The organism is Leifsonia sp. McL0627, from assembly GCF_058244615.1.
Genome location: NZ_JBZCGM010000003.1, coordinates 1,196,101 through 1,311,443 on the forward strand (window position 1 = coordinate 1,196,101; position 115,343 = coordinate 1,311,443).

The 115,343-nt window shown below is 68.5% G+C and carries 102 protein-coding genes, 2 tRNA genes and 6 pseudogenes (2 of these 110 only partly in view); 26 read left to right on the forward strand and 84 right to left on the reverse strand.

Annotated features, from left to right (window positions below):
- From AC37TH_RS13990 to dusB, 15 genes are all read right to left on the reverse strand, one after another.
- Positions 1–24: the beginning of a sensor histidine kinase gene (locus AC37TH_RS13990; protein ID WP_490764945.1), read on the reverse strand. It extends 888 nt beyond the left edge of the window; 24 of the gene's 912 nt are visible here — the first part of the coding sequence; it begins with the start codon at positions 22–24; its stop codon lies off the left edge, out of view.
- A gap of 98 nt (positions 25–122) precedes the next feature.
- The gene (locus AC37TH_RS13995) at positions 123–431 is read right to left on the reverse strand and encodes an SHOCT domain-containing protein (RefSeq protein WP_490764946.1); all 309 of its coding nucleotides are present in this window, start codon (positions 429–431) and stop codon (positions 123–125) included.
- Positions 432–603: 172 nt separating this feature from the next.
- Complete coding sequence (locus AC37TH_RS14000; RefSeq protein WP_490764947.1) at positions 604–1,266, reverse strand: response regulator; 663 nt, start codon at positions 1,264–1,266, stop codon at positions 604–606.
- Complete coding sequence (locus tag AC37TH_RS14005; RefSeq protein WP_490764948.1) at positions 1,263–2,447, reverse strand: sensor histidine kinase; 1,185 nt, start codon at positions 2,445–2,447, stop codon at positions 1,263–1,265. The genes AC37TH_RS14000 and AC37TH_RS14005 overlap by 4 nt, the downstream gene beginning before the upstream one ends.
- 184 nt (positions 2,448–2,631) lie before the next feature.
- A tRNA-Asn gene (locus AC37TH_RS14010) sits at positions 2,632–2,704 on the reverse strand.
- Between the two features lie 83 nt (positions 2,705–2,787).
- Positions 2,788–3,813, reverse strand: coding sequence for a D-isomer specific 2-hydroxyacid dehydrogenase family protein (locus tag AC37TH_RS14015; protein WP_490764949.1), 1,026 nt, complete (start codon positions 3,811–3,813; stop codon positions 2,788–2,790).
- Positions 3,810–4,664, reverse strand: a complete 855-nt coding sequence (locus AC37TH_RS14020; RefSeq protein ID WP_490764950.1) for an ATP-binding cassette domain-containing protein — start codon at positions 4,662–4,664, stop codon at positions 3,810–3,812. The genes AC37TH_RS14015 and AC37TH_RS14020 overlap by 4 nt, the downstream gene beginning before the upstream one ends.
- Positions 4,665–4,673: 9 nt before the next feature.
- A complete protein-coding gene (locus AC37TH_RS14025; protein WP_490764951.1) occupies positions 4,674–6,365 on the reverse strand; it encodes an ABC transporter ATP-binding protein in 1,692 nt (563 codons plus the stop codon).
- Positions 6,362–7,411: an ABC transporter permease gene (locus AC37TH_RS14030; RefSeq protein ID WP_490764952.1), complete on the reverse strand. Its 1,050-nt coding sequence runs from the start codon at positions 7,409–7,411 to the stop codon at positions 6,362–6,364. Before AC37TH_RS14030 ends, AC37TH_RS14025 begins: the two co-directional genes overlap by 4 nt.
- Before the next feature lies 1 nt (position 7,412).
- Positions 7,413–8,513 (reverse strand): ABC transporter permease, encoded by a 1,101-nt coding sequence (locus AC37TH_RS14035; RefSeq protein ID WP_490764953.1) that lies wholly within the window; start codon positions 8,511–8,513, stop codon positions 7,413–7,415.
- 87 nt (positions 8,514–8,600) lie between these two features.
- Positions 8,601–10,235 (reverse strand): ABC transporter substrate-binding protein, encoded by a 1,635-nt coding sequence (locus tag AC37TH_RS14040; RefSeq protein WP_490764954.1) that lies wholly within the window; start codon positions 10,233–10,235, stop codon positions 8,601–8,603.
- 199 nt (positions 10,236–10,434) lie between these two features.
- On the reverse strand, positions 10,435–12,303 hold the full coding sequence (dnaG, locus tag AC37TH_RS14045; protein ID WP_490764955.1) for a DNA primase: 1,869 nt from the start codon (positions 12,301–12,303) through the stop codon (positions 10,435–10,437).
- A gap of 84 nt (positions 12,304–12,387) precedes the next feature.
- Positions 12,388–13,500, reverse strand: coding sequence for a DUF4282 domain-containing protein (locus AC37TH_RS14050; protein ID WP_490764956.1), 1,113 nt, complete (start codon positions 13,498–13,500; stop codon positions 12,388–12,390).
- Between the two features lie 102 nt (positions 13,501–13,602).
- A complete protein-coding gene (locus AC37TH_RS14055; protein ID WP_490764957.1) occupies positions 13,603–14,877 on the reverse strand; it encodes a deoxyguanosinetriphosphate triphosphohydrolase in 1,275 nt (424 codons plus the stop codon).
- Between the two features lie 4 nt (positions 14,878–14,881).
- On the reverse strand, positions 14,882–16,072 hold the full coding sequence (gene dusB, locus AC37TH_RS14060) for a tRNA dihydrouridine synthase DusB (protein WP_490764958.1): 1,191 nt from the start codon (positions 16,070–16,072) through the stop codon (positions 14,882–14,884).
- 32 nt (positions 16,073–16,104) lie between these two features.
- Between dusB and AC37TH_RS14065 the strand changes: the two genes are divergently transcribed.
- Together AC37TH_RS14065 and AC37TH_RS14070 are read left to right on the forward strand one after the other, a co-directional pair.
- Positions 16,105–16,638: an aminoacyl-tRNA deacylase gene (locus tag AC37TH_RS14065; RefSeq protein WP_490764959.1), complete on the forward strand. Its 534-nt coding sequence runs from the start codon at positions 16,105–16,107 to the stop codon at positions 16,636–16,638.
- 182 nt (positions 16,639–16,820) lie between these two features.
- Positions 16,821–17,723 carry a hypothetical protein gene (locus tag AC37TH_RS14070; protein ID WP_490764960.1) on the forward strand — a complete coding sequence of 301 codons (903 nt, stop codon included), beginning with the start codon at positions 16,821–16,823 and terminating at the stop codon, positions 17,721–17,723.
- A 177-nt stretch (positions 17,724–17,900) separates the two neighbouring features.
- Here the strand turns inward: AC37TH_RS14070 and AC37TH_RS14075 are convergent, their stop codons facing one another.
- From AC37TH_RS14075 to recO, 4 genes are read right to left on the reverse strand one after another with little or no spacing between them, the layout of a single operon-like run.
- On the reverse strand, positions 17,901–18,065 hold the full coding sequence (locus AC37TH_RS14075; protein ID WP_490764961.1) for a hypothetical protein: 165 nt from the start codon (positions 18,063–18,065) through the stop codon (positions 17,901–17,903).
- Positions 18,062–18,733: a DsbA family oxidoreductase gene (locus AC37TH_RS14080; protein WP_490764962.1), complete on the reverse strand. Its 672-nt coding sequence runs from the start codon at positions 18,731–18,733 to the stop codon at positions 18,062–18,064. Before AC37TH_RS14080 ends, AC37TH_RS14075 begins: the two co-directional genes overlap by 4 nt.
- Positions 18,734–18,753: 20 nt before the next feature.
- Positions 18,754–19,569 carry an isoprenyl transferase gene (locus tag AC37TH_RS14085; RefSeq protein ID WP_490764963.1) on the reverse strand — a complete coding sequence of 272 codons (816 nt, stop codon included), beginning with the start codon at positions 19,567–19,569 and terminating at the stop codon, positions 18,754–18,756.
- Entirely contained in the window at positions 19,566–20,306 is a 741-nt protein-coding gene (recO, locus tag AC37TH_RS14090; RefSeq protein WP_490764964.1) for a DNA repair protein RecO, read from the reverse strand. Before recO ends, AC37TH_RS14085 begins: the two co-directional genes overlap by 4 nt.
- Positions 20,307–20,366: 60 nt before the next feature.
- Between recO and AC37TH_RS14095 the strand changes: the two genes are divergently transcribed.
- Positions 20,367–21,113, forward strand: coding sequence for a trimeric intracellular cation channel family protein (locus AC37TH_RS14095; RefSeq protein ID WP_490764965.1), 747 nt, complete (start codon positions 20,367–20,369; stop codon positions 21,111–21,113).
- Positions 21,114–21,215: 102 nt separating this feature from the next.
- Here AC37TH_RS14095 and leuA read toward each other — a convergent pair whose 3' ends face one another.
- From leuA to AC37TH_RS14160, 13 genes and pseudogenes are all read right to left on the reverse strand, one after another.
- Positions 21,216–22,994, reverse strand: coding sequence for a 2-isopropylmalate synthase (leuA, locus tag AC37TH_RS14100; protein WP_490764966.1), 1,779 nt, complete (start codon positions 22,992–22,994; stop codon positions 21,216–21,218).
- 158 nt (positions 22,995–23,152) lie between these two features.
- Positions 23,153–25,717, reverse strand: a complete 2,565-nt coding sequence (locus AC37TH_RS14105; RefSeq protein WP_490764967.1) for a phosphatidylglycerol lysyltransferase domain-containing protein — start codon at positions 25,715–25,717, stop codon at positions 23,153–23,155.
- On the reverse strand, positions 25,714–27,027 hold the full coding sequence (locus tag AC37TH_RS14110; RefSeq protein WP_490764968.1) for an alpha/beta hydrolase: 1,314 nt from the start codon (positions 27,025–27,027) through the stop codon (positions 25,714–25,716). The genes AC37TH_RS14105 and AC37TH_RS14110 overlap by 4 nt, the downstream gene beginning before the upstream one ends.
- A 102-nt stretch (positions 27,028–27,129) precedes the next feature.
- Positions 27,130–27,702: an ABC transporter permease gene (locus AC37TH_RS14115; RefSeq protein WP_490764969.1), complete on the reverse strand. Its 573-nt coding sequence runs from the start codon at positions 27,700–27,702 to the stop codon at positions 27,130–27,132.
- The gene (locus tag AC37TH_RS14120) at positions 27,657–28,568 is read right to left on the reverse strand and encodes an FtsX-like permease family protein (protein ID WP_490764970.1); all 912 of its coding nucleotides are present in this window, start codon (positions 28,566–28,568) and stop codon (positions 27,657–27,659) included. Before AC37TH_RS14120 ends, AC37TH_RS14115 begins: the two co-directional genes overlap by 46 nt.
- Positions 28,565–29,362 carry an ABC transporter ATP-binding protein gene (locus AC37TH_RS14125; protein WP_490764971.1) on the reverse strand — a complete coding sequence of 266 codons (798 nt, stop codon included), beginning with the start codon at positions 29,360–29,362 and terminating at the stop codon, positions 28,565–28,567. The genes AC37TH_RS14120 and AC37TH_RS14125 overlap by 4 nt, the downstream gene beginning before the upstream one ends.
- Before the next feature lie 103 nt (positions 29,363–29,465).
- Positions 29,466–30,164: a response regulator gene (locus AC37TH_RS14130; RefSeq protein ID WP_490764972.1), complete on the reverse strand. Its 699-nt coding sequence runs from the start codon at positions 30,162–30,164 to the stop codon at positions 29,466–29,468.
- Positions 30,161–32,050, reverse strand: a complete 1,890-nt coding sequence (locus AC37TH_RS14135; RefSeq protein WP_490764973.1) for a sensor histidine kinase — start codon at positions 32,048–32,050, stop codon at positions 30,161–30,163. Before AC37TH_RS14135 ends, AC37TH_RS14130 begins: the two co-directional genes overlap by 4 nt.
- 99 nt (positions 32,051–32,149) lie before the next feature.
- Positions 32,150–33,042: pseudogene (gene era, locus AC37TH_RS14140) on the reverse strand (GTPase Era).
- Positions 33,039–34,337: a hemolysin family protein gene (locus AC37TH_RS14145; RefSeq protein WP_490764974.1), complete on the reverse strand. Its 1,299-nt coding sequence runs from the start codon at positions 34,335–34,337 to the stop codon at positions 33,039–33,041. The pseudogene era and the gene AC37TH_RS14145 overlap by 4 nt, the downstream one beginning before the upstream one ends.
- Before the next feature lie 7 nt (positions 34,338–34,344).
- Complete coding sequence (gene ybeY / locus AC37TH_RS14150) at positions 34,345–34,806, reverse strand: rRNA maturation RNase YbeY (RefSeq protein WP_490764975.1); 462 nt, start codon at positions 34,804–34,806, stop codon at positions 34,345–34,347.
- Between the two features lie 9 nt (positions 34,807–34,815).
- Complete coding sequence (locus AC37TH_RS14155) at positions 34,816–35,907, reverse strand: PhoH family protein (protein WP_490764976.1); 1,092 nt, start codon at positions 35,905–35,907, stop codon at positions 34,816–34,818.
- Entirely contained in the window at positions 35,897–36,250 is a 354-nt protein-coding gene (locus AC37TH_RS14160) for a histidine triad nucleotide-binding protein (RefSeq protein WP_490764977.1), read from the reverse strand. Before AC37TH_RS14160 ends, AC37TH_RS14155 begins: the two co-directional genes overlap by 11 nt.
- A gap of 119 nt (positions 36,251–36,369) precedes the next feature.
- On the opposite strand from AC37TH_RS14160, the gene AC37TH_RS14165 reads away from it, so the two are divergent.
- The 4 genes from AC37TH_RS14165 to AC37TH_RS14180 all read left to right on the forward strand — a co-directional run bounded on the left by AC37TH_RS14165 (position 36,370) and on the right by AC37TH_RS14180 (position 39,272).
- Positions 36,370–36,654: a hypothetical protein gene (locus AC37TH_RS14165; RefSeq protein WP_490764978.1), complete on the forward strand. Its 285-nt coding sequence runs from the start codon at positions 36,370–36,372 to the stop codon at positions 36,652–36,654.
- Between the two features lie 73 nt (positions 36,655–36,727).
- Positions 36,728–36,886, forward strand: coding sequence for a hypothetical protein (locus tag AC37TH_RS14170; RefSeq protein ID WP_490764979.1), 159 nt, complete (start codon positions 36,728–36,730; stop codon positions 36,884–36,886).
- A 47-nt stretch (positions 36,887–36,933) separates the two neighbouring features.
- A complete protein-coding gene (locus tag AC37TH_RS14175) occupies positions 36,934–38,628 on the forward strand; it encodes an alpha/beta hydrolase (protein WP_490764980.1) in 1,695 nt (564 codons plus the stop codon).
- Between the two features lie 8 nt (positions 38,629–38,636).
- Positions 38,637–39,272 (forward strand): hypothetical protein, encoded by a 636-nt coding sequence (locus AC37TH_RS14180; RefSeq protein ID WP_490764981.1) that lies wholly within the window; start codon positions 38,637–38,639, stop codon positions 39,270–39,272.
- Between the two features lie 61 nt (positions 39,273–39,333).
- Here AC37TH_RS14180 and AC37TH_RS14185 read toward each other — a convergent pair whose 3' ends face one another.
- Genes AC37TH_RS14185 through hrcA form a run of 3 tightly spaced genes read right to left on the reverse strand, consistent with a single transcriptional unit; the run spans position 39,334 to position 42,227 of the window.
- Entirely contained in the window at positions 39,334–40,062 is a 729-nt protein-coding gene (locus tag AC37TH_RS14185; RefSeq protein WP_490764982.1) for a 16S rRNA (uracil(1498)-N(3))-methyltransferase, read from the reverse strand.
- 7 nt (positions 40,063–40,069) lie between these two features.
- Positions 40,070–41,179 carry a molecular chaperone DnaJ gene (dnaJ, locus tag AC37TH_RS14190; RefSeq protein WP_490764983.1) on the reverse strand — a complete coding sequence of 370 codons (1,110 nt, stop codon included), beginning with the start codon at positions 41,177–41,179 and terminating at the stop codon, positions 40,070–40,072.
- 28 nt (positions 41,180–41,207) lie between these two features.
- Positions 41,208–42,227: a heat-inducible transcriptional repressor HrcA gene (gene hrcA / locus AC37TH_RS14195; protein ID WP_490764984.1), complete on the reverse strand. Its 1,020-nt coding sequence runs from the start codon at positions 42,225–42,227 to the stop codon at positions 41,208–41,210.
- A 157-nt stretch (positions 42,228–42,384) separates the two neighbouring features.
- On the opposite strand from hrcA, the gene AC37TH_RS14200 reads away from it, so the two are divergent.
- Both AC37TH_RS14200 and AC37TH_RS14205 read left to right on the forward strand, forming a co-directional pair.
- Positions 42,385–43,038 (forward strand): DUF4870 domain-containing protein, encoded by a 654-nt coding sequence (locus AC37TH_RS14200; RefSeq protein WP_490764985.1) that lies wholly within the window; start codon positions 42,385–42,387, stop codon positions 43,036–43,038.
- 141 nt (positions 43,039–43,179) lie between these two features.
- The gene (locus AC37TH_RS14205; RefSeq protein ID WP_490764986.1) at positions 43,180–43,560 is read left to right on the forward strand and encodes a DUF4870 domain-containing protein; all 381 of its coding nucleotides are present in this window, start codon (positions 43,180–43,182) and stop codon (positions 43,558–43,560) included.
- A 154-nt stretch (positions 43,561–43,714) separates the two neighbouring features.
- Here the strand turns inward: AC37TH_RS14205 and hemW are convergent, their stop codons facing one another.
- From hemW to AC37TH_RS14230, 5 genes are all read right to left on the reverse strand, one after another.
- The gene (hemW, locus tag AC37TH_RS14210; RefSeq protein WP_490764987.1) at positions 43,715–44,941 is read right to left on the reverse strand and encodes a radical SAM family heme chaperone HemW; all 1,227 of its coding nucleotides are present in this window, start codon (positions 44,939–44,941) and stop codon (positions 43,715–43,717) included.
- Position 44,942: 1 nt separating this feature from the next.
- Entirely contained in the window at positions 44,943–45,590 is a 648-nt protein-coding gene (locus AC37TH_RS14215) for a DUF1990 domain-containing protein (protein ID WP_490764988.1), read from the reverse strand.
- 169 nt (positions 45,591–45,759) lie between these two features.
- Positions 45,760–46,098: a hypothetical protein gene (locus tag AC37TH_RS14220; RefSeq protein ID WP_490764989.1), complete on the reverse strand. Its 339-nt coding sequence runs from the start codon at positions 46,096–46,098 to the stop codon at positions 45,760–45,762.
- A gap of 60 nt (positions 46,099–46,158) precedes the next feature.
- Entirely contained in the window at positions 46,159–48,012 is a 1,854-nt protein-coding gene (gene lepA / locus AC37TH_RS14225) for a translation elongation factor 4 (protein WP_490764990.1), read from the reverse strand.
- 175 nt (positions 48,013–48,187) lie between these two features.
- Positions 48,188–49,405, reverse strand: a complete 1,218-nt coding sequence (locus tag AC37TH_RS14230; RefSeq protein ID WP_490764991.1) for an amidohydrolase — start codon at positions 49,403–49,405, stop codon at positions 48,188–48,190.
- 168 nt (positions 49,406–49,573) lie between these two features.
- Here AC37TH_RS14230 and AC37TH_RS14235 point away from each other — a divergent pair, with 168 nt between their 5' ends.
- Positions 49,574–50,464: an NAD-dependent epimerase/dehydratase family protein gene (locus AC37TH_RS14235; protein ID WP_490764992.1), complete on the forward strand. Its 891-nt coding sequence runs from the start codon at positions 49,574–49,576 to the stop codon at positions 50,462–50,464.
- A 161-nt stretch (positions 50,465–50,625) separates the two neighbouring features.
- Positions 50,626–50,886 carry a 30S ribosomal protein S20 gene (gene rpsT, locus AC37TH_RS14240; protein WP_490764993.1) on the forward strand — a complete coding sequence of 87 codons (261 nt, stop codon included), beginning with the start codon at positions 50,626–50,628 and terminating at the stop codon, positions 50,884–50,886.
- A gap of 220 nt (positions 50,887–51,106) precedes the next feature.
- Here the strand turns inward: rpsT and holA are convergent, their stop codons facing one another.
- From holA to AC37TH_RS14265, 5 genes and pseudogenes are all read right to left on the reverse strand, one after another.
- Positions 51,107–52,150 carry a DNA polymerase III subunit delta gene (gene holA, locus AC37TH_RS14245; RefSeq protein ID WP_490764994.1) on the reverse strand — a complete coding sequence of 348 codons (1,044 nt, stop codon included), beginning with the start codon at positions 52,148–52,150 and terminating at the stop codon, positions 51,107–51,109.
- 338 nt (positions 52,151–52,488) lie between these two features.
- Positions 52,489–54,591 (reverse strand): annotated as a pseudogene (locus AC37TH_RS14250) (ComEC/Rec2 family competence protein); the annotation flags it as partial.
- A gap of 53 nt (positions 54,592–54,644) precedes the next feature.
- Complete coding sequence (locus AC37TH_RS14255) at positions 54,645–55,373, reverse strand: helix-hairpin-helix domain-containing protein (RefSeq protein ID WP_490764995.1); 729 nt, start codon at positions 55,371–55,373, stop codon at positions 54,645–54,647.
- A gap of 124 nt (positions 55,374–55,497) precedes the next feature.
- Positions 55,498–58,086, reverse strand: coding sequence for a leucine--tRNA ligase (gene leuS, locus AC37TH_RS14260; protein ID WP_490764996.1), 2,589 nt, complete (start codon positions 58,084–58,086; stop codon positions 55,498–55,500).
- A 130-nt stretch (positions 58,087–58,216) separates the two neighbouring features.
- The gene (locus AC37TH_RS14265) at positions 58,217–59,641 is read right to left on the reverse strand and encodes an anthranilate synthase component I family protein (protein WP_490764997.1); all 1,425 of its coding nucleotides are present in this window, start codon (positions 59,639–59,641) and stop codon (positions 58,217–58,219) included.
- Between the two features lie 17 nt (positions 59,642–59,658).
- Between AC37TH_RS14265 and AC37TH_RS14270 the strand changes: the two genes are divergently transcribed.
- On the forward strand, positions 59,659–60,441 hold the full coding sequence (locus AC37TH_RS14270; protein ID WP_490764998.1) for an aminotransferase class IV: 783 nt from the start codon (positions 59,659–59,661) through the stop codon (positions 60,439–60,441).
- Between the two features lie 15 nt (positions 60,442–60,456).
- Here AC37TH_RS14270 and cydC read toward each other — a convergent pair whose 3' ends face one another.
- The 4 genes from cydC to AC37TH_RS14290 form a co-directional block, all read right to left on the reverse strand.
- Positions 60,457–62,106: a thiol reductant ABC exporter subunit CydC gene (gene cydC, locus AC37TH_RS14275; RefSeq protein ID WP_490765117.1), complete on the reverse strand. Its 1,650-nt coding sequence runs from the start codon at positions 62,104–62,106 to the stop codon at positions 60,457–60,459.
- Positions 62,107–62,176: 70 nt separating this feature from the next.
- Positions 62,177–63,841, reverse strand: coding sequence for a thiol reductant ABC exporter subunit CydD (gene cydD / locus AC37TH_RS14280; protein WP_490764999.1), 1,665 nt, complete (start codon positions 63,839–63,841; stop codon positions 62,177–62,179).
- 3 nt (positions 63,842–63,844) lie between these two features.
- Positions 63,845–64,879: a cytochrome d ubiquinol oxidase subunit II gene (gene cydB, locus AC37TH_RS14285; protein ID WP_490765000.1), complete on the reverse strand. Its 1,035-nt coding sequence runs from the start codon at positions 64,877–64,879 to the stop codon at positions 63,845–63,847.
- A 9-nt stretch (positions 64,880–64,888) separates the two neighbouring features.
- Positions 64,889–66,301, reverse strand: coding sequence for a cytochrome ubiquinol oxidase subunit I (locus AC37TH_RS14290; protein WP_490765001.1), 1,413 nt, complete (start codon positions 66,299–66,301; stop codon positions 64,889–64,891).
- 97 nt (positions 66,302–66,398) lie between these two features.
- Between AC37TH_RS14290 and AC37TH_RS14295 the strand changes: the two genes are divergently transcribed.
- The 4 genes and pseudogenes from AC37TH_RS14295 to AC37TH_RS14310 all read left to right on the forward strand — a co-directional run bounded on the left by AC37TH_RS14295 (position 66,399) and on the right by AC37TH_RS14310 (position 69,068).
- Positions 66,399–66,767, forward strand: coding sequence for a BlaI/MecI/CopY family transcriptional regulator (locus tag AC37TH_RS14295; protein WP_490765002.1), 369 nt, complete (start codon positions 66,399–66,401; stop codon positions 66,765–66,767).
- A 7-nt stretch (positions 66,768–66,774) separates the two neighbouring features.
- On the forward strand, positions 66,775–67,719 hold the full coding sequence (locus AC37TH_RS14300) for a M56 family metallopeptidase (RefSeq protein ID WP_490765003.1): 945 nt from the start codon (positions 66,775–66,777) through the stop codon (positions 67,717–67,719).
- A 41-nt stretch (positions 67,720–67,760) separates the two neighbouring features.
- Positions 67,761–68,375: a TetR/AcrR family transcriptional regulator gene (locus AC37TH_RS14305; protein ID WP_490765004.1), complete on the forward strand. Its 615-nt coding sequence runs from the start codon at positions 67,761–67,763 to the stop codon at positions 68,373–68,375.
- Positions 68,372–69,068, forward strand: a pseudogene (locus AC37TH_RS14310) (DedA family protein). Before AC37TH_RS14305 ends, AC37TH_RS14310 begins: the two are co-directional and overlap by 4 nt.
- A 24-nt stretch (positions 69,069–69,092) precedes the next feature.
- On the opposite strand, the gene AC37TH_RS14315 reads toward AC37TH_RS14310, so the two are convergent.
- From AC37TH_RS14315 to AC37TH_RS14335, 5 genes are all read right to left on the reverse strand, one after another.
- Positions 69,093–70,022: an ABC transporter substrate-binding protein gene (locus AC37TH_RS14315; RefSeq protein ID WP_490765005.1), complete on the reverse strand. Its 930-nt coding sequence runs from the start codon at positions 70,020–70,022 to the stop codon at positions 69,093–69,095.
- A 66-nt stretch (positions 70,023–70,088) separates the two neighbouring features.
- The gene (locus tag AC37TH_RS14320; protein ID WP_490765006.1) at positions 70,089–70,832 is read right to left on the reverse strand and encodes an ABC transporter permease; all 744 of its coding nucleotides are present in this window, start codon (positions 70,830–70,832) and stop codon (positions 70,089–70,091) included.
- A complete protein-coding gene (locus AC37TH_RS14325; protein ID WP_490765007.1) occupies positions 70,829–71,515 on the reverse strand; it encodes an ABC transporter permease in 687 nt (228 codons plus the stop codon). Before AC37TH_RS14325 ends, AC37TH_RS14320 begins: the two co-directional genes overlap by 4 nt.
- Positions 71,512–72,393: an ABC transporter ATP-binding protein gene (locus AC37TH_RS14330; RefSeq protein ID WP_490765008.1), complete on the reverse strand. Its 882-nt coding sequence runs from the start codon at positions 72,391–72,393 to the stop codon at positions 71,512–71,514. The genes AC37TH_RS14325 and AC37TH_RS14330 overlap by 4 nt, the downstream gene beginning before the upstream one ends.
- Positions 72,394–72,718: 325 nt before the next feature.
- Positions 72,719–73,378 (reverse strand): TetR/AcrR family transcriptional regulator, encoded by a 660-nt coding sequence (locus AC37TH_RS14335; protein WP_490765009.1) that lies wholly within the window; start codon positions 73,376–73,378, stop codon positions 72,719–72,721.
- Positions 73,379–73,582: 204 nt separating this feature from the next.
- Between AC37TH_RS14335 and AC37TH_RS14340 the strand changes: the two genes are divergently transcribed.
- Genes AC37TH_RS14340 through AC37TH_RS14355 form a run of 4 tightly spaced genes read left to right on the forward strand, consistent with a single transcriptional unit; the run spans position 73,583 to position 77,590 of the window.
- Positions 73,583–74,650 carry an App1 family protein phosphatidate phosphatase gene (locus AC37TH_RS14340; protein WP_490765010.1) on the forward strand — a complete coding sequence of 356 codons (1,068 nt, stop codon included), beginning with the start codon at positions 73,583–73,585 and terminating at the stop codon, positions 74,648–74,650.
- A gap of 52 nt (positions 74,651–74,702) precedes the next feature.
- Positions 74,703–75,809: a winged helix DNA-binding domain-containing protein gene (locus AC37TH_RS14345; protein ID WP_490765011.1), complete on the forward strand. Its 1,107-nt coding sequence runs from the start codon at positions 74,703–74,705 to the stop codon at positions 75,807–75,809.
- A 60-nt stretch (positions 75,810–75,869) separates the two neighbouring features.
- Positions 75,870–76,880: an FUSC family protein gene (locus AC37TH_RS14350; RefSeq protein ID WP_490765118.1), complete on the forward strand. Its 1,011-nt coding sequence runs from the start codon at positions 75,870–75,872 to the stop codon at positions 76,878–76,880.
- A 32-nt stretch (positions 76,881–76,912) separates the two neighbouring features.
- On the forward strand, positions 76,913–77,590 hold the full coding sequence (locus tag AC37TH_RS14355; protein WP_490765012.1) for a TMEM175 family protein: 678 nt from the start codon (positions 76,913–76,915) through the stop codon (positions 77,588–77,590).
- Positions 77,591–77,700: 110 nt separating this feature from the next.
- Here the strand turns inward: AC37TH_RS14355 and AC37TH_RS14360 are convergent, their stop codons facing one another.
- From AC37TH_RS14360 to AC37TH_RS14400, 9 genes and pseudogenes are all read right to left on the reverse strand, one after another.
- Positions 77,701–78,252: a YceI family protein gene (locus AC37TH_RS14360; protein ID WP_490765013.1), complete on the reverse strand. Its 552-nt coding sequence runs from the start codon at positions 78,250–78,252 to the stop codon at positions 77,701–77,703.
- 107 nt (positions 78,253–78,359) lie between these two features.
- Positions 78,360–79,547 carry a glycoside hydrolase family 3 N-terminal domain-containing protein gene (locus AC37TH_RS14365; protein WP_490765014.1) on the reverse strand — a complete coding sequence of 396 codons (1,188 nt, stop codon included), beginning with the start codon at positions 79,545–79,547 and terminating at the stop codon, positions 78,360–78,362.
- Positions 79,544–80,836 carry a type II toxin-antitoxin system HipA family toxin gene (locus tag AC37TH_RS14370; RefSeq protein WP_490765015.1) on the reverse strand — a complete coding sequence of 431 codons (1,293 nt, stop codon included), beginning with the start codon at positions 80,834–80,836 and terminating at the stop codon, positions 79,544–79,546. The genes AC37TH_RS14365 and AC37TH_RS14370 overlap by 4 nt, the downstream gene beginning before the upstream one ends.
- Positions 80,833–81,129: a helix-turn-helix domain-containing protein gene (locus AC37TH_RS14375; RefSeq protein ID WP_490765016.1), complete on the reverse strand. Its 297-nt coding sequence runs from the start codon at positions 81,127–81,129 to the stop codon at positions 80,833–80,835. Before AC37TH_RS14375 ends, AC37TH_RS14370 begins: the two co-directional genes overlap by 4 nt.
- Before the next feature lie 86 nt (positions 81,130–81,215).
- Positions 81,216–82,229 carry a carbohydrate ABC transporter permease gene (locus AC37TH_RS14380; RefSeq protein WP_490765017.1) on the reverse strand — a complete coding sequence of 338 codons (1,014 nt, stop codon included), beginning with the start codon at positions 82,227–82,229 and terminating at the stop codon, positions 81,216–81,218.
- Entirely contained in the window at positions 82,226–83,167 is a 942-nt protein-coding gene (locus AC37TH_RS14385) for a carbohydrate ABC transporter permease (RefSeq protein ID WP_490765018.1), read from the reverse strand. The genes AC37TH_RS14380 and AC37TH_RS14385 overlap by 4 nt, the downstream gene beginning before the upstream one ends.
- Before the next feature lie 114 nt (positions 83,168–83,281).
- A complete protein-coding gene (locus AC37TH_RS14390; RefSeq protein ID WP_490765019.1) occupies positions 83,282–84,661 on the reverse strand; it encodes an extracellular solute-binding protein in 1,380 nt (459 codons plus the stop codon).
- A gap of 55 nt (positions 84,662–84,716) precedes the next feature.
- Positions 84,717–86,397, reverse strand: a pseudogene (locus AC37TH_RS14395) (glycoside hydrolase family 13 protein).
- A gap of 287 nt (positions 86,398–86,684) precedes the next feature.
- On the reverse strand, positions 86,685–87,695 hold the full coding sequence (locus AC37TH_RS14400) for a LacI family DNA-binding transcriptional regulator (RefSeq protein WP_490765020.1): 1,011 nt from the start codon (positions 87,693–87,695) through the stop codon (positions 86,685–86,687).
- 77 nt (positions 87,696–87,772) lie between these two features.
- On the opposite strand from AC37TH_RS14400, the gene AC37TH_RS14405 reads away from it, so the two are divergent.
- A complete protein-coding gene (locus AC37TH_RS14405) occupies positions 87,773–88,606 on the forward strand; it encodes a UbiA family prenyltransferase (RefSeq protein WP_490765021.1) in 834 nt (277 codons plus the stop codon).
- Here AC37TH_RS14405 and AC37TH_RS14410 read toward each other — a convergent pair.
- A complete protein-coding gene (locus tag AC37TH_RS14410) occupies positions 88,588–89,976 on the reverse strand; it encodes an MFS transporter (RefSeq protein ID WP_490765022.1) in 1,389 nt (462 codons plus the stop codon). The genes AC37TH_RS14405 and AC37TH_RS14410 overlap by 19 nt on opposite strands.
- A 91-nt stretch (positions 89,977–90,067) precedes the next feature.
- Between AC37TH_RS14410 and AC37TH_RS14415 the strand changes: the two genes are divergently transcribed.
- Together AC37TH_RS14415 and AC37TH_RS14420 are read left to right on the forward strand one after the other, a co-directional pair.
- Positions 90,068–90,703, forward strand: coding sequence for a hypothetical protein (locus AC37TH_RS14415; RefSeq protein ID WP_490765023.1), 636 nt, complete (start codon positions 90,068–90,070; stop codon positions 90,701–90,703).
- The gene (locus tag AC37TH_RS14420) at positions 90,700–90,906 is read left to right on the forward strand and encodes a DUF6186 family protein (RefSeq protein WP_490765024.1); all 207 of its coding nucleotides are present in this window, start codon (positions 90,700–90,702) and stop codon (positions 90,904–90,906) included. The genes AC37TH_RS14415 and AC37TH_RS14420 overlap by 4 nt, the downstream gene beginning before the upstream one ends.
- A gap of 25 nt (positions 90,907–90,931) precedes the next feature.
- On the opposite strand, the gene AC37TH_RS14425 is transcribed toward AC37TH_RS14420, so the two are convergent.
- The 14 genes and pseudogenes from AC37TH_RS14425 to rplU all read right to left on the reverse strand — a co-directional run bounded on the left by AC37TH_RS14425 (position 90,932) and on the right by rplU (position 103,193).
- Positions 90,932–92,233: an LCP family protein gene (locus AC37TH_RS14425; RefSeq protein WP_490765025.1), complete on the reverse strand. Its 1,302-nt coding sequence runs from the start codon at positions 92,231–92,233 to the stop codon at positions 90,932–90,934.
- Between the two features lie 106 nt (positions 92,234–92,339).
- Positions 92,340–93,098: a hypothetical protein gene (locus AC37TH_RS14430; protein ID WP_490765026.1), complete on the reverse strand. Its 759-nt coding sequence runs from the start codon at positions 93,096–93,098 to the stop codon at positions 92,340–92,342.
- Between the two features lie 91 nt (positions 93,099–93,189).
- Positions 93,190–95,385: a cell wall-binding repeat-containing protein gene (locus tag AC37TH_RS14435; protein ID WP_490765027.1), complete on the reverse strand. Its 2,196-nt coding sequence runs from the start codon at positions 95,383–95,385 to the stop codon at positions 93,190–93,192.
- Between the two features lie 273 nt (positions 95,386–95,658).
- Positions 95,659–95,733: transfer RNA gene (locus tag AC37TH_RS14440), tRNA-Ala, on the reverse strand.
- 94 nt (positions 95,734–95,827) lie between these two features.
- Entirely contained in the window at positions 95,828–96,112 is a 285-nt protein-coding gene (locus tag AC37TH_RS14445) for a TFIIB-type zinc ribbon-containing protein (protein ID WP_490765028.1), read from the reverse strand.
- A 69-nt stretch (positions 96,113–96,181) separates the two neighbouring features.
- On the reverse strand, positions 96,182–96,559 hold the full coding sequence (rsfS, locus tag AC37TH_RS14450; protein WP_490765029.1) for a ribosome silencing factor: 378 nt from the start codon (positions 96,557–96,559) through the stop codon (positions 96,182–96,184).
- A 52-nt stretch (positions 96,560–96,611) separates the two neighbouring features.
- Positions 96,612–97,925, reverse strand: coding sequence for a hypothetical protein (locus AC37TH_RS14455; RefSeq protein WP_490765030.1), 1,314 nt, complete (start codon positions 97,923–97,925; stop codon positions 96,612–96,614).
- Entirely contained in the window at positions 97,922–98,524 is a 603-nt protein-coding gene (gene nadD / locus AC37TH_RS14460) for a nicotinate-nucleotide adenylyltransferase (RefSeq protein WP_490765031.1), read from the reverse strand. Before nadD ends, AC37TH_RS14455 begins: the two co-directional genes overlap by 4 nt.
- A 14-nt stretch (positions 98,525–98,538) precedes the next feature.
- Entirely contained in the window at positions 98,539–98,775 is a 237-nt protein-coding gene (locus tag AC37TH_RS14465) for a hypothetical protein (RefSeq protein WP_490765032.1), read from the reverse strand.
- Positions 98,776–98,831: 56 nt separating this feature from the next.
- A pseudogene (locus AC37TH_RS14470) lies at positions 98,832–100,100 on the reverse strand (glutamate-5-semialdehyde dehydrogenase).
- A gap of 10 nt (positions 100,101–100,110) precedes the next feature.
- The gene (proB, locus tag AC37TH_RS14475; protein WP_490765033.1) at positions 100,111–100,911 is read right to left on the reverse strand and encodes a glutamate 5-kinase; all 801 of its coding nucleotides are present in this window, start codon (positions 100,909–100,911) and stop codon (positions 100,111–100,113) included.
- The gene (gene obgE, locus AC37TH_RS14480; protein WP_490765034.1) at positions 100,908–102,503 is read right to left on the reverse strand and encodes a GTPase ObgE; all 1,596 of its coding nucleotides are present in this window, start codon (positions 102,501–102,503) and stop codon (positions 100,908–100,910) included. The genes proB and obgE overlap by 4 nt, the downstream gene beginning before the upstream one ends.
- 91 nt (positions 102,504–102,594) lie before the next feature.
- Positions 102,595–102,852 (reverse strand): 50S ribosomal protein L27, encoded by a 258-nt coding sequence (gene rpmA / locus AC37TH_RS14485; RefSeq protein WP_490765035.1) that lies wholly within the window; start codon positions 102,850–102,852, stop codon positions 102,595–102,597.
- Positions 102,853–102,884: 32 nt separating this feature from the next.
- Entirely contained in the window at positions 102,885–103,193 is a 309-nt protein-coding gene (gene rplU / locus AC37TH_RS14490; RefSeq protein ID WP_055893478.1) for a 50S ribosomal protein L21, read from the reverse strand.
- 273 nt (positions 103,194–103,466) lie between these two features.
- On the opposite strand from rplU, the gene AC37TH_RS14495 reads away from it, so the two are divergent.
- Positions 103,467–103,742, forward strand: coding sequence for a DUF4031 domain-containing protein (locus AC37TH_RS14495; protein WP_490765036.1), 276 nt, complete (start codon positions 103,467–103,469; stop codon positions 103,740–103,742).
- 33 nt (positions 103,743–103,775) lie between these two features.
- On the opposite strand, the gene AC37TH_RS14500 is transcribed toward AC37TH_RS14495, so the two are convergent.
- The gene (locus tag AC37TH_RS14500) at positions 103,776–106,499 is read right to left on the reverse strand and encodes an Rne/Rng family ribonuclease (RefSeq protein ID WP_490765037.1); all 2,724 of its coding nucleotides are present in this window, start codon (positions 106,497–106,499) and stop codon (positions 103,776–103,778) included.
- A 313-nt stretch (positions 106,500–106,812) separates the two neighbouring features.
- On the opposite strand from AC37TH_RS14500, the gene AC37TH_RS14505 reads away from it, so the two are divergent.
- On the forward strand, positions 106,813–107,418 hold the full coding sequence (locus AC37TH_RS14505; protein WP_490765038.1) for a vitamin K epoxide reductase family protein: 606 nt from the start codon (positions 106,813–106,815) through the stop codon (positions 107,416–107,418).
- Between the two features lie 105 nt (positions 107,419–107,523).
- Here AC37TH_RS14505 and ndk read toward each other — a convergent pair whose 3' ends face one another.
- The 5 genes and pseudogenes from ndk to AC37TH_RS14530 all read right to left on the reverse strand — a co-directional run bounded on the left by ndk (position 107,524) and on the right by AC37TH_RS14530 (position 113,926).
- Positions 107,524–107,946: a nucleoside-diphosphate kinase gene (gene ndk / locus AC37TH_RS14510; RefSeq protein ID WP_490765039.1), complete on the reverse strand. Its 423-nt coding sequence runs from the start codon at positions 107,944–107,946 to the stop codon at positions 107,524–107,526.
- Positions 107,943–108,374, reverse strand: coding sequence for a DUF4233 domain-containing protein (locus tag AC37TH_RS14515; RefSeq protein ID WP_490765040.1), 432 nt, complete (start codon positions 108,372–108,374; stop codon positions 107,943–107,945). The genes ndk and AC37TH_RS14515 overlap by 4 nt, the downstream gene beginning before the upstream one ends.
- Positions 108,371–109,736: pseudogene (locus AC37TH_RS14520) on the reverse strand (bifunctional folylpolyglutamate synthase/dihydrofolate synthase). Before AC37TH_RS14520 ends, AC37TH_RS14515 begins: the two are co-directional and overlap by 4 nt.
- Positions 109,733–113,062 (reverse strand): isoleucine--tRNA ligase, encoded by a 3,330-nt coding sequence (gene ileS, locus AC37TH_RS14525; protein WP_490765041.1) that lies wholly within the window; start codon positions 113,060–113,062, stop codon positions 109,733–109,735. Before ileS ends, AC37TH_RS14520 begins: the two are co-directional and overlap by 4 nt.
- A gap of 222 nt (positions 113,063–113,284) precedes the next feature.
- Positions 113,285–113,926, reverse strand: a complete 642-nt coding sequence (locus AC37TH_RS14530; protein ID WP_490765042.1) for a TetR/AcrR family transcriptional regulator — start codon at positions 113,924–113,926, stop codon at positions 113,285–113,287.
- An 80-nt stretch (positions 113,927–114,006) separates the two neighbouring features.
- On the opposite strand from AC37TH_RS14530, the gene AC37TH_RS14535 reads away from it, so the two are divergent.
- Positions 114,007–115,343 carry the 5' portion of an MFS transporter gene (locus AC37TH_RS14535; RefSeq protein ID WP_490765043.1) on the forward strand. Its footprint extends 19 nt past the window's final position, so only the first 1,337 of its 1,356 coding nucleotides appear in the window; it begins with the start codon at positions 114,007–114,009; its stop codon lies beyond the right edge, outside the window.

The following is a 115,343-nucleotide window of genomic DNA, read 5'->3' on the forward strand; positions in this document are numbered from 1 at the left end:
CTCCGCCGCTGACAGAGCGTTCATGGCCTATCCTTCCGGCCGTGATGCGGTCTTCGGCCCGGACGATCATATCCGTCCGCCCGCCGCAGTGCGCCCGCGTCGCCGTCGTCGCCGTGTGTGGGCTAGGAGCCCTGCTGCCGGTTCGCGCGCAGTACTTCGAGCCTGGCGCGGTACTCGACCTCGTCGATGTCGCCCTGGGCGAAGCGCTCGGCGAGCGTCGCCTCAGCCGCACGGCTCGGGCCTCCGCGGTTCCAGCCTGGACCGTAGCCTGCGGCTGCCGCACGACGCCAGCGCCGCCCTGCGAAGACGAACAGGAGGACGAAGACGGCGATCCAGAACAGCGGGATGAGCAGGAACAGGAAGCCGAACCCTCCCGCCCACGGGCCCACCCAGTGGGCGGCGACGGTGGTCGCGGCGATGGTGCTGAGCATGATGATTCCAATCGTGACTGCGGTCCGCGTCGGATGCGAACCGTCACTGATCAGCCTCGCCGGAAGCGGCGGAAAGCGAATCCGCCTGCCGGAGTGAGTGTGCGTACTCCGTGGGGAGCAGCGACGGGGCGTGCCGCTACTGCCGGCCGTCCGGCTACTGCCAGCGATCCGGCTACTGCCACCCCGGCTGCACGAGACCGCACTCGTACGCGAGCACCACGAGGTGCACCCGGTCGCGCGCATCCAGTTTCTGCATGATGCGGGACACGTGCGTCTTGGCGGTGAGCGGACTCAGGTGGAGCCGCTCGCCGATCTCCCCGTTGCTGAGGCCGTGGCCGACGAGCGTGAGCACTTCGCGCTCCCGGTCGGTCAGGGCGTCGAGCGCAGCCGTCGGCGGCGCAGGGCGCAACCCGCCTGCGACCCGTTCGAGCAGTCTCCTGGTGACCCCGGGCGACAGCAGGGCGTCCCCGGCGGCCGCGACGCGCACCGCTCTGATCAGGTCGACGGGCTCGGTGTCCTTCACCAGGAAGCCGCTGGCGCCCGCTGTGATCGCCTGGGCGACGTACTCGTCGAGCTCGAACGTCGTCACGATCACGATGTGGGTGCCCGCGAGGTCAGGGTCGCCCACGATCTGCTCCGTGGCCCACAGGCCGTCGCCGTCCGGCATCCGGATGTCCATGAGCACGACGTCCGGGCGGAGCTGCGTCGCCAGCTCGACGGCGTCGCGGCCTGTCGCGGCCTCCCCGACCACGTCGATCCCGTCCTCCGCCTCCAGGAGCGCCCGGAAGCCCGCACGGACGAGATGCTGGTCGTCGGCCAGGAGCACCGTGATCACGTCGTGCCCACTGTCCTGATCGGGATGTGCGCGGTGACCGTCAGGCCGCCGTCCACCCCGGCGACGGCCTCGAACCGGCCGCCGAGCAGTTCCGCGCGCTCGCGCATCCCGAGCATCCCCTTGCCAGGTTCGTCATCGCCACCGGGAAGCCCTCTGCCGTCGTCGGAGACCGACACCACGTAGTCGCGGGCGTCCTGGCCGAGTGCAATGCGCACGGTGGTCGCCTGCGCGTGCCGCCCCACGTTCGTCAACGACTCCTGCACGATGCGGTAGACAGCCAGCTGGATGGCCGGAGCCGGGATGCTGCCCAGCGAGTTCTCGTACTGAACGTCGAGGCCGGCGCGCCGGTAGGTCTCCACCAGCACCGGGATGCGGTCGATGTCCGGTTCCGGGGCGCGCGCTGCACTGTCGCCGTCCGCCCGGAGGAAGCCGAGCACGCCGCGGACTTCTTCGAGGGCCTGTCCGCTCGTCGCCCTGATGGCCTCCAGGCTTTCCCTGGCCTTGTCGGGGCGGGAGTCGAACAGGTGCAGGCCGACCCCGGCCTGCACGCTGATCTGGGAGAGCGAGTGCGCCAGCACGTCGTGCAGTTCGCGTGCGATGCGCAGGCGTTCCGCCTCCGCGGCGGACTCGCGGCGCGCGGCGATCGTGCGCGACAGCTCCCGGTAACGGTCGCGTCTGTTGCGGATCGCCTCGCCGACGCCCACCAGCAGCAGCAGCACGAGCGCCACGATCAGCGGCCGGATGATGGCGGTCGGATACGCGCTCAGCAGGTAGGCGGCCAACGGTCCCAGGATCGCGAGCCCGGCGAGCGTCCACCAGGCCCACACCCGCGCGCCGCGCACGACCGCGCTCACCACGGCGAAGGCCAGCGGAACGACGGCGAACGGCGGGCCCGCGCTCACGGCGATGGCCGGGGCGCAGAGCAGGCCGATCACCGCGACGACGGGGCCGGGATGCTTCCGGGCGGCGAGGAGGACGAACGACGACGCGAACGCGACGAGCACGAAGACGAGCGAGAGCGCATCCCTGCGGGCGTCGTGGAAGGCGATGAACACGCCGGGCAGCTGAATGATCGCGGCCAGGATGACGGGGAACCAGCGCGCCGCCGGGGGCCTCGGGCGGTTGCTCCAGCCGCGTTCGGCGCGCGCGAGCCGCGCTTGCTCATCCGCGGTCCAGGCCATCCGTCCATGCTAACGAGCGGCCGGTCGCCCAACGACCGCCGCAGGGAGGTTCACGGCTACTCCCCCGGGAGTACTCACCCTGGGTCGCATAGCGAGCGTCGCAGGCTGGGTGTATGCCGGGGCGGACATATGCGCGCGGGAACGAAAGAACCCCCGAACTTCCGGGAAGTTCGGGGGTTAGACGCTCCCCGAGATGGACTCGAACCATCAACCTGCCGGTTAACAGCCGGCTGCTCTGCCAATTGAGCTATCGAGGAATGCTTGAATCAGCGTAGCTACTCTAGCAAGGAAAGTCCGCGGCACAAAAATCGGCCGTGACGCCCGCGCGCGTCGCCCGTCATCAGTAGCCTTCGGCCGGATCGACCACTCCCACGAAGCGGCCGTCGTCCAGAAACGCGTGCACATTCAACCGGATGCGCTCGGCGAGCAGGGGCGCCGTCATCTCCGGTGTGTCCGCCTGGTGCGGGGTGATGAGGCAGTTCGGCTCGTCCCAGAGCGGGTGCCCGTCCGGCAGAGGCTCCGGGTCGGTGACGTCGATCCCCGCGCCCGCGATGGCGCCGGAAGCGAGGGCTGTGACGAGCGCGTCACTGTCGACCAGGCCGCCGCGCGCGATGTTCACCAGGTAGGCGGTCTGCTTCATCGCTGCGAACTCGCGCGCGCCGAACAGGTGGCGCGTCCCTCCGGTGAGGGCGGCGGCGATGACAACGACGTCGGCGTCCGGGAGCACCTCGCCGAGCCGGTCGGCTGTGACCGTCCGGCTCGCACCCGCGACGGGCTCGGACGAGCGGCGGACGATGGTGATGTCCGTCCCGAACGGTTCGAGCAGGCGCATCAGCTCCAGCGCGATGCCACCCGCCCCGACGATGACCACGCGGAGCCCGTATAGCGAGCGTCCCTCCTGCTCCGTCGCCCACGACCGCGCGACGACGCGCTTCGGCAGCACGCGCAGTAAGGCCAGCGTGAGCGCGAGGGCGTGCTCGGCGACCGGCTGCGCGTATGCGCCCTTGGCGCTCGTCCAGAGCAGGCCCGGCCTGTCCTCAGCGGCGAGCACGTCGGCGAACGCGTCGACGCCCGCATACGGAAGCTGCACCCAGCCGATCTGCGGATGCGTTTCGAGCACGTCCGTCAGGCCACGCGCATCCCGATAGGTCAGCCAGACCAGTCCGCGCGTTTCGTTCGAGAGCGGTGCGACCTCGCCTCCCCCGGCGTGCACGGCGTCGACGAAAGTCTGCTCCGGCTCCGGCAGGATGGCGATCGGCCCGGGAGCGGGACGCCGGTCGGCCGGAAGCGCATCCGCCTCGACGGCGAGGACGGCGCGGTGCTGGCGGAAGGTGGCGTCACTGGCAGTGTTGTCGCTGACGGTCATCGGTTCGTCTCCGTGCGTCTCGGGCGCCGCTCGGTTCGGCGCTGCGGTGGTTTGAGTGCCTTCGCGAGCCCTTCGACGAAGGGATGCTGGGGGTTGGCGAGCACATCCTCGATCGGCCCGTAGCCGACGACGCGGCCGCCCTGAAGCACCATCGTGTTGTCGCTCGCCCTGCGCAGCACAGAGAGGTCGTGGCTGACGATGACGGCGGAGAAGCCTTCGTGGTCGCGGAGCTGCGCGAGGAGGTCGATGACCGCATCCCGCACTGTCGCGTCGATGCCGGCGGTCGGCTCGTCGGCGACGAGGACGGACGGGCCGAGCACGAGCGCCCTGGCGAGGGCGACCCGCTGGCGCTGGCCGGAGCTCAGCTCGTACGGGTACTTGTTCAGCACGCTGAGCGGCAGGTGCACGGTGTCGAGCAGCGTCGCCGCCCGCTCCCCCGCCGCACGCCTGCTGTAGTGCTCGTCGCGCTCGAAGATCGGCAGGGAGACGTTGTCGGAGATGGTCAGCGACGGTTCGAGGGTGTTCGCCGCATCCTGGGCCAGATAGCCGACGTGGAACGTCACCTCGGCGAGGTCGCGCTTCCGCGCCTTACGCAGCGACGTCCCGAGCACTGTTGCGTCGCCCCCGCTGATCCGCGGACCGGGCTCAGACGCCTTGAGCGGGAGGCCGCGGCCCGCGAGCACCGCCGCCAGCGTCGATTTGCCGGAGCCCGTCTCCCCGAGAACCCCGAGCACCTCCCCCGTCTCCACGTGGACGTTGATTCCACGGAGGGCGACGCAGGAGGCGCTCGGGCCCCGCGCTGGGTATTCGACGGACAGGTCGCTGACGACGATGGCGGGGTTGGAACTCACACAACGACCCTAGGCGCTCTCCGCTCGCAAAGCGCGGAGGGTCTCCCGCCGGTCGGCCTGTTCGATCGGATCCGGCACGGGGAGGGAGGCGAGCAGGCGCTGCGTGTACGCCTGCTGCGGGTTGCCGAGCACCTGGGCACCCGTCCCCTCCTCGACCAGCTTGCCGCGGTGCAGCACCGCGATGCGGTCGGCGAGCAGGTCGACCACGGCGAGGTCGTGGCTGATGAACAGCGCCGCGAAGCCGAACTCCTTCTGCAGTTCTGCGAAGAGTTCGAGGACGCGCGCCTGAACGGACACGTCGAGCGCGGAGGTCGGCTCGTCGGCGATCAGCAGTGTCGGTTCGAGCGCGAGCGCCCTGGCCAGACTGGCACGCTGGCGCTGGCCGCCGCTCAGCTCGTGCGGAAACCGGTCGCCGTAGCTCTTCGGCAGCTGCACGGCCTCAAGCAGGTCGTCGACGCGACTCCGCGCCTCCGCCGGGCTGGAGGCGCGCCCGTGCACCACCAGCGGCTCCGCCACGCAGTCGGCGACGGTGAGCAGCGGGTTGAAGCTCGACGCCGGGTCCTGGAAGACGAAGCCGATGTCGCTGCGGACCGGCTTGAACTGCCGCTCCTTGACGCCGTTCATCTCGTGCCCGAGCACCTTCAGCGACCCGCCGGTGACCCGGTTGAGGCCGCCGATCGCGCGTCCGATGGTCGTCTTGCCCGAACCGCTCTCCCCGACCAGGCCGAGCACCTCTCCGGCGCGGATCTCGAAGTCGACGCCGTCGACCGCGACGAAGCCCGGCTGCCCGAGTCTTCCGGGGTACTGGATGCGCAGCCCCTCCGCCTTCACGACGGGAATCGCGCTCTCCCACTCCGTGCCGCGTCCGGCCGCCCTGTCCTGGGTGGACGACACGCCCTGCCCGATCTTGGGCACCGACGCGAGCAGCTTCTTGGTGTAGTCGGCCTGCGGCGAGGCGAACAGCGTGCGCGCGTCCGCCTCCTCGACCAGCTTGCCCTGGTACATCACGGCGACACGGTCTGCCAGGTCGGCGACCACGCCCATGTTGTGCGTGATCAGCACGATGGCCGCGCCGAACTCGTCGCGGCAGCGGCGAAGCAGGTCGAGGATCTCGGCCTGCACCGTCACATCCAGTGCCGTGGTCGGCTCGTCGGCGACGATCAGCCCCGGGTTCAGCACGAGAGCCATCGCGATGACGATGCGTTGCTTCTGGCCGCCGGAGAACTGGTGCGGGTAGTACTTGACCCGCTTCTCCGGATCCGGGATGCCGACACGTTCGAGAATCTCGATGGCCTGCTTCTGCGCGTCCTTCTTGGAGATCTTGCTGTGGGCGCGGAGGCCCTCGGCGATCTGCCAGCCCACCGGATACACCGGGTTCAGGGACGTGGACGGCTCTTGGAAGACCATCGCGACATCCGTGCCGCGCACCTCGCGGAGCTGGCGTTTGCTGAGGCTGATGACGTCCGCTTCGCTCTGGCCGTCCTTGCTGCGCAGGATGACAGCACCGGAGGCGGTGGCCGTCTCCGGCAGCAGACCCAGGATGGTCTTGGCGGTGACGGTCTTGCCACTGCCGGACTCGCCGACGATGGCGAGGACCTCGCCGGGTGCGACCCGCAGGGACACGTCGTCCACGGCTTTCACCGCGCCGGCGTCGGTGGAGAACGAGACCACCAGATTGTCGATCTGTACGACGTCGCTCATGGCTTGACCTCGATTCCGTGTTCGTCGAACGATTCCCCGCCCTCGAGGCCGTCGAGGCCCCCAGGTCCTGCCGAGAGGGTTCCGCCGGGCACGACGGAGGTCTCAGCGACAGCGCCGGACGCCTTCGCCACGGCGCGACGCCCGCGGAGTCGCGGGTCGGCCAGGTCGTTGAGGCTCTCGCCGACCAGGGTGATGCCGAGCACGACGAGCACGATGGCGAGACCGGGGAACACCGAGGTCCACCAGATGCCGCTCGTCACGTCGGACAAGGCCTTGTTGAGGTCGTAGCCCCACTCGGCCGCCGCGGTCGGCTCGATGCCGAAGCCGAGGAAGCCGAGACCGGCGAGCGTCAGGATCGCCTCGGACGAGTTGAGCGTGAAGATCAGCGGCAGCGTGCGGGTCGAGTTGCGCAGCACGTGACGGAACATGATCCGCCCGGTGCTCGCGCCGACCACCTTCGCCGACTCCACATACGCCTCCGCCTTGATGCGGACGGCCTCCGCGCGGATCACCCGGAAGTATTGCGGGATGAACACGACCGTGATCGAGATCGCCGCGGCCAGGATGCCGCCCCACAGGTTCGACTGCCCTCCGCTGATCACGATGGCCATGACGATCGCCAGCAGCAGCGACGGGAACGCGTAGATCGCGTCGCAGACCACCACGAGCACGCGGTCGAGCCAGCCTCCGAGATACCCGGAGACGAGGCCGAGGAAGATGCCGACGAAGATCGACAGGATCACCGCCACGATGATCACCGAGATCGCGGTCTGCGCGCCCCAGATCGTGCGGGAGAACACGTCGTAGCCTCCGACGGTCGTTCCCCAGGTGTGGGCGGAGCTCGGCGGCTGCTGCGAGCCGAACTGGCCGTGCGCATCCTTCAGCTGGGCGAACCCGAACGGCGCGATCAGCGGGGCGAAGATGGCGATCAGGATGAAGATGCCGGTGATGATGAGGCCCGCCACGAGCATTCCGCGCTGCAGGCCGACGCTCTGCCGGAGCTGGTGGATGATGGGGAGCCTGTCCAGGATGCTGCGCTTCGCCATCTCAGTACCTCACTCTCGGGTCGATGAGCGCCGCGATGATGTCGACGATGAAGTTCGTGAGGGCGACGACCACCGCGAGCAGGGCGACCATGCCCTGCACGGCGACGAAATCGCGCGCCTGCAGGTAGTGGGCCAGCTGGAAGCCGAGCCCCTTCCACTCGAAGGTCGTCTCCGTCAGCACCGCGCCACCCAGCAGGAGCGCGATCTGCAGGCCGATCACCGTGATGATCGGGATGAGCGCCGGCCGGTACGCGTGCTTGCGCACGAGCCGGAACTCGCTGACACCGCGCGACCTGGCCGCATCCACGTAGTCGGTGGAGAGCGTGCCGATGACGTTCGTGCGCACAAGGCGGAGGAACACGCCGGCGGTGAGCAGACCGAGCGCGAGCGCCGGCAGGATCGCGTGCATGAGCACGTCGCCGACAACGGCAGGGTCGCCGGTCTGGAACGCGTCGATCAGATAGATGCCGGTCTTGTTGGGCAGCAGCTGCATCTCCAGCTCCGAGCTGGTGGATGCACGGCCTGCGACGGGCAGCCAGTTCAGCCAGATCGAGAACACCAGCTTCAGCAGCAGGCCGGAGAAGAACACCGGCGTGGCGTAGCAGAGGATCGCGAAGACGCGCAGGGACGCATCCTGGCCTTTGTCGCGGAAGTACGCGGCGACCATGCCGAGCGGGATCCCGACGATGAACGCGACGATCAGCGCGTAGAACGCGAGCTCCAGCGTCGCCGCGCCGTAGGTGAGCAGGATCTGCGTGACCGGCTGGTGGTCGGTGAAGCTCGTGCCGAAGTCGCCGCGCAGGATCTGACCGAGGTAGTCGAAGTACTGCACGATCAACGGCCGGTCGTAGCCGGCCTCGTGGATGCGCTGGGCGAGCTGCGCGGGAGGCAGCTTGCCGCCGAGCGCGGCCGTGATCGGGTCGCCCGTCGAGCGCATCAGGAAGAAGACGAGAGTGACGAGGATGAAGATCGTCGGGATGATGAGGAGAGCGCGGACCAGGATGTAACGGCCGAGGCCGCCTCCCGAACGCCGCTGCTTCGTCCTGGTTCGTTCTGGACCGGACGCTGCAGGCGCGGCCGGGCCGGTGACAGTCGCTGTCATGGAAGCCAATCGTGGGTGGTTCGTGGGTTGGGGGCGACCCGCGATGCGGGCCGCCCCCAGGTCGGCTAGCTGGCTAGCCTGCTGATATCAGCCCTTGGAGAGGGCAGCGTAGCGGAACTTGAACGACGGATCGAGCGTCTTGTCCGCGCCGTTCACCGTCTTTCCGACCACGGCGACCTGGGCGCCCTGCAGCAGCGGCAGGGTGGACAGGTCGGCTCCGACCTTGGCCTGGATCTCCTCGATCAGCTTGGTCCTGGCGGCTGCGTCGGTCTCGCCAAGCTGCTGCTCGATGAGGGACTGGACCTCCGGGTTGTCGTAGTGGTTCGCAAGGAAGTTGTCCTTGATGAAGAACGGCGACAGGTAGTTGTCGGCGTCGGAGTAGTCCGGGAACCAGCCGAGCTGGTAAGCCGGGTACACGTCGGCGACGCGGTCCTTGGAGTACTGGACCCACTCGGTGGACTGCAGGTTGACCTTGAACAGGCCGCCGTTCTCCAGCTGCTCCTTCACGAGTGCGTACTCGTCGCCGGAGGACGGACCGTAGTGGTCCGGGTTGTACTGGAGGTTCAGCGCGACCGGCGTGGTGACGCCGGCAGCCTGCAGAGCGGCCTTCGCCTTGTCGAGGCTCGGCCCGCCGTTCCCGTCGCCGTAGAGGTCCTTCAGCACGGTGGTCGCGCCGGTCAGTCCCTCGGGGACGAACGAGTAGAGCGGGGTGTACGTGCCCTTGTAGACCTGCTTGGCGATGGTGGCGCGGTCGACGAGGTCGGCTGCCGCCTGACGCACGGCGAGCGACTTCTTCGCGTCAGCCTCCGGCGTGGTCGCACCGTACGGCATGGTGTTGAAGTTGAACACGATGTAGCGGATCTCGCCACCCGGGCCCTTCACGACCTTGACGTTCTTGTCGGTGGACAGGCTGTCGACATCGGTCGCGGTGAGGCTGCGGAACGCGACGTCGATCGCGCCCTTCTGGATGTCGAGCTTCAGGTTGGACGACTCGGCGTAGTACTTGACGTTCACCTTGTCGGTGGCCGGCTTGCCGAGGAGGCCCTGATAGTTCGGGTTCGCCTTGTACGCGATCAGGTTGTTGAAGTCGTAGCTGGTGATGTCGTACTGACCGGCGAACGCGTGACCCTTGACGATGGTCTGGTCCGACGTGACCTTGTCAGCCGAGAAGACCTGCTCGTCGACGATGGGGCCGGCCGGGCTGGAGAGCACCTGCGCGAACGTCTGGTCGTTCGGGACCTTGAGCTTGAACACGACCGTTGTCTTGTCCGGCGTCGAGACGCTGTCCAGGTTCGCCAGCAGCGACGCAGGCCCGTTCGGGTCGTTGATCTTCTTCTGACGGTCGAACGTGAACTTCACGTCGGACGAGGTCAGGTCGTGGCCGTTCGCGAACTTCAGTCCGGGCTTCAGCTTGACGGTGTATTCGTTCGGCGAGGTGAAGGCGGCGCTCGTGCTGATGTCCGGCTTCACATCCGGGCTGCCGTACGGCGAGTTCAGAAGGAACGGGTAGACCTGGTTCATCACGGCGAACGAGCCGTTGTCGTACGAACCGGCCGGGTCGATGGACGTGATCTTGTCCGTCGTTCCGATGGTCAGGGTTCCACCGCTGCCACCGGAGCTGCTGTTATTGCTCCCGGAGCAGCCGGCGAGCACCAAAGCCGTCGCCGCGAGTGCGGCGGACACGGCCAGCAGGCGCCTGCCGCTGATGTGTGCGGATCTCATATCCGAGTACCTCTTCCTGGTGTGGGGTCACCGACTCGGCGCGCAGAGATCTGCACCTGTGCCGAATCGCGTAGGTATGTCCTAACACGAAATGAGTTCGATGGATGCATCCGAATGCACTTCGTAGCGAGATCTTTACGTGGGTGCAACAAAAGTGCGCTCATGTGCGCATCAATGCACACCATTCGCGCTGGATGCCCTATTCTCCGCGCAAACGCATGCGTTCGGCGTCGATCGACGCCATCGCCACCTGCAGTGATCTGCGCAACTCCGCCTCCTGCTGGTCGGTGCGCGCAAGCCGGTTGGTGAGCTCCGCCTTCTCGCGCAGCAGGTCGCGGTCGATGAGCCCGTCGACGATCGAGCGGGCATAGCGGGACACGTCCCCGGCCGCCTGCGGAAGCGCGGCGACAGCGAGGGCGTTCACGGTCGGGCCGTAGCCCTGCGGCACTTCGGCGAGCACCCGGTCGACCCATCCCGGATCGGCCATCGTGGTGAGCTGGCTGGCGATCGCATCCCGGATCACAGCATGAGTGGCGTTCACGAACGGCACCTGCACGGCCCGCGCCGCCCGCTCCTGACCGACCTCGGACGGGAGCTGCAGCAGCACCATGAGCGACTCGCGCTCGGTGCGCTGGGTTGGGTCGCGGAGGTCGGACTGCTGGACGATGGGGAGGGCGGCGCTGCTGTCCTGGCCGCTCTGGTCCCGGCTGCTGCCGTTCTGCGCGTTGCGCTGCTCCGCACGCTGCTCACCGCGCCGGGCGGCCTGCACAGCGCGCAGGGTGTCTTGCAGGTCGGCGCCGGACAACCGCGCCAGCTCGCGTGCGTAACCGTTCTGCGACGCCGGGTCGCGGATGGTCGCGACGATCGGCGCTCCCTCGCGCATCGCGGACGTCCTGCCCTCCACCGTGTCCAGGTCGTACTTGTCGACCACCTGCCTGATCATGAACTCGAACATCGGCTTCTTGGCGTCGATCATGCGGCGGACGGCATCGTCGCCCTTCGCCAGCCGCAAGTCGCACGGGTCGAGACCCTCCGGGCCGACCGCGACGTAGGTCTGGGCCGAGAACCGCTGTTCCTCGCCGAATGCGCGCGTCGCGGCCTTCTGGCCTGCCGCATCCGGGTCGAAGGTGAAGATGACGGAACCCTTGCTGTTGTCGTCGCCCATGATGCGCCTGATCACCTTGATGTGGTCGACGCCGAACGCCGTTCCACAGGTGGCGACCGCTGTGGTGATCCCGGCGAGATGGCAGGCCATGACGTCGGTGTACCCCTCGACGACCACCACCTGGTCGAGCTTGGACACGTCGCGCTTGGCGAGATCCAGCCCGTAGAGCACCTGGGCCTTCTTGTAGACCGGCGTCTCGGGGGTGTTGAGGTATTTCGGGCCCTTGTCGTCGTCGAGCAGACGGCGGGCCCCGAACCCGATGGTCTGGCCGGTCACATCCCGGATCGGCCAGATCAGCCGCCCGCGGAACCTGTCGTAGACGCCCCGGTCGCCCTGCGAGACCAGACCGGCCGTCGTGAGCTCCTCAGTGGTGTACCCCTTGGCGCGGAGGTGCTTGGTGAGCTCATCCCAGCTCTTCGGGGCGAACCCGACGCCGAAGCGGGCGGCGGCGGCGGAGTCGAAGCCCCGCTCCCCCAGGAAGCGCCGGCCGATCTCGGCCTCCGGCGACCCGAGCCTGCTGCGGAAGAACTCCTCCGCCGCGCCGTTGGCGGCCAGGATGCGCGCTCGGTTGCCATGCTCGGACGGGCCGCCTGAGCCGTCCTCGTAGCGGAGCTGGTAGCCGATGCGCGCCGCAAGACGCTCGACGGCCTCGGTGAAGGAGACGTGGTCGAGCTTCTGCAGGAACTCGTAGACATCGCCGCCCTCACCGCAGCCGAAGCAGTGGTAGCGGCCGACGGCGGAGCGCACGGTGAAGCTCGGGCTCTTCTCGTCGTGGAACGGGCAGAGGCCCTTCAGCGAGCCGACACCAGCCGATTTGAGGCTCACATAGTCACCGACGATGTCGGCGATGTTGGTGCGGGCTTTGACCTCTTCGATGTCACTCTGTCGAATTCGGCCGGCCATACGACGATTCTACTGAGCCGGGACGACTCTGTCGGTCGTTCGGCGGGTTCCGCCTACTCGGCCTGCCGAGCCTGCCGAGCTTGCTCAGTCGCGCTGCTTGCGCCTGCGCCGGGTGTTCTGGGCGATCTCGATGATCGCGACGAACACTTCGATGCCCACACGAAGGAGCAGCACGCTCAGCATGGCCCCGACAATTGTGATGATGACGCCGAACAGGAACACGAACGCACCGACGACGGCGTGCGTGTCGATGGCGAGGGTGAGGCTGTACACGAGCGACAGCAGCGTGCTCAACCCGATCAGCACGAGGCCGACGACGTAGACCGGTCCGGCGAGCTTCCTGGTGACGTAGTTCGTGAACGTGAAGTCGAACAGCGACGAGAAGAAGCGGGTGTCGTCGAGCCGGTCGGCGAAGTCGGAGACCGTGCGTCCGGGCGCCGCGGCGGAGGTGCCGGACGGTGCTGCGGCCGCGGCGTCGACGGGTGCCGTCGCCGCAGCGGATGCGTTGGATGCTGCCGGTACGTCGGGGGCTGATTCGGCGGCAACAATGGATGCATCCGGTGCGGGGGCCTGCGACGGAACTGTGGCGTCGGCGGGCTCAGTGCGCACGCCGGAGACGGACTCGGGAAGCCGGACAGTTGCGGCCGTCACGTCTACCGCGGCCGTTGCCGGCGGAGCTGCTGGAGCGGCCGGCGCTGCGGGTGCTGCCGGTGGAACGGGAACCGTCGACTCAGGCGCCGGTGTGACAGCGGGTGCGGCTGGTTCAGCAGGCGACGCCTGGGTGGCGATCGGGTTCGCCGCACCGAGGGCCGCATCCATGATCGAGGGGGCCTCGCCATCCGGAGCGGCCGGCGCCGGCTTGTTCGCAGCCGCCCGCCTCGTGCGCGCAGCGGGTGTGGTCTTCGCTGCGGCGGGCTTCGCCGTGGACGCTGTCTTGGACGTAGTGGACGTCTTCGGCGTAGAGGGCGTCTTCGGCGCAATAGATGCCTTGGGCGCGGCAGGCGTCGTCGGCGCAGCAGGCGTCGTCGGCGTGCTGGACGTCTTCGGCGTGCTGGACGTCTTCGGCGCCGTCGTCCGCGAGGCGGGCGTCTTCGCCGCGCCGGTGCTTCTGCTCGTCACGCGTTTGACGGGCGCAGGGGTGGTGGCATCGTCTGGTGTCGGCTGGTCGCCGTCCGCCGGGGGTAGTGGGGTGCTCATTATTTCCTCTCGATGCCGCAGACTCCAGCATTCTGCACAGGGGTCGGCGTTTCAAGCCCGCCGAGAGAACTTAGAGGGTGTCAGCGCAGTCCACCCACACGTTCAGTGTTGCACGAGACGTTCGTACCAGCTCAGTGCCGACTGGTCGGTGAGGCTCGCGACCTGGTCGACGATCACGCGTTTGCGGGCGGTGTCGTCGTCCGCGTCCTTCCAGTCCTCCGCGAACCCTGGATCGAGTTCGGCCGGACCGCGGGAGTAGAGCAGGTCGGCCAGGGTCGTGAGGATTTGGCGCTGCTGCGCGTAGATCGGCTGGCGCGTGTTCTTCGACATCACGAACGTCGCCACGATGCCCTTGAGCACGGCGATCTCCGCCTGGATGGGCGCGGGGACCACGACGTCTGCTCCGAACCGGATGAGGTCGGCGCTGCCGGAGGTGGCCTTCGTGGCGTGCACCGCGGCGTGGGCGAACCGGCCGATCAGCTGGCTGGTCAGGTTCTTCAGCCGCGCTTGGGAGCGGCGGCTGCCGTCCCAGCCGTCGAGCCAGATGTCGAGGTTGTCGAGGCGATCGAACGCGGCGATGAGCTCGTCGTGGCTGAACTCCCCGCCGATCCAGTCGTACATGGAGCGGACCAGGTCGTCGTGGTCGACCCGGCTGCCGAGCGCTGCGACGTCGATGTAGCCGTTGACGACCGCGTCTTCGAAGTCGTGAACCGAGTATGCGATGTCGTCGCTGAGGTCCATCACCTGCGCCTCGATGCAGCGCACCCGCTCAGGGGCTCCGGCGCGCATCCATTCGAACACGGCGTGGTCGTCGGCGTAGAAGCCGAACTTGGCGCGACCGCTCGGGTCGGCGACCGACGAGGTGTCCGGCCACGGGTATTTGCAGCTGGCGTCGAGGCTCGCGCGGGTGAGGTTCAGGCCGTACGGCCTGCCGTCCCTGCCGAACACTTTCGGTTCCAGCCTGCTGAGCAGCCGCAGCGTCTGCGCGTTGCCTTCGAAGCCGCCGATGTCGTCTGCCCAGCTGTTGAGCGCCCGCTCCCCGTTGTGCCCGAACGGCGGGTGGCCGATGTCGTGGGCGAGACACGCGGTGTCGACGATGTCCGGGTCGAGGCCCAGGCTGTTGGCGAGCTCCCGGCCGACCTGCGCGACCTCGAGCGAGTGGGTCAGGCGGTTCCTGGCGAAATCGAGCCCAGCCGTCGGGCTCAGCACCTGCGTCTTGGCCGCGAGCCTGCGCAGGGCGCTGGAGTGCAACAGCCGCGCCCTGTCGCGGGCGAAGTCGCTGCGACGACTCGAGTGCTGCTCTGGCAGCCAGCGCTCACGATCGTGCTCGCTGTACCCCTCGCTCCGCTCGATCGTTCCGGCACGGCCTTCTGTCACCGGACTATCCACCACTGTTGTGCACCTCCGCGTCGGCGACCTCTGCGCGTTCGAAACCGTCCAGGTCGCGGCTGGCGAGCCAGCCGTCCGGCAGCGCCGGCTTCTTCGGGGTGCCTGCTCGGCCGCGCTGTCCCTCAGCGGCCTCTCCCGGATACTCCTGCTCCCAGTCGAGGGTGGCGAGGAGGTCGTCCAGGTGCGCGAGCGTCTCGACGGTCGCGAGGCTCGCCCGCAGGTCGCCGCCGACCGGATACCCCTTGAAGTACCAGGCGACGTGCTTGCGGATGTCGCGGCAGCCGCGCTCTTCGCTGTCGAAGAATTCGACCAGCAGCTCAGCGTGACGACGGAACGTGGCGGCCACCTGGCCGAGCGACGGGTGCGCCTGTGCGCGCTCCGCTGTCGCCGCGTCGATCTCGCCGGCGCGCGCGCGGAACGCTGCGGCCAGGTCGCCGAACAGCCACGGCCGCCCGAGGCAGCCGCGCCCGACCACCACGCCGTCGCACCCGGTCTCGTCGACCATCCGGATGGCGTCGGCCGCCGACCAGATGTCGCCGTTGCCGAGCACCGGGGTGCCGGTGATGGTCTCTTTCAGCTTCGCGATGGCCGACCAGTCGGCGTGCCCCGAGTAGAACTCGGCCGCCGTCCTGGCGTGCAGGGCGATGGACGCGACGCCTGCACCCTCGGCGGCTTTCGCCGCTTCGAGGTAGGTGAGGTGGTCGCTGTCGATGCCCTTGCGCATCTTGACTGTGAGCGGGATGGCGCCCGCCGCATCCACTGCACCCTCGACGATCTCGCGGAACAGGCCGAGCTTCCACGGGAGCGCAGCTCCGCCGCCTTTGCGGGTGACCTTGGGCACCGGGCAGCCGAAGTTGAGGTCGATGTGGTCTGCACGGTCTTCCGCGACGAGCATGGTGACCGCCTCGCGGACGGTCTTCGGATCGACACCGTAAAGCTGGATGGAGCGCGGCGTCTCCGACTCGTGGTGGGTGATGAGTCTCAGGGACTCCGGGGTGCGCTCGACGAGTGCGCGTGAGGTGATCATCTCGCTCACGTAGAGGCCGGCCCCGAACTCACGGCAAAGCCTGCGGAACGCGGTGTTCGTGATCCCGGCCATCGGAGCCAGCACGACGGGCACGTCAAGTGCCAGCGGACCGATGGTCAGCTGAGGCGCGTGGCTTATCGTTGCTGTAGTAGTCATTTCCTCAATTCTCCCAGAAAGAGCTGAACCGCATGACCGAGCGACCGGAAGCTGTGGAGAACCAGGGTGAGACGGCGTCTGTGGAGGGCGTGCACACTCCCAGCGGGAGGGCGCGGGTCGAGGCCGACGCGGCCGCACGCGGGGTGAACATCCGGGTGGTCGAGCGCCCGGCGGCGCGCAGTCTGGAGGAGGCGGCGCAGCTTCTCGGCATCGAGCCGTCCGACATCGTGAAGACGCTGGTGGTCAAGCGCAGTGACGACACGTTCGTCTTCGCGCTGGTGCCCGGCGGCCGCAAGATCTCCTGGCCGAAGCTCCGCGCCGTCCTGCACGTCAACAAACTGCAGCTCCCGGATGCGTCGGTCGCCTACGAGGCCACGGGGTACGAGCGCGGCACGATCACCCCGTTTGGCAGCCGCACGGCGTGGCCCGTGGTCGCGGACGCGAGCATCCCCGGCCGCACCGTGTCGATGGGCGCGGGCGAGCACGGATACTCCCTCTACGTGGACGCCGACGAGCTCGTCGAAGCCTTCGCGGCCACCATCGCCGACATCACAGACCCGGAGTAGTCTCCGGGACCAGGCACGCGTCGCCCTCGCACGCCGCAGCCGGGGATCGAGTGGTCCCGAATTGCCGTACGTCGCGGGAGCACACGGCAATTCGGGACCACTCGATTCATACTCGGGACCACTCGATCCGGGGGTGTGGATAACTTCTGCGGCGTGCGCGGCAGATGTGGCAGGGTATGGCGATGCCGACGCCAGCTCCACTTCCTGCCCCGTTCCTCGCGGGGGCGTTCTCGACGACGGTCGCGCTGCGCGCGGGCGTCCGGCACTCCCGGATGCGCCGCCGCGATCTCGCCCGGCCGTTCCACGGCGTGCGCGCGGCCGGACCCGGTGGATTCCTCGATCGATGCGCCGCCGCCCAGACTCGGTTCGGCACGAGGCACTTCTTCAGCCACACCACCGCAGCGCGGATTCTCCGCCTGCCCGTACGCGAGGAGGGCGAGCACTCCGATGAACTGCACGTAGCAGTGATCCCGCCGTTCCGCGCGCCAAAGGGCACAGGCATCGTCGGCCATCAGTTGCGTGTCGAGCCGGCGACGCTGCGCGACTGGAATGGGCTGCGGATCCCGTCCCCGGTCGAGGTCTGGTGCGAGCTGGCGTCGCTGCTGCCCGTGGATGCCCTGGTCCAGGCAGGCGACGCCCTGCTGCGGCGGACAGCCCCGCTCGCGCGCGCCGACGATCTGCGTGCGGCTGTCGCCTCCGCGCGCGGGCGTCCGGGAGTGGATCGGATGCGCGAGGCTCTCGCGCTGATTCGGGAGCGGACAGACTCTCCGATGGAGACCAGCATCGGGCTCGCGATCGTGCGGGCCGGCCTTCCGGAGCCGTCGATCAACGCGGCCTTCGCCGACTCGTCAGGTGCATTCGTGGCCTTCGGCGACCTCGTCTACGAGCGGGCGGGCATCGTGATCGAGTACGACGGCGGGCACCACCGGACCGACCCGGCGCAGTACGCCGCCGATGTCGACCGCCTGTGGAGGATCGAGCAGCTCGGCTGGCGTGTCATCCGCCTGAACCGCACCCACCTGCACGGCGGCGCGGCTGAGGCCGTGCGCCGCGTGCGCACCGCACTCGCCTCGCGAGCAGAGTGACGGTTCCCGGAGTGCCGTCCATCGCCGCAGGACCAAACGAGTGGTCCCGAATTGCCGTACGACGCCTCAGCAACGAACGAGTGGTCCCGAATTGCCGTACGACGCCTCAGCAACGAACGAGTGGTCCCGAATTGCCGTACGTGCACGTGTGCACGCGGCAATTCGGGACCACTCGATTCAGGATGCGGGGGAAGCGCCCGGAATCAGGCAGGCGTCGCCCTCGCAGGCTGCGGCCGACGCGTCGCCGAGGGCGACCAGCGGGAAGCGCGGCGGGGCCGCGACGGAATCGCCAGACGCGCCGGCGTCTGCTGCGACCACGCCCACTACGCCATCGCCGCTCACGCGGTCACCTCGGCGCGTTCCGTCCAGACCTGCTCCAGCACCTGGGCGAACGTCGCCGCGTCCTGTGCACCGGATACGCCGTAGCGGCCGTCGATCACGAAGAACGGAACACCCTGGATGCCGTACTCCTGCGCCAGCGACTGGTCGGCGCGGACGTCGGAGAGGAACTCGTTCGACTCCAGCGCTGCGACGGCGGCCGCGCGGTCGAGCCCGACCTCTGCGGCCAGGTCGGCGAGGTCTTCTGTGCGCCCGACGTGCTTGCCCTCGATGAAATACGCCTTGAACAGACGCTCGGCGAGTTCCAGCTGCTTGCCGTTCGCCTTGGCGAAGTGCAGCAGCTCGTGCGCCTTGACGGTGTTGGTGTGCTTGAGGACGTCGAAGTCGTAGTCGAGCCCGACCGAGGATGCGATGCCGGTGACCCGCTCGAGCATCTGCGTCACCTGGGACGCCTGCATGCCCTTGTGGCCGGCGAGGAAGTCGATCTCGGTGCCGTCGAAGTCGACGGGGGTGTCCGGGGAGAGCTCGTAGGAGTGGTACTCCACCTCGACGGCGCGGTCGTCGCCCGCTCCGGCGAACAGGCCGCTGCCCGCTTCGAATTTGCGCTTGCCGATGTAGCACCACGGGCAGGCGATGTCGGACCAGATGTCGATCTTGATGGGTTCACTCACACCGAAGCCAACGGAGGCGGTCACGCCTTCATTCCCGTTCCCGGCGCATCCACTGCCCCGCCGAACCGGCGGTTGCGGTTGGCGTAGATGTCGATGGCGTTCCAGAGGTCCGCACGGCTGAAGTCCGGCCACAGCGTGTCGAGGAACACCATCTCGGCGTACGCGCTCTGCCAGAGCATGAAGTTGCTGGTGCGCTGCTCGCCGGAGCTGCGCACGAACAGGTCGACGTCCGGCAGGTCGGGGGCGTACAGGTGGCGCTGGATGCTCTTCTCCGTCACGGCGGACGGCTTCATCCGGCCCGCGGCGACCTCCTCGGCGATGCCACGCACCGCATCGGCGATCTCGGTGCGGCCGCCGTAGTTGACACACATGGTCAGCGTGAGCACGTCGTTGCCCGCGGTGAGCTTCTCGGCGAACTGCAGCTCCTTGATCACGGACGACCAGAGCCGCGGCTTCCTGCCCGCCCAGCGCACGCGGACGCCCCACTCGTTCAGCTGGTCGCGCCGCCGGTGCAGGACATCCCGGTTGAAGCCCATCAGGAACCGCACCTCGTCCGGCGACCTCTTCCAGTTCTCGGTGGAGAACGCGTAGACGCTCAGGTGCTTGACGCCGATCTGGATCGCCCCGGCCACGACGTCGAGCAGCGACGCCTCCCCCGCCTTGTGCCCCTCGATCCTGGTGAGACCGCGGCCGTTGGCCCAGCGGCCGTTGCCGTCCATCACGATCGCGACATGCTCGGGGACGGCCGCGACGGGGATCGCCGGCGGGTACACGCCCGTCCAGTCGAGCGGGCGGAACACCACCGCATCCTTGTGGGTGTAAGGCTTGGGGCTCATCCGTTCGCTTTCCGTTCGTGCTGCACATGCTGGAGCGAGCGCAGCCCGCGTTCCAGATGCCATTGCGTGTACGCGGCGACGACGCCGCTCGCCTTCGACCTCGTGGCGTCGTCCGTCTCGTCGGCCGCCGCCCAGTCTCCGGTGAGCAGGGCTCCGAGCAGGGCGATGGTCGCCGCATCCAACCGGGGTGCGCCCTGCGGAGCACAGTCGTCGCAGACCACGCCGCCGAGCTGCACCACGAGGTGGTCGTGCGGTCCGGCGGCCCCGCAGCGGGAACAATCGAGGAAGCTCGGCGCCCAGCCCGCCAGCGACAGCGCGCGCAGCAGATAGGAGTCGAGAGTCATGGAGGCGCCGTGCTCACGCTTCGACAGCGAGCGGAGCGCCCCGACCAGCAGGAGGTACTGCTGCAGCGATCCTTCCGCCTCGGTGAGCCGGTCGGCCGTCTCGACCATCGCGTTCGCCGCCGTGTAGCTGGCGTAATCGTCCGCGATCAGCGCGCCGTACGCGCCCAGCGACTCGGCCTGGGTCACCACGTCGAGGCTGCGGCCCTCGTAGAGCTGCACATCGGCGACCATGAACGGCTCCAGCCGCGACCCGAACTTGGAGGCGGTGCGCCGCACGCCCTTCGCGACCGCACGGACCTTGCCGTGCTGACGCGTGAGCATGGTGACGATGCGGTCGGCTTCCCCCAGTTTGTGGGTGCGGAGCACGACGGCTTCATCACGATAGACAGGCACACTCCAGTATCCCGCGTCATACCGACAGTCACCTGACGCCGCGCATGGTAGAAGTGACGTATGAGCACGACGGCCTTCACGATTCCGCTGTGGGCCGATCTGGTCGCCGTCGGCGTCGGCAGCCTGCAAGGGGCGATGTTCGCCTCCGGGTTCCGGGACAGGAAGCTCGATCTGCTGGGCGTCGCGATCATCGGCGTCGCGACCGGTGTCGGCGGCGGTCTGCTGCGCGACATCCTGCTGGTCACCCGTCCGGTGGCGCTGCTCTCCAACTGGTACCTGCTGACCACCGTCGTCGCCGCACTGCTCGGGATGCTCCTGATCCGGCTGTTCCGCCGGCTCGACCCGATCATCACCTTCCTCGACGCGCTCACCATCGGCCTCTTCGGCGCGATCGGCGCCACCAAGGCGCTCTCGCTGGGGCTGCCGGAGGTGCCTGCCGTGTTCGTCGGCGTCGTGTCCGCGGTCGGCGGGTCGATCCTGCGCGACATGCTGCTGAACCTGCCGATCGCGCTGATGCACGTCGGGTCGCTCTACGCCGTCGCGGCTGGTGGCGGGACGGTCGTGCTCGTGGTGCTGGCCGATCTCGGCGTGCCGATCTCGGTCGCGGCGAGCGTCTGCGTGGCGGTGACCCTGCTCATCCGGTTGCTGGCCGTGCGGTTCGGCTGGAGCCTGCCGGAGCAGCGCGAACTCGGCCGCATCCCGCGCCCGCGCTGGCCGCGCCTCCCGCTCCGCCGCACGCAAGCCCGCACCGAGGAGCGCACCGAGACCGGCTCCATCCCCCGCTACAAGCTCGACCGCCCCGACTGACGCACGCTCCCCCAGCCTCGACGCGATCGAGCCCAGGCTCGCTCTGGTTAAACCGTGGTCTAAGCGGGAAGGAGCCTGGGCTCGATTATGTGGGGGCGCGGGTCAGGCGGAGACGAGGTCGGCGGGAGCGGCGGCGGAGCCCGCGGATGCGCGGACCGCGCGGTTCACGGCGGAGACGACTGCCTTGAACGAGGCCGTGGTCGTGTCGCCGTCGATGCCGACGCCCCAGAGGCGCGTGCCGTCGACGTCGACCTCGACGTACGCCGCGGCCTGCGCCGACTCGCTCGCCGACAGCGTGTGCTGCGAGTAGTCGTACAGGTGCACGTTGATGCCGCGGTCGTTCAGGATGTCGAAGAACGCCGCGATCGGGCCATTGCCCTCGCCGGACACCTTGGAGACGGTGTCTCCGTCGCGCAGCGTTGCGGTGAGCGAGACGTGGTCGCCGGACTCGTTGGTCGTGCTGGTGCTGCCCAGCTCGAAGCGGCCCCACTTGGCGTCCGCGTCGTCGACCGGCGCGGGGAGGTACTCGTCCTGGAAGATCTCCCAGATGTCGTCGCTCGAGACCTCGCCGCCCTCGGCGTCGGTCTTGGCCTGCACCACACCGGAGAACTCGATCTGCAGCTTACGCGGCAGGTCGAGCGCGTGGTCGGTCTTCAGCAGGTATGCGACCCCGCCCTTGCCGGACTGCGAGTTGACGCGGATGACCGCCTCGTAGCTGCGGCCCAGGTCTTTCGGGTCGATCGGCAGGTACGGCACAGCCCAGACCAGCTCGTCGACGGACTTGCCCTGACGCTCGGCGTCGGCGGCCATCGCCTCGAAGCCCTTCTTGATCGCATCCTGGTGCGAGCCGCTGAACGCGGTGAACACCAGGTCGCCGCCCCACGGGCTGCGCTCGCCGACCGGCAGCTGGTTGCAGTGCTCGACGGTGCGCTTGACCGAGTCGATGTCGCTGAAGTCGATCTGCGGGTCGATGCCCTGCGTGAAGAGGTTGACGCCCAGCGTGACCAGGTCGACGTTGCCGGTGCGCTCGCCGTTGCCGAACAGGCAGCCCTCGATGCGGTCGGCACCGGCCATGTAGCCGAGCTCGGCCGCCGCGACCGCGGTGCCGCGGTCGTTGTGCGGGTGCAGCGACAGGATGACGTTCTCGCGGTGGTTCAGGTGGCGCGACATCCACTCGATGGAGTCGGCGTAGACGTTCGGCGTGGCCATCTCGACGGTGGCGGGCAGGTTGATGATGACCTTGCGGTCCTCCGTCGGCTCGAACACGTCGAGCACCTGGTTGCAGATGTCGACCGCGAACTCCAGCTCAGTGCCGGTGTAGCTCTCGGGCGAGTACTCGTAGTAGATCGCGGTGCCGGGAACGACGGATTCCATCTGGCGGCAGAGACGCGCACCTTCCAGGGCGATGTCGATGATGCCCTGCTGGTCGGTGCGGAAGACCACATCCCGTTGCAGGATGCTCGTGGAGTTGTAGAGGTGGACGATGGCCTGCTTGGCGCCGATCAGCGACTCGTATGTGCGCTTGATCAGGTGCTCGCGCGCCTGCGTCAGCACCTGGATGGTGACGTCGTCCGGGATGGCACCCTCTTCGATGAGGCTGCGCACGAAGTCGAAGTCGGTCTGGCTCGCGGACGGGAAGCCGACCTCGATCTCCTTGTAGCCCATCCGGACCAGCAAGTCGAACATGATGCGCTTGCGCTCGGGGCTCATCGGGTCGATGAGCGCCTGGTTCCCGTCACGCAGATCGACCGCGCACCAGCGCGGGGCGACCGTGATGCGGTTGTCCGGCCAGGTGCGATCGGGCAGTTCGACCCTGATCTGCTCATGGAACGCACGGTATTTGTGGATCGGCATGGCGCTGGGCGCCTGGGTGTTCTTCATGGTCTGTCTTCTCCTCGCGGGGTGTGGTGGAGAGCCAACGACAAACTCCGCGACGAGTGAGGCCCAGAACTAGGTCTCGTCGCGGCAGCTAAGGAGGAGCAGACCGTACACAGAAACCAGGGTAGCACGGCGTGGCCGCGCCGCATTCGGAACGTGCGTCACCCCCGACCGCTCGCGAGCGCCACCGCCTGCCGCACCGACAACTGCGGCAGGTAGGCGCGCACCAGGGCGATCCCGATGGCCGGCAGGGCGACCGGATCCGGGTACGCCATGATCAGCGGCCGAAGCTCGGGCTGGAACTTGCGCTTGAACTTGAGCAGCGACCGGAAGCCGTACACCGGTTCGAGCGACGCGCTCAGGAAGTTCAGGATGCGGTCCATGCCGCGGCTCTCCCCCTCTGCCCCAGCGGCGGCGGTGTGCGCGAGCGGCGCCGCGGAGAGGCTCATGAACTCGACGCCCTCGTCGCGCATCCTGGTCGCGGCTTCGGCGATCAGGAACTCCATCACGCCGTTGATGCTGCCGGGGCGCCTGCGCATGAAGTCGAGCGTCCAGCCGACCACGAGACCGTTACGGTAACTGGGCAGCCAGCTGGTCACGCCCTCGATGCGACCGGATTCGTCGACGGCGAGCATCAGCATCACCGCCGGATCGCGCAGCTCGTCGAGACCGCCGAGCGTGAAGCCCATCTCTGGCAGGTCCTTCTCCGCCACCCACTGCTCCGAGATGTCGGAGAGCTGCACGGCGGCGCTCAGCGGCAGCGCCTGGTATGTCGTCCACTCGGCACGGATGCCGGCGCGCTGCGCCCTGCTGATCGAGCTGCGCACATCCTGCCACTTCTTGCCGGTGGTCTGCCACTCCTGTGGCTTGATGACCGTCTCCTCCGCCACGACCATCGTCGACCAGCCCATAGCATCGAAGAGCGGCTGGAGGTCCGCATCCACGCTGTAGAACACCGGCGTCCAGCCGTTGTCGTCGCAGAACCGGGCGAACCGGTCGATGGAGCGGTCGTGCGGCGGCGCCGCGCCGAACGGCCCTCCGGTCGTGATGGCGATCCGGCCGACGACCCGGTATGCGATGGCGCGGCCGTCCGTCGGGTCGAACCAGTAGTCGTTCCCCGGCCAGGTGGCCATGAACGAGATCGCGTCCCCTCCGCCGTGCTCCAGCAGGCTGCGTACGCGGGCGGCGTCGGTGGTCTTCGACCGCCAGGAGGTGCGTCCTCGCATCACCCAGATCGCACCGATGATCACGATCAGCCAGAACACCGTACCGATGTTGCGGTAGACGAAGGTCGCGAGCGGCGTGGTCGGCAGGTATTGCACCGGCTCCCTCCGCAGGAAGTTGACGGGCACGAACCGCTCGAGCACGTTGTCGAGCAGGTCGCTCAGGTCGAGCGGTCTGGTGAAGCCGGTGTCCTTCTGCAGGTAGCCGACCAGCACATAGAGCGAGGCCAGCGCGATGCCCGAGACCAGGACGACGAGCACATAGCGCCGCACCGCGCGAGCGGGCGGACGGACGGGGAAGTGCTGCCGGAACGAGATCAGCACGATGGCGATGGCGAGCGGCAGCAGAGCCGACAGCGCCAGGATCGCGGTGACCTCCCAGTAGCGCGCTCCGAGGTGCGGGCGCGGGGCGCCGGCGAGCGGCAGGATGCCGAAGTAGAGGGCGGAGAGCACTGTGAGCAGGACGTTCACCGACACGGCGAGCCAGAGCGCGAACCGATTGCCGCGCAGCAGGCCGTACGCAGCCACGAGCAGCACGAGCAACGGGAGGACGGAGAGCAGAATCGGCCCGAGGCCGTTGATGCGTTCGATGGTGAGGTCGTGCACGCACTGCCTCGTCACCGCGAACGCCTGACACCGCTCCAGCACACTGCCCTTGGCCGGCACGTCCGAGCTGAAGAGCAGCGCGATCGGAGACAGCAGTCCGTAACGCGAAGTGGTCAGCAGCCCGATCACCGGGCCAATGGCAGTGATCGTGACGGCGGACGCCAGCAGCACCCGGATTTCGTGATGAGAGCTGCGAACCCAGCCACCGATCCGGCCGCCGGGCCGGAGGAGCACACCGAGCCCCAGTCCGGCGAGCACGGCGAGCAACCGGTACACATCGGACGGCATCCCTGAGTACAGCAGGTACATCACCGCGATCAGCACGGTCAGCACCCGGATGCGCCTGCGCCACAGTGCACCGGCGAACGCGCTCGCTGCCATGATCGTGCCGCCGATGGCGGTAAAGACGTCGAGCACCACAAGGTTGTGGACGTTGCGCGCCCACATCTCCCCCGTCGAGGAGGCGAGAAGCTGGAACGCGATGCCGCCGACGGTGCCGATGACGGCCGTCGCGAAGTACGACACCGCCGTGCGCCAGGTGCCCATGAGCTGCTCGGCGGCCCCTACCAGCACCACGGTCAGGATGAGGGCGACGATGAGCTCTGCGAGGTCGTCCGCGAACAGCACGGAGGTGATCGGCGACCACCAGTGCCCGTCGACCAGCGGGCCAGGGCCGGTGCCGAGCCAGATGTGCAACGGGCGCCGCGGCCCGTGGATCGGCCCGGTGACCAGCGCGAGCACCAGGATGAGCGCGGTCATCCCTGCGGTGAACGGGTGCGTGGCGATCAGGCGGCCGACACGGCGCGCGAAGCGTCCGACGGCGGCGGACGCAGGCGTGCCCGGCGTGCCAGGCGGCGCGTCCGGCGGCGTGCCCGGCGCTTTTGCGTCGGTGGTCACGGCGTCAGCCCCATGTGTTTCGCGATGTCGGGGAAGCCGTTCCGCAGGGAGTACCGCACTGTGTTCCAATCGTGCGCTGTGCCGGGCGAGACGAGCAGCCTGGTGCGGATTCCGGCCGTCGTCGCGTCGGCGTCGAGTGTTCTGGCGAACGCAGTGTACTTCGCGTCGTTCTGGCCGACGCCGAGGATCAGCACCGAGTTCTCATAGGGAGCGTGCTCCGTCATCAGCTGCGCAGGCTGGGCTGCGTCGAAGGCGGCGGCCGACCCCGCGAATCCAGAGGCGATGGTGGATGCGCGGTTCCCGAGGATGGGACCGAGTTCGCTCGACGACGCGAGCGCGGAGCCGAACACCGACGGGTGGCCTGTGAGGAACTGGACCGCGCAGGTCGCGCCCTGCGAGTAGCCGAAGACGCCCCACGCCGCCGGGTCGCTGCTGACGCGGAAATGGCTCTTGATCCAGGACGGGACATCTTTCAGCAGGTACGTGGCCGAGTTGCCGAACGCCTTCGAGTCGACGCACATCGGGTTGCGCCCAGGGCCGCCGAGCTGGTCGGCGGCGACCACGATCGGCGCAATGCCGCCGTGCTGCGCGGCGAACGCATCCATCGTCTGGCCGATGCGCCCTGCGGTGAAGACGTCGGCCGGAGCACCCGGCTGCCCGGAGAACGCGTACAGCACGGGCAGCACAGGTGGATGCGCGGTGAGCGCCGCAGGGGGAAGGTACACGACAGCCTTCCTGGCGACGAAGCCGGACTCGGTGGCCGGGATGCGCACCACGCCGATCTTCCCCTTCGCCGGGATGCTCGCGGGCGGCGTCCAGGTGGACGCGTAGTCCGTTCCGATGTCCGCCACCTCTCCGCGTTCAGCGTGGAAGGAGAGCGCGGAGTACGGCACGACGCCGAGCACGTCGTTGAGGTCGCCGTACTCGCCGAAGTCGACGTTGATGCCCGCTCCCGCCGTCGCGACGAACACCGGGATGCTCAGGACGGCGACGACCTTCCTCCACCAGCGCGAGCGGAACAGGTTGGCGATCGCCAGCCCGATCCCGGCGAACGCCAGCACCGCCCACATCCTGGTCACCGGCGTCAGCGCGACCCCGAAGACGTCGAGAACGTCGATCAGCAGCCACGTGGCGAGCCAGCCGACGCCGGCTCCGGCGATCGCGGCCAGGACGCCGATGATGGTGCGTTTGAGTGTCGGGCGCACCAGCAGGTACAGCACGAAGACGGCGGCCAGCACATCGAGGGTCACCAGGAACGGTGGTTTGTCGATGCGCAGGGTCATGAGCCAGTTCAGGGCGGTTCCTCTCACGGACGGACGAGCGGTTCGATTATGGGGCGTTCAGGCCGCGGAAAGCTGAGCTAATGCCCACATTCAGCATTCTCCGAGGTCCCACGGAGCCGAGCCACGCGGTCAGTCGACGGCGAGAGCGGCGACGGGAGCGACCGCCGTCGCCCTCCTGGTCGGTGCGACGGACGCGAGCACGGCGAGGATCGCCGACGCCGCGACGATGAGCCCGATGAACCCCCACGGAAGCACCGGCGCCTGCAACCCTCCGCCCGGGATGCTCGCCAGCAGCGATTGCGCACCCACCCAGCCGTACGCCGTCCCGAGGATCAGCCCGGTGATCACGGCAGCGATCGTCACCTGAGCGCTCTCCGCGAGGATCATCCTCCTGACCTGCGATGCGCTGAAGCCCAGCGCCCGCAGGAGGCCGAGCTCCCTTCGCCGCTGCAGCACGCTGAGCGACAGACTGTTGATCACACCGACCGCGGCGATGATCGCGGAGAAGCCGACCAGGATGCTGAACACCAGCATGGTGACCGTGAGGACACTTTCAGCCCCCGCATACAGCTCCGGCTGGTTCTGGGACGCCTGACGGATCATCGCCAGGTACGACTGCGCGGCGACGACGAACATCGTCACGAGTGTGACGCCGATCACCAGGCCGATGGCCGTCCTCGAACTGCGCTCCGGGTTGCGCACGGCGTTGGCCGCGGCGAGCCGCCCGGCCGCTCCCTGCTGAACAGCAAACCGGCCAGGCGCAGCACGCCCGGCATGAAGAAGGGCGCAGCGAGCACGATCCCGGTGAACGAGAGCACGCCGCCAGGCAGCGCGATCAGCACGCCGTAGCCGCTCGCGATCGGGAAGCCGGTGCGCGCGAACACGCCGAGTCCGAGCAGCAGCCCGCACACGAGCAGGCCGAGCCCGGCGACGATCAGGATGGTCGCGACGACGAGGCGTCCCGCGCGGCGGACGGCGGCGGCCGGCCGCTCCTCTGCCGCTCCCAGCGCCTGGACAGGCGTGACGGTGAGCACGCGCCTGCTGCCCACCCAGGAGGCGAGCCAGGTGGTCACGATCACCACGGCGACGGGAGCCAGCAGCGCCGGGGTGATGACGGGGTACAGCACATCCGGCAGCACGCCGAGCGCGACGAAGAGCCGCACACCCGCTAGGGCGAGCACCGCAGCGGCGGCGCCCCCGATCAGGGAGCCGATCACGCCGACGGCGAACCCCTCGCTCGCCACGGAGCGTCGCTGCGTACGGGCGCTCGAACCGATCAGGCGCAGCAGCGCGATCGTGCGGGTGCGTCCAGCGATCACGGTCGCGAAGGTGTTCGTGGTCACGATGGCGCCGACATACACGGCGATGATGAAGAACACCGCGGCCACGATGCCGAGCGCCACTCCGACGGAGCCGTGCTCCCCCACCTGGCTGCTTGCGATGTATGCGGACAACACACCGGTCGTCGACAGCAGCGCGACGCCGAACGCCGAGCTGAGGGCCGCGACCAGGATGCTCGCGCGGTGGTCGCGGGCGTTCGCGCGGAACGCCGAGAACGGCCGGCTCATGCGTGCTGCTCCATGCCGAGCATGTACGACGAGATCTCCTCGGCGGCGGACTTGTCCCGCTCGGCGGCGACCCGGCCGTCGGCGAGGAACACGATGCGGTCGGCGTAGCTCGCGGCGATCGGGTCGTGCGTGACCATTGCGATGCTCTGACCGTATGTGCTGCTCGCCTCGGCGAGCAGCGTGAGCACCTCGCGCCCGGTGCGGGAGTCCAGGTTGCCCGTCGGCTCGTCGGCGAAGATGAGGTCCGGCCGGGTGCCGAGCGCGCGCACGATGGCGACGCGCTGCTGCTGGCCGCCGGACAGTTCGTGCGGGCGGTGGGTGAGCCTGCCGCGGAGCCCGAGCGAGTCGATCAGGTGATCGATCCACTCGGCCTGCGTCCTGGTCGGGCGGCGGCCGTCGAGCTCGAACGGCAACCGGATGTTCGCGGCGACGTCGAGCGTCGGCACCAGGTTGAACGACTGGAAGACGAACCCGACGCGGCGGCGCCGCAGGACGGTGAGTTCCGCATCCCCGAGGCTGGTGATCTCGGTGTCCCCCAGGAACACCTGGCCGCCCGTCACCGTATCGAGACCGGCCATCACGTGCATCAGCGTGGACTTGCCGGAGCCGCTCGGTCCCATGATCGCCGTGAAGCGGCCGGCCGGGATGCCGAGGGTGACACCGTCGAGCGCGTTCACCGTCCCCGCGCCGGTTCCGTACGACTTGGTGGCGTCGATCACACGCGCGACGAGCTGCTCGTCCGGCCGGATCGTCGAGTGCGCGGAGGTGACGGTCTCGCTGCTGATGTTGTCCATGCTCCCCACGCTAGGGATCCGGTGGCACCCGCCGGATCGGGCGGTGGGGCTATCCCGTGTCAGCCGGAAGGATGATCATCGGCTGTGAATCGCCCAGGGTGATTCACTCGCCGGAGGTCAGCCCGTGCTCGAACGCGTAGACGACCATCTGCACGCGGTCGCGCAGCCCGAGCTTGCTCAGGATGCGGCTGATGTGCGTCTTCACCGTCGCCTCACTCAGATACTCGGTCGACGCGATCTCCGCGTTGCTGAGACCGCGCGCGGCGAGCACGAAGATCTCCCGCTCCCGCGCGGTGAGGGTGCCGAACTCCTCCGGCTGCGGTTTCACCGGCTCGCTGGAGGAGAAGTACTGGAACAGCTCGCGCGTCGCTCCGGCGGCGATCACCGCGCTGCCGGCGTGCACCGTGCGGATCGCCGCGAGGAGGAATTCCGGCTCGGCGTCCTTCAGGACGAACCCGCTCGCGCCTCCCCGGATGGCTCGCGCCGCCGCCTCGTCCAGGTCGAACGTCGTCAGCACGACGATGCGCGGAGCCCGGCGTCCCTCCCGTGCTGCGCTCTCGACGATCTCGGTGGTCGCCGCGATCCCGTCCATCACGGGCATCCGGATGTCCATCAGCACCACGTCCGGCGCCGTGTCGCGGGCGAGCTGCACGCCCTCCTCGCCGTTGGCGGCCTCCCCGACGAACTCCAGGTCGGCCTGCGAACCGACGAGCATTCTGACACCGGCGCGGAACAGGGGCTGATCGTCCACCAGCAGCACCCGGATGCGGGTGGTCACGGCGTCCGCCGTCCCGCCGCTCATGCCTTCTCCCCCGCCGGGAGGAACGCGCTCACCAGGAAGTCGCCGTCGGCGGGACCCGCGGCGAGGCTCCCGCCCGCGAGCGACGCGCGCTCGCGCATCCCTGGCAGGCCGTGCCCGATGCGCGGCAGCGCTCCGGTGGACGGGGTGTCGACGGTCAGGGTCTTCATGGAGTTCCTCACGGTGATCGCGACGCCACGCACTCCGTCGCGCTGGGCGACTTCGGCGAGGACGACGGTGGCTGGCAGGCTGGTGTCTCCGTGCCGGAGGGCGTTCGTCAGCGCCTCCTGCACGATCCGGTATGCGGCGATCTGCTGGGCCGAGCCGAGCATCCCCGGATCGCCGATGCGCTCGACGCCGACGTCGAGCCCGGCGGCACGGACCTGCTCCACGGTGCGGTCGAGGTCGTCGAGCGACGGCTGCGGCCCTTCCGGCTGGGCGTGGCGCAGTTCGGCGAGCAGCACGCGCACGTCGCCGAGGGCCGAGCGCGCGGTGGAGGCTATGGTCTTGAGCGCTTCGTCAACGGAGTCAGGATCGGCGTGCCTGGCGTAGCGCGCGCCATCCGCCTGCGCGATCACGACGGCGAGCGAGTGGGCGACGACGTCGTGCATGTCACGGGCGATGCGGGTGCGCTCCTGCTCGACCACGACGTCCTCGACCGCTTTCGCCCTGTCGAACTCGGCGACCACCTGCGCGCGGCGGGACACTCTGGCGTTGCGCCAGGTGCGCATCAGCAGGCCGAGCACCCACGACAATCCCAGGACCGTGGCGCTCACCACGATCAGGAAGACGAATTCCAGAGCCAGGCGCGAAATGGCGCCGGACAGCAGGTCGAGGTAGGTCTGGTTCAGGGCGGCGGTGAGCGAGAGGTACAGCGCGGCCACGACAGCACCGAGCCCGGCCGAGATGAGGCCGGACCAGCGCACGATCCGATCGCCGTATGCGGCCGTCGCGTACAGCACCACCAGGATCCCGACATCGCTGAACTGGATGCTGTGCCCGGTCGTCATCTGCAGCACGGCGGTCAGCCAGGCGATGGCGAGGGCGACGGCCGGCGAGATCCGGCGCACGGCGACGGCCACCGTGAAGCCGATCACGATCACGATCGCCGACCGCGCGCCTCCCGGGCCGTCCGTGCCGAACAGGCCGGCGGAGTCGAGCGGCAGGCAGAGCACGGCGAAGGCGGCTGCGCCGGCGATGTCGAAGGTCAGCTGTCGCCTGGTGAGGCGACGGACCAGCCCCGTCCTGTTCGGGTCGTTGTCAGAGACCGGTGTTCCTCCCGACGACGCCAGCCAGACGAGTACAGACCTGTTGCCTCCCGCCACGCCGTCCACGACGCCGGCCGTCGCGCCGATCGCGCGCTGGCGGGCGACGAGGAAGCCGAGCAGCCAGCCGGCCACGAACGTCACGGCGAGCAGCAGGCTCATCAGCAGCAGCCCGACGCCCTGGCTCGTGTAGTAGCCGCCGATCACCGGGCCGATCAGCGGGAACTTCAACTCGCCGCGCACCGTGAACAGGTAGGCGAGGAGCGGTGCGATGAGGACCGCCGACGCGAAGTCCAGCCAGCGCACCACCCGCCCCGAGTGCGACGCGATCCCGAACACCGCGATCAGGACGGCGACCGCCGAGATCACCCGGAACGGCATCGGCATCGACACCGACTCCGTCGTCTCCAGCAGAACGGCCAGCCAGAGCAATCCAAGCGAGACGGGCGGAAGCACCCGCGAGAGGGCGACGGCGGCGCTGTAGAAGGTGAGCGCGAGCGCCGACTGGAACTCGAACGGCAGGCCCGTGATCAGCCAGGCGAGGAAGAGCACCACCCCGAGCGCTGGTTCGAGGACCCAGCGGTACGGGATGATCCTCTCCACCAGGCGGGCACGGTACGGCATCCCTCTACGGTACGGGGCGGAGGGTCGCCGGACCGCGCTCAGCCGCGGAATTCATCCCAGGGATGTACGCGGTCCCGCGCTGTTCCGCCACGCGGGAACTCAGAACCCGAGGCGACCGAGCTGCTTCGGGTCGCGCTGCCAGTCCTTGGCCACCTTGACCCTGATCGACAGGAACACGTGCTTGCCGAGCAGCTCCTCAACGGCTTGCGGGCGGTCGCGCCGACCTCCTTGATGCGGCTGCCGCCCTTGCCGATGACGATCGCCTTCTGGCTGTCCCGCTCGACGAACAGGTTGGCGTACACCTCCACCAGGTCTTTGTCGTCGCGCTCGATGATGTCGTCGATGGTGACGGCGAGCGAGTGGGGCAGCTCGTCTTCGACGCCCTCGAGCACCGCCTCGCGGATGTACTCCGAGATCCGGTCCTCCAGGCCCTCGTCCGTCACCGCATCCGACGGGTAGAGCGGGGCAGGCGACAGCGGGAGCAGTCGCATCAGCTCGGTGGTGAGCGTGTCCAACTGGATGTGGCTGGTCGCCGACAACGGCACGATCGCCTCCCACTCGCGCAGCTCGGACACCGCGAGCAGCTGCTCGGCGACGGCCGCCTTGCTCGCCGCGTCGATCTTGGTCACGATCGCGACCTTCTTGGCGCGCGGGTACTCGTTGAGCTGGTCGTTGATGAACCGGTCGCCCGGTCCGATCTTCTCGTCGGCGGGGACGCAGAAGCCGATCACGTCCACATCGCCGAGCGTCGACTGCACGAGCGAGTTGAGCCGTTCGCCCAGCAGGGTGCGCGGCCGGTGGATGCCCGGGGTGTCCACAAGGATCAGCTGCCCGTTCTTCTGGTGCACGATCCCTCGGATGGCGCGGCGGGTGGTCTGCGGCTTGGACGAGGTGATCGCCACCTTCTCCCCCACGAGCGCGTTGGTCAGGGTGGACTTGCCGACGTTGGGACGGCCGACGAACGACGCGAAGCCGGCATGGAAGTCGTTCACGAGTGGTTCTCCTCTTCCGGCGCCCCTGGCGCCGAGATCAGTGCGGCGTCGCGTTCGACGAGCACAGTGGTGACGTGTTTGCGGCGGCCCTCTGTCCGGTCGACGGTGAACCGCAGGCCGTGGCTGGCTGCGGTGGACCCCACCTCCGGCAGCCGGCCGAGCGCTTTGGCGACGAGCCCGCCGACGCTGTCGACGTCGTCGTCCTCGATCTCCAGGTCGAAAAGTTCGCCGAGCTCGTCGAGCGGCAGGCGCGTGCTGACGCGGTAGCGGCCGTCTCCGATCCGCTGCACCAGTTCGACCTCGTGGTCGTACTCGTCGGAGATGTCGCCGACGAGCTCCTCGATCAGGTCTTCCAGCGTGACCAGCCCGGCGATGCCGCCGTACTCGTCCACCACCATCGCCAGGTGGTTGGACTCCAGCTGCATCTGCCGCAGCAGCTCATCCGCCTTCTGCGACTCCGGCACGAACAGCGGTGGGCGCGCGATGTCGCCCATCGTGATCTGGTCGGCCCCGAGCGGGCTCTCGAAGCTGAGCTTCGCGGCATCCCGGAGGTAGAGAACACCCACGACCTCGTCGGGGTCGCCGTCGATCACCGGCACCCGCGAGACGCCCTTGCTGAAGAACAGTCCCATTGCCGTGCCGAGGCTCGCAGATGTGTCGATCGTGACCATGTCGGTGCGCGGGATCATCACCTCGCGCACAACGGTCTCGTTGAACTCGAAGATCGAATGGATCAGCTCGCGGTCGTCCTCCTCGAGCACGTCGAACTCGGTCGCCTCGTCGACGATGCTGAGCAGCTGCTCCTCGCTCGCGACCGGCGCAGACCGGGCGCGCGACGGCGTCACCCTGTTGCCCAGGGCGACCAGCCCACCCGCGATCGGCCCGAGGATCACCCGGATGAACCGCACGAGCGGAGCGGTCAGCCGCAACAGCATCGTGGAGTTGGCGCGGCCGACACTGCGCGGGCTCGCCCCGACGAGCACGAACGACACCGCCGTCATGATGAGGGCGGAGAGCAGCAGCGAGATCCACCACTCCTCGAAGATCTGCTCGAAGGCGAGCGTGACGAGCACGGCCGCCGTCGTCTCCGCGGTGATCCTGCTGAAGTTGATCGCGTTGAAATGCGCGCCGGGGTCGGCGGCGATGGCGAGCAGCGACTTCTTCGCCCTCGACGTCTCCGCCAGCTCGGCGATGTCGTTCCTGGACTGCACAGACAGGGCGGAGTCCACAGCGGCCATCAGGCCGCCGAAAGCGACGAGCAGGAACGCGACGATGAAGAACAGCGTTGCGAGCATCCGGTGCCTATCGCTGTCGGTCGTAGCGGGAGAAACCCACCAGGATGTCGCGCTGGATGCCGAACATCTCGCGCTCCTCCGCCGGCTCGGCGTGATCGAAGCCGAGCAGGTGCAGGATGCCGTGCGTCGTCAGCAGCAGGAGCTCCTCCATCAGGGAGTGCCCGGCGGTCTCCGCCTGGGCCTGGGCGACCTGCGGGCAGAGCACGACATCGCCGAGGAGGCCGGCGGGGGCAGGCTCCTCCTCTGTGCCGGGGCGAAGCTCGTCCATCGGGAAGCTGAGGACGTCCGTCGGACCGGGCTCGTCCATCCACTGCACGTGCAGCTGCTCCATGGCCGCCTCATCCACCAGGACGATCGCGAGCTCCGCATCCGGATGCACGTGCATGATGTCGAACGCGTACCCGGCGAGCCGCTGCAGGGCGGCCTCGTCTACCGGGATGGCCGACTCGTTGTTGACTTCGATACTCATGGGCCGGGCCTAACGTCGTTTGGGGAAGCGGTCGCGCGGGATGGACGAGCGGCGTTCTGCGCGGTTGGCGAACTCCGCCGCCTGCTCGCGCTCGTAGTGCAAGGCCTGCTTCTGCGCGTCGTACTCGGTGTACGCGTCCACGATGCGGCCGACCAGCGTGTGCCGGACGACGTCGTCGCTCGTGAGCCGCGCGAAGTGGATGTCGTCGATGTCTTTGAGGACGCGCGTGACCAGCCGCAGCCCGCTCGCCGCGGTCGGCAGGTCCACCTGCGTGATGTCGCCGGTGACGACCATCCGCGACCCGAAACCGAGCCGGGTGAGGAACATCTTCATCTGCTCCGGCGTGGTGTTCTGCGCCTCGTCGAGCACGATGAACGAGTCGTTCAGGGTGCGACCGCGCATGTAGGCCAGCGGGGCGACCTCGATCGTGCCCGCCGCGAGGAGCTTCGGCACGAGGTCGGGGTCCATCATCTCGTTGAGCGCGTCGTAGAGCGGACGCAGATACGGGTCGATTTTGTCGGTGAGCGTGCCAGGCAGGTAGCCGAGGCGTTCGCCGGCCTCCACGGCCGGACGGGTCAGGATGATCCTGCTGACCTCTTTGCGCTGGAGCGCCTGCACGGCCTTCGCCATCGCGAGGTAGGTCTTGCCCGTTCCCGCCGGACCGATGCCGAACACGATCGTGTTGTGGTCGATCGCGTCGACGTACTCCTTCTGACCGAGCGTCTTCGGCCTGATCGCTTTGCCGCGTGCGGTCAGGATCGCCTGGCTCAGCACATCCGACGGGCTCAGGTTCAGCCCGGTGTCGAGCATCCTGGCCGAACTGGTCACCTCGGCCGGACTGATCTCCTGGCCGTTGCGCACCATCAGCAGCAACTCCTCGATCAACCGGCGGGCGGCCTCGACCTGCACGGCGTCGCCGGTCAGGGAGATCTCGTTGCCGCGCACGTGCACGCTGACCAGCGGATACTGCCGCTCCAGGGTGGTCAGCAGCCGGTCCTGCGGACCGAGCAACCGCACCATCTGCACGCCGTCGACGTGCAGCCGCGCTTCGGACTCCGCCGTCGGCTCTCCGGCGGCCGGCGTTGATTCGCTAGTCGGCAAGGCTTCCTTCCTCGAGCTCTCCGCTCAGAACGTGGGCGTGGACGTGGAACACGGTCTGTCCGGCGTTCGCCCCTGTGTTGAAGATCAAACGGAAATCGCCGTCCGCGTGTTCCTCGGCGAGTCGTTTCGCCGTCGCGACCAGCTCGGCGAGCAGCGCAGGGTCGCCAGCGGCGAGCTCCACGACGTCGCGGTACTGCTGCGTCTTCGGCACCACGAGCAGGTGGACGGGTGCCTTGGGCGCGATGTCGCGGAACGCGATGATGCGCTCGCCGTCGTAGACGATGTCGGCCGGGATCTCCCCCGCGATGATGCGGGAGAAGATCGAAGGCTGCTCGGTTTCCATGTGTTCCATTCTATTCGTGCGTCCCCGCAGTGCGGCAGCCGTCGGCGGAGTCTGCCAGAAGCGTAATGATCACGCGCGGCCAAACATTTCACATTGGCGTTGCGGATACAGTGTGTGTCATGTCAAAAGTGACGATTGATCCGACTCGCCTGCGGGCGGGGGCGACCGCCCTGTCAGCAACCGAGCAGGATCCTCGGGGCCGGAGGTTCGGCCCCGGCGACCTCGGGTCGGTGCAGTCAGACGCGGCTTTCGAGGAGTTCGCCGACTACTGGACCACCGGACGGTCGGCTGTGACGCAGAGTTCGGATGCCCTGGCGACGGTGCTGCGTTCGGCGGCGGATGCGTACACCAGCCGCGATGCCGACGACGCCCGACGATTCGGCGGTGGCGTTCATGCGTTCTGACGGACGAGATTGGTCGCCGTTGATGTTCCACGATGATCCGACCCCGGGGATTCCTGGTGCGGTCACAGCGTGGATGTCAGAATTGCAGGCGCATTCGGAGCGCTATCGGGTGCGAGCCGAGAAGATGAACGAGACGGTGGCGATCGTCGACGTTCACGCCTGGTCCGGTCTCGCTGCGGAGGCGTTCCGTGAGCGGTTGCGGGTGGTCGCAGACGGTGCGAGCACAGTCTAGCGAGCCACGGCGAGGCGGGTGCCGCGGCGAGGGTGTGGGCGGACGCGATGTTCTCCACGCAGTACTCCGCCGACCAGGCGCTGCGCTCTGCGGAAGACGCCGAACGCGATATCGCCATCGCCCAGGCTGTGGTGTGTACGCTCACCGGCGATCACGCCGCGCTGCTGGAGAGTCTGGAGACGCTGCAGAGAGCGTCGTCGCACGATGACCATTCGACGGGGACGGAGCTCCTGACGGCGCGGCGCCATGCCGAAGAAGCACACGATGACCTGGTCAGGGCGCAGCACAGCCTCGAGGACGCCGAGGCGCGGCTGGCTGACGCGCGCGGGCACGGACAGGACGCGAAGCGGGAGTACGAGCACGCGGAGGCGATCTTCGTTCGCGGGCTGGAGGCCGCCAGGACCGGCGCCATCGCTCACGCCACCGCGACGGACCTGAAGGACTTCGCGTCCGGCGCGAGCAAGCTCGGCACGATCGATGCGGCCGGGCGCGGGAGCGACGTCGCGCTGATGACCTTGCTGCATCGACTTACCCCGGACGAGCTCGCCACGCTGCTCACCGGCGATGCGACACTCCAGCAGCAGTTCTGGGACACCCCTCCGAACCCAGAGGCGGTCGCCGGCTGGTGGAACGGTCTCCCGGTGGAGGTGCGGGACCAGCTCCTCGCGGTTGCGCCGGGGATTCTCGGGAATCTGCCCGGGATGCCGTACACGGATCGTGACCGTGCCAACCGCATCAGCCTGGCGCAGGCGGAGAAGAACCCACACCTGACGGACGATCAGCGTGCTGTGCTGAAGAAGATGGAGCGGGCGTTGGAAGCGCCCTCTCGCGGCACACCAGTGCGGTTGGTGGCGTTCAACCTCTTCAGCGAACCTCCGATGGTCGCTGTCGGCTACGGCGACCTCGACGCTTGTCAGAATACGACTTGGTGCGCGGGTGGCATGGGCTTCGGGGCCAAGGACGCTCTTGATGATTGGACTGACGCCGCCAAAAACCTCTACCGCGCCCAGAAGGAACTTGACGTCGGCCGTCCTGGGGTGATCGCGTGGCTGGAGTACGACAACCCGGACCTCGTCGGAGTCAACCTCAGCATCTCGGCAAAAAAGGGGGCGCCGCGGTTCGCTGCCGAGCTCGACGGAAACGCGGCCACCCGCGACGTATTCGGGCCGGGCGCGTCGCCGATCACTGTCACCGCCCACTCCTACGGCACCACGATGGCCGCGGCCGCGCTGACCTTGGTCCACACCCGGATCGACGCGTTCGTGATGGTCGGCTCCGCCGGAATCGACACGGACCTGGTGCCGTCGCTGTCCGCGATTCGCGCCGACCACCTCTACACCACCGCGGCCACCGCCGACGGCCTCGCCCCGCTCGGCTCCTCCGTCTCCGGACGTGCCGAACCCAACCCGGCGGTGGCGGATCCAAGAAGCCGCGCCATCGGCGGAGCCGAAGCCTTCTCCTCCGACGGCGACGGAAAGGACCTGAAACGGGTCGACGGACACAACCCCCTCGGCGAAAAGGGCAGAGAACGTAACAGCGGACCGCTGACCCTCAACACCATCCCCTCCGCAGGACACGGCTACTACGACCTTGACACTCAATCGCTGCACAACATCGCTGCAACCACCTCCGGACAACCTCACAACGTGAACGGGGGCCTCACCGACACCACCCGCTCGGCAGACAAGCACAACGAGATCGCGGACCTGATCGCCGAGACCAGCCGGGGTCCCCGACTCTGAGAAGACACATGAGCCAGACCACCATCCGCACTCCAGCCCTCTTTGCCATCGTCGCCACGCTCACCCTTGGAGGTTGCACCATGACCACTCCCACCGATCCCGGACCCCAGAAAACCGGACAGCAACTCCGAGCGCAGCTCATCGCCGACGCCACCGCTGCAATGGCCGCCTCCGGCTTCCCCGACGGGTGGGCGTACGACACACAGCCCGACGCCATTCCATGGAATCCGGAAACGGATGAATTCCTGGGCTCCCGATGCTCCACCTCCAGAGGCGAGACACGCCAGCGCTTTGATGCACCGCTCTTCCACGCACCCGTCGGCGATCCCGTGGCGTTCGCGAACTTGATGGGTGACTACTGGGCGGAACTGGGTTACACCGTCAGCACCGTGATCCCCACGATCACCGCGCCAGGCGGCAACCATTTCACTCAGATCCGTGCGGATCGCGCAGACGGAACCCTTGCTGCCGGAGTGATCGGGCAGGACGTGTTCTTCGTTCTCAAGACCTACACCGAGTGCTCTACCGACCCCACCCTGGACATGTTCGCCGGACCCACCGGCTACCGCGAATTCGACATGCTCGAACCCGACCCGTACCACCCGACCGACACCCCGACGATCACCCCCTACCCCGACCGCTGACCACGCACCGCTGGGCGATCACGCTCGACCGACCCCAGGGAGGCACTCCTCAGCGACGGGGCTACCAGCGCCCCAGCGCAGCGTTCAGCACGGCAAGAGCGGCGGGCCCGGCGGTCGAGGTGCGCAGCACCGTCGAGCCGAGCCGCACGAGTTCGGCGCCCGCGTCGCGGAACGCGTCGAGCTCGGACGGCGCGATCCCGCCCTCCGGGCCGACGACGAGCACGAGCGGCCGCCCGTCCTGCTGTATGTCGGTCAGCTTCGCATCCGCGTCGGGCTCCAGCACCAGTACGCGCGCCCCCGCGCACAGCGCCGCCACCTGCTTCGTGGACGCCAGCTCGCCGACCTCCGGCACCCAGGCACGGATCGACTGCTTGGCGGCTTCGCGCACGATGGTCGCCCAGCGTTCGCGGCCCTTGGCGACCTTCGGCCCCTCCCAGCGGGAGACGGAACGGCTCGCGGACCACGGGACCACCGCATCCACCCCCAGCTCGGTGGCTGCCTGGATGGCGAGTTCGTCCCTGTCGCCCTTGGCGAGAGCCTGCACGAGCGTGATCGCCGGGGCGGCGCGCTCGACGCGCTCCACCACGTCCACGTCGATGGTCAGCGCGGCGTTCGTTGCCTCGATCACCTCACCGGAGGCCACGAGCCCCCGGCCGTTGCCGATCAAGACAGACTGGCCGGGGCGCGTGCGGTTCACCGTCGCCGCGTGCTTCGCCTCCGCGCCGGTGATCGTCAGGCGTCCGCCGACCGTGACGTCGTCGAGGTCCTCACGCAGATAGAGCGAACTCATCGATTGCTCAGACGTTCAGGAAGCGGTCGCGCAGCTTCGCAAACAAGCCCTGCTGGAACCGCGCGAGCGACGGGTCCGCCTGCTTGTGGGTGGCAGCGAACTGTTTAATCAGCTCGCGCTCCTTGTGGTCCAGCTTGGTCGGGGTGACCACCTGGATGCCCACGCGAAGATCTCCGCGCCCGTTGCCGCGCAGGTGCGTGATGCCGCGGTCCTTCACCGAGATGATGTCCGCGCTCTGGATGCCCGCCTTCAGCTCCAGCTTGATGTCGCCGTCGAGCGCCTTCACCGTGGCGGTGGTGCCGAGGATCGCATCCGTCATCGCCACCTCCAGGGTGCAGAGCAGATCGTCGCCGTCACGGCTGAAGACGTCGTCGTGCTTGACCTTGATCTCCAGGTAGAGGTCGCCGTTCGGGCCGCCGGCCGGTCCGGCCTCGCCGCTGCCCGGCATCTGTAGGCGCAGACCCGTGTCTACACCGGCGGGGATGTCGACGGGGACGGTGCGGCGTGCGCGGACACGGCCCTGACCCTGGCAGGTGACACACGGGGTCGCGATGACCGTGCCGTAGCCGCGGCAGGTGCCGCACGGCGAGGAGGTCATCACGTTGCCGAGCAGCGAGCGCACGGAACGCTGAATGCTGCCGGTGCCGTGACAGATGTCGCAGGTGACGGGAGCGGTGCCCGGCTGGCAGCACGACCCGTTGCAGGTCTCGCAGACGATCGCGGTGTCGACCTCGAGGTCGCGGTGCGTGCCGAAGATGACCTCGTCGAGGTCGACCTCCACGCGCAGCAACGCATCCTGGCCACGCTCCCTGCGCGACTTCGGGCCGCGGCTCTGGCTGCCTCCGCCGAAGAACGTCTCGAAGATGTCGCCGAAGCCGCCGAAGTTCTGGCCGCCTCCCCCGCCGAAGCCGGCCTGGGGTCCGAGATCGTACTGCTCGCGCTGCTGCGGGTCGCTCAGCACGTCGTACGCATGCGTCACCAGCTTGAACCGCTCCGACGCCTCCGTGGACGGGTTCACGTCCGGGTGGAGTTCGCGGGCGAGGCGGCGGTACGCCTTCTTGATCTCATCGGGAGTGGCGTTGCGCTCAACGCCCAGGACTTCGTAGTGGTCGGCCACAGACGGCTTTTCCTTCGTGTTCGTTGTCTTATTCGCCGAGCAGGCGGGAGAGGTAGCGGGCCACCGCTCGAACGGCGGCCATGTTGCTCGAATAGTCCATGCGGAGCGGGCCGAGCACGCCGAGGCGCGCCAGCTCCGAACCGGAGGCGGTGTAGCCGCTCGACAGCACAGAGGTCTCCGCGAGCCCGAACGACGCATTCTCGCGCCCGATGCTCACCGCCACCCCGTGCTGGTCGCCGGCCATCTCACCGAACAGCTTCAACAGCACGACCTGCTCCTCGATGGCTTCGAGGACGGGGTAGATGCTCCCCGTGAAGTCGTGCTCGGTGCGGACCAGGTTCGCAGCCCCCGCCATCACCAGTTTGTCCTGGCGGTTCGCGGCGATCTGCTCCATCAAAGCAAGTGCCACGGGCTCGACCAGCGCCTGCGTGCGCTCGGTCAGTGCATCCGGTAGCTGCGAGAGCCTGGCGGTGGCGTCGGCGAGGGACAGCCCGGCCGCCGCCCCGTTGATCGCGCCGCGAATCTCGGCAACGTCTTCGTCCGACAGTTCGGACGACAGCTCGATGGTTCGCTGCTCGACGGCGCCGGAGTCGGTGATGAGCACACTGAGCAGCCTGCGCGGAGCGAGCATCACCAACTCGATGTGCCGGATCCGCGACCGCGACACCGACGGATACTGAACAAGGGCGACCTGGTTGGTCAGCTGCGAGAGCAGACGGACCGTGCGAACGAGCACGTCGTCCAGATCCACCGAGTCGCCCAGGAACACCTCGATCGCCTGCCGCTGCGCGTGGCTGAGCGGACGCACCTCGGCGAGGTGGTCGACGAACAGCCGGTAGCCCTTGTCGGTCGGAACCCGACCGGACGACGTGTGCGGCGCCGCGATCAGGTCCTCCTCTTCGAGGGCGGCCATGTCGTTGCGGATCGTCGCGGCGGACACGCCGAACGCGTGACGCTCCACGATGCTCTTCGACCCGACCGGTTCCCGCGAGGCGACGTAGTCCTGCACGATCACGCGCAGCACTTCGAGGCTCCGCTCAGAAACCATGCGACCCGCCTCCCGAAGACTCTTAGCACTCACTGAACCTGAGTGCTAATCATAACGCCCTGACACACCCACGCGATCATTGCACCCGCCGGAGCGGCGGCAGTACGGTATGCGCACAGGTTCGATTCAGCGATCCCGCGAACGAGAGGTTCCGACCATGAGTGACCCGAACCAGCCGCCGGTGGACCCGGCAGAAGGCGCTGTTCCCCCGCAACAGCCGAACGTTCCCCCGCAGCAGCCGTACGGGCAGGTTCCGCCGCAGCAGCAGCCCCCGCAGCAGCAGCCGCCCCAGCAGCCATACGGCGGGCAGGTTCCTCCGCAACAGCCCCCGCAGCAGCAGCCATATGGCGGGCAGGTCCCGCCCCAGCAGCCATACGGTCAGCAGCCCCCTCAGCAGCAGCCGTACGGCGGCCAGGTTCCTCCGCAGCAGCCCCAGCAGCCGTATGCGGCCCCCGCCGCCCCGCTCGACCCCACCCAGGACAAGCAGTGGGCGTCGTTCGCGCACCTCGGCGGCATCCTCTGGGTGCTGCCGTCGCTCATCATCTTCCTCGTGTTCAAAGACCGCGGGCGACTGACCAACCAGGAGGCCAAAGAGGCGCTCAACTGGCAGATCACCTGGATCATCATCTGGCTCGCCTCCCAGATCGTCGGCGCGGTCCTGACGTTCACCGGATTCGGGTGGGTCATCTTCGGCCTGCTCATCCCGTGGATCCTCTACGTCGTCAACCTGATCTTCTCGATCCTCGGATTCGTCAAGGTCAACGGCGGAGGCACGTACCGCTACCCGGTGAACTTCCGCTTCATCAAGTAGCGCCGCGCGCGCCTGGCGGAGACGCCGAGGGACCCCGGTCTCTCGGCGTCTTCCCAGTTTCGGCGGCTTTGCCTTACTGTTGTGGCTGACGATCCCGTCCACGACCCCGCCCGGACTCCCGGGCGCAGCCAAGGAGAGAACATGTCCGCAACGCCCCCGCCGCCCCCCGGCGCACCATACGGAGGCCAGTCCCAGCAGCTCAGCCCCTCGGATGAGAAGCTCTGGGCCACGCTGGTCCACATCGGTGGAATCATCTTCAACTGGATTCCGGCGCTCATCGGCTATCTCGTTCTCAAAGACAAGGGACCATTCGTCCGCGCGCACACCGCGACGGCCCTGAACTTCCAGATCACGATCTTCATCGCATACGCGGTCGGATCGATCCTGTCGATCGTCTTCGTCGGCGTGATCCTCATCGCAGCCGCCGCGATCATCAACATCGTCTTCAGCATCATCGCCGCCATCAAGGCCAACCAGGGCGAGTACTACGTGTACCCGCTGGCCATCCGGTTCGTCAGCTAGCCTTCCGGCTTCCGGCTTCCGGCTTCCGGCGCTCGCGCCTCATCGAGTGGTCCCGAATTGCCGCGTGCACACGTGCACGCACGGCAATTCGGGACCACTCGTTTGCGTTGAGGGGCGGGCCGGGGCGGCGAGGGGTGAGAGCGTGCGTGCCGCGTCAGTCGTCGAGGAGGCGGCGGACGACGGCGTCGGCGAGCAGGCGGCCGGAGAGCGTGAGCTCGACGTTCCCTTGGAGCGCCTGGCGCGCATCCACCAGGCCGTCGGCGATCAGGCCGGCGACGGCGGTGCGGCCGTGCTGGTCGAGGTCGGCCGTCGTGATGCCGTCCCGGATGCGCGTGAGGAGCAGCACGCGCTCCACGCGCCTGGTCTCGGCGTCGAGCGTCTCGCGACCGGCCGCCGGGGACTCGCCCGCCAGTACGCGGCCTGCGTATGCGGCCGGATGCTTCACGTTCCACCAGCGGACACCGCCGACGTGGCTGTGCGCCCCCGGCCCGACGCCCCACCAGTCGTGCCCCTGCCAATACGCCAGGTTGTGGCGTGACCGGTGCTGGTCGTCGACCGCCCAGTTGCTGACCTCGTACCACCCGTACCCGGCGCCGCCGAGCCGCGCATCCGCCAGCTCGTACATGTCGGCCTGCAGGTCCTCATCCGGTTCGGCGACCTGACCCGACTTGATCTGTCTGGCGAGCTTCGTGCCCGTCTCGACGATCAGCGAATACGCGGACAGATGATCCGGGCGGCAGGCGATCGCCGCGTCGAGCGACCGCTCCCAGTCGTCCAGCGACTCCCCCGGCGTTCCGTAGATGAGGTCGAGGCTCACCTGCAGTCCGGCGTCGCGCGCCCACTGGACCACCAGCGGCACACGCTCCGGGTCGTGGGTGCGCTCCAGTGTCGCGAGCACGTGCGGGACAGCCGACTGCATCCCGAACGAAACGCGCGTGAACCCGGCGGCGGCCAACCCCTGCAGGTAGGCGGCGTCGACCGAGTCTGGGTTGGCCTCTGTGGTGATCTCCGCCCCGTCGGCCAGACCCCACGCATCCCGGACGGAGCCGAGCATCCCTGTCAGGTCGGAGGCGGGAAGCATGGTCGGGGTACCACCGCCGAAGAACACGGTCGACACCGCACGCGCCGGGAGGCCGCTCCGCTCCAGCACGGAGGCGCCGAAAGCGACCTCGCGCTGCGCGTGACCGGCGTACTCGAATTGCGAGACGCCCCGCAGCTCGGTGGCGGTGTAGGTGTTGAAGTCGCAGTACCCGCAACGCACCCGGCAGAACGGCACGTGCAGGTAGACCCCGAACGCGCGCTCGTCGACGCCGTCGAGAACGCTGGAGGGAAGCAGGCCGTCGGCCGGAGCCGGATCGCCGAGGGGAAGAGCGCTCGGCACGTCAGGCCGACCGCACGGGCAGAAGCGAACGCAGATACTTGGCGGTGTAGTGACGCTGCACCAACCTCAGGATGGGCGCAGTCAGCCGGTAGAACGTGGTCGACGGCCGCGAGAACGCCCGCAACACGAACCACACCGAGCCGTCATCGCGCAGCTCGACGATGAACGCCTCCTCACCAGACTCCGGATGCCCGTGCAGCGTTCCATAGGCGAAGCCCGCCCGCTGCGGCTCGTCGATGACGTAGACGACGCGGACCGGCGCGGACACCAGCACCGGCCAGAACGGGATCTTCAGCACGGCGGTCATCCCGTTGGCGATGTACGGCGAACCGTCGTCGGCGAAGATCGCCTCCGACGGACGGTGCTCCTGCATCTTCGCCGGGGTTCCGTCCGGGTTGAACACGACGCCCTCATATTGCACGCCTGTGCCCTCGTGGGTCTCGGTGACCTTGATGCCGCTTCCCCGCTGCACACCCCACGTCATCAGCGCGGTGACGGTCGACGCGAAGCGGTCCTCGCCGCTGCCGATCCGCGCCTGCCTGATCAGCGGGCGGTAGCCCTTCGGCGGGTAGTAGAGCAGGTCGGGCGCTTGCGTGCCGCCGACCGCACCATAGGTGACGGGCTGATCGGTGTACGTGGAGCGACGCATGGCTGCTACTTCATTTCCTCACTCTGGCTGTGCCCAGTCTCCAACGGTCGGAGCCAGACGACAACTCTACTTGGCGCGTACCACCCGGGTGAACGCGCAGCGTTCAGGGATCCGGCGGATGGTCGTGGGTCGCGGCTGCTCGGCTGGGACCGGTCGCGCGGCTGATCCATTACGCGGTGAGGAGGATCGCGGCGACCCCGCCGACAATGAGCGCGATCGACAGCGCAGTGGTCAGCACGACCAACCGGCTCTTCCGCGCGCGGCTCGGCCTGTGGAGTTCACGCGCGCGTTCCATGAAGGCGTCGCTGCGCGACGTCTTCGGAGCTACGGCGAAGGTCGAGACGAACCCGGCAATCGGCAGCACTGCGAACAGGAAGGGTGCGTACAGGCCACGCTGGTTGACCGACTCGCCTTCCCCCATCAACGGAAGCCACCAGAAGACGCCCAGGACGATCAGTGCGGCCGCAGCGAACCCGTAGATCAGGCGCAGGCCGACGCGCCAGCTCACCCGGTCGTATCCGTTCGCTTCGTCCTCCCACAGCTGCCCGAGGAGCGTCGAAGAGGCACGCTACTTCTTGTCCTTCTTCTCCACGTCGCCGGAGAGCGCAGCGATGAACGCCTCCTGGGGGACCTCGACACGGCCGACCATCTTCATGCGCTTCTTGCCTTCCTTCTGCTTCTCGAGGAGCTTGCGCTTGCGGGTGATGTCGCCGCCGTAGCATTTCGCGAGGACGTCCTTGCGCATCGCCCTGATGCTCTCGCGGGCGATGATGCGGGCGCCGATCGCGGCTTGGATGGGGACCTCGAACTGCTGACGCGGGATCAGCTCGCGCAGGCGGCCGGTCATCAGGACGCCGTACGCGTATGCCTTGTCTCGGTGGACGATCGCGCTGAACGCATCCACCTGCTCGCCCTGAAGCAGAATGTCGACCTTCACGAGGTCGGCCTCCTGCTGGCCGGTGGGCTCGTAGTCGAGGGAGGCGTAGCCGGCGGTGCGGCTCTTCAGCTGGTCGAAGAAGTCGAAGACGATCTCGCCGAGCGGCATCGTGTACCGGATCTCGACCCGGTCTTCGCCGAGGTACTCCATGCCGAGCAGCGCGCCGCGGCGGCCCTGGCAGAGTTCCATGATCACGCCGACGTAATCCTTGGGCGCCAGGATCGCGGCCTTCACCATCGGCTCCTCCACCTTGGCGATCTTGCCGCCGGGGAACTCGCTCGGGTTGGTGACCGTGATGACCTTCTTGTCTTCGGTGGTCACCTCGTAGATCACGCTCGGCGCGGTGGTGATGAGGTCGAGGCCGAACTCGCGTTCGAGGCGCTCGGTGACGATCTCCAGGTGCAGCAGCCCGAGGAAGCCGCAGCGGAAACCGAAGCCGAGGGCGACGGAGGTCTCCGGCTCGTAGACGAGTGCGGCATCGGAGAGCTTGAGCTTGTCGAGCGCCTCGCGCAGTTCGGGGTAGTCGCTGCCGTCGATCGGATACAGGCCAGAGAAGACCATCGGCTTCGGCTCCGTGTAACCGGGCAGCGCGTTCGTCGCCGGTTTGGACGCCGTGGTGACGGTGTCTCCGACCTTCGACTGGCGGACGTCTTTCACACCCGTGATCAGGTAGCCGACCTCGCCGACACCCAACCCCTTCGAGGGGGTGGGCTCCGGGGACGACACACCGATCTCGAGGATCTCGTGCGTGGCCTTGGTCGACATCATCTGGATGCGCTCGCGCGGCGAGAGCTTGCCGTCGATCATGCGAACGTAGGTGACGACGCCGCGGTAGCTGTCGTAGACGGAGTCGAAGATCATCGCGCGGGCCGGGGCGTCCTTCACACCGACCGGAGCGGGGATGAGCTCCACCACCCTGTCGAGAAGCGCGTCGACGCCCATGCCGGTCTTGCCGGAGACGCGCAGGACATCTTCCGGCTTGCCGCCGATGAGGCTGGCCAGCTCGGCGGCGTACTTGTCCGGGTCGGCGGCGGGGAGGTCGATCTTGTTGAGCACCGGGATGATCGTGAGGTCGTTCTCGAGCGCGAGGTAGAGGTTCGCGAGCGTCTGGGCCTCGATGCCCTGCGCGGCGTCGACCAGCAGGATCGCGCCCTCGCAGGCAGCCAGCGACCTGGACACCTCGTAGGTGAAGTCGACGTGACCGGGCGTGTCGATCATGTTCAAGGTGAACGCCTGGCCGTCGTCGTCGCCCCACGGCATCCGAACGGCCTGGCTCTTGATCGTGATGCCGCGCTCACGTTCGATGTCCATGCGGTCGAGATACTGCGCGCGCATGTCGCGCTCGGCGACGACGCCGGTGATCTGCAGCATCCGGTCGGCCAGGGTGGACTTGCCGTGGTCGATGTGGGCGATGATGCAGAAGTTGCGGATGAACGCCGGATCGGTCGCGGCGGGCTCAAGGGCCTTCAGAGCTCGTGGTGACATTGTGCTGCGATTCTCCCACGCCGACGGGCGCGTCTCCTATTCGGGCGCTCCGGCGAGCGATCCACTGGTCCCGAATCGCCGTGCGGCACGGGATGCGCACGGCAATTCGGGACCACTCGATGCGATGCGCGGATGCGCGGCGTCTACAGGTGCCGGGGCACCGGGCGGCAGTGCGTCAGGCGAAGCGCTCTGCGCGCTCGACGACGACGCCGGCGCCGTCCTCCCAGCGGTAGACCTCCGCGCCCTCGATGAAGACGCGCTCGGCGCGCGAGTTCACGTCGAGAGGATCGCCGGACCAGATGACGATGTCGCCGTCGAGCCCGGGCGTGAGCGATCCGACGCGGTCGTCGAGCTGGAGGAACGACGCGGGGTTGACCGTCAGCGCCTCCAGAGCAGTCTCGCGCGGCAGCCCCTCCTTGACGGCGAGCGAGGCCTGGTGCACGAGGAAGTTGATCGGCACGACGGGGTGGTCGGTGGTGATCGCGACCCGGACGCCGGCGGCGGCGATCTTCGCGAGATTCGCGATGGCGCGGTCCCGCAGCTCGACTTTGGACCGCGAGGTGAACATCGGGCCGAAGATCACGGGGATGTCGCGCGCGGCGATGACGTCGGCGATCTTGTGCGCCTCCGTGCCGTGGTTGATGACCAGGCGGTAGCCGAACTCGTCTGCGAGGCGGATGGCGGTCGCGATGTCGTCGTGGCGGTGCGTGTGCTGATCCCAGGCGAGCTCGCCGTCGAGCACGCGCACGAGCGTCTCCTTGCCGAGGTCGCGGGCGAACGGCTTGCCCTCCTTCTGCGCGTCGTCGCGCTGGGCGCGGTAGTTCTGCGCCTCCACGAAGGCCTCGCGGATGATCATCGCGACGCCGAGCCGCGTGCTGGGCGTGACGTTCTTGCCCCCGTAGACGCGCTTCGGGTTCTCGCCGAGCGCCGACTTCACGCTGACGGCCTCGCGGAGGACCTGTTCGTCGATGGTGCGACCTCCCCACGACTTGATCGCGACGGTCTGGCCGCCGATCGGGTTGCCGGACCCCGGCTTGACGACGATGGAGGTGACGCCGCCGGACAGCGCATCCCGGAATCCCTCGTCGTCGATGTTGATCGCGTCGATGGCTCGCACCGCGGCGGTGTTCGGCGTTGTCATCTCGTTGGTGTCGTCGCCGGCCGGGCCGTTGGCCTCCTCGTGGATGCCGACGTGACCGTGCGACTCGATGAACCCGGGGAGCACCCACTTGCCGCTCGCATCGATGGTGCGAACGCCCTCCGGGATGCTCACAGCGGCGCCGACGGCGGCGATAGTGCCGTTCTGCACGAGCACGGTGCCGTTCTCGATCGGGTCGCCCGCGACGGGGACGATGTAGGCGTTGACGATGGCGACGGAAGAGGTGTTGGTCATGAATTCGAGCCTACGCCCGGGCTCCCGGAGCATGGTTGAGGGTGCACGAAGGTGTGGACAACCACGCGGTGGCAGACAGCTGTGGAGGGATGCGGACTGCGGGCTGCCGACGCAGAATGAATATCACTCCGCGGGAATGGATCAGGTCGGCGCGCGTTTCAGATGATCATGAGCATTCTCCTGACCGGCGCGACCGGCTTCATCGGATCATCCGTCCTCCCCCGCCTCCTCGAGGAAGGCCACAGCGTGACCGCCCTCGTCCGCGACGAGCAGAAGGCGGCGCTGGTCGAGGCGGCAGGCGCGACCGCGCTCATCGGCGACGCGACGGATTCGGAGCTGGTCGAGCGCGCGGCCCGCGAATCGGACGGCGTCATCCACCTCGCATCGTCGAAGGAGGTCGACCCGATCTTCGTCGACACCGTGCTGAGCGGACTCGCGGGCAGCGGCAAGGCGTTCGTGCACACCGGAGGCATCTGGACCTACGGTTCCAACTCCGACATCGACGAGAGCTCCCCCGCCGCCCCGCCGGCACTGACCGCCTGGCGCGGGGCGACAGAGGCGCGCGTCCTCGCCGCCGACGGCGTCCGCGGGATCGTTGTCGTCCCCGCCGTGGTCTACGGACACGGCAAGGGCATCCCGAACGTACTCGTGGAGGCACCGCGCGGCGCCGAGTCCTCCCCGGCCGTCCGGCTGGTCGGCGACGGAACGCAGCACTGGACGACGGTCCACGTCGACGACCTCGCCGCGCTCTACGTCCTCGCGCTGGAGAACGGCGACGCGGGCGCCGTCTACCTCGGTGCGAGCGGCGCGAACCCGACGGTGCGCGAGCTGGCCGAGGCGGTCGCGACCGCGGCGGGCGTCGCGGGCGGCGTGCAGGACGAGTCGGCGGGCGCCAGCCGCGACCGGCTCGGGGCCGACTTCGCGGACGCGCTGCTGCTCGACCAGCAGGCGCGCGGGACGAAGGCGCGCATCGACCTCGGCTGGGAGCCGAACGGTGCGACGTTGCTCGAAGACCTCATCGTCGGGTCGTACGCAGCGCAGACCGTCGCGGCGGAGTAGCGGATCCTGCGCGGTCCGACGCGCGACCGGTTTGGTGCTGGGGCCCCGCGCTGGTAAAGTTGTTTGTTGGCTTGCGTGTGGGTTCTTCCGCACGATTGCCGCAAGGCGCCCTCTCTCGCTGAGCGGCTCATCCGAAACTCACTTCTAACGAAAGTATTTACGTGGCAAACATCAAGTCGCAGATCAAGCGCATCGGCACCAACAAGAAGGCGCAGGAGCGCAACAAGGCTGTCAAGAGCGAGGTCAAGACCGCAGTGCGCGCGACCCGCGAGGCCGTTGTCGCCGGCGACAAGGACAAGGCGACTTCGGCGCTGAAGCTCGCCACCAAGAAGCTCGACAAGGCGGCCAGCAAGGGCGTCATCCACAAGAACCAGGCCGCCAACAAGAAGTCGGCGATCGCCAAGCAGGTCGCAGCTCTCTAAGCAGCACCAGCATCCCGGACTCCGGTCCGGCAGCGAAGAGCCCCCGTCCACGGACGGGGGCTCTTCGCGTTTCCGGCAGCGGTCGCGGTCGCGCTGCAGCCTGACGGCACGGGCACGCCAGTTGTTGCGCTCCAGCCGGACGGCACCACAGTGGAGCGGCATCACGGGAACGGAGCGACGGGAGCGGACAACCGCAACTCCCACTCGCCGACGACGGCAGCTAGGCTCCGCGGCCCCGAGCGCTCACGATGCGGATCATGCGTTCGAGAGCGAACACAGGGTCGCGGCCTCCGCCTTTGACGTTGGCGTCGGTTTCCGCGAGGACTTCGATGCAGCGACCGAGGCCGTCTTCCGTCCAGCCTTGGAGGTCGCGCTTCGCACGGTCGACCTGCCACGGGGCCAGACCGAACTGTTGCGCGAGCTGGCCTGAACCGCCGCGGGCTCCGGACAGCTTCGCCATCGTGCGCACCTTGCTGGCGAACGCGGCGACCATCGGCACCGGATCGGCACCGGAGGCGAGCGCGTGGCGCATCGTCACCAGGGCCTCACCGTAACGGCCGGCGATGGCGGCATCGGCGACGTGGAACGCGTTGGTCTCGACGCGTCCTCCGTAGTACTTGTCGACGGTTGCCTCCGTCACCTCGGCGGCCGTATCGGAGATGAGTTGCTGGCACGCGGCGGCGAGCTCCGCGAGGTCGTCGGCGAACGCGGACGTCACTGCCCGCAACGCTCCGGCCGAGATCTTCTTGCCGGCGTTCCGGAACTCCGCCTGGGCGAAGTCGTACTTGTCCGCATCCTTCTTGAGCTCGGTGCACACCACCTCGATGCCGCCACCTGTGCCAGCACGGATGGCGTCGAGCAGCTTCTTGCCTCGCACTCCCCCGCCGTGGCGCAGGACGACCACCGTGCCGCCTGCCGGGTTGGGAAGGTAGTCGAGCATGTCGCTGAGGAAGGAGTCGTTGCATTTCTCGACCGACTCGACCCTGACCAGTCGGGGCTCCCCGAACAGGGAGGGGCTCGCGAGCGTGAGCAACTCCCCCGGCGCGTAGTCCCCGGCGTTGATGTCGCTGATCTCGAGGCTCGGATCTTCCGCCTTGAGCGTGTCGCGCAGCATCCGGATGGAGCGGTCGGCGAGGAACGACTCAGGACCGGAGACGAGGACGACCGGCGCCGTCCTGATCTGGTTCCAGCCGAGCTGTGGAATGACGGCGCTCGGCGTCCGTCCTGTGCTCGCCTTCGCCCTGCTGCCGCCTCGTGCCGCCACGTTCCTCCTCGGTCCGTTCCAGTGTACGGGCGGCCACTGTCACCGATGGTCAACGGCAGCGGTGCCGACTCGACCGACGATCGTACGACGGCGTCGTGCGTCGGCATGGGTGGGGCGTCCCGTTCGGTCCAGAGGTCGAGGTGGCCCGGCTCGTGGCCGGGCGACACGAGCAGGAGCCCGGAGGTGTCGGTGCGGGCGATCGTTGCGCCCGTGTCGGCGAGGATCCCGAGGGCGGCGGCAGTGGGATGCCCGTAGGTGTTCTCGACACCGACGGAGACGAGGCCGAGGCTCGCCTGCAGTCCCGTGTACAGCCGCGCGCTCTGGTCGGCTGAGCCGTGATGGGCGACCTTGACGACGTCGACGGGAGTGACCGCGCCCGTGGCGAGCAGGTCGTCCTGGGCGCGCTCGCCGAGGTCGCCGAGGAAGATCGAGCGGATCCCTGCGCCGTCGACGGCGAGGGTAACACTGCCCGCATTACCACTCAGCGCCGGGGCGCCGCTCGCCGGTACCGGCGGCCAGAGGATGCGCCAGCGCAGAGCACCGATCGCGCCTGCCATGCCTGCCATGCCCTGTTCGACAGTGGCTCCGACGGACGTCAACCTCTCGATCGCCCGCCGATCGAGGTCGCGGCCCGGCTCCCCCACGATCGCATGGCGCACGCGGCTGACCACCCCGGCGAGACCTCCGATGTGGTCCTGGTCGTAGTGGGTGAGGACGAGCAGGTCGATTCGGTCGAGGCCGAGGCGGTCAAGACACGCCTCGGCCGGCTCCGGTTTGCGGCCGACGTCGATCATGGCGACCTGTCCGCCGTCGCGGACGAGGAGGGCGTCTCCCTGGCCGACATCGCACGCGGCGATCTGCCAGTTCCCCGGCAAGCCGGTGACGCGGCCGACCAGGGTGCCGCCGAGCATCCCGGCATAGCCGACCGTTCCGATGACCAGCGAGGACGCGGCGACGCCCGCGAGCACACCTCGGCCGGCACCGCGCCGCCCCAGGACGAGGATTGCCACCGCGACAAGCGCCCCGGCGCACAGGAGGACTCCGGCGAGCCCGTCGACCCACGGCAGAGCGCTGCCGGGCAGGGCGCTCGTCGTCAGGGCGAGCTGGGCGATCCACGCCGATGGCAGCCAGGCGACCCAGACCAGCGCCTGCCCGAGAACCGGCACGAACGGAAGCGCGATGCAGGCGAGACAGCCGAGCAGCGTGGCGACGGGGGCGGCAGGCGCCGCGAGCAGGTTCACCGCCACGCCGTAGAGCGGGATGGTCGGCGTGAGCATCACCAGCACCGGCTGGCAGGCGAGCTGAGCGGCGAACGGCACTGCCACGGCCAGAGCCAGCCACCGCGGCAGCCACCGGCTCAGGATGCGCGTGAGCGGCCCGGTGAGCACGATCAGGCCGCCTGTGGCCAGCACCGACAGTGCGAAGCCGTAATCACGAGCGAGCCACGGGTCGTGAACGAGCAGGATCATGACCGCCAGCGCGAGCAGTGGGACCCCCTGCGACGGCCGGCCCCGAGCGATCCCCACAAGGACGACGACCGCCATCGTCGCGGCACGGATCACACTGCCACCGGGAGTGACCAGCGCCGCGAACGCCAGAAGGGCGATCAGGGCGGCCACGACGCGGGCACGGCGACCCAGCCCGGCGCGTGCGGCGACGAAGAACACCACGGCTGTCACGAGCGCGCAGTTGGCCCCGGAGACAGCGGTGAGGTGGCTCAGCGAGCTCGTCTTCATGGCGTCGTCGAGCTCGGCGGGGACCGCCGTATCGTTGCCGATGGCGAGTCCGGGAAGGAGCACGCCGCCGTGACCAGGGGTGATGGACGCGGCCGAGGCGAAACGGCCGCGCACCTGCTCGGTCCAGCGGAGCCACCACGGCGACTCTGCGGCCGACTCGACCGGGGCGGTGGCGGAAAGGATGAAGGTGGTGGCCTCGCCAGGGGTGTTGGGCTTGAGTGTCCCTGTGACGCGGACGAGGGCACCGAACGCGGGCGGCCGAGCCTCATGCGCGGGAAGGGCCGCGACGACGGTGACGGGGACTTCGACGGGAACGAGGCTGCTATCGGGTGCGCCGGATTCCGTCGATCCGGCGGCCCCTGCGATCGTCTCCGCGGTCCCGCGCCACCGCCAGCGCACCGCGCCGTCGAAGCCGGGCGAGACCGCGTGACCGGTCGACTCCGTCCGCACGATCAGCGTGACGTGGTCTCTGACGGCCGCAGCGTGCGCGAGCATCGACGGGCTACGGCTGGGCGCCTGCACTGCCACAACACTGGAGACCAGCGCCACCGCGACGAGACTCACGCAGCAGGAGGGCAGCCACCACCGTCGACGGCCAGATGTCTTCCTCCGGCTGAGCACCACGGCGACCGCGAGCGTCCCCGCTGCGAGCAGCCACGCCGTCAGTGCGACGGGACGCGCCGCATCGGGCGCCCCGATGACCATGGCGGCAGCGGTCCACAGGGCGACCGCCGGGGCCACCAGGCGCAGGTCGGCGCTCACACGCTGACCCGGTCTTTCAAGCCGTCGAAGAGTTTCTGGCCGATGCCGGTCACCGAGAGCAGGTCGGTCGGCGCGGCGAAAGGTCCGTTGGCTGTCCGCCAGTCCAGGATGCGCGTGGCGAGCGCAGGGCCGATGCGCGGGAGCGTCTCCAGATCGCTCTGTGTCGCGGTGTTGAGGTTCACGGTGGACGAGGTCGACCCACCCGATGGCGTCTGCACCTGGACCGGCGCCGGTTCGCCGACGTGCGGAACCGCGAGCTGCTCGCCGTCGGACACCGGCCTGGCGAGGTTGATGCCAGCCAGTTCGGCGTCGTCCGCCAAGCCTCCGGCCGCGGCGATCGCGTCGATGACGCGCGACCCTGGTCCAAGCGAGACGAGGCCTGGCACCGCAACGGCGCCGAGGACATGTACCAGGATCGCGTCCGTCGCGGCCGCCGGAGCGGTCGACGCCCGGAGCAGCGCCGGGGAGGACTCCGCTGGCGCCACAGTCGAGGTCGCGCCCTGCTGTCCGGTCGCAGAGACGATGACGGCGACCACCAGCGCGCCGAGGAGCAGCACGACCGCCGCTCCCACGCCCAGCCGCGTACGCGGCGACCGGGACGCCGAATGCGGCACGCCCGGCTCGTGAGCGCCGCCAGCGCCATCAGCGCCATCAGCGCCACGAGCCCCGTCAGCACCGTCAGCGCGGTCGCCGACGACCTCGGCTACCCGTTCTCGATCTTCCATCCCCCAACGCTAGGAAGCAGAGATCGCCTCAGCGCGTGCATCCACAGATCGGTGGAGAACACCGACGGCCGCCCTCCCTGTGGAGAGCGGCCGCCGAGCGAACGAACGAACCGAAGCGGGCCGACTACGCCTTCGCGCGCGTCGCGATGTTCACGAGCCGCGGCGCGCGCACGATCACGTTCACGATCTCGCGGTCGCCCACCGAGCGCTTCACGGCGTCCGAGGCACGGCCGAGCGCTTCGAGGTCGTCGGTCGAGATCTTCGGGGAGACCTCCAGGCGGTCGCGGACCTTGCCGTCGACCTGGACGACCGCCGTGACGGATTCCTCGATCAGCAGGGTCGGGTCCGGCTTGCGCCACTGGACCAGGGCGACAGCGGGCTCGTAGCCGAGCATCGACCACATCTCCTCCGCCGCATACGGCGCGAACAGGTTGAGTGCCATCGCGGTGACCTCGGCGGCCTCGCGCACGGCGGGGTCGGCGGGGCCTGCGCCGCTGTCGATGGTCTTGCGGGTGACGTTCACCAGCTCCATCAGGCGCGCGACGACCACATTGAACTTGAACGCCTCGACCAGTCCGGGAGCATCGGCGAGGAAGCGGTGGGTGACGCGGCGCAGCGCCGTGTCACCGTTCTTCCAGACCGCATCCGGAGTGCTGGTCACGTCGTGGGCCACACGCCAGGCACGGGCGAGGAACTTGGCGCTTCCCGACGGGGAGACGTCGGCCCAGTCGATGTCGTCCTCCGGCGGTCCGGCGAACGACATCGTGAGGCGCACCGCGTCCACGCCGTGTTCGTCGAGCTGGTCGGACAGCTTGACCAGGTTGCCGCGCGACTTGCTCATCGCGGAGCCGTCCATCAGCACCATGCCCTGGTTCAGCAGGGCCGTGAACGGCTCAGTGAAGCTCAGCGCACCCTGGTCGAACAGCACCTTGGTGATGAACCGCGAGTACAGCAAGTGCAGGATCGCGTGGGTCACGCCCCCGACGTACTGGTCGACGGGCGCCCACTTCTCGGCCTCGGCAGGGTCGAACGCCTGCGTGTCGTCGCGAGCGGACAGGAAGCGCAGGAAGTACCAGGAGCTGTCGACGAACGTGTCCATCGTGTCGGTGTCGCGCTTGGCGTCGGCGCCGCAGTTCGGGCACGACACGTTCACCCAGTCGGAGGCGGCGCCCAGCGGGCTGGTGCCCTTCGGCTGCAGGTCGAGGCCTTCGGCCGGCGGCAGCAGCACGGGCAGGTCGGCCTCCGGCACCGGGACTTCGCCGCACGCGTCGCAGTGGATGATCGGGATGGGGGTGCCCCAGTATCGCTGGCGGGAGATCAGCCAGTCGCGCAGGCGGAAGTTCTTCGCCGGGACGCCGAGCGAACTGGCCTGCAGGGCCTCGGTGACGCGGCGGATCGCGTTCGACTTGCTCAGGCCGTCGAACGGGCCGGAGTTGATCAGCCGGCCTTCGCCGGTGAGGGCGACGCCGGTCTCCGACGGGTTCTGCAGCGGCAGGTCGTCCGGCAGGATCGGTTCGCCGGTCTCCGGGTCGGTCTGGATGATCGGGATGGCGCCGGTGACGGGCTGGTTGGTGTCGACGACGACGCGCACGGGCAGGTCGAACGCACGGGCGAAGTCGAGGTCGCGCTGGTCGTGGGCAGGCACGGCCATGATCGCGCCGTGACCGTAGTCGGCCAGCACGTAGTCGGCGGCCCAGATCGGCAGCGTCTCGCCGGTCAGCGGGTTGACGGCGTGGCGCTCCAGGAAGACGCCGGTCTTCTCACGCTCGGTGCTCAGGCGGTCCATCTCGGTGGTGCCACGGACCGCGGCCAGGTAGTCGTCGAACCGCTTCTTCACCTCGGGGCGCGCATCCGCGACCAGCTCGGCGGCCAGGTCGGAGTCGGGGGCGACGACCATGAACGTCGCACCGTACAGCGTGTCAGGACGCGTCGTATATACCGTGACGGGCTCGTCGCGACCTTCGATCGCGAACTGCACGTCCGCACCGGTCGAGCGGCCGATCCAGTTGCGCTGCATCGAGAGCACCTTGGACGGCCACGCGCCCTCCAGCTGGTTCAGGTCGTCGAGCAGACGGTCCGCATAGTCGGTGATGCGGAAGTACCACTGGGTCAGCTTCTTCTTGGTGACCAGGTTGTCGCAGCGCTCGCAGCGCCCTCCGACGACCTGCTCGTTCGCCAGCACCGTCTGGTCGAACGGGCACCAGTTGACAGAACTCGCCTTGCGGTACGCCAGGCCCTTCTCGTACAACTTCAGGAACAGCCACTGGTTCCAGCGGTAGTAGGACGGGTCGCTGGTCTGCAGGACGCGGTCCCAGTCGAAGCTGGGCGCGTAGCGGCGCATACTGGCCTTCTGCTGCGCGATGTTGTCGTTGGTCCAGCCGTTCGGGTCGAGTCCGCGCTTGATGGCGGCGTTCTCGGCGGGCAGGCCGAAGGAATCCCAGCCGATCGGGTGCAGCACGTTGAAGCCCTGCTGACGCCAGTAACGGGCGATCACGTCGCCGAGCGCGTACGCCTCGGCGTGACCCATGTGCAGGTCGCCGGACGGGTACGGGAACATGTCGAGCACGTACTTGCGCGGACGCGTGTCAGCCGGGTCGTCCGTCGCGAACGGCTTCAGATCGTCCCAGACCGGAAGCCACTTGTCCTGGATGGCGGCGAAGTCGTAGCGCGCGTCCTCGGACGGCGCGCTGGCTGAATCGTGCTCGTGTGCCACGTGACTCTCATTCTTGAAGGGTGCAGTGTTGCGGCCGACCGCAGACGAGTGGATGCGGCCGGGAAGACGTGCGGGCGGCGGCGCCCAGACATCCACACTACTAAACGTTCGGCTGAGCGGATCCGTTCCCTTACACCTGTGCGCCCGCTGCGAACAGCCCTGCCGCGGCGAACAGGGCCTTCGCTTTGATCCGCACCTCGTCGAGCTCCTCCTCCGGCACCGAGAGCGTCGTGATCCCGCCGCCCGCACCGATGCTCACGCGCCCGTCCCGGAAGACGATGCTGCGGATGACCATGGCCAGATCGGCGGCTCCGTCGAGGCCGAAGTAGCCGAAGCATCCTGAGTAGACACCGCGCGGTCCGCTTTCCAGCCCGGCCAGGATGCGCATGGCGCTCAGCTTCGGCGCCCCTGTCATCGACCCGGCAGGAAAGCAGGCCTCGACGGCGTCGACCGCGCCGAGGCCGTCGCGCAGCGTCCCCTCGACCGTGCTCACCAACTGGTGCACCTGCGCGTAGCTCTCCACCGCCAGCAGGTGCCGCACGCCGACCGACCCGACCGCGCTGACCCTGCCGAGGTCGTTGCGCATGAGATCGACGATCATCACGTTCTCCGCGCGCTCCTTCTCGCTGGCCTCCAGCTCCGCGCGCAGGTCGAGGTCGGCGGCGACCGTCGCACCGCGCGGCCTGGTGCCCTTGATCGGCTTGCTGCGCACCCTTCCGGACGCGGTGACGGCGATGAACTGCTCGGGCGACGAGCTCACCAGGGTGGTGCCGGCGATGCGCAGGAAGCCCGCGTGGTGCGCCGGGCTCGCCGCGCGCAGCCGCAGGTGCACCGCGAGCGGGTCGGCGGAGGAGACGGCCTCAGCACGATTGGTGAGGCAAAGCTGGTAGGCGTCCCCTGCCCGGATCGACTCCTGGCACGAGCGGATCATGGCGAGGTAGGCGGCGTCGTCGTGACGCCAGACCGCCGTGGCAGGGGCGGGCAATGGATGCACGGCCGCGTACCGGGCTGCGGCGCCCGGGGAGGCGTGCAGACGGCGGGCGGTGTCGGCGAGCCAGTCAGCAGTCTCAGCGGCAGCGTCAGCGTCGTCGGCGTCCGCCTCCAGCACCAGCAGCTCCACCTGTCCCGTGCCGTGGTCGAACACGACCGCCCGGTCGGCGTACAGCATCGCCGCCGCCGGAGCCTCGTCGAGCGCGAGCGGCATCCCGAGTGCCGCCGCACCGGATTCGTAGCCCAGCCAGCCCAGCCACCCCAGCGCGAAGGACGGCTCCTGCGTCCGCGGCAGGACGCGCTCGCGAGCCGCGAGGTCGGCGCGCAGCAGGTCGAGCATGCTCCCCCGGTGCGTCGCGCGCTCCGGCCCGGTGACCTCCACCGTGCCGTCCGTCAGCGATGCCACCGCCACCACGGACCCGGTCGCCAGGATGCTCCGTCCGCTCTCGGCATCCGGTCCGGCGTCCAGCCACACCGCATCCTGAGTGTCGGCGAACAGAGCCACGAAGGCGTCGGCGGCATCGGGTCGCCCGTCGAACTGCTGCACACAGAGACGGGTTGGCACTGCATTAGCCTAGGCGAATGGACGCTCGCAGCACCCTCTCCGACTGGCGCGACGGCGAACTGGTCGCTCTCGACGACTGTGAGACGACCGAACAGACGCTGGACGTCGCCGACTCGTTCCTCGTCACCGACGGCCGCGCGCTCGCCGTGGGGCTGCACCGCACGCGGTTCGTCGAATCGGCGCGCGAACAGGGCTATGCCGACCGCGGCGACGCCGAGCGCTTCTGGGACGCCGGGGTCGCCGCCGTCCCTCGCTCCGGCTCGTGGTTCCCCCGGTTCGAGCTTTCGACGATCCGGGATGCGCATCGCCTGCGCTTCCGGCTCCGGCCGGCCCCGGCTCTCACCGACTCCGTGATCCTCGCGACCGCCGACGGCGACCCACGGCGCGTGCCGAACATCAAAGGCCCGGACATCGCCCAGCTCGGCGTTCTCCGTCAGCGCGCGCAGCAGGTCGGCGCCGACGAAGCCGTGATCCTCGACAACGGCCTCATCTGCGACGGCTCGACGACCGCGCTGCTCTGGTGGAGGGGCGACGCCCTCGCTACACCTCCGCTGACCTTCGCGAAGGTGGACAGCGTCGCGGCCCGCACCGTGCGCGGCGTCGGGGCAGCCCTACGGATCCCGGTGGACGAGGAAGCGGTCACGCCCGCCGAGCTGGACGGCGCGGTGATGTGGGCGGTGAACGCACTGCACGGCATCCGGGCGGTGACGGCGTGGGTCGACGGCCCACAGCTGGCTCAGGATGCGGCCCGCACCTCCGCGTGGCGGAGCCGGCTGGCCGCACTGGCGCGTCCGCTGTAGCCCACTTCCGCTCGTCTACCCCACCAGCCGCCCGTCCTCCATCCGCACGGTCCGGTCGATCAGCTCGCCCGGCACCCGCGTGTGCGAGATCACCAGTACGCTGCGGCCGTCCTCCGCCGCGGTCGCGAGGATGTCGCGCACCACCCGGTCCGCGACCGCGCGGTCGACGTTGGCGGTCGGCTCGTCGACGATCAGCACAGGGAAGTCGGCCAGGATCGCGCGGGCCAGCGCGATCCGCTGCGCCTGCCCTCCGGAGACGAGCGCCCCCCGCTCCCCGACCAGAGCGCCGAGGCCGCCGCGCTCCGCCGTCCACTCGCCGAGTCCCACACGGTCGAGCACGGCGAGCAGTTCCTCGTCGCTCGCCGTGTCTTTCGCGAACAGCAGGTTCTGGCGGAGGTCCGAGTCGAACAGGTACGGCCGCTGTTCGCAGAGGCCGACGATCCGGCGCACGTCGTCTTGCTTCGCCGTTGACGCCTCCACGCCGTCGATCGTGTACGAACCGCTGTAGTCGATGAGGCGGGTCAGCACGTGGGCGACGGCCGTCTTGCCAGCGCCGGTCGGACCGGTGAGCAGCACCCGCTCGCCCGGCGCGAGCTGAACATCCAGGTCGGAGAGCACCGTCGTGGATGCGCCGGGCCAGCTCGCGGAGACACCGCGCAGTTCGAGTTCGGGCACCGACCGCACCACCAGCGCGACCGGCGTCTCCTGGTCGACCGGGATCCCGGCGGGAAGCTCCTCCGGCGCCGTCGAGGCGATTCTCTCGGCGCTCGCGACCACCTGGCGCCATGACCCGAGGGCGAGCGGCACCATCCCGAACACCTCGAACACGGCCAAGGGCAGCAGGGCGACGACCGTCAGCCCCGGGCCGTCGAGGCGTCCGGCGTCGAGGGCGGGAATGCCGGCGGTCAGAGCGATCACCGTGGCCGCTCCGGCGAGCACCGAGACCACGGCCCCGGTGAGCGCAACGCCGACCGCCCTGGATCGCACGGCCGCGGTGAGCCGAGCGCTCGCGGCGTCGATCCTCGCCTGGGCCGCGTCGACGGCGCCGAACGCGGTGAGGACGTCGAGGTTCCGCACCAGGTCGGTCACGGCGTCGCTGAGCTCTGCGCGCAGCGGGGACAGCCGCCGCTCGGCCTGCCCGGACGCCCAGGTGTTCACGACGGTGCCGGCGACGAACGCGAGAGCGAGCGTGACGAGGAGCCCGACGGCGGCCTCCGGGAGCAGAAGGAACGTTCCGGCCACCGTGAGCAGGGCCACCAGCCCGGACGTCACGAGCGGCTGCACCACCCGCAGCGGATAGTTCTGCAGTTCGTCGACGTCGTTCGCGAGCCGGGACAGCAGGTCGCCGCGGCGGGTGCCGCCGAGGCCGTCCGGGGCGAGCGGGACAATCCGTGTGTACAGCTCCGTGCGCACCGCCGGCAGCTGACGGAACACCGAGTCGTGGCTGGAGAGCCGCTCCAGGTAGCGGAAGAAGGCGCGCCCGAGCGCGAAGGCACGCACCCCGACCACGGCGAGCGAGATGTACATCAGCGCAGGCTGCTCGGCGGCCCGCGCGATCAGCCAGCCCGACGACGCGAGCAGCGCGACGGCGCTCCCCCCGCTCAGCACGCCGAGAGCGACGGCGCCCCAGAGCCGCCGCGCGGGCGGCAGCGAGAGCCGCAGCACGCGCCGGGCACCGGTAGACGGGCGCCGACCGGCGACACGCGGTCGCGCCGCCGGCGCAGAATCAATCAGGTCAGCGGACACTGCTGCCCACCTCCATTCGCAGCACGACGTCGGCGGCGGCGGCCACCTGTTCCCGGTGGCTGACCACGAGCACGGCGACACCGTCGTCGGCGACGGACCGGAACGTCGCCAACAATCGCGCCTCCGCTTCGGCATCGAGCGCCGAGGTCGGTTCGTCCAGCAGCAATACCGACGCTCTGGATACAGGCAGCGCTCTGAATGCACGCAGCCGGTAAAGCGCGCGGGCAACCGCCACCCGCTGCGCCTGCCCGCCGGAGAGCCCCGAACCTCCGACGCCGAGCGCTGTGTCCGGTGCGACCTCTTCCGCGGCAGCGAGCCGCAACGCCTCCGCAACGAGCCCAGGCTCCGGATGCGCCTCGCCGAGCGCCACGTTCGACGCCACCGTCCCCGCGATAAGCCCAGGCGTTTGCCCTGCCCAGGCGATCTCTGCCCGGCGGCCAGCCGCATCCATTGCCCCGCCGGCCGTGACGGACCCGCTGAACGGCACGAACCCGAGCGCCGCTCCGAGCAGGGACGACTTGCCGCTCCCGCTGGGTGCGACCAGCACGGCGAACGTGCCGGGTTCGACGGTCGCCGAGAAGTCGTCCACCACGACTTTGTCCTCATAGGCGATGGTCACCCCGTCGAACACCAGCCCGCCACCGGATGCGCCACTCCCGGCGCCAGCGGCCGCGCCAGCTGCGACGCTCGCGCCCGTAGCGCGATCCGCATCCAGGATCGCGAACGCGCTCTGCGCCGCCTCGATCCCTTCGGTCGCCGCGTGGTAGCTCGCGCCGACGTTCCGCAGCGGCAGGAACGCCTCCGGCGCCAGCAGCAGCACGAACAGTCCCACCGAGAGGTCGAGCTGCCCGGTCAGCAGCCGCAGCCCGATCGCCACGGCGACGAGCGCGACCGACAGGCTTGCGGCCAGCTCCAGCACGAACCCGGACAGGAACGACATGCGCAGCACCTTCATGGTGTGCACCCGGTAGTCCTCGCTCACCGACCGGATGCGCGCCTCCTGCCGGTGCTGACGGCCGAACAGCTTGAGGGTCGACAGCCCGTCGACCACGTCGAGGAACCCGCGCGACAGCCGGGACAGCGCCGACCACTGCCTGCTCTGCGCCGCCTGGGTCGCCCAGCCGACGAGCATCATGAACAGCGGGATCAGCGGCAGCGTGACGAGCACGATGATGCCGCTCGTCGCGTCCTGCCAGAAGATCACGACGACCAGGATGGGCGTGGCGACGGCGGTGAGGATCAGCTGCGGCAGGTATTTGGTGAAGTAGCCGTCGAGCGCGTCCAGCCCGCGGCCGACCGTCACGGTCACCTCCGCCGTGCTCCGCGTGCTCAACCAGGACGGCCCGAGCCGCCCGATCGCCGACACGAGCGCGCGGCGGAGCTGCCGCACGACGGTCGCTCCCCCGCGGGCGGCGACCGACTCGGAGAGCCAGCCGACCGCGCCGCGCACGAGGACCACGAGTACCAGCAGCCCGAGCAGTCCCGAGAGCGACGCCAGCGGCTCGCCCCCGATGGCGCGCACGACCAGCTGGGTCGCCAACCAGGAGAACAGCACCACGCTCGCGGTCTGCGCGACGGCGAGCACGCCACCCGTGGCCAGGGTGGCGCGCGCCGCAGCGGCGTAGCGCAGGAGCCGGGGATCGAGGGGACGCACGGGTCAGCCGACCTCGGCGAGCACCGGAGGCTCCGCCGGCGGCTCGGCGGGGATGCTCGCTCGCGTCACGCGCTTGCGGAAGATCCAGTACGTGAACCCCTGGTAGAGCAGGATCAGCGGCAGGAAGATCGCGGCGACCCAGGTCATCACCGTCAGCGTCGTCTCCGAGCTGGACGCGTTGGCGATCGTCAGGCTGTTCTCCGGGTTCGGCGACGACGGCATCACGTTGGGGAACAGCGCGGCGAACAGCGAGACGACGGCCAGCGCGATGGTGACGGCCATGAACGCGAACGACCAGCCCTCGGCACCCCGCAGGTTGGCGACCCAGGATGCGATCAGCGCCACCGCGGCGAGCACCGCCAGGATCAGGAACACCACCGAGAAGTGCGCGATGGCCGTCCAGAGCAGGAAGGCTGCCGCCACCACGATCGCGATCAGGCCGGACTTCACGGCCAGCTTCCTGGCGCGCTCCCGGATCTCGCCATCGGTCTTCAGCGAGATGAACACCACGCCGTGCGTGAAGAACAGCATCAGCGTCGTCAGGCCGCCGAGCAGCGCATACGGGTTCAGCAGGTCGAAGAGCGTGCCCGTGTAGTCGTAGTGCGCATCCAGTGCGACGCCCTGCACGATGTTCGCGAACGCGACGCCCCAGAGCAGCGCGGGCAGAAGTGAACCGACGAAGATCATGCCGTCGAACCACTTCTTCCACCGCGAGTCCGGCCGCTGGTGCCGGTACTCGAACGAGACGCCGCGCACGATCAGCGCCAGCAGGATCAGCAGCAAGGCGAGGTAGAACCCGCTGAACAGGGTCGCGTACCACTCGGGGAACGCGGCGAACAGGGCGGCGCCTCCGACGATCACCCAGGTCTCGTTGAGGTCCCAGACCGGGCCGATGGTGTTGATCATCACGCGGCGGTCCACGTCGTCTTTGCTGAGGAACGGGATCGCCATGCCGACGCCGAAGTCGAAGCCGTCGAGCACGAAGTATCCGACGAAGAAGAACGCGACGATACCGAACCAGAGAATTGCGAGATCCATCAGAGCCTCCTAGTAGACCGTCGTGACAGGGACGTGGTTGCCGTCGTCGTCGACGTGCTCCTCCGCGGGGGCGGGCCCCTTCTGGGCGGCGCGCTTCATCAGCGAGAACTCGACGACGGCCAGGGTGCCGTACACGGCGGTGAAGGCGATCAGCGAAATCAGGACGGTGAGGCCCGTGACACCGGGCGAGACGCCGTCCGCCGTCTTCATCAGACTGAACACGATCCAGGGCTGCCTGCCCATCTCGGTGAAGATCCAGCCGACGATCATGGCCAGCATGGAGAGCGGGAACGCCCAGATCGCGGCCTTCCAGACCCACTTGTTCTTCGGCATCCTGCCCTTGCGGGTGAGCCAGAGGCCGACGACGGCGACAAGGACGTGGAGCATCCCGAGCCCGATCATCCAGCGGAACGCCCAGTATGTGATCCAGATCGTCGGCGTGTAGTCGCCGGGGCCGTAGAGCTGCACGTACTGCGCCTGCAGGTCGTTGATGCCCTCGACCGTTCCGTTCAGGGTGTGCGTCGACAGGAACGACAGCAGATACGGGATGCGGATGGAGAACAGTTCGTGCACGCCGTCCGGTGTGCCGAGGGTGAAGATCGAGAACGACGCGTCAGCGCCGGTCGACGTCCTGTAGAGCGCCTCGGCCGCCGCCATCTTCATCGGCTGGGTCGAGACCATCGCCAGGCCGAGCTGGTCGCCGCTCAGGACGGTGAGGGCGCCGGCACCGACCATCGTCCAGAGCCCGAACTTGAGGGCGGGGCGCATGGTGTCGAGGTGCTGGTTCCGGGACAGGTGCCAGGCCGCCACCGTGATGATGAGGCCGGCCGACACCATGAAGCAGGCGAAGATCGTGTGCGGGAAGGCGGCGAGGGCGACCTTGTTGGTGAGCACCGCCCAGATGTCGGTGAGTTCCGCCCGCCCCTTGGCCTCGTTGATCTTGAAGCCGACCGGGTTCTGCATGAAGGCGTTGGCCGCGATGATGAAGTACGCCGACAGGATGCTGCCGACCGCGGTGACCCAGATGGTCGCCAAGTGGAGCCCGCGCGGCAGCTTGTCCCAGCCGAAGATCCACAACCCGATGAAGGTCGCTTCGAGGAAGAAGGCGAGCAGGCCTTCGAGGGCGAGCGGTGCGCCGAAAACGTCGCCGACGAACCGGGAGTAGTTGGACCAGTTCATCCCGAACTGGAACTCCTGCACGATGCCGGTGACCACGCCCATCGCGAAGTTGATGAGGAAGAGCTTGCCGAAGAAGTGCGTCAGCTGCAGGTAGTGCACCTTGCCGGTGCGGTACCACGCCGTCTGGAAGATGGCGACGGAGGTGACCAGCCCGATCGTGAGCGGGACGAACAGGAAGTGATAGATCGTCGTAAGCCCGAACTGCCACCTCGACAGCAGCAGCGGGTCCAACCATTCGTTCACGGCATGTCCACCTTCCCCATTGATTTCTACGCTCTGTAGAACTCAACTTCTACAAAGTGTAGAACATTCTCAGCCAAGCCGCGGTACCCTTGTTCACGTGGCAAATCTTGGAGAACTGGAACGAGCGATCATGGACGCTCTGTGGAACAGTGGCGCCCCCGTCTCCGCCAACGAACTACGCGACAAGCTAGCGGCAAGCAGGAACGACGGCAAGACTCCCGCGCTCACCACGGTGCTCACCGTCCTCTCCCGGCTGGAGCAGAAAGGCTTCGCCGAACGCGACAGGGATGCCCGTCCGCACCTCTATTCGGCGGCCGTCTCCCGCGCGGGCCACGTCGCCGATCTGATGCACGAAGTGCTTGAGAGCTCGAGCGACCGGAGCGAGGCGCTGGCCTACTTCATCGGCTCGGTCGACGAGTCGGAGGCCGAGACGCTCCGCCGTCTCCTCGACGCGCGCACTCCGTAGCCGCACAGTGACCTCCGTTAACGAGATCGCCCTTCTGCTCGGCGTCCTCGCCATCGTGCTGGCCTGGCCGGTGCCGCTCATCCTGGCCCGTGCGAAGTGGCCCGCCGCCGCCCCCGTCCTCGCGCTGGCGCTCTGGCAGTCGATCGCGCTCGCCGGAGGCATCTCGATGATCGGCTCCCTGCTGCTGTTCGGGTTGCAGCCGTTCGGCGACGACCTCTGGTCGCGGATCGGCGGCGCAGCCTCCACGGTGTTCTCCGGGCCGCTCCCCGCCGAGGCGACCCTCCTCAACACGTTCGCCCTCAGCGCCGCCGTGCTCCTGACCGTGCACCTGCTGCTCAATCTGGCGCTCACCTCCGAGCGCAGCCGGCGGCAGCGGCACCGCCACCGCGAACTGCTCAGCCTGCTCAGCGAACCGCTTCCCGGCGCGCAGAGCACCCGCATCATCGACCACCCAGCGCCCGCCGCGTACTGCCTGCCCGGCGCGCAGAGCGTCACCGTGCTCTCCGAGGGCATGATCGCGCTACTGACCCCCGAGCAACTGGAGGCGGTGATCGCCCACGAGCACGCCCACCTGCGCCAGAAACACCACCTGCTGCTCGACGCCTTCCGCTCCTGGAAGCGGGCGCTCCCCTGGTTCCCGATCGCCACCCGCGCCCAGGATGCGGTCGCCCTCCTGATCGAGATGCTCGCCGACGACGCCGCGCGCCAGACCTCCGGCGACCTCGTGCTCGCCGACGCCATCCGGGTCGTCGACGACACCGGCACGGCGGGCGCCGTGCTCGGCGCGCCGAAAGACAAGCGCACACCGGAGGAACGCCGCCACTCCATCGCCGCGCGCGAGGCCAGGCTCGTCTCCGAGCACCGCACAGTCAGCCCCGGCCTCCGCCTCGTCATCGCCGTCGTCACCGCCGCCCTCGTGATCGTGCCGCCCGTTCTGGTGCTCACCAGCTGACGTTGCACGTTCGTCCAGGCCACGCCCAGTAGCATTTCCCCATGCCGAAGAAGGGGTCGTACGCCAAAGGGATCGCAAAGCGAGAGGAGATCCTCACGACGGCGCTCGACGTGTTCGCCCAGAAGGGCTACCGCGGTGCGTCGCTCCGCGAGATCGCCACGTCCGTCGGGCTGAGCCAGGCGGGCCTCCTGCACCACTTCTCGTCGAAGGAAGAACTGTTCGCCGAGGTCCTCCGCAAGCGCGACGAGGTCGACGAGCACGCGCATCCGGAGGGCGGCGCCATCCGCGGCTTCGACACCCTCGTCGACGTCGTGCGTCACAACGCCGACGTGCCGGGCCTCGTGCAGCTCTACGCGACGATCTCCGCCGAGGCGGCGGACGACGACCACCCTGGCCACGCATACTTCGTGGAACGGTACGCACTGCTGAGGGCCGGCATCGCGCAACATGTCCGCGACGAGCAGCAAGCCGGTCGCATCGACCAGGCGCTCGACGCGGAGCAGCTCGCCCGCATCGCCATCGCGGTCGCCGACGGCATGCAGGTGCAGTGGATGCTCGACGACACGGCAGACATGGCGAGCACCCTCGAATACTTCTTCACGCTCATCCGGCGCGTTCCGGGCAGCCAGACCTCCGCGCAGTCCGAGGCGCCGTGAACGAGGCGCTCACCTGGATCCTGGACATCGTCCAGAGCGTCGACCCCGTGCTGCGCACACTGCTCGCCGGGATCGGGATCCTGCTGGAGACGTCCATCCTGATCGGCCTGATCGTGCCGGGAGACACCATTGTGCTGGTGGCGAGCACGGCCGTCGCCGGCCCGGTCGAATACTTCGCCCTCGTGGTCGTGGTCATCCTCGGAGCGCTCGCGGGCGAGTCCATCGGCTTCGCGCTCGGCCGGTACTTCGGCCCGAAGATCCGTGCGAGCAGGCTCGGGCTGAAACTCGGCCAGAACAACTGGGACAGGGCGGAGGCATATCTTCGCCAAGCGCGGCGGCATCGCCGTGTTCCTGTCGCGCTTCCTGCCCGTGCTGCACTCCCTCATCCCCCTGACGGTCGGGATGAGCCCGATGCGCTACCGCACATTCATGGCCTGGACCGCCCCCGCGTGCGTGATCTGGGCGTTCGCGTATGTCACGGTCGGCTCGCTCGCGGCGGGGAGCTACCGAGAGCTCTCCCAGGAGCTGCACGGGGCCGGCTATGTGTTCGTCGCGATCATCGCGGCGTTCATCGTGCTGGCGTTCATCGTGAAGAAAGTGCTGCAGAAGCGCGAGTCCCGGCACATGGATCGTGCCGCAGACGTGGATGCGGCGGTCCGGAAACCCGAACCGCCGCACCTCGACGAGGCCTGAGCCCCGCCGGTCACCTGCTGGAGACTACTTCTTGATGGGGTGCTTCGCCAGCCACTCCTTGGCCAGCGCATCCGGCTGGGTCTTGCTGGCGCCCTGGTTCTCGCCGTTCAGGTCGATCAGGTCGGCCGTGGTGAGCTCGGCCGAGACCTTGTTGAGCACGTCCTTGACCGTGGTGCTGGCCTTCTTCGTGTTGATCAGCGGCACGATGTTCTGCGCTGCGATCAGGCTCTTCGGGTCTTCCAGGGTGACGAAGCCGTTGTCCTTGATCGCCGGCGTCGTGGTGTAGATGTCGGCGAGCTGGACGTCGCCGTTCTTGAGTGCTGCGACGGTCAGCGGCCCGCCGCTGTCACTGATCGGCTTGAGCGTCGCGGTGACGCCGTATGCGCTCTTCAGGCCGGGGATGCCATACGGGCGCTCCTGGAACTCCGGGTTGGCTCCCACCGTCAGCGGCTCCGTCACCTTGGAGAGGTCGGAGAGGCTCTTGACGCCCCACTTCTGCGAGAACTCCTTGGTCACGTTGTACGAGTCGGCGTCCTGCGCCTTGGCCTGGTCGAGCACCTCGAAGCCGGACGGCAGCGCCTTGGCGAGCGCCGAGTACACGTCGTCGCTGGAGGTGGCGGTGCTGGACTTGTCATAGAACTGGAGCAGGTTGCCCGAGTACTCCGGGATCAGGTCGATGGAGCCGTCCTGCAGCGCCTTCAGGTAGACATCGCGCTGACCGATGCTGGGCTTCAGGCTGACCTTCACGCCGTTGGCTTCGAGGGCCTGCGCGTAGATCTGCATGAGGATCTCCGATTCGCCGAACGCGGCGGAGCCGATGGTGACGCTGTCACTTGACGACGTCGACGAGTTGCCGCCGAGCGCGCCGCCGCCTGACGAGCACGCGCTGAGAGCCAGGAGGGCTCCCGCAGCGAGAACTCCGGCCGCGATGCGGCCTCTCTTCGATGCGAACATGGTTGCTTCTCTCTTTCGGTGGGTGCAGTGGGTGCAGTGGGTCTTGGATGGTCGGGAAAGTAGGAGTCAGGTGCCCATGGGGTGGTTCGGCACCGAGGCGCCGAGCGGCCGCCAGGGGTCCTTCGTGCGGACGTCGGCGACCTTGCCCGCCGTGACGCCGCGTGGCACGACAAGTCGCTGCACGATGGCGAAGACGCCGTCTGTGACGAGGGCGAGCGCGATCACCAGGATCGAGCCGCCCAGCATCTCGTCGTACTTCTGCACGGCCAGGCCGTCGAACAAGAAGCGGCCGAGGCCGCCGACCGGCAGGATCGCGGCGACCGTCCAGGTGGCGATCACCTGCAGGGCCGCGGAGCGGAGGCCGCCGATGACGAGCGGCAGGGACAACGGGAGCTCGACCTTGAACAGGATCTGAAGTTCCGTCATCCCCATCGCCCGTGCGGCGTCGATCGTCCGGCGGTCCACCGACTCGAGCCCGGAGTACGCCCCGGCGAGCACCGGAGGGATGGCCAGGATGGTCAGCGCGATCAACGGAGGGACGATGCTCAGGTTCAGGGTGATCAGAGCCAGATACACCACCAGACCGAGGGTCGGGATGGCGCGCAGCGCACCGGAGATGCCGACCGCGAGCCCGCGGAGCCGGCCGGTATGCCCGATCGCGAAGCCGATCGGCAGTGCGATCACCGCCGCCAGGACGACCGTGAGCAGCGAGTACCAGAGGTGCTCGCCGAGCCGGGCGCCGATGCCGCTGGCTCCGGCCCAGTTCGCCGGGTCGAAGACCCAGGCGAAGGCCGCGAAGATGTCGGTCATGCGCCGGTCACCGCCTTCAGCGCCGCCCGACGGGAGGCGCGCTTGGTCGTGCCGAGCCGCGTCCACGGCATCAGCAGCCGACCGAGCAGCACGAGAATCAGGTCGAAGACGAGGGCGATGACGATGATCGCCACGATGCCGGTGACCACCTCGGCGTTGTTGTACTGGTTGAGTCCCTGCACGAACATCGTTCCGAGGTTGCTCACGCCGACCAGCGAGCCGACGCTGACCAGGCTCACCGTGCTCACCGACACGACCCGGAGCCCGGCGAGCAACACGGGTCCGGCGAGCGGGAGCTCCACGGCCCAGAACCGCCGCCAGGTGCTGAACCCGATCGCGGTGGCAGACTGCATCACGTCACCCGGCACGCTCGCGAGCGCATCCGCCGTGGTGCGGACCATCAGCGCGAGCGCGTAGAGACTGAGCGCGACGACCACGTTCTTCGGGTCGAGGATCTGCGTGCCGATCAGGGCGGGCATCGCGATGAACAGCGGCAGCGACGGGATGGTGTACAGGATGCCACCGAGCGTCAGCACGATTCCGCGGCTCACCCGGTATCTGTTCGCCACCCAGCCGATCGGCAACGAGACGATGAACCCGATCACGATCGGGAAGACGCTCAGCGTGACGTGAGCGACCGTGAGATCCCAGACCAGGCCGAAATTCGACCACAGCCAACTCACGACGCTTCCTCACCCTGCGCCGGAGCACCCACGACCGAAGAGGTCGTGGCCTTTGCTTCTGAGGGGCCGCCGGCGAGCACGCCTGCGGCGCGCCCTTCACTGTCGACGAGCACGCTGCCCGTGGAGGTCTGTTCGATGTGCAGGGCGCGTTTGCCCCGGTCGGCGCCGATGAACGAGGCAACGAACTCGTCGGCCGGGTTCGCCAGGATCTCGGCGGGCGTGCCCTTCTGGGCGACGATGCCGCCCTTGCGGAAGATGACCACCTGGGTGCCGAGCTTGAACGCCTCGTCGATGTCGTGCGTGACGAACACCACCGTCTTGTCGAGCTCGCGCTGCAGGTGCAGCAGCTCGTTCTGAAGTTCGTCGCGCACGATCGGGTCGACGGCGCCGAACGGCTCGTCCATCAGCAGGATGTTCGGGTCGACGGCGAGACCGCGCGCGACGCCGACGCGCTGCTGCTGGCCGCCGGAGAGCTGGCTCGGGTACTTGTCGGCCAGCGAGCGCTCCAGCCCGACCGTGTCCATCAGCTCCAGGGCACGCTCCCGCGCATCCCGCTTCTTTTCCCCACGGAGCAGCGGGACGGTCGCGATGTTGTCGACGACCTTCCGGTGCGGCAGGAGGCCGGAGTTCTGCATGACATAGCCGATGCTGCGGCGCAGGTTCACCGGCTTCAGGCTCATCACGTCCTCGCCGTCGATCTCGACCGATCCGCTCGTCGGGTCGACCATCCGGTTGATCATGCGCAGAATCGTGGTCTTACCACTTCCCGACGAGCCGACGAGCACCGTGATCTCCCGCGAAGGGATGACGAGCGAGAAGTCGTCCACCGCGACCGTACCGTCGGGAAACTGCTTCGTTACCGAGCGGAACTCGATCATTGGTGCGGCTCATTCCTCGAACGGGACATCGGATCAACACAGGCCTGTTCAATCAGCCAAACACCATTCGGGCGCTTTGGCAAAGAATTGCGTCGATTTATGGCGCGGCCGGTTCCTGACATGCGAACCCTTTCCGTGTCGGTGGCTCTGCATACTCTCTTCGGTATGGAGACCGCTTCGGATGGCAACATGCCATCACCCACCGACATTCCCAGGTTCGCGCAGGCGATTTCTGGTTCGAGCCCATCGTCAGAGACGGGCACCACGATCTGACCGGTCAGACCTGTGCGGTCCGATCGGCATCAGAGACTCGGACGAAAGAGTCTCAGGCCTCTCCGCCGTAGCGCTTCTCGAGGTATTCGCGGGCGACCACCCTGGCCTCGGCGATGAATCGCTCGTCGCCGGCCTGGTTGAGCACAAAAGCGCGGTTGATCAGGGAGTCCATCATCTCCACCACTACTTCGAGGTGGAAGGTCAGCTCATCGCCGGCCGGGAGTCCGAACTCGTCGGAGAGGATCTCCGCGAACCGGTGCGCGAAGAAGTCGTCGTCCGGAGTCGGACCGTCGTCCGGCGCTCCAGAGCGTTCCGCGTCGGTGAACCGGATGATGCGGAAGCCGGGCTCCAGGCGGAACATCCCGACGAAGGCGTCGATGGCGCACTCCACCGCGATCCACCAGTGCTCCGGCTCCTGCTCCCTGATGCCCTGCACGACGGCTTGGCGATAACGGAGCACCGCACGGTCGCGCAGCGCCTGCAGCAGCACGATGCGGTCGGGGAAGTACCGGTAGACCGTTCCGATCGACGCACCGGCGCGTTCGGCAACCATCGCAGTGGTGAGGCGGTCGAAACCGATCTCATCCACCACCTCGGCGGCGGCGTCGAGCAGAGCGTCGATGCGCGCTGCGCTCCGCTCCTGGATCGGCTCCGTTCGCACCAGTGGCGCTCCGGATGTGTTCTGACCGGCAACAAGGTCGTTGATGGGCACGAGGGCTACTCCTTCTTTCCTGCAGCTCAACAATACGTCTGTCGGGTCCCCAGCCCCACGGCTGGATGAGCCGTGATACTCAGGATCATATTCGGGGAAACCTCATTTATGGCGGGGAATTGCCTCCGACTCGCCGCAGGATGCCTCCCCAGATCTGGGGGATGCGCGCACATGGCTCGGTCGTCCATGAGAAACTAGTCACATATGCCCGTCACCCCTGACAAACGCGGCGCGAGCGTCGAGCCCATCATGCATCGCGCGGCGCGCATCGAGGATGCGTTCCACGAGTTCCGCGCGCGCCGAGCGCGCAAGCGCGGCTATCTGGCGACCGTCGTCCCGTACACGGGGTACGGCGCGCCGACGTGGGCGCGCATCCTGGGGCGGGTGGTGCTCGCAAAGGAGCCGAAGCCGGGGAGCAGGGCCGAGCGCAAGCACCGCAAGCGCGAGGAGAGCATCCGGGGCTGGCGGTCGTTCACCAGCGTCCCCGTCTCCGACACGCCGGTCACGATCGAGATCGAAGGCGACCGCCACACGGTGATGCCCGACCGCGGCGGCGTGATCGACACGGTCATCCCTGTGCAGCTCACCCCCGGCTGGCACACGGTCAAGATGTACACCGACCAGTCGACGCGCGTGTTCGAGTCGCCTGTGTACATCGTCGACCCCAAGGCCACCTTCGGGATCATCTCCGACGTCGACGACACGGTGATGGTCACGGCGCTCCCCCGCCCGCTGCTCGCGGCGTGGAACACCTTCGTTCTCGACGAGCACGCCCGCGTGGCGACGCCCGGGATGTCCGTCCTGCTCGAACGACTGGCGGCGACGCGTCCGGGAACACCGGTGATCTACCTGTCGACAGGCGCCTGGAACGTCGCGCCGACCCTCACGCGCTTCCTGTCGCGCAACCTCTTCCCGGCCGGGCCCCTGCTGCTGACAGACTGGGGGCCGACGCACGACCGCTGGTTCCGAAGCGGCCGTGACCACAAGCGCATCAGCCTGGATCGGCTCGCCAGCGAGTTCCCCGGCCTCAAGTGGCTGCTGGTCGGCGACGACGGTCAGCACGACGAGATCCTCTACGGGGAGTTCACGATCGCCCATCCTGACAGCGTCTCCGCCGTCGCGATCCGGCAGCTGTCGAACAGCAAGGCGGTCCTCGCCGGTGGCCGGTCGAAGGCCGAGAAGCACACCGAGCTGAGCGGCGCGCCGTGGGTGTACGCACCGGACGGCGCGGGCCTCAGCGAACAGCTCAACGACCTCGGGATCTCGCACTAGCCACCCGCGATCACGGACGCGCGGTGTCGGGGGCGTCCGCAATACTGGGTCCATGCCAGTACGCCGCGCCGACCTGCTCCGGATGCGCAGAAGCGCACACGCACTCGACGGGTCCGAGCCGCTGACTCCCGTGCAGGTGGTCGACCGGCTGCTGGCGGTGCAGGCGCAGGACTTCGGCGCAGCGCTCTGGGCACTCGGCGCCCGAAGTCCGGGAACCACCCGCGCCGACGTCCTCTCCGCTCTCGACGACGGCAGCATCATCCGCTCGTGGCCGATGCGCGGCACACTCCACTTCGTGCCCCCGGCCGACCTCCGCTGGATGCTCGGGGTCACGACGACCCGCATGGTCGCCGGCTTGACGCTTCGGCACCGCCAGCTGGAGCTGGAGTCGGACGACTTCGGTCGCGCACGCGACGTGGTCACCGCGGCGTTGACGGGAGGGCGCAGCATCGGAAGGGCCGAGCTGATGGAGCTGTGGGAGGCGAACGGCATCACGACGGCCGGGCAGCGCGGCTACCACCTGATCTACTTCTTCGCCCAGACCGGGCTGCTCTGCTGGGGGCCGACGCACAAGACGCAGCAGTCGCTGGTGCTGCTCGACGAGTGGGCGCCGGAGTCCCGGGCGCTGGAGCCGGACGAAGCCCTCGGCGAGTTCCTGCTGCGCTACCTGACCGGTCACGGCCCCGCAACGGTCAAGGACTTCGTGTGGTGGACGAAGGGCACGATCGCGGGCGCGAAGACGGCGATGGCCGTGCTGGGCGACAGGATCGCGACGCTGGAGGTCGACGGCGTCGAGTATCTGGCGACGGCGGAGCAGGTGCACGGGGACGCGCATCCAGTGGCCAACGATGGGAAGGCTGTCGACCTGCTGCCCGCATTCGACGAGTACCTGCTCGGCTATCAGGACAGGTCGCCGGTCATCGACGACGAGCACTTCCAGCTGGTCGTGCCCGGCAAGAACGGTGTGTTCGCGCCGATCCTGGCCTCGAAGGGCCGCGTGGCCGGAACCTGGAAACGCGCATCCACGTCGTCGGCGGTGCGCGTCGACCCGCTGCCGTTCGCGCGGCTGACCGGAGTGGAGGCGGCGGGGGTGCGCCGGTCGGCGAAGGCGTACGGGCGTTTTCTCGGGCTGACGGCGACGGTCACCGAGGAGGGCTGACCCCGGTAGCCTTGAGCCGTGGCTCTCCGACTTCCCGCCAACCTCCGCACGACGAGCAGGATGCCTTTCCTGCAGGTGGCGAAGACCGCGGTCGCGATGATCCTGTCGTGGCTGATCGCGAGTCTGCTGCTGCCGGGTGAGCTCCCCGTCTTCGCCACGATCGCCGCGCTGCTCGTGGTGCAGCCGAGCGTCAACCAGTCGGTCGGCAAGGCCATCGAGCGCAGCATCGGTGTGATCGTCGGCGTGCTCATCGCCTACGGCATCGGGCTGGCGTTCGGCACGAACACCTGGATCGTGCTCGTGGCTGTCGTCGTCTCCATCGTGCTCGCGTGGGCGCTCAAGCTCGCGCCAGGGACGGCGAACCAGGTGCCGATCACCGCCATGCTCGTGCTCGCTGTCGGTGCCTCCAACCCGGACTACGCGCTGGCCCGCATCGTGGAGACGATCATCGGCGCGGTCATCGGCGTGATCATCAACATCGCGATCGTCCCGCCAGTGCAGCGGGAGCCCGCCCACCGGGCGATCCTCGACCTCGGCAACGAACTCGCAGCCACCCTCGACCGCCTGGCGACGGCCTTGACCACCCCGCAAACGCCCGCCCAGCTCAACGCCCTGCTGATCGAGGCCAGACTGCTGCGGCCGATGGAGAAGAAGGCGGACGCCGCGCTCACGCAGGCGGAGGACAGTCTCACCCTCAACCCGCGCCAGGCCAAGCACCGCGTCGCGCTCGAACGGGACACCGAGCTGTTCGCCCGGTTCCGGCCGATCATCACGCGCGCCCTCGGCATGACCCGCGCGTTCCGCGACCACTACGACGACACGCTCCCTGGCGAGCCGACGCTGCAGGCCATCGCCGAGGAATTGCGTCGCTCCGCGCACGACCTTCGGTTGCTGGCACGCGACCCGGATGCGATCCCCACGGAGCCGGGGACAGAGACCGCCGGGCTCCCCGTGCTGACCGCCCCGCTGGTAATCTCCACACCGGACCCCCGCCACTGGGTGCTGATCGGCTCACTGATGGAGGACCTCCGCCGGGTGCACGATGAGATCACCGGGGACGTGAACGCCTGACCGGACGGCTGCGCCGGTCGTAGCATGGCGGCATGTCCGCTGACAACAGCCCTCCCGATGACACGCCCGTCGCGGTCGAGGACACCCAAACGAGCCCGGTGTCGACCAGACGGCTCGAAGCGTTCACCGACGGAGTGTTCGCCATCGCGGCGACACTCCTCGTGCTGGATCTCGACGTCAGCAAGCTCGGCGACGTGCACACGAACGCGCAGCTCTGGGCGGCGCTCGGCGACCAGTCGTTCGGCTTCGTGAGTCTCGTCATCAGCTTCCTGCTGCTGGCGACGCTCTGTCGCATCCATGTCTGGCAGTTCGAGTACGTCGTCAAAGTCGACCCGCGGGTCACCCTCCTCAACACGCTGCGACTGCTCGGCGTCGTGCTCATCCCGTTCACGACCAGCCTGATCAGTGAGTACAACGACTTCCTGGCCGGTCGGTTGCTGCTGCCGCTCAACTTCCTCTTCGTGATCGGGATGAGCGGCATCCAGTGGTACTACCTGACGTCACCCAAGCGGAACCTGATCCAGGGGCTCACCCCCGAGGCCGTCCACTCCACCAGGATGGGTGAGCTGACCGCGCTCGGGCTCGCCGCGCTGACCGTCGTGCTCGCTCCGTGGATCGGCTCGCTGGCGTTCGCCGTGCAGTTCTTCAACCCGCTCTTCGACCGGATCCGCGCCCCGCGCCCGCCGGGCGTGCGCAAGAGGCACCGCTGAACCGGGCTGCACCGTGGCCGGGAAGTGGACCGGGAACGACGACAGGGACCCCGCTCGCGCGGAGTCCCTGTCAGGGTGTCGCTGTGTGCTGCTATCGCAGCGCCGGCCGCTTACGCGTCGGCGAGGACCGCCTGCAGTTCGAGCGTGATGGTGACCTGCTCGCCGAGGAGCACGCCGCCGGTCTCGAGCGCCGCGTTGTACGTGAGGCCGAAGTCCTCACGGTTGATCGTGGTCTTCGCGGTCGCGCCGGCCTTGTAGTTGCCGTACGGGTCCTGGCCGAAGCCGCCGAAGTCGAACTCGAAGGTGACCGGCTTGGTCACGCCCTTGATCGTGAGGTCGCCGTCGACAAGGAAGTCGCCGCCCTCGGTGCGTGCACCGGTCGAGACGAAGTCGATGGTCGGGAACTCGTCGGCGAGGAAGAAGTCACCGGTGCGCAGGTGCGCGTCGCGGTTCTTGTCCTTGGTGTTCACCGAGGCGACGTCCGCCTTGGCTGTCACAGTCGACTCGAGCGGGTTCTCGGCGGTGACGAAGGTGGCCTCGAAGTTCTCGAAGACGCCCTTGACCTTGCTGATCATGAGGTGGCGGATGCTGAAGCCGACCTCGGAGTGAGCGGGGTCGATGGTCCAGGTGCCGGCCTTGTATCCGGGGATGTCGATAGTCATTCGTTGATCTCCTTGAAGTCGTTTCGCAGCGCTCCACACGCCGTACAGGTACATGCAAGCGTATGGACTGCCGGACTATTCCGGAAATCGGAAAAAAAGTTGACGCGTCACTCTTTCTGGGCGAGTGAGCGCCGCAGTTCCAGGAGTTTCCTGGCGTCGGCGTCGATCTGCGCGGCCGGAATCCGGCCGGACCCGACCGCGGCCACGACCGCGTCCACGATGCCGTCCGGGTCGAGTCCGGCGGACGCGGGATCGGCTGGAAGCACGTAGAGCAGCATGGTGTTGCCCGCCGCCAGCGCCTGCACCGCGTTCTCCCTCGGGTCCGCGTACTGCGGGAGGCCCGAGTCCTGCAACATCCGCATGTCGTCGGTGATCGTCACCCCGCGATAGCCGAGCCTGTCGCTCAGGATGCGGTGCCACGGGGCCGAGAGCGACGCGGGCGCCGCATCCACTGCGCTGTAGACGAGATGGCCGAACATGACCAGTTCGGCGCCCGCCGCGATCCCGGCACGGAACGGCGGGGCGTCCCTGGCCTGCCAGTCGGCGACGCCGAGCGCGGTGGTCGGGACGCTCCTGTGCGAGTCCGCCTCCGTCTCGCCGTGACCGGGGAAGTGTTTGAGGGTGCTGAACACCTGGCCCCGCTCCCCCGTCACCGAGGCGGCGACGCGGTCGGACGCAGCGGCGGGCGTCGTCCCGAGCACCCGGTCGTAGATGAACGAGTCCGGATCGGCCGTGGTGTCGGCGACGGTGCCGAAGTTGACGTTGACACCCGCCTGCTTCAGAAGGGCAGCCCGTTGCGCGAACGCGGTCTGCACGGCCGACGGCGGCTGCGACTTCAGGGTGTCGGCGCCGGGCGCCGCATCCCACGGAAGGCGGGTGACGTCGCCGCCCTCCTCGTCGATGGCGACGAGCGGGGGAAGCTCCGGGTCGGAAGCGGTCATGGCCGCGTTCTGCGCGGCGAGGGCCGCAGGGGTGGCTGGAACGTTGTCGCCCATCAGGATCATGCCGCCGACGCCGTAGCGGTCGACGAACGACCGCAGCGCAGCCCCATCCGTTCCCGGATGATGCAGCATGAGCAGGCTCGCGACCTTCTGCCGCAGCGTCATGTTCGCGAGACGCGCAGTCGCGTACGCCGCGACGGGGTCGACCATGGGCGTCGGTGTCGCGGTGACCGATGCCGACGATCCGGATGCGCCGGGCCGGACGCGCGGGGAGGCCGCGCATCCGGTCTGCGCGATCGCGGCCGCGACCGTCAGCGCGAGTGCCGCCGTCCGGGCTCCGCGTCGAATCCTCACCAAACGATGGTAGCTGGGGTCGCCGCTGCGGCAGCCCTGAGCGTGGCGAGGCCGGCGTCGAAGCTGTGTCGGAAGCGGCTCAGCCCCGCGGCGCGCACGCCGTTGGTGGTGGCGGCGTCGCGCCAGTCGGCAAGCGCCTCTGCGACGCGTGCAAGTTCCGCGTCGGCGAGTTCGCGCGTGAGCCGGCACGCTTGGGCGAGCTCGCGCAGGCCCTCCGCCTCGTCAGAGTTTGAGTCGGCGCCCGCGATCGTGGTCTGCCTGGCATCGGGATCCGGGTTCGGGTTGACGTCGAAAACCGGGGAGAGAACCCATCCTCCTCGGCCGCGGAGAACGCCATGGTTGCGCAGGTGGTCATCGGTGTTGTTCAACCCGACACTCACGGCCACACGGCGGAACAACTGCACGGCGTCATCCTTGGGCCTGGCACTGACCTCCTCCAGCCGCTCGGCGATGTCGATGTAGTCGGCTGTCTCGCCGTCTCTGTTTTCGAGAAGGGTCATCGCGCTCATGTAGCCGATGCGACGAAGCCCGACGTTCCCCATTCCGGCCGTGCGGTCGAAACGGTCGAGCAAGAGCAGATGCCTGCCCTCGATCTGGACGAGCCGGTGCACAGGCGTCCGCACGCCGGCTGCGCCAGCGAGGTCGAGCGCAGTGGCTTCCCAGGCCATCACGTCCCAGGCATCCTCGAAATGCGGGAACTTCGCGATGAGCTGGCGGCCGTCATCGCCCAGAACCGCGGCTTTCGGGCGCGCTCCGCCGAGCGAACCGGTGCCTGCGTCCAGCAGAGCCTTCACCGCCTGGAGGTCGTCGGCGCTCCCGTCCATGGCCGCAATGTCGGCCGCGTGCAGAAGCTCAGGGAGACGGACAAGTCTCGGCACCGTGTGGCCAGGATCGACGAACGGACTCTGGTCGTCTGCTCGAAACCGCAACGCCCCCTGTCGAGTGGCGTCGCTGACACCCGCTAGAAAGTCGGCGTCGTCCAGCTCCTGTGGACGGCGATCCTCCCCCCGCGCGACGGCCCGTTCGCGTTTCTTGATGAGGTTGCGCCCCCACCGGTCTGGGGCGGAGTCGGCAAACGATCCGGGAAGACCCTGCGTGTGCTGCGTACCCGAAACGAGATCGAATGCCGGGTCGATCGGATACGCGTCCGGGTGGGCGATGTAGCCGGGGTCGTACTGGAAGGTCGTCGAGGTCAGGTCACCACGGCCGCGATGGAACTGTGCCCGGCCAACGAACACCGTCGCCTCGGCGAGTTCGAGGTGCACCTGGAGCGCGTCGTAGTGGGTCACCGCACACGCTGCCGGTTGATCAGGTCGGCGCGCGCACGGCCGAGGTCCGTGCTCAGCGGGTCGAGCGCCTCGGTCAGCGTCTCCAGGATGCCGAGCGCGCGTGCGACTCTGAGCACGACGTAAAAGCCGACGCCTGGATCGCCGCGTTCGAGCTTGCGAAGCGTGGCTCGTGTGATGTCGGCGCGCTCCGCCACCTGCTCGGTCGTGAGTCCCAGGATCTTCCGCCACGCCGTGAAGTCGTCGCCGATCTCTTTGGCTGCTCGGATCACCTTCGCTGGCTGCTCGCTGGTCATGCTGTCCCCGATGTTGATTAATGAGCAGAATCATATCCCATAATCACTATACGGGATACTATTCTGTTCATTACCGGAGAGCCGCCTCACCCCTTCACTGCACCCCCGAGCCCCGCAGACCGCAGGAACAGCCCCTGGAACACCAGGAACAGCACGATCGGGATCAGCGTGGAGATCGCCAGCGCTGCCAGGTACACGTCCAGCTGGATCGCCGCCTGCAGGGTGGGGAGCCGCACCGACAGCGGCTGGATGGCCGGATCGCGGAGCACGAGCAGCGGCCAGAGGTAGTCCTTCCACGCCGCGATGATCGCGAACACCGACACCACGCCGAGGATCGGTTTCGACATCGGCAGCACGATCGACCAGAAGAGGCGGAACGGTCCGGCGCCGTCGGTGCGCGCTGCCTCGAAGACCTCGCGGGGCAGGTTGTCGAAGAATCGTTTGATGAGCACCACGTTGAACGCGCTCGCGCCGGCGGGGAGCCACACCGCCCAGAACGTGTTGATCAGCGACTGGCCGAGCAGCGGCGGGTTCAGGATCGTCAGGTAGAGCGGCACGAGCAGCACCACCGACGGCACGAACAGGGTGCCGAGGATCAGACCGTAGAGCACCTTGCCGTATTTCGGCCGCAGCACGCTCAGCGCGTAGCCGGCCGACGTCGCGACGATGATCTGCATCACCCACGAGCCGAGCGCCACCCAGATGGTGTTCATGAACTGCACGTCGATGTGCACCGTCGACCACGCGGTCGACAGGTTCGCCCAGTCGACGCCGTTCGGGAACAGCGCCATCGGCGTCCTGATGGTGTCCTGCGTGGGAGTGATCGCCGACTTCGCCAGCCAGAGCAGCGGGCCGAGGCCGACCACGATCAGCAGCACCAGCAGCACCGCATGGGTGAGTCTCGTCCCCCACCGGATGCCCGGCTTCCGCCAGTCGGAGGGCGACAGGATGCCGCGGTCCCCCGAGTCGGCGCTCGGCTTCGTGGCGCGCCTGCGACGTCGACGGCCGCCTCCCGGGCCGCCCGGCGCGATGCCGGTCTCGTCGAGTTCGTCGGTCATGACGTTCATGACCTCCGGCGTGAAATCGGTGGAGGTGGTCAATTCTGGCTCCAAGACTTGGTGAGGCGGAAGTACACGAGCGAGAGCACGGCGAGGAACGCGGCGAGCAGGAGGCTGAGCGCCGTCGCCGCCCCGTAGTCGCCGCCGAGCGAGTTCTGGAATGCGTAGCGGTAGATCAGCAGCAGCACGGTGACCGTGGAGTTGACGGGTCCGCCGCCGGTGAAGAGGTACGGCTCCAGGAACACCTGCGCCGTTCCGATGATCTGCAGGATGAGGGTGATCAGCAGGATGCTGCGCAGCTGCGGCATCGTGACGTGCCAGATCTTCTGCCAGATGTTCGCGCCGTCCACCTCTGCAGCGTCGTACAGCTCGGGGGCGACGCCGGTGATGGCCGCGAGGTAGATGATGATCGTGCCTCCCGCTGCCGCCCAAGTCGCCTCGACCACGAGCGACGGCATCGCCTGGGTCGCATCCTGGATCCACGGCTGCGGCGGGATGCCGACCCAGCCGAGGATCGTATTGAAGACGCCGGTCGGGCTCGCGTCGTAGAAGAACTTCCAGAGCAGCACCGCCACGACAGGCGGCACGACGACCGGCAGGTATGCGAGGGCGCTGTACAGTCCCTTCGCCCGCTTCACCTCGCTCATCAGCACGGCGGCGATCAACGGGATGGGGTAGCCGAGGATGAGGGCGAGGACGGCGAACCAGGCGGTGTTGCCGATAGCCGTCCAGAACAGCGGGTCGTTGACGACCTGCACGAAGTTGTCCCAGCCGACGAAAGTGGGCGGCGAGACGAGGTTGGTGTGCTGGAAGCTCATCACGACGCTGCGGACGATCGGCCACCAGGAGAAGACGCCGAAGATGACGATCATCGGCAGGAGGAAGATCAGGTTGCTCAAGCCTCCCCCGCGGAGCCACGTCATCGGGGTGCGGCGGGCGACGGTGCGAGACGCCGGTCGCTGGCGGTCGATCGCTGTCATGGGGTGTGCCCTTCTGTCGTTGTCGGAAAGCGTGCTGTCGTTGTCGGAGAACGTGCGGCTCGGCCGGCGGGGCGCGCGATGCGTCCCGCCGGCCGGTCCTGTGACCGCGTGTGCCTACTTGTCCGCGTCGACGAGCTTCTGAATGTCGGAGTCGACCTTCGTCAGCAGCTGATCGATGTTGGCGTTCTTGTCCGTCAGCACGGCCTGGACGACCGCGTCCAGCGCCCCATACAGCTCCTGGGTGTGCTTGTTCGGCTCAGGGACGAGGTTCGCGTCGAAGATCTTGTCGGTGAACGGTGCGACGTTCTCCAACGGGATGTTGACCTCCGGCTTGATCCACGACATGGTCTGGTCGTAGGTGGCCTTGTCGAAGACCGGCAGCGTCGGGACGCCGACCGGCTGGTTCGACTTGGCGAGCACCTTCGCGTCGGCGACGGCCTGCTCCTGGTTGAGCAGCTTCTGCATGTAGTAGAAGTCGATCCACTTCACCGCCGCCGTCTTCTGCGCCTCGTTGGACTTCGGGCTGACCGCCGCGACGTTGCCGCCGACCAGGACGCCCGCATCCTTGTTGCTGGAGTCGACGGGGAGCATCGTCAACCCGTAGGTCTTCGGGTCGACGTTGTTCTGCTGCACCAGCGAGGTCAGGACGTCGGACCCGGACGGGTACATCGCGATCTGCCCGGCGCCGAACGCCTGGTTGATGCCGCTCCAGTCGAGCAGGAAGTTGCTGCCGACCGAGTTGTCCTGCCAGCGCAGGTCGTGCAGGAACTGCAGAGCCTCCTTGGTCTGCGCGTTGTCGGTGGTGACTTTGGTCTTGCCGCCTTCCGTGGTCTCCATCCGGCCGCCGCGCGCGTACGTCGTGGTGGTCAGTTCCCAGCCGCCGGTGTTGCCCTGCGTCATCTGCATGTAGCCGGCGACGCCTGGCACCTTCTCGGAGATGGTCTTGGCGTCCTGCCGGACTTCATCCCAGGTCGTCGGCGGCTTGTTCGGGTCGAGCCCCGCCTTCTGGAAGATCTCGCGGTTGTACGAGAGCCCCATCGCGTACGGGCCGTATGGGATGCCGTAGATCTTGTCGCCGCTCTTGGCGACCGCGAGCACGTTCTCGTTGAACTTGTCCGCGTATGACAGCGCCTTCACCTCTGTGGTGATGTCGGCGAGCTGGCCGGCCTGGAGTAGCGACTGCGAGTCGGTGAACGGAACGTTGAACACGTCGGGCAGCGTGCCGCCCGCGAGCTGCGTGGAGAACGTCGGGCCCGTCCACTGGTACTCCTCGGACTTGACGACGATGTTCGGGTTGGCCTTCTCGAACTCCTTGACCCTGTCGTCGAACGCCTTGAACGCGGCCTTGTCGCTGCCGGGGATGAGACTGGCAACGGTGATGTGCACCTTGCCGTCGCTCGAGTCGCCGCTGCCGGAGCCTGAGCATCCTGCGAGCAGGCCGACCCCGGCGATCGTGATCGCTGCGACCGCAGCGACCGTTCTTGGTGACCTCATTGTCGGTTCCTTTCGGTGGTGTGGTGACGTGCTGAATGTGCTGTGTCGCGGTGCGTTACGCGACCTCCGGCGGACCGTGCTGTGTTCTAAGCCACGCCGTGGAGTCCGGGGGCAGCAGCCCGCCGACGAGCGGGTCGCTGCTGAGCAGGATGGCGACGTGATCGGGAAGCGCGATCGCGTCGGCAGAGAGGTTGGTGACGCTGACGAACGCGTCGCCGCGGGCGAAGGCCAGCGCGTCCGGCCCACTGTCGATCCAGCGCAGGGGGCCGTCGCCGAAGCCCGCGCTCCGTGCGGCGCAGTCGCAGCGCCTCTCGGTAGAGCCGGAGCATCGAGTGCGCGTCGGACTGCTGGGTCTCGACGGTGAGCGCCGCCCAGCTCTCCGGCTGGGGCAGCCACGGATCGGCGGCCGAGTCCTGCCCGCTGAAGCCGAACGGTGGATGCACGCCTCGCCACGGCAGAGGCACCCGGCAGCCGTCCCGGCCGGGGTCCACGCCGCCGGAGCGGAAGTGCATCGGGTCTTCGAGCCGGTCGGCCGGGAGGTCCTCCACTTCGGGGAGCCCGAGCTCGTCGCCCTGATACAGGTAGAGCGAGCCGGGGAGCGCGGCGGTGAGCAGGGCTGCTGCGCGGGCACGGCGCCGGCCGAGGTTCAGGTCGGTCGGCGTGCCGACGCGCTTCTTCACGAAAGCGAACGACGAGTCCGCGCGGCCGTAGCGGGTGACGGGGCGCGTCACGTCGTGGTTGGACAGCACCCACGTGCTCGGCGCATCCACGGGGGCGTGCGCTGCGATGGTCTCATCGATGGATGCGCGCAGCTCGCGCGCCTCCCACGGCCGCGCCAGGAAGTCGAAGTTGAAGGCGGTGTGCAGCTCATCCGGACGCAGGTACATCGCGAACCGGTCGATCTCGGGCAGCCAGATCTCGCCGACCAGCACGCGGGTGCCGGGGTACGAGTCCGCGATGGCGCGCCAGCCGCGGTAGATCTCGTGCAGTTCGTCCCGATCCTGGTTGGGGTGCTCCCCCGGCCCCGGATGCTCCGGCACCTCCGGCAGGGTTTCGTCCTTGACCAGCAGCGCGGCCGAGTCGATGCGCACCCCCGCGACGCCGCGGTCGAACCAGAACCGCAGGATGTCCTCGTGCTCGGCACGCACATCCGGGTGGTTCCAGTTGAGGTCCGGCTGCTGCGGGGTGAACAGGTGCAGATACCACTCGCCCGGCGTGCCGTCCTGGTTCGTCGTGCGCGTCCAGGTCTCGCCGGAGAAGTTCGACACCCACGACGTCGGCAGCTCGTCGCCGTTCTCGCCGCGCCCAGGCCGGAACCAGAACCGCTCGCGCTCCGGCGACCCAGGCCCGGCGGCCAGCGCCGCCTGGAACCAGGGGTGCTGGTCGGAGATGTGGTTGGGGACGACGTCGATGATCGTCCGGATGCCGAGAGCGAGGGCCTCCCGGATCAGCGTCTCTGCTTCGGCGAGGTCGCCGAACGCCGGGTTGATCGTGCGGTAGTCGGAGACGTCGTACCCGCCGTCGGCGAGCGGCGACTCGTACCAGGGGGTGAACCAGATCGCGTCGACGCCGAGTTCCTTGAGATAGCCGAGGTGCTGGCGGACGCCCGCCAGGTCACCGATGCCGTCGCCGTTGCCATCCGCGAAACTCCGGATGTAGATCTGGTAGATCACCGCGCTCCGCCACCAGAGCGGGTCGGCCGTCGACGGCGAGAGCCCGGCGGGAGCACGGCGCACCTCGGCGTCGTGCTCGGACGGGAGGCTCTTGGCCTGGTCTTCCTGGGCGGCCAGCACGGGGAGGTCCACGAATGTGCCCTTCGGTCGGGCGACCTCGTCGGTGCGGCGCGCGCCGATCAGCAGGGGCGCGTCCGCGCCGCCGGGTCGGCGGTTCGGTCGTCACGTCGACGTGCCCGAACACCCGGCTCCGTCGTCGTTGGACCGAATGTAGCGTTAACGACAGTTCACTGCAAGAAACTGACAGTGAGTAATTCGTTTGCGTACATTTGCACTGAATTGCATAACAATTACGTCTGTCGAGCCGGTCCCGTCGACCCGCGGACCACCAGCTCCGGCTCGAAGAAGAGCTCGTCCGTGATAGCCGAATCACTCGAGATCTGGCGCAGCAGGAGCTCAATCACCGTGCGTCCCATCGGCTCGATCGGCTGCCGCACCGTGGTCAGCGGAGGCTCGGTGCAGTTCATCAGCGCCGAGTCGTCGTAGCCGACGATCGAGATGTCCGCCGGGACGGACAGCCCCGCCCGCCGCACCGCCCTGATCGCCCCGAGCGCCATCGGGTCGCTCGCGCAGACAATCGCGGTGACGCCTGCGGCGAGCAGCCTGGTCGCCCCGGCCTGCCCCGCCTCCAGCGAGTACAGGGAGTGGACGATCAGCTCGTCGTCCAGCTCGGCGCCCCAGCCCGCGACGATGCGTTTGGCGGCGGCGAGCTTCCGCTGCGACGGAACGTGGTCGCGCGGACCGAGCAGCAGGCCGATGCGTTCGTGCCCGAGGGAGCGCAGGTGCCCGAGCGCCTGCGCGGTGGCGACCGTGTCGTCGCAGGACACCGTGGCGAAGTGCAGGTCGTCCACGGGTGCATTGACCAGGACGGTCGGCAAATTGAGGTCGGTGAGGCGCGCGTAGTGCTCGTGCGACGCATCCCGTTGCGCGTACGCCCCACCGACGAAGACCACACCCGACACCTGCTGCTGCAACAGCAGCTCGACGTAGTCGGATTCCGAGATGCCCCCGGCGGTCTGCGTGCAGAGCACCGGGGTGTATCCGTTCTGCGCGAGCGCGCCGCCGATCACCTCGGCGAACGCGGGGAAGATCGGGTTCTGCAGCTCGGGGAGCACGAGGCCGACCAGCCGGGCACGCTCGCCGCGCAACTTGGTCGGGCGTTCGTAGCCCAGCACATCCAGTGCTGTCAGGACCGCCTGTCTCGTCGCGTCGGACACCCCTGGCTTCTCGTTCAGGACGCGGCTGACCGTCGCTTCACTGACCCCGACCTTGCGGGCGACTTCGGCGAGACGTTTCGACATGCGGCCCAGCATACGCAATTCCTTGCAAGAGAGCGCAAGTCTTTTGCAAGCTCGCAGATCGGCCTAGCATGACGGACATGGCGAACAAGGTGACCGCGCTGCTGCTCGCCAGCCATCCAGGGCCGACCGCGGTCGTGACGGTGGTCGCGACGGTGCTCGGGGCGAGCCTCGGCTACCCGCCGGGACGACTCGCCGTGCTGGCCCTGGCGATCCTGCTGGGTCAGCTCTCCATCGGCTGGTCCAACGATTGGCTCGACGCCGCTCGGGATGCGCAGGTCGAGCGGGCGGACAAGCCGGCGGCGCGCGGGGCCATCGGCGTCGGGACCGTGCGCACGGCGGCGTTCGCCGCCCTGATCGCGGCGATCCTGGTCAGCCTGCTCCTCGGACCGCTGGCGACGCTCGCGCACCTCGTCGCCATCGCGGGCGGCTGGGCGTACAACCTCGGGCTCAAGGCCACCGCCTTCTCGTTCCTGCCGTTCGCCGTGAGCTTCGGGCTCCTGCCGATGATCGCGACCCTCGGGCTCCAGCCACCCCGGCTCGCCGCTGCCTGGGTCGTCGCCGCCGGCGCTTTGCTCGGCGTTGCCGCCCACGTCACCAATGTCCTGCCCGACCTGGCCGACGACGACCGCACGGGCATCCGAGGGCTCCCGCATCGGATGGGCGCCGTGCCGAGCGGGCTGCTCGCCTTCGCCTGTCTCGCCGCCGCGAGCGTTCTGATCGCGTTCGGGCCGGGCTGGCCGCCGCGCATCCCGTTGCTGATCGGACTCGTCATCGGAGTCGGCATCGCCATTGCCGGCGTCGTTCTGCTGCTGCGCCGCTCGCCCACCCGGCTGCTGATGCAGTTCATCATGGGCTGCGCGGTCGTCGACGTGCTGATGCTCGCGTTCGCCGGTCAGTCGACGACGGTCTGAATCTTCTCCGCCGCGGGTTCGTGATTGCGGATGCCGACGGCCGACACCACGCCGCCCACCAGCATGAGCGCCGCCGCCGTGATCATCGCCCGGTCGAGTCCGGCCCTGTCCAGCGTTCCGCCCACGATCAGGCCGATCATCGCCACCGTCACCAGCCCGGCGATCCTCGACACGGCGTTGTTCACCGCGGAGCCGATCCCGGCCTGCGCCGGGTGGATCGAGCCGAGGATGGCGCTGGTGAGCGGGGCGACCGTGATCGACAGGCCGACGCCGAAGAGCAGCACGGCGGGGAGCAGGTTGGTCCAGAAGTTCACGTCCTCCCCCATCATCAGCAGCCAGAGGAAGCCGCACGCGGCGATGACGGGGCCGATCGCCATGAACAGGCGCGGACCGTACTTGCCGGCCAGACCGCCGAACACGCCGGACAGCAGCAGCATGCACAGTGTGGACGGAATGAAGACGAGCCCGGCCGCCGTGGCCGCGAACCCCACCACCTGCTGCAGATACAGCGTCACGGTCAGCGGTGCGAAGGCCAGAGCGCCGTAGACCAGCGCCGTGGCGATGTTGCCCACCCAGAAGTTGTGCACCCGGAACAGCCCGAGCGGCAGCATCGGCTGCTTGGCCCTGGTCTGCCAGAAGAAGAACGCCGCGAGCGACAGCACGCCGAGGATGAACGGCAGGAACACGCGCGGACTCCCCCAGCCGTAGACGCCCTGCTCGATCAGCGCGAACACCGTTCCGGCCAGACCGACCGACCCGAGGACGGCACCCAGCACGTCGACGCGGCCGCCGGACCCGTGATCCTCCTGCTTGAGCCCCATCAGCATGAAGAGGGTGATGCCGATCGGGATGACGTTGATCACGAACACCCAGCGCCAGGAGAGCGTGTCGACGAACACGCCGCCGATCACCGGCCCTGCGATCATTGCGACACCGGTGAACGCCGTCCAGCGGCCGATCGCCTTCGCCTGTGCAGCGCCGGAGAACGTCGAAATGATGATCGCGAGCGAGCTCGGCACCAGCAGCGCGCCCGCGACGCCCTGCAGGGCACGGGCGATCACGAGGAACAGCCCGGTCGGTGCGAACGCGCAGAGCAGCGAGGTCACGCCGAACCCGATCAGTCCCGCGTAGAGCACGCGCTTCCTGCCGAACACGTCCGACAGCGACCCGGCGATCAGGATGAGCGAGCCGAGCGTCACCAGGTACGCATCCACCACCCACTGCTGCAACGGCAGGCCACCGCCCAGCTCCTTCGAGATCGCGGGCAGCGCCACGTTGATCACCGCCCCGTCGAGGAAGGCGACGAAACTGGCCAGGATCGCGATGACGAGCACTCTGGTCTGCAACGACGACATTCGCTCGATGGTCATGTTCACAGTTAACGGCCAGCGCGTCGCAATGGCAACTCCATCCGCCTCGCAGCGTGCTCCCTGGCAGCGCGAGGCGTAGCCTGAGCGTGAGATGTCCGATGAGCAGCGACCAGTCTCCGCGCGCTCCCGGTCGACAGCGACCAGGATCGCGGTGGTCACGCGTGTCGCCTGGCTCCTCGTACTCGTTCTCACGGCTCTCTTCCACTTCCTCCGAGGCGCGCCGGTGGATGCGTGGATCTTCCTCGGCGGCGCCATCGTGATCGGACTGGACGGGCTCGGCTGGCTGCGAATCCCGCTGCGGGCGGCGAGGGCGAACAGGGACGCGCTGTCCCATCGGGTCGTCGCATACAGTCTGATCGGCGTCGCCGCCCTCACGTTCGCGTTCGCGCCGCTCTACGGCGGCGTCGACACGGCCATCGTGGTCGGGCTCGGTGTGCTGCTGCTGCCGGTGGTGTGGGCGGAACGGCCCCGCGCATCCGGTGCTGCTGTCGTCGCGGCGTCGGCCGTCCGCCGCGCCGCCATCGCGTGGTCGGCGGTGATCGTCGCCGGATGCGCGTGGGAGATCACCGTGTTCTTCCTCGGCAGACCGTCGCCCGCCGCCGAGAACGACTTCCCCGCGCTGTCCGACCTTGTCGACCCGGCCATCGCCTGGCCTCCCGCCCGGGCCGCCCTCGTCGCGCTCTGGCTGGTCGGCGGATATGCACTGATCAGGAGGGGACGGACGTGAGGGACATCACGATCGCCGGGTTCGTGCTCTGCGGGGTCGCGATGGCGGTGCTGGTGGTGCAGTCGCGGCGGAATCCGCTACGGATCGCGCCGTTCGGCGCGCTGCTCGACGTCGTGCTCGCCGACCGGGCGGCGCGGTTCACCATCCTGCTGTTCTGGTGGTGGCTCGGCTGGCACTTCCTGGTGGTGCCGCCGACGCCCTGACCGGCCAAGGTCCAGACCGCTCCCGCTAGTTGTTGCCCTTGGTGCAGGTCTGCTGCGACGCCGTCTGCCCGGTGATGCTGCTCGGGAGGTCGACCGTGCCGGACGTAGCGGGGGCTGTCGTCGGGGCGGTGGGGGCCGCCGGCGCTGTCGTGTCGGGGGCTGCTGGTGTCGTCGGAGTCGGAGTGCCCGTTGCCGTCGGGTCTTCCGCAGCGCGCCCGATGCTGCCGGTGAGCTTCACGGGCTGATCGTTGACGAGTGCTGTGTTGATGGCGGAGGCCGACGAGTCGTCCACGATCACCCGGTTGACGTCGTTCGGATCGGTGACGGCCGGATACTGCAGGAACACCATGTTGTCGAGGCCGGTGTCTTTCAGCGCCAGTGCGATCTCGACGAGCGTCGTCGGATTGGTCAGTGTGTCGGAGGGCGTGATGTTGGTGACTGCCGCCTTGGCGAGCCCGTAGAGCTGCACCGGGTTGCTCAGAACACCGCCGGAGACGACTTTCCTCGCCAGCGCCGAGAGGAACACCTGCTGGTTGCTGATGCGGCCGAGGTCGCTGCCGTCGCCGACACCGTGCCTGCTGCGCAGGAACGAGAGGGCCACATCGCCGACGAGGGTGTTCTCCCCCGCCGGAAGGTCGAGCGGCGGGGTGGTGTAGTCGTCGGTGACCGGCGAGGCCAGGCACACGCTCACGCCGCCGATCGCGGTCGACATCGCGCTCACCCCGTTGAAGTTGATCACGGCCGCGAACGGGATGTCCACCCCGGTCAGCTTCTCCACCGTCAGGACGACGCAGGGCAGGCCGCCGCGCGACAACGCGGTGTTGAACATCGCGCTGTCCGTGCCGGAGACGGTGCCGCCTCCACTCACCGCCGGGCAGTCCGGAATGGGGACGATCAGGTCGCGGGGAAAACTCACCACCATGGCGCTCTTGTGGTCCTGGGCGATGTGCAGCAGCATCGTCACATCGTTGTTGCCCTCGCCGGTGCTCGCATCCTGTTCGTCGGCCGAGTTGTAGATGCCGCCGAGGCCGGTCCGGCTGTCCGTGCCGGTGAGGAGCAGGTTCACGCCGCCCTGGATCGCGCCGACATTCGGGATGGCCTGCTTGGTGTGCCCGGGAAGCGCCTGAAGCGTCACCCCGGTCTTGACAGAGCGGGCGACGTCCCAGACCGCGTATGCGGCGATGGAGCCGATGCTGACCACCACGACGGCGACGGCCGCCGCGAGAATGCGGACAACAGTGCCGACGGCACGGCGGCGGGGCAGGCGACCGTGTCTGACAGCGGTCGGGCCCTTGGCGCGCTGGTGCCGGCGCGGCAAGTCGGTCATCGAGAGTCCTTCGGTGGGCGGGAAGAGAACTGACGAAATACTAGCTTTACGACCTATCGGTCAGCTTGGAGGCGCACAGGGTGTCCTGAAAGCCCGTTCACGGCGCTCACCGCGGAGGCTCGGGTGAACGCCGCGGCTCGGGTGGACGCAGCGGCGAGTTGTACGCCAACTCCACCACGATCGCCTTATCGTCGCCCGGATTCGCCGCATCGAACCAGAGGCGCGTCTGCTGCCCGTTCTGCACGGGGTCGGCCGCGTTGATCGCCATCAGCCGCTGCACCCAGCGCTGCGTGCCCTGCAGATCGGTGAAGCCGAACGTGACGGTCGTCAAGATCCGGTTGCTCTCGTGGAAGCCCGTGTACCCCTTGTCGGTGACGACAGCGGTGACCTGGGTTCCCGAGCGCATCGCCTCCTGCTCCGCACGCGCGCGCCTCCTGCGCGCGCCGGCCGCGGCGATCCCGAGCAGCAGGCAAGCCAGCGCGAGTGCAAGCAGCCCGTAGCCGACGTACGCGACGATCCGACCGTCGCTGCCTGCCTCCTCCGCGGCGACGATCGCCCCGGCCCCCGCACCGAGAAGCATGGCGGCGTTGCCGTACATGAATCCGAGGTCGCTGCGCTTCACCACGAGCGCGCCCCACCCGATCGACGCGACGATGGCGAGCATCATGCCGACCGGGATCGCGACGAGTACGAGCACAGGCGGCTCATCCGGCTCCGTCGCCATCAGCGTGCCGAAGCCACCCCAGCCGTACCCGGCGGCGAAACCGCCCACCAGCAGGAGCAGCAGCACCACGAAGACAAGCAGGTTCGACGGCCGCCACGCCGCTCGCTCGCGACGGGCGATGGTCGGGTCGACGGTGCTCATTCAGCCATTCAATCGGGAGCGCGATGCTGGACGCAAGGGTGCGACGGACGAGACCGCGCCGGGGACGGTCGTTGCCGTGCGGGCGCGGACCTCAGCAGACGCGCAGCCAGGAAACGGCCTGGCCGACCGCACTCGGACCGCCGAGCAGTGTGATGGCGGAGGGATGTGCGGCGTCGATCGCCCGGAGAGTGTCGCCCGGAACGCAGGTTCCCGGCACGGAGACGAGCGTGGCATCCGCCCGCCCGGCGAGCGGCGCTGCCGCCAGTGCATCCGGGAAGTTCTGGCCTGTCGTGAGGTAGACGTGTGTGGACGGGGTTCCGAAGGCGCGGAGGACGGCCGCGGAGACCGCATACCGGTCGGCGCCGCCGTAGCGGGTCGCGCGTGCCACCGCATTCAGCTGCGAGACGATCCCGTCGCTGACCGCGAGGGGGCCGCCCACAACCGCGATGGACGACGGTCGGAGCGAGGCGACGAACGACGCGTACCCGGCGGGGAGTCCGCCCCAGCTGCCGGGAACGAGAAGCAACTGACCACCGGCGCGCGCGGCTGCCGCTCCGGCAGTGACGGCGTCGGCGTAACCGGAACCGGTCGCGACGAACAAGGGCTTGTTCGCCTTCTGATTCGCGGCGACGATGCTGCGCGAGACCGAGTACCGATCGTCGCCCGCGATCCGCTGAACCGTCGATGCCAGCGAACGCAGGCTGCCGAGCACGTCGTCGGAGACGGCCGCGCTCCCGCCGATCACGACGATCTTCTTCGGCTTCAGGATGCGGAGCGCGGCCCTCGTGGGCGCTGGAAGACCATACGACGTGGTCAGCAGCAGGGCGGCACCGGCCGACCCTGCCAGTGGACCAGCGGAGAGCGCGTCCGGAAAGTTCTGTCCGGATGCGACGTACACGGTGGCGGAACCCGACGGGAACGCCCGCTCGGCGATCGTGGCCGCGGCGTCGTACCTGGTGTCGCCGCCGAGGCGATCGGTGGTCGCGCTGTGCACGGTCGCGACGCCGGTTTCCGTTTGGAACCACGGACGCGCATCCGAGGTGAAGGTGTTCGGCGCGCCGTACCAGCTACCGGCGAATGAGCCGCGGAGGACCGCGCCATCCGGGTGGATGGCGACAACCTGCCCAGCTCCGCCGCCACCGGTAGCCCAGATCGTACCGTCCGGGCCGGCCGCGATCGCGCCCAACGTCCCCGACGGGATCGGGACGCGGGTGCTGATGGTGCCGCTCGGGTCAATGGCGTAGACGGCGGGCGGGCTCTCCTGAATCGTCGACACCCACAACCTGCCCCCGGAGAGCACAGCCGGCAATGCGACGCCATTTTCCGAGGGGATCCTGATCCGCGCGAGCGTCGCTGGCGTCGTTCCGACGAAGGCGATCGGCGTCCCCGACCACACGATCCAGGTGCGGCCGGAGGCTTGGTCGGTCCCCACCGGCTTCAGACTGTACGGGAAGGCGTCCGGGAGGGTCGCCTCCGCGGCAGTACCGTCGACGCCTGCGAGGCCGATGGTGGTGACGGACCCGTCCCGGACGGTCTCGACGTACCAGGCAGAACCGCCCGTACCGGCCCACAGAGCAAGGACGCGACGTTCACTCGGCACCGGTACCGGAGTGACAGTCCCGTCGGCACCCACCCTGGTCAGGGTCTCGCCTGTCGACACCCAGAAGCTGCCGTCCGACGTCGCGGCGTCCAGTTCGTGCCCTCCGGGGACGATCGAGTTGTGCTGGACCCCACCGGCCAGTCGCACCACCGTGTCGGGGCCGCTCGCCGTCTGATTGCTGCCCGTCAGGGGTGTGCCGACCACGAACCAGACGCTTCCATCCGATCCTCGGACCGGCTTCTGGCGGAGCAGAGCGTTCACCGGCATCGGAATCTCTGTGATCCGGCCATCCGCACCCATCCGCCTGACATGGAGTGCGCCGCCGTCGTACAGGTAGTAGTACACGCCGGTGCCGTCAGGAATCAGGCCGCCGATCGGCTCCTGTGCGGCGGACGTCCTGTGGGGATTCCCGTTGAACCGCGTGATCAAGCCACCTGTCGTCGTGCGCACGACCGTCTGCAGTCCATCGGTCGACCAGAGCGCGTCGTCTGCAGTCGCCACGTAGCGGGCGGGAAACATCCCAGCGATGTATGGGTTGGTCAGCGCATCCCAGACGAGCGTGTGCGACGGATCGAGCGCACCAGAAACGGCCACCGAAGCCGTTGCCGACGCAGACGAGGACGCGCCCGAGGCCGGCGGCGTCGTGCCCGCCGTGACCGTGCCCACCAGAAGCGTTACGATCGCCACGCCCGTGATCCCTGCGCGGATTCCCGCTCTCTTCACTGCGCTGCTGCGTCCAGGCACCACTGCCCCCTGTCAGATCCCCGAGTGCGCGATAGCGGCTATTGCCGCAGTGCCATGGCCGACCGAGGGGACGACGAAGACGCGCTTCGCGAGTCTAGTTGCGGGACGCCCTAGGCGGATCGCGGGATTCCAATCGGACCGCCCCAGAACGAGGGCCTCTCACGCACAAAAAAGTAGGCCGACGTTCGCGTCATAACGCGCACATCGGCCTTCTTTTGGTGGATCTGAGGGGACTCGAACCCCGACCCCCTGCATGCCATGCAGGTGCGCTACCAGCTGCGCCACAGACCCAGAAGCTGTTTCCGATCTCTCCGAAACAACTTGATTAGCGTACTACATCATTCAGGCCAGGAAGAAACCAGCGCGACGCTCGGGCGTGCCGCGGTCAGTCGAAGAGCTCGCTGAGCCAGTTCTCGCGCTTCTTCTTGGGCGGGTACTGCTGGCCGTAGCCGTGCTGGACGGGCGGAGCGTACTGCTGGGGCTGTTGCTGCTGCGCCGGAGGGGCGTAGTGCGCGGGTGCCGGAGTCTGCTGCTGCGGCTGCGCGCGGTCGATGATCTTGTCGAGCTCTCCCCGGTCGAGCCAGACGCCGCGGCATTCCGGGCAGTAGTCGATCTCGATTCCGTTGCGCTCGCTCATCACGAGGGTGGCACTGTCTGTCGGGCATCTCATGACGACAGTCAATCAGCGGAGTATAGAGAACTCTCACACACCGCAGGGAGGATCCCGACACGGGATGCGCTACTCGGCGCCCTCGTGCACGGGAAGCTCCAGCGGCACGACCGGGCAGTCCTTCCACAGACGCTCCAGCGCGTAGTACATGCGGTCTTCCTCGTGGAAGACGTGCACGACCAGGTCGCCGAAGTCGAGGAGGACCCAGCGGCCTTCGGCCTTGCCCTCGCGGCGCAGCGTCTTGACGCCCGCCTCGTTCAGCTGGTCTTCGATCTCGCCTGCGATGGCGATCACGTTTCGCTCGACGCGCCCGCTGACCAGCAGGAACACATCGGTGAGCGGGAGCGGCCCGGAGACGTCGAGCGCCACCAGGTCTTCGCCGGACTTCGAGTCCGCTGCCTTCGCGGCGAGCTGCAGGATCTGCTTGGCGTGCTCTGTGGCGGTCACGCGGTGACCTCGTCAATGTGCGCTGCGGAGTGGGACGGAGTGGAAAGGATGATCAGAACACCTTCAAGACGTATGCGGAGATGAGGAGGCCGATGACACCGACGGCGAGGACGCCGGCGGTGACGATGAGTACGACGGGCAGTCTGCCGCCGCGCTTCTTCGGCGGGGTGATGACGCCGCGCGTGGACGTGTGCGAGCTGATGGCCCTGGATGCACGGATCGGCGCGACCTCAGACGTGTTGAACTCGTTTTCGTCGCCCTCCAGCAGACGGTCGAGATCGGACGAGTCGATCCGGTCGGGGTGGGCGCCGGTCGCTCCGAGCCCGCGGGGCAGGTCGATCGAGCCGGTCACCAGGATCTCCCCCGTTGCCGTGAGCGGACCTGTCGCGTCTGCCGTCGGCAGCACCGGGAGGATGAGGGCGTTCGTGGTCGTCGCGGAGCCGGACTGGCCGACGTTGCGCGAGATGATCTGGTCGAACTGCTGGTTTTTGTCGTCACGCTCCGCCGCCGTGGACCAGTGCCCGGTCGGCGGGGTGAACGGCTGACGCTCGAGTCCGCTGTCGGCGGACTCCTCCGCAGCAGCGGCCGCGACGGGCGCAGCGGTCGAAGGCGCTGCCTCATCAACTGAGGCGTTCGCCCCCGTTCCGGAGGCACCTGGGCCGGAGGTGCCGGAGTGGGCGGTCTCGGCCTGCGTCGCGGCGGCGGACGGAGCCAGCGGCGCGAACGGCCACGCACTGGGCGCGGAGGACGCGACCTCAGGCTCGGCGGACGGGCGTGCGGGTGCAGGCTCGGCCGGCGGCGTGAAGGTGACGGGGATGACGCCCTCCTGCTGCCCGGCCTGCTGGTTGGCCTCCTGGGCCTGCTGCATGGCGCGCAGCTCGCGGCGCGTCAGTGTGCGTTCCGGCGTCGTGGCGGCAGAGGCGGCCTCCGGCTTCACCACGGAGACAGGAACCGTCACGGGCTCGGCCTGCGATGTATCGGTCGACTGCTTGAACAGCGCGTCGGCCGCGGGAGTGCTCGGCGCTGCCGGAAGGTCGAAGGCGTTGCCGAAGGTCGGCAGGTTCGGCCTGCTCGGCGGGGTGACGCCAGGCTCTTCGAACGCGGACGCCGGGATCGCGGGGCGTTCGACGCCGGTGTCGACGCCGGAGTCGTCCGCCGCGTCATCCAGGTCGGACTCCGCCGCAGCGGCGTCTCGACCGGACGAGAAGGTGTACGGCGTCGTCATCGTCGGGATCTCGCCCGCGGGCGTCGGCTCAGCCGTGCCTGCACGGCGGGATGTCTGTCCGGCCGCCTTTTCGGCAGCCGTGCGCTCGTTCTCACGCGCCTGTCGCCGTGTCTGTGGCGGCGGGTCTTGCCACAAAGTCATGCCACGCTCCGATACAGATGGTGTTTGGAGATGTACTGAACAACCCCGTCCGGCACCAAGTACCAGACCGGGAATCCCCTGCTCACCCGGGTCCGGCAGTCGGTTGACGAGATCGCCAAGGCCGGAACTTCCAACAAGCTTACGTCCTGCGATGGCAATCCAGAAATACTCAAGTCATGTCCCGGACGACTCACAGCCACGAAGTGGGCGAGGTCCCAGAGCTCCTGAACATCCCGCCAGCTGAGGATCTGCGCGATGGCGTCCGCGCCGGTGATGAAGAACAGTTCGGCGTCCGGACGCGCTTCGTGCAGATCGCGGAGGGTGTCGATCGTGTACGTCGGGCCCTCGCGGTCGATGTCCACGCGGCTCACCGTGAAGCGCGGGTTCGACGCCGTCGCGATCACCGTCATCAGGTAGCGGTGCTCCCCCGGCGTGACGTCGCCCTTCTGCCAGGGATGCCCTGTCGGAACGAAGACAACCTCATCCAGATCGAACGACTGTGCGACCTCGCTGGCCGCGACCAGGTGACCGTGGTGGATGGGGTCGAACGTGCCGCCCATCACCCCGATGCGCGTGCGCCGCTTCTCCGTCAGCTGCATTCGTCAGGCGGAGGTCAGTGACCCTGAGTGGGGTGGCCGTCGCCGTGGTGGGTGGCGCCGGGTGCGCCGGCGTGGGAGGCCGCGCCTGGCCCGGCCTTGTGGCTGTGGCGGTTGGCGACGTCGCGGTACGACCAGATGACGAACCCGAGAACGGCGAAGATCGAGATCGCGATCGCGCCGTACGCCCAGGTGGGCATGGGCAGTTCAACGTGCGTTTCGGCAGCAGCCAGCAGCATCGTCAGGTGAGTCATCGAGTTTCTTCCTTTCCGGGGGCGCGCGAACGCCTGCGAACAAGTCTAGTGGCGCTCTAGGCTCTGATCTGTCCTGAACCGCGGACGATCCATTTGGTGCTGGTCAGCTCCGGCAGCCCCATCGGGCCGCGCGCGTGCAGTTTCTGGGTGGAGATGCCGACCTCAGCGCCGAACCCGAACTCCCCTCCGTCGGTGAAGCGGGTGGAGGCGTTCACCATCACCACCGCGGAATCCACCTCGGCGAGGAAGCGCTCGGCGTTGGCGAGATCGTTCGTGATGATCGACTCGGTGTGCTGAGTCGAGTACGACCGGATGTGCGCAATCGCCTCGTCGAGATCGTCCACGACCTTGACCGAGATGTCGAGGCTCATGTGCTCGGTGGCCCAGTCCTCCTCGGTGACAGGAACGGCCGCCTCCGAATAGCCGATGGCGCGTTCGTCGGCGTGCACGGTGACCCCGGAGGCGGTGAGCGCCGCGAGCACGGGAGGGAGCAGCCGGTCGGCCGCGGCGCGGTGCACGAGCAGCGTCTCGACCGCATTGCACACGCTCGGGCGATGTACCTTGGCGTTGCGGACGATGTCGACGGCCCAGTCCTCGCGGGCGCTCTCGTCCAGCACGATGTGCACAACGCCTGCTCCGGTCTCGATCACGGGGACGGTCGACTCCGTGACGACCGTGCGGATCAGGTCGGCGCTCCCCCTCGGGATCAGCACGTCGACGTACCCGCGAGCCTTCATCAGCTCGGTCGCGCCGTCTCGGCCGAACTCGTCGATGGTCTGTACGGCGGAGGCGGGCAGGCCGGCCTCGGCGACCGCATCCTAGATCACGGCGACCAGCACGCGGTTGGTGTTGATCGCGGCGCTTCCGCCCCGCAGCACGGCCGCATTTCCGCTTTTGAGCGCGAGGGCCGCGATGTCGACCGTGACGTTCGGGCGCGCCTCGTAGATCGCTCCGACAACGCCGAACGGCACGCGCACCTGCGTGATGGAGACGCCGTTCGGCAGCGAGCTGCCCCGCACGGCCTCACCAACGGGGTCGGTCAGTCCGACGACCTCGATCACGGCGTCCGCGAGCGCGGCGAGCCTGGCCTCCGAGAGCGTGAGCCGGTCGAGCAGGCCGGACGACAGCCCGTTCTCCCTGCCGTTGGCGAGGTCGAGCTCGTTGGCCTCCAGGATGCGCGCGGCTTGCGACAGCAGCCCGGCGGCGACGGCGCGCAGCGCGGCGTTCTTGGCGTCCGTGTTCGCTGTGGCGAGCACGAGAGACGCCTGCTTGGCGGCTGCGAGCTTCTCGACGAGCGAGAGCGGGGCGGTGACGGTGGGGACCATGCGTCCCAGTTTAGGACGCGTCGACCGCATCCCGTGCTGGTGCGAACCAGGTGCCGACGGCAGCGCCGGACAGCGCTTGCGAGACGTTGGCGGTTGCGGTCAGGATGACGGCCGTTCCGTTCTCCGCGGCCTGACGGGCGGCCGACACCTTGGTCAGCGCACCGCCGGTTCCGACCCCGGACAGCCCGGTCGACCCGATCTCCACACCCTCGAGCGCGTCGTCGTACTCGACGATGTCGATGCGCTGCGCGCCCGGTTCCTGCGGCGGCTTGGTGTAAAGCGCATCCACATCGGAGAGCAGCACGAGCAGGTCGGCCTCTACCAGCAGCGCGACCAGCGCGGCCAGCCGGTCGTTGTCGCCGAATCGAATCTCGTGTGTTGCCACGGTGTCGTTCTCGTTGACGATGGGCAGGATGCGCAGATCCAGCAGCCGCTCCATCGCGCGCTTGGCGTTGATGCGGTGCGTCGGCGTCTCCATGTCCCCCGCCGTCAGAAGCACCTGGCCCGCGACGATGTCGTAGCGGTCGAGGCTGTCCTGATAGCGGTAGATGAGCACGTTCTGCCCGACCGCCGCCGCAGCCTGCTGCGTGGCGAGGTCGGTGGGACGCTCCTGCAGCGCCAGATACGGGATGCCCGTGGCGATGGCGCCGGACGACACCAGGATGACCTGGGTGCCGCGCCCGTGCGCCTCCGCGAGAGCATCGACCAACGGACCGATCTGCCCGGCGTTCTCCCCGCTGATGGAGGACGAACCCACCTTGACGACGACACGTCTCGCGGTGGGGACCTGGCTACGGTCGTCGATGGTCATTCCGAATCGGTCTCCCTGTTCTGACCGCCCTGGCCGCCGTCGCCGTCGGACGCAGCGGCAGCGCCGGCGTTGGCGTCGACGTCGTTGTACTCGTCGTCCTGCCAGAGTCCGGCGTCGCGCTCGCGCAGGAGTTCCGCACGGGCCTCGGCCTTTGCGTCCATCCTGTCGAAGTAATCGTCGCGACGCTTGTTGCGGGTGGGACGCTCATTGCCGTCGAGGCGCACGTCGGTGCCTCTCGGCGACGTGATGAGCTCCGCCGTGGAGGTGAGCGTCGGCTCCCAGTCGAAGACCACGCCGTTGTTGCGGCCGATCACGACGGTGGAACCCGAGACGGCGCCCGCCTTGAACAGTTTGTCCTCGACGCCCAGCTTCGCCAGCCGGTCGGCCAGGAAGCCGACGGCCTCGTCGTTGGAGAAGTCGGTCTGCGCGACCCAGCGCTCCGGCTTGACACCCAGGATGCGGTAAACCGGTCCGTCGGAGCCGCCCTCGACCTTGATCACGAATCCACCGTCGTCGACGGCCTGCGGCCGGATGACGATGCGCGGGCGCTCCGCCTCGGCGGCGGCCTGCTCGACGCGGGCCTCCTCGACCAGCTCGGCGAGGGCGAACGACAGCTGACGCAGGCCCTCGTGACTCACGGTCGAGATCTCGAACACGCGGTAACCGCGCGCCTCCAGGTCGGGGCGGACGAACTCGGCGAGTTCCCGTGCCTCCGGGACGTCGATCTTGTTGAGCGCGATGAGCTGCGGGCGTTCGAGCAGCGGCGTCTGGCCCTCGGGAACCGGGTATGCGCCCAGTTCGCCCAGGATGATGTCGAGGTCGCTCAGCGGGTCGCGGCCGGGCTCCAGCGTCGCGCAGTCGAGCACGTGCAGCAGCGCGCTGCACCGCTCGACGTGGCGCAGGAACTCCAGCCCGAGGCCCTTGCCCTCGCTCGCGCCCTCGATCAGACCGGGCACGTCGGCGATGGTGAACCGGGTGTCGCCGGCCTGCACGACACCGAGATTCGGGTGCAGAGTGGTGAACGGGTAGTCGGCGATCTTCGGCTTCGCGGCGGAGAGCGCGGCGATCAGGCTCGACTTGCCGGCCGACGGGTAGCCGACGAGGGCGATGTCTGCCACCGTCTTCAGTTCGAGGAGGACGTCGCCCTCCCAGCCCGGCGTGCCGAGCAGCGCGAAACCGGGGGCCTTGCGCTTGGGGTTCGAGAGAGACGCGTTGCCGAGGCCGCCGATGCCGCCCGGGGCGACGACGTAACGCATCCCTGGCTCGTTCATGTCGATGAGCTCGACGCCGGACGGGTCCTTGACCACGGTGCCGACGGGCACGGGAAGCTCGAGCTCCTCGCCGAGTTGACCACTGCGGTGGTCGCCCATGCCGAAGCCGCCGTTCTCGGACGAGCGGTGCGGGGCGCGGTGGTAGCCGAGCAGCGTCGTCACCTGCGGGTCGGAGACCAGCACGATGTCTCCGCCGTTGCCGCCGTTGCCGCCGTCCGGTCCTGCCAGCGGCTTGAACTTCTCCCGTCGGACGGAGACGCACCCGTTGCCGCCGTTTCCGGCGCGCAGGTGCAACGTCACGTGATCCACGAACGTCGCCATGGGGGTCCCTCGAATCTGACTGTTAGTCGGTAAATGAAGAATGGGCGGGCCGAAGCCCGCCCATCCTCGATGCTGGTGCGTGGTGCGAGGCTTAGGCCCCGGCCGCCACGATGTTGACGACCTTGCGGCCGCCCTTGTTGCCGAACTCGACCGAACCGGCCGCGAGGGCGAACAGGGTGTCGTCTCCGCCCCGCCCGACGTTCACGCCGGGGTGGAAGTGGGTGCCGCGCTGGCGGACGATGATCTCGCCCGCGCCGACGACCTGGCCACCGAAGCGCTTCACGCCGAGGCGCTGTGCGTTCGAGTCACGACCGTTGCGAGTCGAGCTCGCTCCCTTTTTGTGTGCCATCTGCTTCTTCTCCTAAGCCTGAGGTCGATCGGCTACTTGATGCCGGTGATCTTGACGCGCGTGAGGTCCTGACGGTGCCCCTGGCGCTTCTTGTAGCCGGTCTTGTTCTTGAACTTCTGGATCACGATTTTCGGGCCACGGAGGTCGTTGAGGACCTCAGCGGTGACCTTGACCTTCGCCAGCGAACCGGCGTCGGACGTGATCTTGTCGCCGTCGACAAGCAGCACAGCAGCCAGCTCGACGTTGCCGTTCTTATCAGCCTTGATCCGGTCCATCGTCACGATGGTGCCGACCTCGACCTTTTCCTGCCGGCCTCCGGCGCGCACAACTGCGTAAACCACTTTTACGTACCTTTTCTTCGGGGAACAGCTCCCCTCGGCTCGATGAGCCGCGGACCTGGTCCTGTCTGTTTACTCTTCAGGAAGTTACTGGCGAGTCCGTCTCCGTCGCGACATGCAACGGACCGGCTCTCAGAAAACCATGATGGTCGAGCGGGATACGCCCGACACACACCAACGGTCAACTTTACCCGACGACCCTTCGATCGTCAATTCAACGAGAGGGCTTCGGGACCGATCGGCGCCATCGACGGCGCCGGTTCCTACAATCATTGTATGACGGTCCTGATCGATCCCCCGGCATGGCCCGCCCACGGCATGTTGTGGTCGCATCTCGTCAGCGATGAGAGCCTCGACGAACTGCACGCGTTCGCGGCCGCCAACGACATCGCGCCGCGCGCGTTCGACCTCGACCACTACGACGTGCCAGACCGGCGCTACGACGAACTGGTCGCTGCGGGAGCGACCGCCGTGGACGGCAAAGAGCTCGTCATCCGGCTGGTGGCGAGCGGGCTGCGCGTGAAAGCGCGGGATCGAGTGCGTAAGCACTGACCCCGCGCTGTCAGACGATCAGGATGCGGTGGGCTACTCCGACTCGGAGCGCGTGATCTCCGGGGCGATGTCTCCCCCGACGATCGCGGCGGTGCTGACCCTGCGGCTGCGGCCACGGCCCTGACCAGGCTGCTTCGGCTGCGGGAGCGCGTCCAGCACAGAGTCGAGCAGCAGCTCGGCCTCCTTGGTGGGCGTGCGACGCGACACCGGCGCCGCTGCGGGCTCCGGAAGCTCGATCAGGGGCACGGACACCTCGGACGACTCCGTGCGGGCAGCGGGGCGCTCAGCAGCCTGCTGCTCACGCGTCGCCGGCTGCTCGGCGGCCGCGGGCTGGACCGCCTGCGGCAGTTCGGCGTTCCCGGGCTGCTGGGCCTGCTCGCTCTGCGACTGCTCGGCCTCCGCCGTCCTCGCCCTGTCGCGCTTGCCGCTCTTCCTGCGGGACTTCTTCGGCGCCTCTGTCGCCTGCTGCTCGGCAGCGACGTGCTTGCCGTGAGCGGCATCCGACGACGACGCCTCCGCATCCACTACCGGATGCTCGGCGTTCTCGTGCGGGTGGGCGAGCGTGCTCGCCGCGATCTGGGCGAGGGCGTTCTTGGCGTCGTCCGTGATGGCGTGCGTCACACCGGTCGGGGTCGCGCCCGCTCCGCCGTTGCCGTTCCCGTTCGACGAACCGTTGCCGTTCGACGACGAGCCGTTGCCGTTGCCGTTCGGCTGCTGGCCGCCACGGCCGCGACGACGCTCGCTCTGCGGCTGCTGCTGCGGGGTCTGACGGTGCTTCACGACCGGGTCGTGGTGCACGATCACGCCACGGCCGGCGCAGACCTCGCACGCCTCGCTGAAGGTCTCCAGCAGGCCGAGGCCGAGCTTCTTCCTGGTCATCTGCACGAGGCCGAGCGAGGTGACCTCCGCCACCTGGTGCTTCGTGCGGTCACGGCTCAGGCACTCGATCAGGCGACGCAGCACGAGGTCTCGGTTCGACTCCAGGACCATGTCGATGAAGTCGACGACGATGATGCCGCCGATGTCGCGCAGCCGCAGCTGGCGGACGATCTCCTCCGCAGCCTCCAGGTTGTTCTTGGTGACCGTCTCCTCCAGGTTTCCGCCGGAGCCGACGAACTTGCCGGTGTTGACGTCGACCACGGTCATCGCCTCTGTGCGGTCGATCACCAGCGAACCACCGGACGGCAGCCAGACCTTGCGGTCGAGCGCCTTCTCGATCTGCTCCGTGATGCGGAACTCGTCGAACGCGTCCCGGTCGCCCTGGTAGGCCTCGACGCGGTCGAGGAGGTCGGGAGCGACCTGACGCAGGTAGTTCTCGATGGTGCTCTGCGCATCCTGGCCGGCGATGATCAGCTTCTGGAAGTCCTCATTGAAGACGTCGCGGACGATCTTGATCAGGAGGTCTGGCTCGCTGTGCAGGAGCGCGGGCGCTCCGACGGTCTCGACCTGCTTGGAGATGTCAGCCCACTGTGCGGTGAGGCGGGTGACGTCGAGCGTCAGCTGCTCCTCGGTCGCGCCCTCGGCCGCCGTGCGCACGATCACGCCGGTGTTCTCCGGAAGCACCTCTTTGAGGATCTTCTTGAGGCGGGCGCGCTCGGTGTCCGGCAGCTTGCGGCTGATGCCGTTCATCGAGCCGTTCGGCACGTACACGAGGTAGCGGCCGGGCAGCGAGACCTGGCTGGTGAGGCGCGCGCCCTTGTGGCCGACCGGGTCTTTGGTGACCTGGACGAGAACGCGGTCGCCCGGCTTCAGCGCCAGTTCGATGCGGCGCGGCTGGTTGCCGGTCTCCGCGGCATCCCAGTCGACCTCGCCGGAGTAGAGCACGGCGTTGCGGCCGCGCCCGATGTCGACGAACGCCGCCTCCATGCTGGGGAGGACGTTCTGCACGCGACCGAGGTAGACGTTGCCGATGAGCGACGCCTCCTGCGACTTGGCGACGTAGTGCTCGACGAGCACCTTGTCTTCGAGCACACCGATCTGGATGCGCCCGCCCTTCTCGCGGACGATCATCTGGCGGTCGACGGACTCGCGGCGGGCGAGGAACTCCGCCTCGGTGATGACCGGACGACGGCGACCGGCGTCACGCCCGTCACGGCGGCGTTGCTTCTTGGCCTCGAGGCGGGTGGAGCCCTTGACCTTCTGCGGCTCGGTGATCAGCTCGGGCTCGCGCGGGGCGCGGACCTTGACGACGGTGTTCGCCGGGTCGTTCGACCCCGACCTGTTCTCCTCGCCTGCGCGGCGACGCGACCGGCGGCGGACCGTGCTCGGCTCGTCGTCGTCGTACTCGTCGTGCGGCAGCGGAGGCAGCGGGATGATGTCCGGCGCCTGGAAGAGCAGCGTGGTCGGCGGGAGGCCCGGCAGGGAGGCGTCGACGGCTGCTGCCGCGTCCGCCTCCGTCGTCTCCTGGCCGGCCGCGGCGTTGTCGCCGTCCGTCGCCGAGGTCTGGCCCGCATCCGGTGCTGCTGCCGTCGTCACGGCCGGCTGACCGGCGGGGAACGGACCTGCTCCGATGATGTCGTCGTGGCTGTCGTTGGTGTTCGAGTCCATGGGTGTCTTCTCCTGGACGGCAGGCACGGTCGAGGCGTGTCCGGCCACCGTCGGCGCTGAGGACGCAATGGCCTCACGCGCATCGTTCGCAGGCACGGCGGAGGCGCTCTTCTTGGCGCTCTTCCTGGAGCCGAAGAGGCGTGATCGCTTCCTGGGCCCCGCTTCCGATCCGTTGTTCTGCGTGTTGTCAGTATTTTCGTTTTCCACCATCGCTGGTGCACTCCTCGACCGGCCGCGGTCTCCCGCGCGCCGGGTACTTTCGTGAGGGCCGCCGATGCGTTGCACCTGCGACCGCTAATCCTTCACGCGTGCGGTCGGCTCGTGGCGCGACCTGCAGCGATCTCGTTCGTCGTACGCCGACCACTTCGGCCGGCTGTTCAGGGCGTTGCACGCCCTCAAGCCTTCGCTGGCGCGACTCCGGCACACGGCCGGAGAAACCAGTTGGAAACGATTATCGCATGACCTCGCGGGAACGCCGTTGCCTCCCAGGTCGACACGCGAGCGCTCATGCCATAATCCGACTGTGTCAACCACTGCAGCCGAGCGTCGCCCGACCGTACTCGCCATCTTCCTGATCGTCGCTGGAGCCATCGGGCTCTGGGCCGCCTTCATGCTGACGATGGACAAGTTCCACCTCCTCGAGAATCCGGGTGCGCAGCTCTCCTGCAACTTCAGCCTTCTCGTCGGATGCACGAAGAACCTTAACTCCTGGCAGGGGTCACTGTTCGGCTTCCCGAACCCGCTGCTCGGGCTGATCGGCTGGACGGCGACCATCGCCGTCGGCGTCGGCATCCTGGCGGGAGCGCGCTTCGCCAAGTGGTTCTGGATCCTCTTCAACCTCGGCGTGATCGGCGCGATGGCCCTGGTGATCTTCCTCATCACGCAGTCGATCACCGTGCTCAACGTGCTCTGCCCCTGGTGCATGGTCACCTGGCTGGTCACCATCCCGACCTTCTGGGCGGTGACCCTCTACAACCTCAAGACGGGCAATATCCCTATTCCGGAGGCCGGGCGTGTCTTCTTCGGCAAGCTCTACTCGTGGGTTCCCCTGATCACGGTCGTCTCCTACGCGATCGTCGCGATCCTCGCTCAGATCCAGCTCGACTGGATCAACAACGTCTTCGTCTGACCCCTCCCGCACCTCCAAAAGCATCGAGTCGGACTTATGTACGCAACACGCTGGCGTGTCGCGTGCATAAGTCCGGACTCGATTGCTTGGGAGCGGGGTTGGCTGCTAGGCGAACCAGAGGGCGAGCTCGCGGGCGGCGGACTCTGGCGAGTCGGAGCCGTGCACGAGGTTCTGCTGGACCTTGAGGCCCCAGTCGCGGGCGAGGTCGCCGCGGATGGTGCCGGGGGCGGCCGTCGTGGGATCGGTGGTGCCCGCGAGGGAACGGAAGCCCTCGATCACCCGGTTGCCGGCGAGGCGGATCGCGACGATCGGGCCGGACTCCATGAACTCGACCAGCGGCTCGTAGAAGGGCTTGCCCTCGTGCTCCGCGTAGTGCGCGGCGAGCAGGTCACGGTCGGCCTGCAGCATCCGGAGGTCGACGAGCGAGTAGCCCTTCGCCTCGATGCGGCGCAGGATCTCGCCCGTGAGGTTGCGGGCGACGCCGTCCGGCTTGACGAGCACCAGGGTCTCTTCGACGGGGGTGGTCATGGATTCTCCGTTCCGTTTGCGGCCGCGTTCGCGGCCTTCTTGTTGCGGTCGATGCGGGCGCCGACGATCATGCAGTACGCCCACATGGCCGTGAAGATGGCGCCGACGATGAAGAAGGCAGGCACGAGGAAGCCGGCGGCGGCGACCACCAGCTGAACGAACCAGCCCAGGACGATGCCCACCGACGAGCGCAGCGTCCCGAGAGCGATGAGCATCAGGACGACGACCACCGCTCCCCCGCCGAGCGCGACGGCAGCGGGCAGCGATTGCAGCCCGAACAGCACGAGTGCGCCGAGGAAGACGACGATCAGTTCGAAGCCGAGCACGATGGATCCGAGCAGTTCGCGGATCGTCCGCTCGCGCCGGGGACGCGGCGGTTTCGCGGGCTTCCCGCTCTGTGCTTCGCCGCCCTGCTCCTGCCCGCTCACGAGGTGGCCGGCTTCCACTCGCCGGACTCGGCGATGGCCATCGCGTCTCCGACGAGCACGATCGAGCCCGTCACGACGACGGCGCGCTTCGGCTCCTCCTCCGCCCATTCGCGGGCGGCGTCGAGCGCCTCGGCGAGATCGCCGTAGACGATCGTCGCCTCCTCGCCGATCTCGCTCATCACGATCTCGCCGAGCTCGTCGGCGCGGAGCGCACGCTTGGAGCGGGGCTCCGTCACGAAGAACTGCGTCGCGACCGGCGCGAGGGCGCGCACGATGCCGCGCGCGTCCTTGTCGGCGAGCGTGCCGAACACGAAGGTCAGCTCATCGAAGTCGAAGTAGCGGCGCATCGCGTCGGCGAGGGTCTGCGCTCCGGCCGGGTTGTGGGCCGCGTCGACCAGCACGGTCGGTCCGACGCCGATCAGCTGCAACCGGCCAGGAGACGTCGCCTTCGCGAAGCCCTCCTCCAGCAGGTCGGCCTTCAGCGGCTGGGTGCCCCGGCCGAGGAACGTCTTCGACCGCAGCGACGGCGACCGCAGCGTTCTGCGCCTGGTGGTCGCCGTAGAGCGGAAGGAACAGCTCCGAATACGTCTCAGCGCGCCCCCGGATGCTCACCAGCTGTCCGCCGACCGCCACCGAGGTGGAGGCGACGTCGAACGCTCCGGGCTGCACGGCGATGGTGGACTCGGTGAGCTCCGCCGCATTCTTCAGCTCGGCCAGCGCATCCGGTGTCTGGGCGGAGCTGACGACGTCGGCCGCCGGCTTGATGATGCCCGACTTGGTGCGCGCGATCTCCGCGACGGTGTCGCCGAGCGCCTTGGTGTGGTCGAGCGAGATCGGCGTGAACACCGCAACCTGGCCGTCTCCGACGTTGGTGGAGTCCCACTCGCCGCCCATGCCGACCTCGATCACGGCCACGTCGACCGGAGCATCCGCGAACGCGGCGTACGCCAGCACGGTCAGCGCCTCGAAGAACGTCAGCGGAGGATGCCCGCCCTCGGCGAGCTCGCCGTCCACGAGCTCGATGTACGGCTGCACGTCCTCCCAGTTGCGCACGAGGTTCTCGTCCGAGATGGGCAGGCCGTCGACCATGATGCGCTCGTTGAAGCGCACCAGGTGCGGGCTGGTCAGGAGTCCCGTGCGCAGGCCGTACGCCCGCAGGATGCTCTCGATGATGCGGCTCGTCGACGTCTTGCCGTTCGTGCCGGTGATGTGGATGATCGGGTACGCCCGCTGCGGGTCGCCGAGCAGTTCGACGGCACGCCTGGTGGCATCCAGTCGTCGCTCGGGCGCGCCCTCGCCGACGCGCGCGAGCAGCGCCTGGTAGACGGCGTCGGCCGCGTCGCGGAAGTCCTCGTCGCTCACGCTTCCTCCTCGATCCTGGTCACGCCGACCGTGAAGTCTCCGGCGTTGGCGAACTGTCCTGTGGTGAATGTCTTCTCGAACGCGGCCTCCGCCGCGGCGAACTCGACGACGAGCGCGAGCGTCTCCGTCGCGATGTCGACGTCGGCCGCCAGCCCGAGGGCCGCGGTGTCGTCGTCGTGCGAGAACGCCAGGTTCAACCGGATGCGGTCGCTCACGTCGAGCCCTGCCGCCTTGCGGGTGTCCTGCACGGCGCGGATGACGTCGCGCGCCAGACCCTCTGCCTGCAACTCCGGCGTCGTCACGGTGTCGAGCAGCACGAAACCGCCGCCCGCCAGCAGCGCGAGCGCCGAGCTGGACTCTCCGTCGGCCTGCGCCGTCTCCAGCACCAGGTCGTACTCGCCTTCGGCCAGTTCGATGCCACCGGCCGTCACGACGCCGCCGTTCTCCGACCAGTCGCCAGCGCGTGCGGCCTGGATGACCTTCTGCACGTCCTTGCCGAGTCTGGGGCCGGCCGCACGGGCGTTCACGGTCAGCTTGCTGGTGATGCCGTATGTCGCAGCGCTGTCGTCGTGCAGCTCCACCAGCTCGACCGCCTTGACGTTGAGCTCGTCGCGCAGGATGCCCTCGAACGGACGCAGGGCGTCCGCGTTCTCGGCCACCACGGTCAGTGCGGCGAGCGGCAGCCGAACGCGGAGCCCGGCCTGCTTGCGCAACGACAGTGTGGTCGAGCTGATGCTTCGGATGCGGTCCATCGCATCCACGAGGGCGTCGTCGGCCGGGAACTCGGCGGCATTCGGCCAGTCGGTCAGGTGTACGCTGCGTCCGCCGGTGAGGCCGCGCCAGACGCGCTCGGTGACGAGCGGGAGGAGAGGCGCCGCGACGCGTGCGACGGTCTCCAGCACGGTGTAGAGAGTGTCGAAGGCTTCCGTGCCGTTGCCGTCCGCATCCACGCCCTGCCAGAAGCGGTCGCGCGAACGCCGCACGTACCAGTTGGTGAGCAGGTCGGCGAAGTCGCGCAGCTTGGCGGCAGCGAGGGTGCTGTCGAGCCCTTCGAGGTCGGCCGTGACGTCCTCGACGAGGTCGCGCGTCTTGGCCAGGAGGTAGCGGTCGAGCACGTCCGTCGAGTCGGTGCGGCGCTTCGCCTCGTAACCGGTTGCGTTGGCGTAGAGCGAGAAGAAGTACCAGGTGCTCCACAGCGGCAGCAGCACCTGCCGGACGCCCTCGCGGATGCCCTCCTCGGTGACCACCAGGTTGCCGCCGCGCAGCACGGGGCTCGCCATCAGGAACCAGCGCATCGCGTCGGAGCCGTCGCGGTCGAACACCTCGTTCACATCCGGGTAGTTGCGCAACGACTTCGACATCTTCTGCCCGTCGCTGCCGAGCACGATGCCGTGGCTGATGACGTTCTTGAACGCCGGCCGGTCGAACAGCGCTGTCGACAGCGTGTGCAGCATGTAGAACCAGCCGCGGGTCTGCCCGATGTACTCCACGATGAAGTCGGCCGGGTTGTGGCTGTCGAACCACTCCCGGTTCTCGAACGGGTAGTGCACCTGGGCGAACGGCATCGACCCGGAGTCGAACCAGACATCGAGCACATCCGGGATGCGGCGCATGGTCGAGCGACCGGTGGGGTCGTCGGGGTTGGGCCTGGTGAGGTCGTCGATGAACGGCCTGTGCAGGTCGGGCTCCCCCGCCGCGTTGGTCGGGATCGTGCCGAAGTCGGCCTCAAGCTCGGCGAGCGAGCCGTACACGTCGATCCGCGGATATGCGGGGTCGTCGCTCTTCCACACCGGGATCGGCGAGCCGAAGTAGCGGTTGCGCGAGATCGACCAGTCGCGGGCGTTGCCGACCCACTTGCCGAACTGGCCGTCTTTGACGTTCTCCGGCACCCAGTTGATCTGCTGGTTGAGCTCGCCCATCCGGCCGCGGAAGTCGGTGACGCGCACGAACCAGCTGGACACCGCCTTGTAGATCAGCGGGTTGCGGCAGCGCCAGCAGTGCGGGTACGAGTGCTCGTAGCTCGCCTGGCGCAGCAGCCGCCCGTTCTCGCGCAGCAGCTTGGTGAGCGGCTTGTTCGCCTCGAACACCTGGAGGCCAGCCACGTCTTCCACGACCGGCAGGAACCGGGCGCCGTCGTCCACCGAGATGATCACCGGGATGCCGGCGGCCTCACAGACACGCTGATCGTCCTCACCGTAGGCAGGCGCCTGGTGCACGATGCCCGTGCCGTCTTCGGTGGTGACGTAGTCGTCTACCAGGATGCGCCACGCGTTCTGAGTGCCGTACTCCTCGGTGTCCGCGTAGTAGTCCCACAGCCGGTCGTAGGTGACACCCTCCAGCTCCGAACCCCGGATGCGCCGGGTGACGGCGGCCAGCGCCTCCGCTGCCGACTCGTAGCCGAGATCCTTGGCGTAGTTGCCGAGGAGGTCGGCGGCGAGCAGGTATTCGCCGCTCAGCACCTCCTCGTCCGGCGTTCCGTGCGCGTCGGCAGCGCCGAGAGGTCCGGCGGGGACGACGGCGTATTCGATGTCGGGGCCGACGACCAGGGCCAGGTTGGTCGGCAGGGTCCACGGCGTCGTCGTCCAGGCGAGCGCGCGCACGGCGGTGAGGCCGAGCGCCTCCGCCTTCGCGCCGGTCAGCGGGAACGTGACGGTGACCGTCTGGTCCTGACGCATCTTGTAGACGTCGTCGTCCATCCGCAGTTCGTGGTTGGACAGCGGGGTCTGGTCGCGCCAGCAGTACGGCAGCACACGGTAGCCCTCATAGGCGAGGCCCTTCTCGTGCAACTGCTTGAACGCCCAGATCACCGACTCCATGTATGTGACGTCGAGCGTCTTGTAGTCGTTGTCGAAGTCGACCCAGCGCGCCTGGCGGGTGACGTACTCCTGCCACTCACGCGTGTAGTGCAGCACGGCGTCCTTCGCGGCCTGGTTGAAGGCCGCGATGCCCATCTCCTCGATCTGGCTCTTGTCGGTGAGCCCCAGCTGCCGCTCCGCCTCCAGCTCGGCGGGGAGCCCGTGGGTGTCCCAGCCGAAGCGGCGGTCGACCTTCCTGCCGCGCATGGTCTGGAAGCGCGGGAAGAGGTCTTTGGCGTACCCGGTGAGCAGGTGGCCGTAGTGCGGGAGGCCGTTTGCGAACGGGGGGCCGTCGTAGAAGACCCACTCCGGCGCATCCCGGCGGTTGTCGATGGAGGCACGGAAGGTGCCGTCCTCTTTCCAGAACGCGAGCACGTCGGTCTCGATCTCCGGGAAGCTCGGGCTCGGCGAGACGCCCTGCTGGTTCGCGTCGCGCTGCGTGGCATCGTCCGGGGACTTGGGGTACGGCATCTCACTCCTGGCAGGTCGATCGTCTGCACGAGGACGCCGGACGAGTTCGTCGTCCGCCGCGGTACCACCCCGCTTGCCGCCTCCACTCTCGGTGTGACTGCGACCGCTCTTCGTTGGCTGTGACGGGCCAGACCCGTTCGGTTCTACTGGGCGCCCCTCGCGGTGCACCGTTCTTCCGAAGACTCGCCGGTGATCGCCGGGTCGATGTCTGTACGCACGATTCTAGCTCGAATACGAGCGCTTTTCGGGCCGTCCGCCGAGAGCGGAGGCGTACCCGTCGCAGACCGGAGCGACCGCCGCGACGATCACCGGCGTGAGCGGCCCTCTGCGCACGCCGCTTCGCGCCCACACCGCCGCCGCTGCGGCCGCCGCCCCGATCACGGCCGTCGCGATGGCGCGCGGCAGGAGCGAGTCCGGCTGCTCACCGAGTCGCGCCGCGATGAAGGCGCTCAGCTGACGCACCAGCGTGAGGAAGCGCGGAAGGGCGGACGTTTCGAGCTCGCCGTCCGTCCCCATCAGCTCGTACTGCGTGACGGCGAGCGGGAGCCTGGACGGGCCGAACTGGTCGGCCAGCGCGGTGACAGCGTCGAGCACAGCTGTCAGCGGCGGCGCGTCAGGATCGGTCGCCGCGAGCATCCCGTCGAAGCCGCGGAGGCTCTCGTCGACCTCCAGCCAGAGCAGGTCGCTCTTGGCCGCGAAGTAGTTGAAGAAGGTGGCTCTGCTCACCCCGGCACGGCGAGCGATGTCGTCCACGGTGGTGCCGTCGTAGGTCTTCTCCAGGAACAGCTCGCCCGCCGCCTCCGCGATCATCTGCCGCGAGGATGCGCGTGGCCGGCCGGAGCGGGAATGGTCGCCCTGCGTCATGCGTTACCTCCTCACGCCTATTATTGGACCCGGTCCACATGTTAACGGACCACCCACAGCCCGCCAGACAAGGATCACCCGTGACGTCCACAGACACCATCGTCCGCAGCGAGACAGACCGCCCAGGCATCACCCCCGGCACCGCCCGCCGGGTGACCATCGCCTCGTTCGTCGGCACCTCGCTCGAGTCGTACGACTTCTACCTGTTCGCGTACTTCAGCGCGTTCTTCGTCGGCCCGCTGTTCTTCGCGCCGCTCGGCACCTTCGGCGGCGTGCTCGCCGGGTTCCTCACCATCGCGGCCGGGTTCGTCATCCGCCCGATCGGCGCCATCATCTTCGGCCACCTCGGCGACAGGATCGGCCGTCGCCCGACGCTGCTCATCACCATCCTGATGATGGGCATCGGTACCGGCCTGGTCGGCGTTCTGCCCACCTACGCCACCGCCGGCTGGTTCGGCGCCATCGCGCTCGTGCTGCTCCGGCTCGTGCAGGGCCTGTCGCTCGGCGGGGAGTGGGGCGGCTCGATCCTGCTCGCGACCGAGTACGCCAACCCGAAGCGCCGCGGGTTCTATGCGGCACTCCCCCAGCTCGGCTCGCCGGTCGGCTCCATCCTGAGCGCCGTGGTGTTCATACTGATGTCGACGCTGCTCAGCTCCGCCGACATCGCCGCGTGGGGCTGGCGCATCCCGTTCCTGACGGCCATCCCGCTCCTGCTCGTCTCGCTCTACCTGCGCTGGTCGATCGACGAGACGCCGGTGTTCAAGCAGTTGCTCGCGACGGGCAAGCGCGACAAGTTCCCCGTACTGAAGGTGTTCACCAAGGCCCCGAGCGGCTTCGTGATCGCCATCGGCGCCGCGGTCCTCGGCATCGGGTCGTATTCGCTGATGAACACATACATGGTCGACTACGGCACCGCCGTGCTGAAGTTCAGCTTCTCTGACCTGCTCATCGCGACCACCATCGGCGGCCTGCTGCAGCTGGTCACCATCCCGCTGTTCGGCGTCTGGGCCACCAGGATCGGCTCGGCGCGCGTAGTCGCCATCGGCGCGATCGGCACGCTGCTGATCGCCTTCCCGATGTACTTCCTGCTGCAGTACGCGACGTTCCCCATCCTGGTCGGCAGCATGATCGTCGGCGGCATCCTGCCGACGCTGTCCTGGGCCGGACTCGGCGGGCTGATGTCCGACCTGTTCCCGAGCGACGTGCGCTACAGCGGGCTGTCGGTCGCCTACAGCATCGCGGCACTCCTGACGGCGTTCATCCCCGCCCTGACGCTGCTGCTCGGCAACGCGACGGGCAACGCCTGGTGGCACCCCGGAATCGTGCTCGGCCTCATGAGCGTCATCACGCTGGTGGCGGCCCTGTTCGCCGCCCGCCGGAAGCCGATCATCGATGACGTCGTCGCACCAGAGGGAGC

Coding starts and splice junctions, on each gene's coding strand:
- AC37TH_RS13995 (WP_490764946.1), bottom strand. CDS start 431: ATGCTCAGCACCATCGCCGCGACCACCGTCGCCGCCCACTGGGTGGGC.
- AC37TH_RS14005 (WP_490764948.1), bottom strand. CDS start 2,447: ATGGCCTGGACCGCGGATGAGCAAGCGCGGCTCGCGCGCGCCGAACGC.
- AC37TH_RS14015 (WP_490764949.1), bottom strand. CDS start 3,813: ATGACCGTCAGCGACAACACTGCCAGTGACGCCACCTTCCGCCAGCAC.
- AC37TH_RS14025 (WP_490764951.1), bottom strand. CDS start 6,365: ATGAGCGACGTCGTACAGATCGACAATCTGGTGGTCTCGTTCTCCACC.
- AC37TH_RS14030 (WP_490764952.1), bottom strand. CDS start 7,411: ATGGCGAAGCGCAGCATCCTGGACAGGCTCCCCATCATCCACCAGCTC.
- AC37TH_RS14035 (WP_490764953.1), bottom strand. CDS start 8,513: ATGACAGCGACTGTCACCGGCCCGGCCGCGCCTGCAGCGTCCGGTCCA.
- AC37TH_RS14040 (WP_490764954.1), bottom strand. CDS start 10,235: ATGAGATCCGCACACATCAGCGGCAGGCGCCTGCTGGCCGTGTCCGCC.
- dnaG (WP_490764955.1), bottom strand. CDS start 12,303: ATGGCCGGCCGAATTCGACAGAGTGACATCGAAGAGGTCAAAGCCCGC.
- AC37TH_RS14050 (WP_490764956.1), bottom strand. CDS start 13,500: ATGAGCACCCCACTACCCCCGGCGGACGGCGACCAGCCGACACCAGAC.
- dusB (WP_490764958.1), bottom strand. CDS start 16,072: ATGACTACTACAGCAACGATAAGCCACGCGCCTCAGCTGACCATCGGT.
- AC37TH_RS14065 (WP_490764959.1), top strand. CDS start 16,105: ATGACCGAGCGACCGGAAGCTGTGGAGAACCAGGGTGAGACGGCGTCT.
- AC37TH_RS14070 (WP_490764960.1), top strand. CDS start 16,821: ATGCCGACGCCAGCTCCACTTCCTGCCCCGTTCCTCGCGGGGGCGTTC.
- AC37TH_RS14085 (WP_490764963.1), bottom strand. CDS start 19,569: ATGAGCCCCAAGCCTTACACCCACAAGGATGCGGTGGTGTTCCGCCCG.
- AC37TH_RS14095 (WP_490764965.1), top strand. CDS start 20,367: ATGAGCACGACGGCCTTCACGATTCCGCTGTGGGCCGATCTGGTCGCC.
- leuA (WP_490764966.1), bottom strand. CDS start 22,994: ATGAAGAACACCCAGGCGCCCAGCGCCATGCCGATCCACAAATACCGT.
- AC37TH_RS14120 (WP_490764970.1), bottom strand. CDS start 28,568: ATGAGCCGGCCGTTCTCGGCGTTCCGCGCGAACGCCCGCGACCACCGC.
- AC37TH_RS14125 (WP_490764971.1), bottom strand. CDS start 29,362: ATGGACAACATCAGCAGCGAGACCGTCACCTCCGCGCACTCGACGATC.
- AC37TH_RS14130 (WP_490764972.1), bottom strand. CDS start 30,164: ATGAGCGGCGGGACGGCGGACGCCGTGACCACCCGCATCCGGGTGCTG.
- AC37TH_RS14135 (WP_490764973.1), bottom strand. CDS start 32,050: ATGCCGTACCGTGCCCGCCTGGTGGAGAGGATCATCCCGTACCGCTGG.
- AC37TH_RS14145 (WP_490764974.1), bottom strand. CDS start 34,337: ATGCTCGCAACGCTGTTCTTCATCGTCGCGTTCCTGCTCGTCGCTTTC.
- ybeY (WP_490764975.1), bottom strand. CDS start 34,806: ATGAGTATCGAAGTCAACAACGAGTCGGCCATCCCGGTAGACGAGGCC.
- AC37TH_RS14160 (WP_490764977.1), bottom strand. CDS start 36,250: ATGGAAACCGAGCAGCCTTCGATCTTCTCCCGCATCATCGCGGGGGAG.
- AC37TH_RS14165 (WP_490764978.1), top strand. CDS start 36,370: ATGTCAAAAGTGACGATTGATCCGACTCGCCTGCGGGCGGGGGCGACC.
- AC37TH_RS14170 (WP_490764979.1), top strand. CDS start 36,728: ATGTCAGAATTGCAGGCGCATTCGGAGCGCTATCGGGTGCGAGCCGAG.
- AC37TH_RS14175 (WP_490764980.1), top strand. CDS start 36,934: ATGTTCTCCACGCAGTACTCCGCCGACCAGGCGCTGCGCTCTGCGGAA.
- AC37TH_RS14180 (WP_490764981.1), top strand. CDS start 38,637: ATGAGCCAGACCACCATCCGCACTCCAGCCCTCTTTGCCATCGTCGCC.
- AC37TH_RS14185 (WP_490764982.1), bottom strand. CDS start 40,062: ATGAGTTCGCTCTATCTGCGTGAGGACCTCGACGACGTCACGGTCGGC.
- hrcA (WP_490764984.1), bottom strand. CDS start 42,227: ATGGTTTCTGAGCGGAGCCTCGAAGTGCTGCGCGTGATCGTGCAGGAC.
- AC37TH_RS14200 (WP_490764985.1), top strand. CDS start 42,385: ATGAGTGACCCGAACCAGCCGCCGGTGGACCCGGCAGAAGGCGCTGTT.
- AC37TH_RS14205 (WP_490764986.1), top strand. CDS start 43,180: ATGTCCGCAACGCCCCCGCCGCCCCCCGGCGCACCATACGGAGGCCAG.
- AC37TH_RS14215 (WP_490764988.1), bottom strand. CDS start 45,590: ATGCGTCGCTCCACGTACACCGATCAGCCCGTCACCTATGGTGCGGTC.
- lepA (WP_490764990.1), bottom strand. CDS start 48,012: ATGTCACCACGAGCTCTGAAGGCCCTTGAGCCCGCCGCGACCGATCCG.
- AC37TH_RS14230 (WP_490764991.1), bottom strand. CDS start 49,405: ATGACCAACACCTCTTCCGTCGCCATCGTCAACGCCTACATCGTCCCC.
- AC37TH_RS14235 (WP_490764992.1), top strand. CDS start 49,574: ATGAGCATTCTCCTGACCGGCGCGACCGGCTTCATCGGATCATCCGTC.
- AC37TH_RS14255 (WP_490764995.1), bottom strand. CDS start 55,373: ATGGAAGATCGAGAACGGGTAGCCGAGGTCGTCGGCGACCGCGCTGAC.
- AC37TH_RS14270 (WP_490764998.1), top strand. CDS start 59,659: ATGGACGCTCGCAGCACCCTCTCCGACTGGCGCGACGGCGAACTGGTC.
- cydB (WP_490765000.1), bottom strand. CDS start 64,879: ATGGATCTCGCAATTCTCTGGTTCGGTATCGTCGCGTTCTTCTTCGTC.
- AC37TH_RS14305 (WP_490765004.1), top strand. CDS start 67,761: ATGCCGAAGAAGGGGTCGTACGCCAAAGGGATCGCAAAGCGAGAGGAG.
- AC37TH_RS14315 (WP_490765005.1), bottom strand. CDS start 70,022: ATGTTCGCATCGAAGAGAGGCCGCATCGCGGCCGGAGTTCTCGCTGCG.
- AC37TH_RS14320 (WP_490765006.1), bottom strand. CDS start 70,832: ATGACCGACATCTTCGCGGCCTTCGCCTGGGTCTTCGACCCGGCGAAC.
- AC37TH_RS14330 (WP_490765008.1), bottom strand. CDS start 72,393: ATGATCGAGTTCCGCTCGGTAACGAAGCAGTTTCCCGACGGTACGGTC.
- AC37TH_RS14340 (WP_490765010.1), top strand. CDS start 73,583: ATGCCCGTCACCCCTGACAAACGCGGCGCGAGCGTCGAGCCCATCATG.
- AC37TH_RS14345 (WP_490765011.1), top strand. CDS start 74,703: ATGCCAGTACGCCGCGCCGACCTGCTCCGGATGCGCAGAAGCGCACAC.
- AC37TH_RS14350 (WP_490765118.1), top strand. CDS start 75,870: ATGCCTTTCCTGCAGGTGGCGAAGACCGCGGTCGCGATGATCCTGTCG.
- AC37TH_RS14355 (WP_490765012.1), top strand. CDS start 76,913: ATGTCCGCTGACAACAGCCCTCCCGATGACACGCCCGTCGCGGTCGAG.
- AC37TH_RS14360 (WP_490765013.1), bottom strand. CDS start 78,252: ATGACTATCGACATCCCCGGATACAAGGCCGGCACCTGGACCATCGAC.
- AC37TH_RS14375 (WP_490765016.1), bottom strand. CDS start 81,129: ATGACCAGCGAGCAGCCAGCGAAGGTGATCCGAGCAGCCAAAGAGATC.
- AC37TH_RS14385 (WP_490765018.1), bottom strand. CDS start 83,167: ATGACAGCGATCGACCGCCAGCGACCGGCGTCTCGCACCGTCGCCCGC.
- AC37TH_RS14390 (WP_490765019.1), bottom strand. CDS start 84,661: ATGAGGTCACCAAGAACGGTCGCTGCGGTCGCAGCGATCACGATCGCC.
- AC37TH_RS14400 (WP_490765020.1), bottom strand. CDS start 87,695: ATGTCGAAACGTCTCGCCGAAGTCGCCCGCAAGGTCGGGGTCAGTGAA.
- AC37TH_RS14405 (WP_490765021.1), top strand. CDS start 87,773: ATGGCGAACAAGGTGACCGCGCTGCTGCTCGCCAGCCATCCAGGGCCG.
- AC37TH_RS14410 (WP_490765022.1), bottom strand. CDS start 89,976: ATGACCATCGAGCGAATGTCGTCGTTGCAGACCAGAGTGCTCGTCATC.
- AC37TH_RS14415 (WP_490765023.1), top strand. CDS start 90,068: ATGTCCGATGAGCAGCGACCAGTCTCCGCGCGCTCCCGGTCGACAGCG.
- AC37TH_RS14425 (WP_490765025.1), bottom strand. CDS start 92,233: ATGACCGACTTGCCGCGCCGGCACCAGCGCGCCAAGGGCCCGACCGCT.
- AC37TH_RS14430 (WP_490765026.1), bottom strand. CDS start 93,098: ATGAGCACCGTCGACCCGACCATCGCCCGTCGCGAGCGAGCGGCGTGG.
- AC37TH_RS14445 (WP_490765028.1), bottom strand. CDS start 96,112: ATGAGATGCCCGACAGACAGTGCCACCCTCGTGATGAGCGAGCGCAAC.
- AC37TH_RS14455 (WP_490765030.1), bottom strand. CDS start 97,925: ATGACTTTGTGGCAAGACCCGCCGCCACAGACACGGCGACAGGCGCGT.
- nadD (WP_490765031.1), bottom strand. CDS start 98,524: ATGCAGCTGACGGAGAAGCGGCGCACGCGCATCGGGGTGATGGGCGGC.
- AC37TH_RS14465 (WP_490765032.1), bottom strand. CDS start 98,775: ATGACTCACCTGACGATGCTGCTGGCTGCTGCCGAAACGCACGTTGAA.
- proB (WP_490765033.1), bottom strand. CDS start 100,911: ATGACCATCGACGACCGTAGCCAGGTCCCCACCGCGAGACGTGTCGTC.
- obgE (WP_490765034.1), bottom strand. CDS start 102,503: ATGGCGACGTTCGTGGATCACGTGACGTTGCACCTGCGCGCCGGAAAC.
- rpmA (WP_490765035.1), bottom strand. CDS start 102,852: ATGGCACACAAAAAGGGAGCGAGCTCGACTCGCAACGGTCGTGACTCG.
- AC37TH_RS14495 (WP_490765036.1), top strand. CDS start 103,467: ATGACGGTCCTGATCGATCCCCCGGCATGGCCCGCCCACGGCATGTTG.
- AC37TH_RS14500 (WP_490765037.1), bottom strand. CDS start 106,499: ATGGTGGAAAACGAAAATACTGACAACACGCAGAACAACGGATCGGAA.
- ndk (WP_490765039.1), bottom strand. CDS start 107,946: ATGACCACCCCCGTCGAAGAGACCCTGGTGCTCGTCAAGCCGGACGGC.
- ileS (WP_490765041.1), bottom strand. CDS start 113,062: ATGCCGTACCCCAAGTCCCCGGACGATGCCACGCAGCGCGACGCGAAC.
- AC37TH_RS14530 (WP_490765042.1), bottom strand. CDS start 113,926: ATGACGCAGGGCGACCATTCCCGCTCCGGCCGGCCACGCGCATCCTCG.